This window comes from Mycobacterium fragae, assembly GCF_002102185.1.
In the GTDB taxonomy this organism is placed as follows: Bacteria; Actinomycetota; Actinomycetes; order Mycobacteriales; family Mycobacteriaceae; genus Mycobacterium; species Mycobacterium fragae.
In genome coordinates this window covers 115,343-228,361 of sequence record NZ_LQOW01000031.1, presented here as the reverse complement: position 1 = coordinate 228,361, position 113,019 = coordinate 115,343, and the positions used below count along the sequence as shown (strand labels likewise).

The 113,019-nt window shown below is 64.9% G+C and carries 112 protein-coding genes, 5 pseudogenes and 1 riboswitch (2 of these 118 only partly in view); of the genes and pseudogenes, 42 read left to right on the top strand and 75 right to left on the bottom strand.

Annotation, left to right across the window (positions count from 1 at the left end):
- Positions 1-1,357, top strand: the 3' portion of a protein-coding gene (locus AWC06_RS19530) for a flavin-containing monooxygenase (protein ID WP_085199643.1). 116 nt of this gene lie to the left of the window's left edge; 1,357 of the gene's 1,473 nt are visible here — the last part of the coding sequence; the start codon falls outside the window, past its left edge; its stop codon occupies positions 1,355-1,357.
- Between the two features lie 3 nt (positions 1,358-1,360).
- The gene (locus AWC06_RS19525; RefSeq protein ID WP_085199642.1) at positions 1,361-2,260 is read left to right on the top strand and encodes a MerR family transcriptional regulator; all 900 of its coding nucleotides are present in this window, start codon (positions 1,361-1,363) and stop codon (positions 2,258-2,260) included.
- On the opposite strand, the gene AWC06_RS19520 is transcribed toward AWC06_RS19525, so the two are convergent.
- Positions 2,257-3,612, bottom strand: a complete 1,356-nt coding sequence (locus AWC06_RS19520) for a salicylate synthase (RefSeq protein ID WP_085199641.1) — start codon at positions 3,610-3,612, stop codon at positions 2,257-2,259. The genes AWC06_RS19525 and AWC06_RS19520 overlap by 4 nt on opposite strands.
- Positions 3,613-4,096: 484 nt before the next feature.
- Between AWC06_RS19520 and AWC06_RS19515 the strand changes: the two genes are divergently transcribed.
- Complete coding sequence (locus tag AWC06_RS19515) at positions 4,097-4,309, top strand: hypothetical protein (RefSeq protein WP_085199640.1); 213 nt, start codon at positions 4,097-4,099, stop codon at positions 4,307-4,309.
- A 124-nt stretch (positions 4,310-4,433) separates the two neighbouring features.
- On the top strand, positions 4,434-5,633 hold the full coding sequence (locus AWC06_RS19510; protein ID WP_085199639.1) for a sodium-dependent bicarbonate transport family permease: 1,200 nt from the start codon (positions 4,434-4,436) through the stop codon (positions 5,631-5,633).
- On the opposite strand, the gene AWC06_RS19505 is transcribed toward AWC06_RS19510, so the two are convergent.
- The 8 genes from AWC06_RS19505 to AWC06_RS19470 form a co-directional block, all read right to left on the bottom strand.
- A complete protein-coding gene (locus tag AWC06_RS19505; RefSeq protein WP_085199638.1) occupies positions 5,626-6,849 on the bottom strand; it encodes a cytochrome P450 in 1,224 nt (407 codons plus the stop codon). The two genes, AWC06_RS19510 and AWC06_RS19505, sit on opposite strands and share 8 nt — an antisense overlap.
- Positions 6,846-8,567, bottom strand: coding sequence for an N-acyl-D-amino-acid deacylase family protein (locus AWC06_RS19500; RefSeq protein ID WP_085199637.1), 1,722 nt, complete (start codon positions 8,565-8,567; stop codon positions 6,846-6,848). Before AWC06_RS19500 ends, AWC06_RS19505 begins: the two co-directional genes overlap by 4 nt.
- Positions 8,561-9,757, bottom strand: coding sequence for an amidohydrolase family protein (locus AWC06_RS19495; RefSeq protein WP_085199636.1), 1,197 nt, complete (start codon positions 9,755-9,757; stop codon positions 8,561-8,563). The genes AWC06_RS19500 and AWC06_RS19495 overlap by 7 nt, the downstream gene beginning before the upstream one ends.
- A 192-nt stretch (positions 9,758-9,949) precedes the next feature.
- Positions 9,950-10,144 (bottom strand): ferredoxin, encoded by a 195-nt coding sequence (locus AWC06_RS19490; RefSeq protein ID WP_085199635.1) that lies wholly within the window; start codon positions 10,142-10,144, stop codon positions 9,950-9,952.
- Positions 10,144-11,331 carry a cytochrome P450 gene (locus AWC06_RS19485; protein ID WP_085199634.1) on the bottom strand — a complete coding sequence of 396 codons (1,188 nt, stop codon included), beginning with the start codon at positions 11,329-11,331 and terminating at the stop codon, positions 10,144-10,146. Before AWC06_RS19485 ends, AWC06_RS19490 begins: the two co-directional genes overlap by 1 nt.
- A gap of 47 nt (positions 11,332-11,378) precedes the next feature.
- Positions 11,379-11,816 (bottom strand): type II toxin-antitoxin system VapC family toxin, encoded by a 438-nt coding sequence (locus AWC06_RS19480; RefSeq protein ID WP_085199633.1) that lies wholly within the window; start codon positions 11,814-11,816, stop codon positions 11,379-11,381.
- Entirely contained in the window at positions 11,813-12,076 is a 264-nt protein-coding gene (locus AWC06_RS19475) for an antitoxin (protein ID WP_085199632.1), read from the bottom strand. Before AWC06_RS19475 ends, AWC06_RS19480 begins: the two co-directional genes overlap by 4 nt.
- A gap of 37 nt (positions 12,077-12,113) precedes the next feature.
- Positions 12,114-13,610: an aldehyde dehydrogenase family protein gene (locus AWC06_RS19470; protein WP_139820138.1), complete on the bottom strand. Its 1,497-nt coding sequence runs from the start codon at positions 13,608-13,610 to the stop codon at positions 12,114-12,116.
- 75 nt (positions 13,611-13,685) lie between these two features.
- On the opposite strand from AWC06_RS19470, the gene AWC06_RS19465 reads away from it, so the two are divergent.
- Entirely contained in the window at positions 13,686-14,765 is a 1,080-nt protein-coding gene (locus tag AWC06_RS19465; RefSeq protein WP_085199630.1) for a zinc-binding dehydrogenase, read from the top strand.
- Here the strand turns inward: AWC06_RS19465 and AWC06_RS19460 are convergent.
- Genes AWC06_RS19460 through AWC06_RS19445 form a run of 4 tightly spaced genes read right to left on the bottom strand, consistent with a single transcriptional unit; the run spans position 14,762 to position 17,832 of the window.
- Entirely contained in the window at positions 14,762-15,634 is an 873-nt protein-coding gene (locus tag AWC06_RS19460) for an alpha/beta fold hydrolase (protein ID WP_085200059.1), read from the bottom strand. The two genes, AWC06_RS19465 and AWC06_RS19460, sit on opposite strands and share 4 nt — an antisense overlap.
- 5 nt (positions 15,635-15,639) lie before the next feature.
- Positions 15,640-16,812, bottom strand: coding sequence for a radical SAM family heme chaperone HemW (hemW, locus tag AWC06_RS19455; RefSeq protein ID WP_085199629.1), 1,173 nt, complete (start codon positions 16,810-16,812; stop codon positions 15,640-15,642).
- Positions 16,813-16,864: 52 nt separating this feature from the next.
- Positions 16,865-17,296 (bottom strand): transglycosylase family protein, encoded by a 432-nt coding sequence (locus tag AWC06_RS19450; RefSeq protein WP_085199628.1) that lies wholly within the window; start codon positions 17,294-17,296, stop codon positions 16,865-16,867.
- Positions 17,293-17,832, bottom strand: coding sequence for a hypothetical protein (locus AWC06_RS19445; protein WP_139820137.1), 540 nt, complete (start codon positions 17,830-17,832; stop codon positions 17,293-17,295). Before AWC06_RS19445 ends, AWC06_RS19450 begins: the two co-directional genes overlap by 4 nt.
- Before the next feature lie 273 nt (positions 17,833-18,105).
- On the opposite strand from AWC06_RS19445, the gene AWC06_RS24025 reads away from it, so the two are divergent.
- From AWC06_RS24025 to AWC06_RS19425, 4 genes are all read left to right on the top strand, one after another.
- Entirely contained in the window at positions 18,106-18,198 is a 93-nt protein-coding gene (locus AWC06_RS24025; RefSeq protein WP_425320178.1) for an Ms4527A family Cys-rich leader peptide, read from the top strand.
- Between the two features lie 111 nt (positions 18,199-18,309).
- Complete coding sequence (locus tag AWC06_RS19435) at positions 18,310-19,989, top strand: nitrite/sulfite reductase (protein ID WP_085199626.1); 1,680 nt, start codon at positions 18,310-18,312, stop codon at positions 19,987-19,989.
- Positions 19,986-20,729 carry a phosphoadenylyl-sulfate reductase gene (locus AWC06_RS19430; protein ID WP_085199625.1) on the top strand — a complete coding sequence of 248 codons (744 nt, stop codon included), beginning with the start codon at positions 19,986-19,988 and terminating at the stop codon, positions 20,727-20,729. Before AWC06_RS19435 ends, AWC06_RS19430 begins: the two co-directional genes overlap by 4 nt.
- Positions 20,726-21,418, top strand: a complete 693-nt coding sequence (locus tag AWC06_RS19425) for a sirohydrochlorin chelatase (protein ID WP_085199624.1) — start codon at positions 20,726-20,728, stop codon at positions 21,416-21,418. The genes AWC06_RS19430 and AWC06_RS19425 overlap by 4 nt, the downstream gene beginning before the upstream one ends.
- Before the next feature lie 72 nt (positions 21,419-21,490).
- Here the strand turns inward: AWC06_RS19425 and AWC06_RS19420 are convergent, their stop codons facing one another.
- The 6 genes from AWC06_RS19420 to AWC06_RS19400 all read right to left on the bottom strand — a co-directional run bounded on the left by AWC06_RS19420 (position 21,491) and on the right by AWC06_RS19400 (position 25,806).
- Positions 21,491-22,558, bottom strand: a complete 1,068-nt coding sequence (locus tag AWC06_RS19420; RefSeq protein ID WP_085199623.1) for a sulfate/molybdate ABC transporter ATP-binding protein — start codon at positions 22,556-22,558, stop codon at positions 21,491-21,493.
- Entirely contained in the window at positions 22,555-23,370 is an 816-nt protein-coding gene (gene cysW, locus AWC06_RS19415; RefSeq protein WP_085199622.1) for a sulfate ABC transporter permease subunit CysW, read from the bottom strand. The genes AWC06_RS19420 and cysW overlap by 4 nt, the downstream gene beginning before the upstream one ends.
- Entirely contained in the window at positions 23,367-24,227 is an 861-nt protein-coding gene (gene cysT, locus AWC06_RS19410) for a sulfate ABC transporter permease subunit CysT (RefSeq protein ID WP_085199621.1), read from the bottom strand. The genes cysW and cysT overlap by 4 nt, the downstream gene beginning before the upstream one ends.
- Positions 24,224-25,261 carry a sulfate ABC transporter substrate-binding protein gene (locus AWC06_RS19405; protein ID WP_085199620.1) on the bottom strand — a complete coding sequence of 346 codons (1,038 nt, stop codon included), beginning with the start codon at positions 25,259-25,261 and terminating at the stop codon, positions 24,224-24,226. Before AWC06_RS19405 ends, cysT begins: the two co-directional genes overlap by 4 nt.
- A 115-nt stretch (positions 25,262-25,376) precedes the next feature.
- The gene (locus AWC06_RS24020; protein ID WP_372457963.1) at positions 25,377-25,469 is read right to left on the bottom strand and encodes an Ms4533A family Cys-rich leader peptide; all 93 of its coding nucleotides are present in this window, start codon (positions 25,467-25,469) and stop codon (positions 25,377-25,379) included.
- Between the two features lie 133 nt (positions 25,470-25,602).
- Complete coding sequence (locus tag AWC06_RS19400) at positions 25,603-25,806, bottom strand: hypothetical protein (RefSeq protein ID WP_085199619.1); 204 nt, start codon at positions 25,804-25,806, stop codon at positions 25,603-25,605.
- A 98-nt stretch (positions 25,807-25,904) separates the two neighbouring features.
- Here AWC06_RS19400 and AWC06_RS19395 point away from each other — a divergent pair, with 98 nt between their 5' ends.
- Positions 25,905-27,908 (top strand): glycoside hydrolase family 15 protein, encoded by a 2,004-nt coding sequence (locus AWC06_RS19395; RefSeq protein ID WP_085199618.1) that lies wholly within the window; start codon positions 25,905-25,907, stop codon positions 27,906-27,908.
- Positions 27,909-27,995: 87 nt separating this feature from the next.
- Here AWC06_RS19395 and AWC06_RS19390 read toward each other — a convergent pair whose 3' ends face one another.
- Together AWC06_RS19390 and lepA are read right to left on the bottom strand one after the other, a co-directional pair.
- Entirely contained in the window at positions 27,996-28,727 is a 732-nt protein-coding gene (locus AWC06_RS19390) for a sensor domain-containing protein (RefSeq protein WP_085199617.1), read from the bottom strand.
- A 39-nt stretch (positions 28,728-28,766) separates the two neighbouring features.
- A pseudogene (gene lepA, locus AWC06_RS19385) lies at positions 28,767-30,704 on the bottom strand (translation elongation factor 4).
- Here lepA and AWC06_RS19380 point away from each other — a divergent pair.
- On the top strand, positions 30,695-31,282 hold the full coding sequence (locus AWC06_RS19380) for a type II toxin-antitoxin system PemK/MazF family toxin (protein ID WP_085199616.1): 588 nt from the start codon (positions 30,695-30,697) through the stop codon (positions 31,280-31,282). The pseudogene lepA and the gene AWC06_RS19380 sit on opposite strands and share 10 nt — an antisense overlap.
- A gap of 2 nt (positions 31,283-31,284) precedes the next feature.
- Here AWC06_RS19380 and AWC06_RS19375 read toward each other — a convergent pair whose 3' ends face one another.
- The gene (locus tag AWC06_RS19375) at positions 31,285-31,713 is read right to left on the bottom strand and encodes a CBS domain-containing protein (RefSeq protein ID WP_085199615.1); all 429 of its coding nucleotides are present in this window, start codon (positions 31,711-31,713) and stop codon (positions 31,285-31,287) included.
- 228 nt (positions 31,714-31,941) lie between these two features.
- Between AWC06_RS19375 and AWC06_RS19370 the strand changes: the two genes are divergently transcribed.
- Entirely contained in the window at positions 31,942-32,784 is an 843-nt protein-coding gene (locus AWC06_RS19370; protein WP_085199614.1) for a ribonuclease Z, read from the top strand.
- Here the strand turns inward: AWC06_RS19370 and AWC06_RS19365 are convergent.
- The 4 genes from AWC06_RS19365 to AWC06_RS19350 form a co-directional block, all read right to left on the bottom strand.
- Positions 32,769-33,338: a hypothetical protein gene (locus tag AWC06_RS19365; protein WP_308065911.1), complete on the bottom strand. Its 570-nt coding sequence runs from the start codon at positions 33,336-33,338 to the stop codon at positions 32,769-32,771. The two genes, AWC06_RS19370 and AWC06_RS19365, sit on opposite strands and share 16 nt — an antisense overlap.
- Positions 33,339-33,453: 115 nt before the next feature.
- Positions 33,454-34,293 carry a transglutaminase family protein gene (locus AWC06_RS19360; RefSeq protein ID WP_085199613.1) on the bottom strand — a complete coding sequence of 280 codons (840 nt, stop codon included), beginning with the start codon at positions 34,291-34,293 and terminating at the stop codon, positions 33,454-33,456.
- Positions 34,293-35,270 (bottom strand): alpha-E domain-containing protein, encoded by a 978-nt coding sequence (locus tag AWC06_RS19355; protein ID WP_085199612.1) that lies wholly within the window; start codon positions 35,268-35,270, stop codon positions 34,293-34,295. Before AWC06_RS19355 ends, AWC06_RS19360 begins: the two co-directional genes overlap by 1 nt.
- A gap of 17 nt (positions 35,271-35,287) precedes the next feature.
- Positions 35,288-36,907, bottom strand: a complete 1,620-nt coding sequence (locus AWC06_RS19350) for a circularly permuted type 2 ATP-grasp protein (RefSeq protein ID WP_085199611.1) — start codon at positions 36,905-36,907, stop codon at positions 35,288-35,290.
- A gap of 214 nt (positions 36,908-37,121) precedes the next feature.
- On the opposite strand from AWC06_RS19350, the gene rpsT reads away from it, so the two are divergent.
- Entirely contained in the window at positions 37,122-37,382 is a 261-nt protein-coding gene (rpsT, locus tag AWC06_RS19345) for a 30S ribosomal protein S20 (protein WP_085199610.1), read from the top strand.
- 16 nt (positions 37,383-37,398) lie between these two features.
- Here the strand turns inward: rpsT and holA are convergent, their stop codons facing one another.
- On the bottom strand, positions 37,399-38,364 hold the full coding sequence (gene holA, locus AWC06_RS19340; RefSeq protein WP_085199609.1) for a DNA polymerase III subunit delta: 966 nt from the start codon (positions 38,362-38,364) through the stop codon (positions 37,399-37,401).
- Positions 38,365-38,376: 12 nt separating this feature from the next.
- Positions 38,377-39,207, bottom strand: a pseudogene (locus AWC06_RS19335) (ComEC/Rec2 family competence protein); the annotation flags it as partial.
- A 392-nt stretch (positions 39,208-39,599) separates the two neighbouring features.
- On the opposite strand from AWC06_RS19335, the pseudogene AWC06_RS24015 reads away from it, so the two are divergent.
- Positions 39,600-39,764 (top strand): annotated as a pseudogene (locus AWC06_RS24015) (helix-turn-helix domain-containing protein); the annotation flags it as partial.
- A gap of 423 nt (positions 39,765-40,187) precedes the next feature.
- Entirely contained in the window at positions 40,188-41,135 is a 948-nt protein-coding gene (locus AWC06_RS23725) for a hypothetical protein (protein ID WP_227370942.1), read from the top strand.
- 92 nt (positions 41,136-41,227) lie between these two features.
- Here the strand turns inward: AWC06_RS23725 and AWC06_RS23910 are convergent, their stop codons facing one another.
- The 4 genes from AWC06_RS23910 to AWC06_RS23830 all read right to left on the bottom strand — a co-directional run bounded on the left by AWC06_RS23910 (position 41,228) and on the right by AWC06_RS23830 (position 44,870).
- A complete protein-coding gene (locus AWC06_RS23910) occupies positions 41,228-41,827 on the bottom strand; it encodes a helix-turn-helix domain-containing protein (protein ID WP_308065910.1) in 600 nt (199 codons plus the stop codon).
- 25 nt (positions 41,828-41,852) lie between these two features.
- Positions 41,853-42,725, bottom strand: coding sequence for a DUF2637 domain-containing protein (locus tag AWC06_RS19320; RefSeq protein WP_085199606.1), 873 nt, complete (start codon positions 42,723-42,725; stop codon positions 41,853-41,855).
- Positions 42,722-42,952 (bottom strand): helix-turn-helix domain-containing protein, encoded by a 231-nt coding sequence (locus AWC06_RS19315; RefSeq protein WP_085200055.1) that lies wholly within the window; start codon positions 42,950-42,952, stop codon positions 42,722-42,724. Before AWC06_RS19315 ends, AWC06_RS19320 begins: the two co-directional genes overlap by 4 nt.
- Before the next feature lie 85 nt (positions 42,953-43,037).
- Positions 43,038-44,870, bottom strand: a complete 1,833-nt coding sequence (locus AWC06_RS23830; protein WP_169715381.1) for a serine/threonine-protein kinase PknH/PknJ — start codon at positions 44,868-44,870, stop codon at positions 43,038-43,040.
- Positions 44,871-45,137: 267 nt separating this feature from the next.
- Here AWC06_RS23830 and AWC06_RS19305 point away from each other — a divergent pair, with 267 nt between their 5' ends.
- From AWC06_RS19305 to AWC06_RS19295, 3 genes are read left to right on the top strand one after another with little or no spacing between them, the layout of a single operon-like run.
- A complete protein-coding gene (locus tag AWC06_RS19305; protein WP_085200054.1) occupies positions 45,138-45,479 on the top strand; it encodes a WXG100 family type VII secretion target in 342 nt (113 codons plus the stop codon).
- Positions 45,476-47,119, top strand: coding sequence for an alpha/beta hydrolase (locus AWC06_RS19300; protein ID WP_139820133.1), 1,644 nt, complete (start codon positions 45,476-45,478; stop codon positions 47,117-47,119). The genes AWC06_RS19305 and AWC06_RS19300 overlap by 4 nt, the downstream gene beginning before the upstream one ends.
- Entirely contained in the window at positions 47,116-47,739 is a 624-nt protein-coding gene (locus AWC06_RS19295) for a hypothetical protein (protein ID WP_085199604.1), read from the top strand. Before AWC06_RS19300 ends, AWC06_RS19295 begins: the two co-directional genes overlap by 4 nt.
- A 48-nt stretch (positions 47,740-47,787) precedes the next feature.
- On the opposite strand, the gene AWC06_RS19290 is transcribed toward AWC06_RS19295, so the two are convergent.
- A complete protein-coding gene (locus AWC06_RS19290) occupies positions 47,788-48,174 on the bottom strand; it encodes a hypothetical protein (protein WP_085199603.1) in 387 nt (128 codons plus the stop codon).
- Positions 48,175-48,206: 32 nt separating this feature from the next.
- Positions 48,207-48,731: a hypothetical protein gene (locus tag AWC06_RS19285; RefSeq protein ID WP_085199602.1), complete on the bottom strand. Its 525-nt coding sequence runs from the start codon at positions 48,729-48,731 to the stop codon at positions 48,207-48,209.
- A gap of 79 nt (positions 48,732-48,810) precedes the next feature.
- Positions 48,811-48,920: riboswitch (SAM riboswitch) on the bottom strand.
- Positions 48,921-48,965: 45 nt separating this feature from the next.
- Between AWC06_RS19285 and AWC06_RS19280 the strand changes: the two genes are divergently transcribed.
- Positions 48,966-49,841, top strand: coding sequence for a DUF4238 domain-containing protein (locus tag AWC06_RS19280; protein WP_085199601.1), 876 nt, complete (start codon positions 48,966-48,968; stop codon positions 49,839-49,841).
- A gap of 146 nt (positions 49,842-49,987) precedes the next feature.
- Here AWC06_RS19280 and AWC06_RS19275 read toward each other — a convergent pair whose 3' ends face one another.
- From AWC06_RS19275 to AWC06_RS19260, 4 genes are all read right to left on the bottom strand, one after another.
- Entirely contained in the window at positions 49,988-53,092 is a 3,105-nt protein-coding gene (locus tag AWC06_RS19275; protein ID WP_085199600.1) for a type I restriction endonuclease subunit R, read from the bottom strand.
- Between the two features lie 4 nt (positions 53,093-53,096).
- Positions 53,097-53,999, bottom strand: a complete 903-nt coding sequence (locus AWC06_RS19270; RefSeq protein WP_085199599.1) for a GIY-YIG nuclease family protein — start codon at positions 53,997-53,999, stop codon at positions 53,097-53,099.
- A gap of 2 nt (positions 54,000-54,001) precedes the next feature.
- Positions 54,002-55,279, bottom strand: coding sequence for a restriction endonuclease subunit S (locus AWC06_RS19265; RefSeq protein ID WP_169715380.1), 1,278 nt, complete (start codon positions 55,277-55,279; stop codon positions 54,002-54,004).
- Between the two features lie 71 nt (positions 55,280-55,350).
- Entirely contained in the window at positions 55,351-57,327 is a 1,977-nt protein-coding gene (locus AWC06_RS19260) for a type I restriction-modification system subunit M (protein ID WP_085199597.1), read from the bottom strand.
- A gap of 73 nt (positions 57,328-57,400) precedes the next feature.
- Here AWC06_RS19260 and AWC06_RS19255 point away from each other — a divergent pair, with 73 nt between their 5' ends.
- Together AWC06_RS19255 and AWC06_RS19250 are read left to right on the top strand one after the other, a co-directional pair.
- Positions 57,401-57,778 carry a hypothetical protein gene (locus tag AWC06_RS19255; RefSeq protein WP_085199596.1) on the top strand — a complete coding sequence of 126 codons (378 nt, stop codon included), beginning with the start codon at positions 57,401-57,403 and terminating at the stop codon, positions 57,776-57,778.
- A 36-nt stretch (positions 57,779-57,814) separates the two neighbouring features.
- On the top strand, positions 57,815-58,408 hold the full coding sequence (locus AWC06_RS19250) for a helix-turn-helix domain-containing protein (RefSeq protein ID WP_227370928.1): 594 nt from the start codon (positions 57,815-57,817) through the stop codon (positions 58,406-58,408).
- A gap of 239 nt (positions 58,409-58,647) precedes the next feature.
- Here the strand turns inward: AWC06_RS19250 and AWC06_RS19245 are convergent, their stop codons facing one another.
- Complete coding sequence (locus tag AWC06_RS19245) at positions 58,648-59,181, bottom strand: hypothetical protein (RefSeq protein WP_085199595.1); 534 nt, start codon at positions 59,179-59,181, stop codon at positions 58,648-58,650.
- Between the two features lie 420 nt (positions 59,182-59,601).
- Here AWC06_RS19245 and AWC06_RS19240 point away from each other — a divergent pair, with 420 nt between their 5' ends.
- Complete coding sequence (locus AWC06_RS19240; RefSeq protein ID WP_227370929.1) at positions 59,602-60,249, top strand: recombinase family protein; 648 nt, start codon at positions 59,602-59,604, stop codon at positions 60,247-60,249.
- The gene (locus AWC06_RS19235; RefSeq protein WP_085199594.1) at positions 60,209-61,093 is read left to right on the top strand and encodes a MarP family serine protease; all 885 of its coding nucleotides are present in this window, start codon (positions 60,209-60,211) and stop codon (positions 61,091-61,093) included. Before AWC06_RS19240 ends, AWC06_RS19235 begins: the two co-directional genes overlap by 41 nt.
- A 110-nt stretch (positions 61,094-61,203) precedes the next feature.
- Here the strand turns inward: AWC06_RS19235 and AWC06_RS19230 are convergent, their stop codons facing one another.
- From AWC06_RS19230 to AWC06_RS23445, 5 genes are all read right to left on the bottom strand, one after another.
- Positions 61,204-61,923 carry an MrcB family domain-containing protein gene (locus AWC06_RS19230; RefSeq protein WP_244899123.1) on the bottom strand — a complete coding sequence of 240 codons (720 nt, stop codon included), beginning with the start codon at positions 61,921-61,923 and terminating at the stop codon, positions 61,204-61,206.
- Positions 61,871-62,194, bottom strand: a complete 324-nt coding sequence (locus tag AWC06_RS23115) for a DUF732 domain-containing protein (protein ID WP_139820132.1) — start codon at positions 62,192-62,194, stop codon at positions 61,871-61,873. Before AWC06_RS23115 ends, AWC06_RS19230 begins: the two co-directional genes overlap by 53 nt.
- A gap of 95 nt (positions 62,195-62,289) precedes the next feature.
- Positions 62,290-62,625, bottom strand: a complete 336-nt coding sequence (locus AWC06_RS19225; RefSeq protein ID WP_139820131.1) for a hypothetical protein — start codon at positions 62,623-62,625, stop codon at positions 62,290-62,292.
- Between the two features lie 159 nt (positions 62,626-62,784).
- On the bottom strand, positions 62,785-63,111 hold the full coding sequence (locus AWC06_RS23110; protein WP_139820130.1) for a hypothetical protein: 327 nt from the start codon (positions 63,109-63,111) through the stop codon (positions 62,785-62,787).
- Positions 63,112-63,167: 56 nt separating this feature from the next.
- On the bottom strand, positions 63,168-63,488 hold the full coding sequence (locus AWC06_RS23445) for a hypothetical protein (RefSeq protein ID WP_211281995.1): 321 nt from the start codon (positions 63,486-63,488) through the stop codon (positions 63,168-63,170).
- Between the two features lie 351 nt (positions 63,489-63,839).
- Between AWC06_RS23445 and AWC06_RS19215 the strand changes: the two genes are divergently transcribed.
- Both AWC06_RS19215 and AWC06_RS19210 read left to right on the top strand, forming a co-directional pair.
- Complete coding sequence (locus AWC06_RS19215; RefSeq protein WP_085199591.1) at positions 63,840-64,235, top strand: hypothetical protein; 396 nt, start codon at positions 63,840-63,842, stop codon at positions 64,233-64,235.
- Between the two features lie 93 nt (positions 64,236-64,328).
- Entirely contained in the window at positions 64,329-64,622 is a 294-nt protein-coding gene (locus AWC06_RS19210; RefSeq protein ID WP_085199590.1) for a hypothetical protein, read from the top strand.
- A gap of 406 nt (positions 64,623-65,028) precedes the next feature.
- Here the strand turns inward: AWC06_RS19210 and AWC06_RS19205 are convergent, their stop codons facing one another.
- The 8 genes and pseudogenes from AWC06_RS19205 to AWC06_RS19165 form a co-directional block, all read right to left on the bottom strand.
- Positions 65,029-65,328: a hypothetical protein gene (locus tag AWC06_RS19205; protein WP_139820129.1), complete on the bottom strand. Its 300-nt coding sequence runs from the start codon at positions 65,326-65,328 to the stop codon at positions 65,029-65,031.
- A gap of 56 nt (positions 65,329-65,384) precedes the next feature.
- Positions 65,385-65,597: a hypothetical protein gene (locus tag AWC06_RS19200; protein ID WP_085199588.1), complete on the bottom strand. Its 213-nt coding sequence runs from the start codon at positions 65,595-65,597 to the stop codon at positions 65,385-65,387.
- Positions 65,598-66,045: 448 nt separating this feature from the next.
- The gene (locus tag AWC06_RS19195; RefSeq protein ID WP_085199587.1) at positions 66,046-66,372 is read right to left on the bottom strand and encodes a hypothetical protein; all 327 of its coding nucleotides are present in this window, start codon (positions 66,370-66,372) and stop codon (positions 66,046-66,048) included.
- A 252-nt stretch (positions 66,373-66,624) separates the two neighbouring features.
- Complete coding sequence (locus AWC06_RS19190) at positions 66,625-66,987, bottom strand: DUF732 domain-containing protein (protein WP_085199586.1); 363 nt, start codon at positions 66,985-66,987, stop codon at positions 66,625-66,627.
- Between the two features lie 12 nt (positions 66,988-66,999).
- Positions 67,000-67,485 carry a hypothetical protein gene (locus tag AWC06_RS19185; RefSeq protein ID WP_085199585.1) on the bottom strand — a complete coding sequence of 162 codons (486 nt, stop codon included), beginning with the start codon at positions 67,483-67,485 and terminating at the stop codon, positions 67,000-67,002.
- 1,230 nt (positions 67,486-68,715) lie between these two features.
- Complete coding sequence (locus AWC06_RS19175; RefSeq protein WP_085199583.1) at positions 68,716-70,110, bottom strand: recombinase family protein; 1,395 nt, start codon at positions 70,108-70,110, stop codon at positions 68,716-68,718.
- Between the two features lie 13 nt (positions 70,111-70,123).
- Positions 70,124-70,858 (bottom strand): annotated as a pseudogene (locus AWC06_RS23710) (ComEC/Rec2 family competence protein); the annotation flags it as partial.
- A 5-nt stretch (positions 70,859-70,863) separates the two neighbouring features.
- A complete protein-coding gene (locus tag AWC06_RS19165) occupies positions 70,864-71,697 on the bottom strand; it encodes a ComEA family DNA-binding protein (protein WP_085199581.1) in 834 nt (277 codons plus the stop codon).
- Between the two features lie 147 nt (positions 71,698-71,844).
- On the opposite strand from AWC06_RS19165, the gene AWC06_RS19160 reads away from it, so the two are divergent.
- The 9 genes from AWC06_RS19160 (at position 71,845) to AWC06_RS19120 (ending at position 80,722) form a co-directional block, all read left to right on the top strand.
- Complete coding sequence (locus AWC06_RS19160; RefSeq protein ID WP_085199580.1) at positions 71,845-72,255, top strand: phage holin family protein; 411 nt, start codon at positions 71,845-71,847, stop codon at positions 72,253-72,255.
- Positions 72,242-72,466, top strand: a complete 225-nt coding sequence (locus tag AWC06_RS19155) for a DUF3618 domain-containing protein (RefSeq protein ID WP_085199579.1) — start codon at positions 72,242-72,244, stop codon at positions 72,464-72,466. Before AWC06_RS19160 ends, AWC06_RS19155 begins: the two co-directional genes overlap by 14 nt.
- A gap of 7 nt (positions 72,467-72,473) precedes the next feature.
- Positions 72,474-73,460: an NAD-dependent epimerase/dehydratase family protein gene (locus tag AWC06_RS19150; RefSeq protein ID WP_085199578.1), complete on the top strand. Its 987-nt coding sequence runs from the start codon at positions 72,474-72,476 to the stop codon at positions 73,458-73,460.
- A gap of 108 nt (positions 73,461-73,568) precedes the next feature.
- Positions 73,569-74,729, top strand: a complete 1,161-nt coding sequence (locus tag AWC06_RS19145) for an acyl-CoA dehydrogenase family protein (RefSeq protein WP_085199577.1) — start codon at positions 73,569-73,571, stop codon at positions 74,727-74,729.
- Positions 74,730-74,737: 8 nt separating this feature from the next.
- Positions 74,738-75,829 (top strand): acyl-CoA dehydrogenase family protein, encoded by a 1,092-nt coding sequence (locus tag AWC06_RS19140; protein WP_085199576.1) that lies wholly within the window; start codon positions 74,738-74,740, stop codon positions 75,827-75,829.
- Between the two features lie 2 nt (positions 75,830-75,831).
- Positions 75,832-76,254, top strand: a complete 423-nt coding sequence (locus AWC06_RS19135) for a PPOX class F420-dependent oxidoreductase (RefSeq protein WP_085199575.1) — start codon at positions 75,832-75,834, stop codon at positions 76,252-76,254.
- A gap of 44 nt (positions 76,255-76,298) precedes the next feature.
- The gene (locus tag AWC06_RS19130) at positions 76,299-77,351 is read left to right on the top strand and encodes an NAD(P)H-dependent amine dehydrogenase family protein (RefSeq protein ID WP_085199574.1); all 1,053 of its coding nucleotides are present in this window, start codon (positions 76,299-76,301) and stop codon (positions 77,349-77,351) included.
- A gap of 51 nt (positions 77,352-77,402) precedes the next feature.
- A complete protein-coding gene (locus tag AWC06_RS19125; RefSeq protein WP_085199573.1) occupies positions 77,403-77,846 on the top strand; it encodes an MmpS family transport accessory protein in 444 nt (147 codons plus the stop codon).
- On the top strand, positions 77,843-80,722 hold the full coding sequence (locus AWC06_RS19120) for an MMPL/RND family transporter (protein WP_085199572.1): 2,880 nt from the start codon (positions 77,843-77,845) through the stop codon (positions 80,720-80,722). The genes AWC06_RS19125 and AWC06_RS19120 overlap by 4 nt, the downstream gene beginning before the upstream one ends.
- Positions 80,723-80,727: 5 nt before the next feature.
- On the opposite strand, the gene AWC06_RS19115 is transcribed toward AWC06_RS19120, so the two are convergent.
- From AWC06_RS19115 to AWC06_RS19070, 10 genes are all read right to left on the bottom strand, one after another.
- A complete protein-coding gene (locus AWC06_RS19115; RefSeq protein ID WP_085199571.1) occupies positions 80,728-81,561 on the bottom strand; it encodes a DegV family protein in 834 nt (277 codons plus the stop codon).
- Positions 81,562-81,565: 4 nt separating this feature from the next.
- Positions 81,566-82,303, bottom strand: a complete 738-nt coding sequence (octT, locus tag AWC06_RS19110) for a diglucosylglycerate octanoyltransferase (protein ID WP_085199570.1) — start codon at positions 82,301-82,303, stop codon at positions 81,566-81,568.
- Positions 82,293-82,955 (bottom strand): glucosyl-3-phosphoglycerate phosphatase, encoded by a 663-nt coding sequence (gene gpgP / locus AWC06_RS19105; protein ID WP_085199569.1) that lies wholly within the window; start codon positions 82,953-82,955, stop codon positions 82,293-82,295. Before gpgP ends, octT begins: the two co-directional genes overlap by 11 nt.
- On the bottom strand, positions 82,952-83,320 hold the full coding sequence (gene rsfS / locus AWC06_RS19100; RefSeq protein ID WP_085199568.1) for a ribosome silencing factor: 369 nt from the start codon (positions 83,318-83,320) through the stop codon (positions 82,952-82,954). Before rsfS ends, gpgP begins: the two co-directional genes overlap by 4 nt.
- On the bottom strand, positions 83,317-83,922 hold the full coding sequence (gene nadD, locus AWC06_RS19095) for a nicotinate-nucleotide adenylyltransferase (RefSeq protein WP_264033094.1): 606 nt from the start codon (positions 83,920-83,922) through the stop codon (positions 83,317-83,319). Before nadD ends, rsfS begins: the two co-directional genes overlap by 4 nt.
- A 140-nt stretch (positions 83,923-84,062) precedes the next feature.
- Positions 84,063-85,505: a vWA domain-containing protein gene (locus AWC06_RS19090; protein WP_085199566.1), complete on the bottom strand. Its 1,443-nt coding sequence runs from the start codon at positions 85,503-85,505 to the stop codon at positions 84,063-84,065.
- On the bottom strand, positions 85,505-86,380 hold the full coding sequence (locus AWC06_RS19085) for an AAA family ATPase (protein WP_085200052.1): 876 nt from the start codon (positions 86,378-86,380) through the stop codon (positions 85,505-85,507). The genes AWC06_RS19090 and AWC06_RS19085 overlap by 1 nt, the downstream gene beginning before the upstream one ends.
- Before the next feature lie 19 nt (positions 86,381-86,399).
- Positions 86,400-87,647 (bottom strand): glutamate-5-semialdehyde dehydrogenase, encoded by a 1,248-nt coding sequence (locus tag AWC06_RS19080; RefSeq protein WP_085199565.1) that lies wholly within the window; start codon positions 87,645-87,647, stop codon positions 86,400-86,402.
- A 55-nt stretch (positions 87,648-87,702) separates the two neighbouring features.
- A complete protein-coding gene (locus AWC06_RS19075; RefSeq protein ID WP_085199564.1) occupies positions 87,703-88,983 on the bottom strand; it encodes a serine hydrolase domain-containing protein in 1,281 nt (426 codons plus the stop codon).
- Between the two features lie 75 nt (positions 88,984-89,058).
- On the bottom strand, positions 89,059-89,733 hold the full coding sequence (locus AWC06_RS19070; RefSeq protein WP_085200051.1) for a hypothetical protein: 675 nt from the start codon (positions 89,731-89,733) through the stop codon (positions 89,059-89,061).
- 199 nt (positions 89,734-89,932) lie between these two features.
- On the opposite strand from AWC06_RS19070, the gene AWC06_RS23440 reads away from it, so the two are divergent.
- The 4 genes from AWC06_RS23440 to AWC06_RS19050 all read left to right on the top strand — a co-directional run bounded on the left by AWC06_RS23440 (position 89,933) and on the right by AWC06_RS19050 (position 93,636).
- Complete coding sequence (locus AWC06_RS23440) at positions 89,933-90,181, top strand: hypothetical protein (protein WP_139820128.1); 249 nt, start codon at positions 89,933-89,935, stop codon at positions 90,179-90,181.
- 4 nt (positions 90,182-90,185) lie between these two features.
- Complete coding sequence (locus tag AWC06_RS19060) at positions 90,186-90,740, top strand: hypothetical protein (RefSeq protein WP_085200049.1); 555 nt, start codon at positions 90,186-90,188, stop codon at positions 90,738-90,740.
- Between the two features lie 77 nt (positions 90,741-90,817).
- Positions 90,818-92,596 (top strand): ABC transporter ATP-binding protein, encoded by a 1,779-nt coding sequence (locus AWC06_RS19055; RefSeq protein ID WP_085199563.1) that lies wholly within the window; start codon positions 90,818-90,820, stop codon positions 92,594-92,596.
- Between the two features lie 32 nt (positions 92,597-92,628).
- A complete protein-coding gene (locus AWC06_RS19050; protein ID WP_085199562.1) occupies positions 92,629-93,636 on the top strand; it encodes a phospholipase D-like domain-containing protein in 1,008 nt (335 codons plus the stop codon).
- Between the two features lie 7 nt (positions 93,637-93,643).
- Here AWC06_RS19050 and AWC06_RS19045 read toward each other — a convergent pair whose 3' ends face one another.
- The 3 genes from AWC06_RS19045 to AWC06_RS19035 are packed head-to-tail and all read right to left on the bottom strand — an operon-like array spanning position 93,644 to position 97,957.
- Positions 93,644-94,492, bottom strand: coding sequence for a class I SAM-dependent methyltransferase (locus tag AWC06_RS19045; protein ID WP_169715378.1), 849 nt, complete (start codon positions 94,490-94,492; stop codon positions 93,644-93,646).
- Positions 94,473-95,885: a mechanosensitive ion channel domain-containing protein gene (locus AWC06_RS19040; RefSeq protein WP_085199560.1), complete on the bottom strand. Its 1,413-nt coding sequence runs from the start codon at positions 95,883-95,885 to the stop codon at positions 94,473-94,475. The genes AWC06_RS19045 and AWC06_RS19040 overlap by 20 nt, the downstream gene beginning before the upstream one ends.
- Positions 95,882-97,957 (bottom strand): adenylate/guanylate cyclase domain-containing protein, encoded by a 2,076-nt coding sequence (locus AWC06_RS19035; RefSeq protein WP_227370931.1) that lies wholly within the window; start codon positions 97,955-97,957, stop codon positions 95,882-95,884. The genes AWC06_RS19040 and AWC06_RS19035 overlap by 4 nt, the downstream gene beginning before the upstream one ends.
- A gap of 217 nt (positions 97,958-98,174) precedes the next feature.
- On the opposite strand from AWC06_RS19035, the gene AWC06_RS19030 reads away from it, so the two are divergent.
- Together AWC06_RS19030 and AWC06_RS19025 are read left to right on the top strand one after the other, a co-directional pair.
- Entirely contained in the window at positions 98,175-99,032 is an 858-nt protein-coding gene (locus AWC06_RS19030) for a ribokinase (protein ID WP_085199558.1), read from the top strand.
- 38 nt (positions 99,033-99,070) lie between these two features.
- The gene (locus AWC06_RS19025; protein ID WP_085199557.1) at positions 99,071-99,979 is read left to right on the top strand and encodes an enoyl-CoA hydratase/isomerase family protein; all 909 of its coding nucleotides are present in this window, start codon (positions 99,071-99,073) and stop codon (positions 99,977-99,979) included.
- 78 nt (positions 99,980-100,057) lie between these two features.
- On the opposite strand, the gene AWC06_RS19020 is transcribed toward AWC06_RS19025, so the two are convergent.
- The gene (locus AWC06_RS19020; RefSeq protein ID WP_085199556.1) at positions 100,058-102,100 is read right to left on the bottom strand and encodes an NAD(+) synthase; all 2,043 of its coding nucleotides are present in this window, start codon (positions 102,098-102,100) and stop codon (positions 100,058-100,060) included.
- Between the two features lie 58 nt (positions 102,101-102,158).
- Here AWC06_RS19020 and AWC06_RS19015 point away from each other — a divergent pair, with 58 nt between their 5' ends.
- Positions 102,159-102,698, top strand: a complete 540-nt coding sequence (locus AWC06_RS19015; protein ID WP_085199555.1) for a cysteine hydrolase family protein — start codon at positions 102,159-102,161, stop codon at positions 102,696-102,698.
- A 15-nt stretch (positions 102,699-102,713) separates the two neighbouring features.
- Positions 102,714-103,538 (top strand): annotated as a pseudogene (locus tag AWC06_RS19010) (NAD-dependent protein deacetylase); the annotation flags it as partial.
- 5 nt (positions 103,539-103,543) lie between these two features.
- On the opposite strand, the gene proB reads toward AWC06_RS19010, so the two are convergent.
- The 9 genes from proB to AWC06_RS18965 all read right to left on the bottom strand — a co-directional run.
- On the bottom strand, positions 103,544-104,647 hold the full coding sequence (gene proB / locus AWC06_RS19005; RefSeq protein WP_085199553.1) for a glutamate 5-kinase: 1,104 nt from the start codon (positions 104,645-104,647) through the stop codon (positions 103,544-103,546).
- Positions 104,644-106,080, bottom strand: coding sequence for a GTPase ObgE (obgE, locus tag AWC06_RS19000; protein ID WP_085199552.1), 1,437 nt, complete (start codon positions 106,078-106,080; stop codon positions 104,644-104,646). The genes proB and obgE overlap by 4 nt, the downstream gene beginning before the upstream one ends.
- A 77-nt stretch (positions 106,081-106,157) precedes the next feature.
- The gene (gene rpmA, locus AWC06_RS18995; RefSeq protein WP_085199551.1) at positions 106,158-106,412 is read right to left on the bottom strand and encodes a 50S ribosomal protein L27; all 255 of its coding nucleotides are present in this window, start codon (positions 106,410-106,412) and stop codon (positions 106,158-106,160) included.
- Positions 106,413-106,425: 13 nt separating this feature from the next.
- Positions 106,426-106,737, bottom strand: coding sequence for a 50S ribosomal protein L21 (gene rplU / locus AWC06_RS18990; protein ID WP_085199550.1), 312 nt, complete (start codon positions 106,735-106,737; stop codon positions 106,426-106,428).
- 136 nt (positions 106,738-106,873) lie between these two features.
- The gene (gene rne, locus AWC06_RS18985; RefSeq protein ID WP_085199549.1) at positions 106,874-109,585 is read right to left on the bottom strand and encodes a ribonuclease E; all 2,712 of its coding nucleotides are present in this window, start codon (positions 109,583-109,585) and stop codon (positions 106,874-106,876) included.
- 329 nt (positions 109,586-109,914) lie between these two features.
- Positions 109,915-110,322 (bottom strand): nucleoside-diphosphate kinase, encoded by a 408-nt coding sequence (ndk, locus tag AWC06_RS18980; RefSeq protein ID WP_085199548.1) that lies wholly within the window; start codon positions 110,320-110,322, stop codon positions 109,915-109,917.
- A 22-nt stretch (positions 110,323-110,344) separates the two neighbouring features.
- Positions 110,345-110,683 carry a DUF4233 domain-containing protein gene (locus AWC06_RS18975; protein ID WP_085200048.1) on the bottom strand — a complete coding sequence of 113 codons (339 nt, stop codon included), beginning with the start codon at positions 110,681-110,683 and terminating at the stop codon, positions 110,345-110,347.
- A 38-nt stretch (positions 110,684-110,721) separates the two neighbouring features.
- The gene (folC, locus tag AWC06_RS18970) at positions 110,722-112,131 is read right to left on the bottom strand and encodes a bifunctional tetrahydrofolate synthase/dihydrofolate synthase (RefSeq protein WP_085199547.1); all 1,410 of its coding nucleotides are present in this window, start codon (positions 112,129-112,131) and stop codon (positions 110,722-110,724) included.
- On the bottom strand, positions 112,128-113,019 hold the 3' end of the coding sequence (locus tag AWC06_RS18965) for a valine--tRNA ligase (RefSeq protein WP_085199546.1). 1,778 nt of this gene lie beyond the right edge of the window; only the last 892 of its 2,670 coding nucleotides appear in the window; its start codon lies off the right edge, out of view; its stop codon occupies positions 112,128-112,130. Before AWC06_RS18965 ends, folC begins: the two co-directional genes overlap by 4 nt.

The window sequence follows — 113,019 nt, the reverse complement described above, 5'->3', positions numbered from 1 at the left end:
CGATCGGGTGGGCGGAACCTGGCGCGACACCAGCTATCCCGGCGCCAGCTGTGACATCCCGTCCCTGCTGTACTCGTTCTCGTTCGTGAAAAACCCCACCTGGTCGCGGACCTACTCCCCCGCCGAAGAAATCCGACGGCACATCGAGGACATGGCCACCCGCTTCGACGTCCGCCGCCGCATCGAGTTCGGCCAGGAAGTCAACGGCTTGTCGTTCGACGAGGACGCCGGCGTGTGGACCGCAACCACGTCCGGGCGCAAGCGTTTTCGCGCCCGCACAGTGATCCTGGCGTCGGGCCCGCTTGCGGACTCGAGCCTCCCCGACATCCGCGGCATCGACTCCTACCGGGGACACAAGATTCACAGCGCCCGCTGGGATCACGACTACGACTTCACCGGCAAACGGGTCGCGGTCGTCGGCACCGGGGCGAGCGCCATCCAGATCATCCCGGAACTGGTCAAGCGGGCCGAGTTCGTCAAGGTGTTCCAGCGCACACCGGGCTGGGTGCTGCCCCGCCTCGACGTCCCGACACCGCCGGCGCTGCAAACACTATTTACGAAAGTGCCTGCGGCCCAACAACTTGCCCGCCAAGCTCTGTTCTGGGGTCATGAAGCCAGCGCCACCGCTCTCGTGTGGGACACGCCGCTGACGTCGCTGGTGGCCCGGCTGGGCAAGGCGCATCTGCGGGTGGCAGTCAAGGACCCGTGGCTGCGCCGGCAGCTGACCCCTGACTTCACTCCCGGTTGCAAACGCATGCTGGTCTCCAGCGACTACTACCCTGCCCTGCAGCGCGACAACTGCAAACTCATCGACTGGCCGATCGCGACGCTGAGCCCCGTCGGCATCCGCACCAGCGACGGTATCGAACACCATTTGGACTGCGTCGTTTTCGCCACCGGATACGACGTGCATCTGACCGGTCCACCGTTTCCGGTCACCGGGCTGGGCGGTCGCTCGCTCAATGCCGAATGGGCCAACGGCGCACAGGCCTACAAAAGCGCCAGCGCGCACGGTTACCCAAACCTGTTCTTCATGACCGGGCCCAATTCCGGGCCGGGCCACAATTCGCTGCTGGTGTACATCGAGGGCCAGATCGACTACGCCGTGCGCGGGATCACGACGATCCTCGACAACGATTTGCGCTACCTCGACGTCCGCGCCGACGCCCAACGCCGCCACAACGAGCACATCCAGCGCCGGCTCACCAAGACGACCTGGATGTCGGGTTGCCGCAGTTGGTATTTGACCAAGGACGGCTTCAACGCGTCGATGTACCCGGGATTCGCCACCCAGTATCTTCGACAGATGCGGCACTTCCGGTTCGCTGACTACCACTCGGTCGCCCGAGCCGGCTGAGTCATGGCGCCCGAGCGACCGCCTACCATCGCCGGTGTACTGGCCAACCTGCGGCGGGCCCCCAAGCGGGTCCGCCGGCAGTCGCGGGAGGTCATCGAAAACGCCGTGTCGCAACTTTTCGACGCGGCGGTTCGCCACCCCCATGGCCTGCCGGTCGCCGGGGAATACCGCATCGACGACCTGGCCCGCCTGGCCGGAACGACCACCCGCAACGTCCGCGTCTACCGCGACCGTGGTCTGTTGCCGCCACCGCTGCGGGTCGGGCGCATTGCGCTGTACAACGACACCCACCTGACCCGGCTGCGCCTGATCACCTCGATGCTCAACCGCGGATACAACATCGCGCACGTCCGGGAAATGCTTTCCGCCTGGGAAGAAGGCAAGAACCTCGGCGACGTCCTCGGCCTGGAGTCCGCAATCGTCGGCACGTGGGCCACCGAGAAGCCCGAGACAATGTCGCTGGCCGATGCCCAGCGACTCGTCGACGACCCCGATGCATTCGATCGGCTGGTGAAGCTACAGGTGATCCGGCTCGACGGCGGTCGGGCCAGCATCACCCGCCCCAAACTGATCGACGCGTTCAACGAGATCCGCGGCTATGGCGTCAGCATGGACAAGCTCATCGATCTGCATGAGCAGATCGTCCCGCTCGTCGACCAGATCAGCGAGCTGCTGGTGCGCGCGGGCGCCGAGCACGTCGCCGACCGGATCAAACCCGGCGAAGCCCTGCCCGCCGACACCGAGATCGCCGAGCTGATCACCATGATGGTCCGGTTCCGCACCCAGGCGGTCGCGTCCGTCACCGCCACCCTCGCGTCGTCGATCGAGTCCACGATCGAGTCGGTGGTCAGCCGGATTCTCGCGGACTACATGGCGAGCACACCGGAGGCCGAAGCCAACTAAGGCCGGCGCGCCACCAGATGCGGCGACAGGGTGGTCAGCTTCTCGCAAGTCTCCTCGAATTCCCGCTCGGGCTCCGAGTCGCCGATGATGCCCGCCCCGGCCCGCAGCCAGGTTCGTCCGTCATGCTCGAACGCCGTGCGCAGTGTCAGCGCCGCATCCAACCCACCGTCAGCCGAAAACATCACCACCGCACCGGAATACAAGCCCCGCGGACTTTCGTCGAGCCGCAGGATGGCGTCCACGCCGGCCGCCTTGGGAATGCCCGACACGGTGACCGCCGGAAACAATGTCTCGAGGGCGTCCATCCGGTCTTTCGATGCACGCAGCCGGGCTCTGACCGTCGAGCCGAGGTGCTGCACGCTGCCGCGCTCGCGAACCGTCATGAAATCGATGACGGCGGGGCTGCCGGGTTCGGCGACCTCGGTGATCTCCGCCAGCGAGCTGCGCACCGACATGGCGTGCTCGACGATCTCCTTGCTGTTGGATTCCAGGTCGTCGCGGGCTTGGCGGTCCGGCGTCTGGCCGCGCCCCAGCGCGCGCGTTCCGGCCAGCGGTTCGGTGACCACGGTGCCGTCGTGCTGCACGGCGGCGACCAGTTCGGGGCTGTAGCCCAGGGCCCGAAACCCGCCGAGGCGCAACAGAAACGACCGAGCCGGGGTGTTGTGTCGGCGGCCCAGCCGATAGGTCGACGGAAAGTCCAGCGCGAACGGCACGTCGACGCAACGGGACAGGATCACTTTGTGGTAGCGGCCGGCGGCGATCTCGCTCATGGCCGCGGCTACCCGCGCGCGGTACTCGCTGCTGTCGGTGGCCACGTCGATCACCGATGCCGGCGGCGCCGCAGGCAGGCCCTGCCCGAGCAGCCGGTCGATCACCTCCCGGTCGCGTGGTCCGGCGTTGAACACACGAACCGCGTCGTCGGTGACCAGGATGCGGGTGCGCGGCCAGAACACCCGCGCCAACGGGGTGTGCGGCGAAAGGTGATGTTGCAGGCCGAAGCGGTAGGCGCCGAACTCGAAGGCGATCCAACCGAACGCCTGGTCGGCCTCCAGCAGTAGCCGGTCGACGGCCTCACCAAGCACCGCGGCGGGCCGGCCCGACCACGCCTGCCGCTGAGTGGCGCCGTCGCGGATGATGCGCAGCTCGTCGCGGTCCAGCTCGATCATTGCCTGCACGCCGCTGGCCAGCACCCACTGACCGTCGTGTTCGTAGAGCAGGTACTCGTCGCCGTCACGCTCGGGCAACGCCGCGGCCAGCTCGGCCGCCAGGTCCGCTGGGGCGATCTCGGTCGGTACGGGAAACGACAGTGACGAAGCGCGTGCGGGACTTGTTCGAACTCCGACTTCGGTCACGGCTAGTAAATGTAGCCTAACCTATGAACGCGTGGGGCTCTCCGTCGACGAACAACCCAGATAGCCCGTGCACGCTCGACCGCCGGCGACCCGCTGTAGCTTCGTTGAGATTGCGGTCAGGGCTGTTGGTGAGCGCGATTCACGACCTTGAGCGCAATTTCAATGCATGTCCGCGGCAGGCAATGTTGATCCAACCTTCGACCCTCGGCGCCATGCGCGCTCGACCGCCGGCATTTTGAGTAGCCCTGACTTTAACTGCCCCGGTCAGTAGGTCATGGGGTGTGAGCACGGCCTGGGCTGCGCGCCGTTCACCTGCGGAGGTCAACCCTCGCCGCGGCGCGTTCGCCGCCGGACACGGCGTGTGATTGGTTGGTCATCGAACGTTTCCAAGACGTTCATGTCCCAGTCCCGCAATGGATCTGGTCCGACACCGGGCCGTCCGTACGATTCCCCTAGGCCGAACTCTGACGAGAGGACAGCAATCGTGTTTGTTATCCGGCTCCTTGACGGAGAAGAGGTGCACGCATCCGACGGCGACAAGCTCAGCATCAACCACGACACCGGTGTGCTCAGCGTTTCCCGAGTCGACGGGTTCGAGGAAGTCACCACGCACTACTCCCCGTCGGCATGGGGGTCGGTGACGCACCGCGTCAAGGAGCCGGTGGTGCGGCCTTCACTGGTCGCCACCAAGCGGTAAGGGGCGATCCCCGACGTCTGGCCGCCCCGCGGCTCTGCTAGCGTGCACCGCGATCGGTGATTCATGGCCCCCATGGCGGCGGTCGCGATTCCTGTGTCGACCGCGCGCATAAGGGGAGGCAGCCATGCTCCTGGAGTTTTGGGAGAACTTCCGCCACAACCTCTTCAAGCCGTTGTTGATGTTCTTCTACCTCGGCTTCCTCATCCCAATCCTCAAGGTGCAGTTCGAGTTTCCCTATGTGATCTACCAGGGCGTGACGATGTACCTGCTGCTGGCCATCGGCTGGCACGGCGGTGAAGAGCTCGCCACGATCCATGCAGCGAGCATCGGCAACATCGTCGGGTTCATCGTTCTGGGCTTCCTCCTCAACTTCCTGATCGGCTTCCTGGCTTACCTGCTGCTGACCCGCATGACGAAGATGCGGCGGATCGACAGGGCGACGGTGGCCGGCTACTACGGGTCTGACTCGGCAGGGACGTTCGCAACCTGTGTGGGTGTCCTTGCGACCGTCGGGATGGCGTTCAACGGTTTCATGCCGGTCATGTTGGCCGTCATGGAGATGCCCGGCTGCTTGGTGGCGCTGTATCTGGCGGCGCGGCTTCGGCAACGGAGGATGGACGCGGCCGGCAACATGCCCGGCGAGCCGGGCTACAGCCCGGTCCTGAGCCCGGGGCCCGGCGCGACCGCCCAGCCACGCCCGGGAGAAAGCCTCGAGGCCGAATACGAGCGAGAGCTCGAAGAGGAATCCAAACTCGCGCTGGAGATTTCGAAGCATCCCGAACGACGGGACGTCTCCACGGTCAAGTTGCTGAGGGAGGTCCTGCTCAACCCGGGCCTCTATCTGTTATTCGGCGGCATCATCATCGGGCTCATCAGCCGGTTGCAGGGCGCGAAGGTCGTCCACGACGACGACAATGTCTTCGTGGCCGCCTTCCAGGGCGTCCTCTGTCTGTTCCTGCTCGAGATGGGCATGACCGCCTCGCGCCGACTGAAGGACCTCAAGAGCGCCGGCCCTGGTTTCATCGCCTTCGGTCTGCTGGCGCCCAACCTGTTCGCCACGTTGGGGATCATCACCGCGTACACCTACGGCTACCTCACCCATACGCACTTCAAGCCGGGAACTTACATCCTGTTCGCGGTGCTCTGCGGCGCGGCGTCATACATCGCGGTGCCCGCGGTCCAGCGGTTGGCGATCCCCGAGGCGAGCCCGACTCTGCCGCTGGCCGCATCGTTGGGCTTGACGTTTTCCTACAACGTCACGATCGGGATCCCGCTTTATATCGAGATCTCGCGCGTCGTCGGGCAGTGGTTCCCCATCACTTGACGTGAGCGGGCGCGAACTCGACCGGCAGCGCGGCCGGCGAGCGGAACGCCACCCCGACCACATGCGGCGTCGAAGCGCGGGGGTCCAGGCGTAGATCCGGCAGCCGGTCCAGCAGCGCGTTGATCGCCACCCCAGCCTCCATGCGCGCCAGATGCATACCCAGGCAGAGGTGGGGTCCGCCCCCGAAGGTCAGGTGCGCGATGTTCTTTCGGGTGGGATCGAAACGGTCCGGGTCAGGGTAGCGCGTCGGATCCCGGTTGGCGGCAGCGACGCTCACGTTGACGTTCGTCCCCGCCGGAATCGCGACCCCGCCGAGCTCGCAGTCGCGCACCGCCCGTCGTACCACCGTGGTGATCGGCGGCTCCCAGCGCAGTGCCTCCTCGATCGCGCCGCGCAGCATCCCGCGATCGGCCCGCAGCGCCTCCCACAGCGTGGGTTCGGTCAGCAGCGCGACCAGCAGGTTGCCGGAGGCGCGGTATGTCGTCTCCACGCCGGCCGGCAGGATCAGCAGCAGAAACGCGAACATCTCGTCGTCGGACAGGCGCTCGCCGTCGATCTCGGACTCCGCCAGCGTGCTAATCAAGTCGTCCTGCGGGCTGCGCCGCCGTTCGGCCAGGATCTCCTTGAAGTAGGCCCTCAGCGCGGCGGACGCGGCGATCCCGCAGTCCCAGTCGTAGACGACGTTGAGCAACTCGATCGACAGCCGCTGGAAGCGCAGATAGTCCTCGCGCGGCAAACCCATGATCCTCGCGATGACCTGCACCGGGAACGCGAAGGTGAACTCGCGCGCCAGTTCTGCCCGACCCCGCGGCGCGAACCGGTCGATGAGCTCATGGACCACCACCTCCACCAGCTCACTGCGCCACCTATCCAGCAGCGCCGCGCGGAACGACGGGGACACCAGCGCTCGGCTGGCCCGGTGCTCGGCGCCCTCGAGTTCGAGCAGGGTGCGGCCCATGACCGGGCCCATGATCTGCTTGTAGATGGACGACGAGAACGTGTCGGGATGGGTGAGCACCGTTTGGCACTCGTCGTAACCGAGTACCGTCACCCCGTCCGGACCCAGTGTCTGGGAGGAGGTCTCGGAGAACGGGCTGCCCACCATCACCCGGTGCCGCGCCCGCGCCTCGCGCAGCCGCTCGTGCACGTTTTCGACCTGCATGAGCAGCCCGCCCTGCAGCTCGGTCGGGTCGAACTCGTCGACCGCCGGATTCATGCGGCGGGCACCGTCTGGGTGTCCCGTCCGGACCGCAGCACAGTGCCGGGCATGGCGCCGGTGGCCACGCCGTCACGGCATACCTCGACGCCGCCGACCAATACCGAGGCGATGCCGTGGGCTTCGGCGACCAGCCGGGGCGCGCCGGCAGGCAGGTCGTAGCGGGTGCGCTCGGGCCCGTGGTCGACGGTGTCCGGGTCGAACAGCACCAGGTCGGCGTGCCAGCCCGGGGTGATCCGACCGCGTTCGACCAGCCCGTACAGCCGGGCCGGCACGTCGGTGAGCAGCCGGACCGCCTCCTCGAGCGTCACCACCCCGTACTCGCGCACGCCGTGGCCGAGCAGCGACGTCGTGTAGATCGCGCCGCACATCATGTCGAGGTGGGCGCCGGCGTCCGAGCCGCCGATGACTGCGTAGGGGTGGCGCCACACCTCGGAGCGCATTCGCCAGTCGGCGGACTCGTCGCCGAAGGCCGGCGGGGTCAGTCCGGTGCGCAGCTCGTCGGCGATGACGATGTCCAGCAGGGTGTCGAACGGCTCGCCACCGCGGGCCGCCGCGACCTCGCCGACGCTGCGGCCGGTCGCGTCGGCGTTCTCGGGGGCGAATGTCTCGACGATGATCAGCCGCCCCCAGTTCGCCAGGCCGCGCAGCATGCCGGCCTCCTCCGACTGGGCGCCCTGATTCAGACGGCGACGGACTTCCGGATCGGCGAGCGCGGCAAGGCGCTCAGGCACCGGCAGGTGCATGACCTCGCGCCACCCCGGCAGCCCGTCGAGCACGAAGCCGGTGAGGAACGACAGCCGGATCTTCATGGCGTGCGGGAGGGTGAGCGCGACGACCCGCCCGCCGTGTTCGGCGGCGACTTCCGAGGCGCGCAGCTGCTTTTCGTGTCCGGCCGGGTTCGCCGCGGAGACGCCGAGCAGGTTCCAGTTCAGCGGGCGATCGGCTGCCACCGACATGTCGGTGAGCAGCGTGACCTCGTCGTCGGTGAACCCGTTGATGCAGCCCGGGATGATCGCCTCCAGCGTGGTGCCCGGATGATCGCGGACGCCGCCCGCCAGCGCCAGCAGCTCCTCGCGCGATGCACTGCGGGACGGCACCGGGTTGCCGGCGGCGTCGTTGTGGGTCTGCGACTGCGACGTGGAGAACCCGAGGGCGCCGGCGTCGAGCGCGTCGTGCAGCAGTGCCACCATCCGCTCGAGCTGCTGTTGTGTCGCGGCCCCGCCGACGGCGTCGTCGCCCATGGCCGCCAACCGCAGCGCCGAATGTCCCACCAGGAAACCGGCATTCACGGCGATGCGGCCCTCGAACCGTTTCAGCCAGTCACCGAACGAGGACCATTGCCAGTCCAGCCCGGCCCGCAGCGCGTCCAGCGGCATGCCCTCGACCCGGGCCAGCATCCGGGTCAGGTAATCCTGTTGGTCGGAGGCCGCGGGCGCCAGGGTGAACCCGCAGTTACCGCCGAACACCGTAGTGACCCCGTGCTGCACCGACGGGCTCGCGGTCGGATCCCAGAACAGCTGCGCATCGTAGTGGGTGTGCAGATCCACAAAACCGGGGGCGAGCGTGAGTCCTTGTGCATCAAGCGTTTTCGCTGCCGGTTCGTCTGTTTCACCGACTGCGGTGATGCGTCCGTCTTTCACGCCGACGTTGCCGTGGCGAGCCGGGGCTCCGGTGCCGTCGACGATGTTTGCATCTCGGATCAACAGATCTAGCACTGGACCTCCTCTAGCCACTCGCTGCTCGGCAGTGGGTGGCGGAACAGCTCCGCGGCGTTGCGGTGGGTGATCCGGGCCGCGTCGTCGGCGGACAGGCCCGCGACGTTGCGCGCGACGACCTGCTGGGTGTCGGGCCAGGTGGAATCCGCGTGCGGGTAGTCGCTTTCGATGAGAATCCGTTCGGCCCCGATCGCGTCCAGCGCGCCGAACGCGTGCGGGTCGTCGATCGAGCAGAACCAGAAGTTGCGCCGCAGCACCTCACTGGGCAGCAGATCGCTCTTCCAGGATCCGGCGTCGCGGCCCGAAGCCGAATGCGCCAGAACGTAATCCGCGCGGTCGCCCAGCATTGCCGCCCAGCCCAGCCCGCCCTCGGCTAGGGTGATATTCAGCCGTGGGAACCGGACCGGGATGCCCGACCACAGCATGTCAGCGCAGGCGACCAGGCCGTTGACCGGGAACAGCGTGGTGATGGTTTCGAACGGGGTGTCGGGCGCGGGGATCGGCGCCCATTGCGCCGATCCGGTGTGCAAGCAGACCACGGTGTCGGTCTCCTCGCAGGCGGCGAAGAACGGGTCCCATACCCCGGTGTGCAGACTCGGCAGCCCACACTGGGCGGGCAGCTCGGGAAAGCTGACCGCCTTGAAACCGCGGGCCGCGTTGCGGCGCACCTCTTCGGGTGCGAGTTGTGGGTCGGCCAGCCACGGCAGCTGGAGCGGGATGATGCGCTCGGGCTCACCGCCGGCCCACACCTCCAGATGCCAGTCATTCCAGGCGCGCAGCACCGCCAGGCCCAGCTCCGGGTCGTCGCTCTTCCAGAACACGGTGCCGGAGAACCCGGCGATCAGCGACGGGAAGTTCAGCGACGCCCAGATCCCGGCCAGGTCCATGTCGGCGACCCGGGCCTTGACGTCCCAGCAGCCGCGGCGCATCTCGTCGAAGCGGGCGGGCTCCATGCTCCACTCTTCCGGCGGCCGCCCGACCACCGCGTTGAGCCCGACGTTTGGGTATTCGCGGCCTTCGTAGTGCCACGCCTGACGACCGTCGTCAGTCTCGACGATCCGTGGCGCCCGGTCGGCCAGCGCGGCCGGAAGCCGGCCGTCGAACATGTCGGGTGGTTCGATGACGTGGTCGTCGACCGAGATCAGGACATGCTGTCGCGCCCGGGGAGCTGGATCCGGCAGCAGCGCCATACCTGATGACTATCGTCGGATTTCAAGGCCTGTCAATGCTATCTATGCAATGAAAGCAAAGATGTGCGTGGTTGAGTGTGCGCTTAGGGCCTTGACTGTGCCCCCACGGCGGGATTTGGGCGGTTATCGCGCCCTGCGCGCACAACCCAACGCCGTCATCGCACACTCGGGGCGGGCGAGCACCGGCGGGCCTCAGCGAGTCAGCGTGATCGCGCCCTCTGGGCAGTTCTGTTCGGCGGTGACGGCGTGCTGCTCGAGGTCGCCGGAGACGTTCTCGACGAGCACGATCGAGTGCCCCATCTCATCGGCGTCGAAGACGTCAGGCGCCAAGGTGTAGCAGCGCCCGTGCCCGGTGCAGCGGTCAGCGTCGACGCAAACCCTAGGCATCAGGACGTGCGCACCGGGAACGTCAGCGGCAGCGACTCCACCGACCTCAGGCCGCCGGTATAGCTGAGCTCGGTGCCGGGCGGGATCTCGTAATCCGGGATGCGCCGGTGGAATTCGCGCAGCGCCACCCGTAGCTCCATGCGGGCCAGATGAGAGCCGAGGCAGCGGTGCGGGCCTCCGCCGAACGCCCGGTGCCGGTTCGGGTTGCGGCAGAAGTCCACGACCTCTGGATCGGCAAATTCGGTCGGATCCGTGTTGGCCGCGCCGAGCAACGGGCTGACCCGCTCCCCCTTGCTGATCGGGCAGCCGGCCACTTCGATGTCCTGCATGGCGACGCGGGCGACTCCGGGTACCGGTGTCTCCCAGCGCAACAGCTCCTCGATCGCGCTGGGCAGGATGTCGGGCTGATCGATGAGCTGCCGACGATGCTCCGGGTGGCGCGCGAGGTACACGAAGAAGCAATCCAGCGAGTCGGTCACCGTGTCCAGCCCTGCGATGAGGAACAGGAAGCAGATGTCGAGCAGCTCCTCGCGCGACAGCGGCTGCCCCTCAACGTCCGCCGCGATCAACGCGGAGAGCACGTCGTCGCGCGGGTTGGCAATGTGGTCGTCGATGGCGCGCTCGAAGTAGTCGTAGATCTTTTGCGCCACCGGGGCGGTGGCTGCGTGCCGTTCTTCGAAGGTGAAGGGGCCACCATCCGGGCGGATGACCCCGTCCTTCCAGGTCAGGAATTGCTCGAGGTCCTCAAGCGGCAAGCCGAGCAGCTGCAGGAAAACCGTACACGGCAGCGGCACAGCGAATTCGGCGTGGAAGTCGCACTGCCCGCGATCGGCGAAGGCGTCGATCATCTCGTTCACGAGCTTGGTGACTTCCGGTTCCCGCCGGGCCATCTCGCGCGGGGTGAACAGCGGGTCGAGGATGCGACGATACTTCGCGTGCTCGGGAGGATCGATCTGCAGCGGGATCAGCGGCCGTAGGTTACCCAGGTCGACCGCGTCCATGTTGGACGAGAACAGCTCGGTGTGCTTGAGCGCCATTTCGATGTCGGCCAGGCTAGACAGGACGACCGACGACGGCGAGCGGAACACCGGGCTCGACTCGCGCAGCGCCTTGTACATCGGCTGCGGCTCCTCGAGGCCCGCCACCGCCTGGTCGACGTAGCCTTCCGCGTTACGTTCTGCGGTCATGTTGTCAGCCTGACACCCGCGCCAGCGTTGGGCAATGGTCCGCGCGGCTATTTTTGCAATGAATGCGAAGTTGCTGGATGAAGGGACGGGTCGGCCAGTCGCGTGATCCCCGGGTGACCGTCGAAGCCCCGGTCGAAGCTCATGATTTGACCAATGCGATTGCGAACCATGACGGCCAGGTGTAGCGCATCTCTGGCCGACAAGCCGTGGTAGCGCAACAGAATGTCTTTTGCTTGCTCGACGTCGCGGGGATCGATCGGCAGGACGTCGTCCACGACGCCGAGGATCGCGTCGAAGGCGGGCTGGATCGCCTCGCGCCGGTTGATCGCCACATAGCGGTGGCAGATTTCCTGTAATACCTCGGCGTCGGTAATCAACCGTTCGCCGGCGGAAAGTGCGGATTCCAGCAGGCGCCGCGTGTCCAGCTTGTGTGGGGTCGATGCGCCCACGAGGTACATAGGAATATTGGAGTCGACGAGGATCACCGGGCAGTTTCTGGCGGTTCCAAGTATCCGCGTTCGGTCTCTTCGAGCATCTGATCTATGTCGGGAGCCGGAAAGTCATAACGCGTGGCGGTACGGATGGCGCCCAACTTGGCGTCCAGGTCGCCGCCAGGCTCCCGCCGCTGTGCTTCGCGCAACGTGCGGCGAACCCAGTCGGAGACGGTTGTCCGGTGTCGGCGTGCAGTCTTTTGGAGCTGCTCCCACTCATCGGCGTCGAGCAGAACCTGCAAACGCTTACTCATATTATGAGTATAAATCACTCATAGAGGTGCATCGCCGCTACTGCGGGGGCGAGTGCCGCACGAATGCTCGCGGCTGGGTGAACGCCCGGACCCCGTCGACGCCGAGTTCACGGCCGAGCCCCGATTGACCGACGCCGCCGAACGGTAGCCGCGGATCCTGGGCAGCCATCCCGTGACAGTTGACGCTGACCGTGCCGGCGATCAGCTGTCCGGCGACACGGTCGGCCAGCGCGTCGTCACCGGTCCAGATCGATGCGGTGAGGCCGAAGTCGGTGGTGTTGGCCGCACTGACCGCATCATCGATGCCCTGGTAGCCGAAGATCGGCAGCACCGGTCCGAATTGTTCCTCGGTCGCCAGCCGGGTGTCGGGGGCCATCCCGGTGACGACGGCGGGCAGCACGAAGTATCCGTCGGCGTCGGCGTCAGCCTCCCGGATCGCTCCGGCGGTGCGAACCGTCGCGCCGTGCGCCTCGGCGTCGGCGACCAGCGCCTGTACCCGGTCGCGCCCGGCGGCGGTGTGCATCGGCCCGAGGGTGACCTCCTCGGCGAGCCCGTCGCCGATCACTTCGCGTTGGCAGCGGGCCAGCACCGCGTCGGCCAGCTCGTCAACCCGGTCGGCCGGCGCGTACATCCGCTTGATCGCCATGCACACCTGACCGCAGGTGGTGTAGGTCGCCGCCACCAGCTGCTCGACGAGCGCGTCGGTGATCGAGATGTCGGGAGCGATGATCGCCGCATCGTTACCGCCCAGCTCGAGCAGGACCGGCGTCAGCCGGGCCGCCGCCGCGGCCATCACGGCGCGTCCGGTTGCCACGCCGCCGGTCAGCGAGATGACGTCGATGCCGGGGTGGGTGACGAGCGCCTGAGCCAACTCGATGCCCGGGGCGGCGAGCACGTTGACCACTCCCGGGGGCAGCGCCATGGCGAACGCCGCGCCGAACTGCAACGCCGCCAACGGGCAGGTCGGCGGCACCTTGACCACCGCGGTGTTACCGGCAGCCAGCGCCGACGAAAGCTTGGTCATCATCACCGCGATCGGCCAGTTGAAGGGCAGCACCAGCGCCGCGACGCCGTAAGGCTCGCGCTGCAGACGCGGATAGTCCGACTGCGACTCGATCCGTTCGGGCGCCAGCGCCGCCGCGGCCATCGACCCGAGCATGGCGGCGATGGCCGGCCCGGTGCCGATTTCGCCGCGCGCCTCGGCGAGCACCTTGCCGTGCTCGCGGGTGTACAACCGCGCGCCGTCGCTGCCGGCGAGTTGCTCTGCGGCCGTCGCTGCGGCCGCCGAGATCGCGGCGACCCGCTCGGCCACGCCGAGCGTCCGCCATCCGGGTGCCGCCCGTCGCGCAGCCTGCACCGCGGCGTCGAGCTGGTCGCGGTCGGCCGCCGGGGCGTGCCCGACAACCTCGGCAGGCCGGGCTGGGTTGTGTACCGGATAGCTCGCCGCGGCGCCCGGCTGCGGCTGGCCGCCGATCATCAGCGTGGGCTGAGTCGTTTGCGTCGCTGAGGACGTCTTCGAGGAAGTCACCGTCATTGCCTTGCCTCCTTGACCCGGTGCGGCCGTCCCGCCATCGTAAGTCGGTATGACGTGCGTCACAGACCCGATCACATGAAGGCGGTGGTGCTGCGGGAGGCCGGCCGGCCCGCCGCGGTGGAGGAGGTCGAGCTGCGGGCGCTCGGCCGCAACGAGGTTCGGGTGCAGCTGGCCGGAAGCGGGGTATGCCACAGCGATTTGTCCCTGCGCGACGGGCGTATCCCAACGTTGACGCCGTGCACGCTCGGCCATGAGGGCGCCGGCACCGTGGTCGAAATCGGCGACGACGTGGCCAATGTGGGCGTCGGCGACCATGTGGTGCTGACCTGGAATGTGCCGTGCCGATCTTGCTTTCATTGCCTGCGGGGTGAGGCCCAGCTGTGCGTGCATGGCTACGACCACGCCTACGGCGACCCGTACGCGGAGGGCGCCACCGGCCCGATCTGGCCGGGGATGGGCGTCGGCGCGCTTGCCGAACAGACATTGCTACCCGCCCCGGCCGCGGTGCGGGTCGATAAGTCGCTGGCACTGGACCACGCGGCGCTGCTGGGCTGCGGGGTCACCACTGGCGTCGGCGCCGTGATGCGCACGGCGGTGGTCCGCCCCGGTGAGAGCGTGCTGGTGGTGGGTTGCGGTGGGGTGGGCCTGGCCGCGATTCAGGGAGCCCGACTGGCCGGCGCGGCGCGGATCATCGCCGCCGATCGGGTGGCCGGGCAGTTGCCGGCGGCGATGGCCTGCGGCGCCACCGACACGGTCGACGCAAGTGAAGTCGACCTGGCCACCGCGGTGGGCGATCTCACTGGCGGTGTCGGCGTGGATCACGGGATCGAAGTGGTGGGCAAGCCCGCCACGATCCGCGCCACATACGAAGCCACCCGGCGCGGCGGCAAGGTCACGCTCGTGGGCGCCGCCGGCATCGACGAGACGGTCGACTTTCCGGCACTCTCGTTGATGGCGGACGGCAAGACGATTCAGGGCAGCGTGTACGGCGCCGCCGACCCGGCGCGCGATATCCCGGTGCTCGCCGAGCTCGCCCAGCGAGGCCTGCTCGACCTCGAGGCGCTGGTGACCCGGCGCATCGGGATCGACGACGTCGAGGCGGCGTTTGCCGACATGGCCGCCGGACGCGGCGCGCGCAGCGTCGTCTGCTTCTAACGGGCAATCCGCGCGACGGCGTCGGCGATCGGCGGAGCACAGTCCTCTTGCAGAAAGTGCTTTGCGGGCAACAGGATTGGATCATCAACTTGGGCAGCCAGTTGCGCCTGCACGCCGTAGTGTCGCCACGGCAACGCGGGATCGCGTGTGCCCCAGATGATTTGGACCGGGTATGGCGTACTGCGTACCGCAGATAGGTACCGCCGTTGGTTTTCGGCTGTCCGCTCAAAGCCGCGCATGATCTTCAAGAACGCACTGCCGCCGTCGGTGCCGAGCAACAACTGGACGTAGCAGGCGATCTCGGACGCCGACACGTGCCGGCTAACCCCGGCGTAGCGCATCAGCGCGTAGAACATGCCCGGCAGCCGCACCGACGCCAGCCACGCCTCGCCCACACCCCGGCGGGCGAAGGGCTCCATCATCCAGGGCCGGCGGAACGTTTCGACCGCCACGATGGTGTTGAGCAGCGTCAGCGACCGCACCCGACCGGGGTCGGCGGCGGCGAGCTCCAATCCGACCGGGCCGCCGATGTCGTGCACCACCAGATGGAAGCGATCCAGACCCAACGCGTCGACGGCTGCGCCCAGCCACCGGCCGAGGCCGCTCCAGCTGTAGTCCGCATCCGCGGGGCGCTCGGCCAGTCCCAGGCCCGGCAAATCGACGGCGACGCCACGCAGACCGCGCTCGGCCAGCTCGGGAACGAGCTTGCGGTACAGGAACGCCGAGGCGGGCACCCCGTGCACACACAGCACCGGCTCCGCGTCGGGCGGCCCGGCGTCGAGCGCGAACGACCCGATACCGCCGGCGCTGAAGAATCGACCGGACGCGCGGTGGTCGGCGAGTAGCTGAGCGGTGGTCGCGGAAGCCATCATCGCTATCCAAGCAGCATGCGCACCACACCGTCGGCCAGCAGCCGTCCCCGGTCGGTGAGCACCAGCTGATCGCCGTCGCCGATCAGCAAGCCGTCGTCGACGGCGACCGCGGCGCGCTCGCGCTCGCGCGCATCCAGCAGGGTCAGAGGCAGACCCTGGCGCAGCCGGATCCTGAGCAGCACGTCCTCGGTGTGGCGGTTCTTTGCGTTCAGCTGTTCGAAACCGGCGACCGGCAGCGTTGTTTCGGCCAGCATCTGTGCATACGTGTTGGGGTGCTTGACATTCCACCATCGGGTTGTCCCGATGAAGCTGTGCGCACCCGGCCCGGCCCCCCACCACTGGCCGCCGTCCCAGTAGCCGAGATTGTGCCGGCACTGCCCGCCCGGCCGGCTCCAGTTCGATACCTCGTACCAGTCGAAGCCGGCGGCGCGCAGCCGCGCGTCCACCAGCTCGTAGCGATGCGCCAGCACGTCGTCGTCGGGAGCGGCGATCTCGCCGCGCCGGACCCGTCGCGCCAATGCGGTGCCTTCCTCGACGATCAACGCGTAGGCCGACACGTGATCGACAGCGGCCTCGATGGCCGCATCCACAGAGCGCGCAAGGTCGTCGTCGGATTCGCCCGGGGTGCCGTAGATCAGGTCGAGATTGAGGTGCTCGAATCCCGCAGCCAACGCCTCGGCCGCCGCGGCTACCGCCCGGCCCGGCGAGTGCACCCGGTCGAGGGTGGCCAGCACTCCCGGCGCCACCGACTGCATGCCCAGCGATATGCGGGTGTATCCGGCCGATCGCAGCGCCGCGAACATCTCGGGCCAGGTCGACTCCGGGTTGGCCTCCGTGGTCACCTCGGCATCGGATGCCAACACGAAGTTGTCGCGCACCGCCGCAAGCACGGTGGCCAGCCGCTCACCGCCCAACAGTGACGGCGTCCCACCCCCGACAAATACCGTCTGAACGGTCGGTGCGCTCAGCCGCGCGGCCGCCAACTCAAGCTCCGAGCGCAGCACCCGCAGCCATGCGTCGGGATTGACCCCGCCCAGCTCGGCCGGCGTGTAGGTGTTGAAGTCGCAATATCCGCAGCGGGTCACACAGAACGGCACATGGATGTAGACCCCGAACGGTCCGCCGGGGCTCAGCTGCACATCGGGCAGATCGGCCCGCGCAGAGGATGCCGTCATGCCTTTTCAATATTCCGCAGTACCGGCACAACCTCCAGCGCGGGCCCGGCCGCTACTCGTCAACGGCGCGCGACGACCCTCGGCATCCGCCGGACTGACCCCACATGACTGTCAGGAGATGCGTCAGGGAACCCACCGGGGCCCTCGCACCCTGACTGCAGGATGCGCATTTCGGCCAGGCCCCGGGACCCTGTTTGGCCATAATCCGCTGCCCCACCAGGACCTGTTCCTGTGGGCTGGCCGTCGACGGCAACGCGGACAGCTCCTCGCCACCGTTGGCGTCCCACGTGGGCAGGCTGATCTGCAGGCCGCCATAGTGACCATTGCCGGTGTCGGCCGACCAGTTACCGCCGGATTCACACTGCGCGATGGCCTCCCAGTTGACGGTGTCCGCGTGGGTGCCGCCGGTGGAGAGAGCGCTTGAAACTGCCACGATCGAACTCGCGATCGCGGCCGCCGCGGATGCTGTGCGCCAGGTCGTCATAACAGCTCCACCTTGCTGGCCAGCCACCGGCCGTCGACCTTCTGCATGGTCATCTTGATGCGGGTGTGATCGATCTGCGGCTCAGGGGTCGCCAGGCTGCTCACCGACTGATCGACCATCAGCAGAACCTGAACTTCGTCTGTGGTAGCGGATTTCACGGCCGCTTCGACGACCGCCCCGTGTGTGGTCACCTCGTTCTTGACGACGTGCTTACGGTGTTGCCCGGCGAGGGTTTTGGTGTAGTTGGCGTTGAACTCACCGGTCGAGCCATTGAGGACGTCAGCGACATGCTTGTCGAGAGTGTTGCTGTCGACACTGGTCAGCATGACGACATATTTCTCCGCGGCAGCGAGCGCCTGCGCAGCCGCGACGTCGCGCTGGTGCTCCTGGAATCGCTGCTGGCCGACGTAACCGAACCCGCCGACCAGTGCGAGAACCAGAGCGGCTGCCGCGAGCCAACGCATACGGGCCGCCCGTCCGGCGCTGTGGTCTTCGTCACGGGTGCGGCCCGACTCGAAATCTCGCGGAGCTCCCACTTACCTCACCTACCTGTCCGCGGCGCTTGGCGCGCTCAAGTGACATCGGCGGGCCAATCGCGGTTCCGCGTCATTTTCTCGCGGCAAAGTCGCACTTCAGCGAGCGACACGCCGGGTTTTTCGGGCTCGGCACGAGCGCAGGCGGACGGTGTTACCAGCGGATTCTCCGATACGTATACGTTGCGTCCCAGGATGCCGGCGTAGTTTTGCTCGCCATGAGGCAAATTCCCCCCTGGTGGCGACGTCGGTCGACATCCGTGGCACAATGGCCCGGTGACCGCCGCCCGCAGCCAGTTCCGCATCGCCCTGGTGGCGCGTCGGCACATCGATCTCAAGCGTGTCTGCAGCTGTCGCTGTCTGCCTTGATGTCGTAGACCCGCCCACCTGTACTTCCAGCTGGCACCGGATCTGCGCCGCCGGGACAGCAACCGGTGACTTGCGCGTCCAAGCCGGCTACTCCGCGAAGGAGACCGCCGAATGACGTCCCCCCGCCCCAGCCCCCCACGTTCAAGGGGCCGCAGCGAAGGCCAGTGGGCGATGGGCTATCGGGAACCGCTCAACGCCACCGAACGACTCAAGAAAGACGACGATCCGCTCAACGTCCGGGCCCGCATCGAAAACATCTACGCCCGGGGTGGTTTCGACAGCATCGACAAGACCGATCTGCGAGGCCGCTTCCGCTGGCTGGGGCTTTACACGCAGCGGGCAGAGGGTTACGACGGCACCTGGACCGGCGACGAGAACGCCGATCTGCTCGAGGCCCGCTATTTCATGATGCGGGTGCGCAGCGACGGCAAGCCGCTGTCGGCAGCGGCGATGCGCACGCTGGGCCAGATCTCGACTGAATTTGCCAGGGATACCGCGGACATCTCCGATCGGGAAAACCTGCAGATGCACTGGATCGAGATCGAGAACGTCCCCGAGATCTGGAAGCGGCTGGATGCCGTCGGCCTGCAGACCACCGAGGCGTGCGGCGACTGTCCGCGCGGCATGCTCGGCTCACCGCTGGCCGGTGAATCGCTTGATGAGGTGCTCGACGCCTCCCCGGCGCTCGACGAGATCATCCGCCGCTACGTCGGCAAGCCGGAGTACGCGAACCTGCCGCGTAAGTACAAGACCGCGGTATCGGGTCTGCAGGACGTCGCACACGAGATCAACGACGTGTCGTTCATCGGTGTCCGGCATCCCGAACACGGGCCCGGCCTAGACCTGTGGGTCGGCGGCGGCTTGTCGACCAACCCGATGCTGGCGCAACGCGTCGGCGTCTGGGTGCCGCTGGACGAGGTGCCCGACGTGTGGGAGGGCGTCACGGCGATCTTCCGTGACTATGGCTATCGGCGGCTGCGCTCGAAGGCCCGGCTGAAGTTCCTGATCAAGGACTGGGGTATAGAAAAGTTCCGTGAAATTCTCGAACAGGAGTACCTGAAGCGGCCGTTGATCGACGGCCCGGAGCCCGAACCCGTCAAGCACCCCATCGACCATGTCGGCGTGCAACGGCTGAAGAACGGGCGCAACGCCGTCGGGGTGGCCCCGATCGCCGGGCGGGTGTCCGGCACCATCCTGTCCGCGGTGGGCGACCTTATGGAGCGGGTGGGGTCGGACCGGGCCCGGTTCACCCCGTATCAGAAGCTGATCATCCTCGACGTGCCCGACGAGAAACTCGACGAGATGATCGCCGGCCTCGACGCGTTGGGGCTGCCGTCGCGGCCGTCGCACTGGCGCCGAAACCTGATGGCCTGCAGCGGAATTGAGTTTTGCAAACTGTCCTTCGCCGAGACCCGGGGACGCTCGCAGGTGCTGGTGCCGGAGCTGGAGCGCCAGCTCGAGGACATCAACGCTCAACTCGACGTGCCGATCACGATCAACATCAACGGCTGCCCGAACTCGTGCGCCCGCATCCAGGTCGCCGACATCGGATTCAAGGGCCAGATGGTCGACGACGGCCACGGCGGCTCGGTGGAAGGCTTCCAGGTGCATTTGGGCGGCAGCCTCGGCGCCGACAGCGGTTTCGGGCGAAAGTTGCGCCAGCACAAGGTCACCAGTGACGAGCTCGGCGACTACATCGACCGGGTGGTGCGCAATTTCGTCAAGCAGCGTGACGAGGGCGAGCGTTTCGCGCAGTGGGCGCTACGCGCTGACGAGGCGGATCTGCGATGAACGGGAAGGCGAGCGGATTGACCGAGGCGGAATTGCGCGAGCTGGCCGAGCGCGGTGCGGCGGAGCTGGAGGGGGCCAGCGCCATCGACCTGTTGCGCTGGACCGACGAGAACTTCGGCGGTGTCCGCGGCCCCCGCGCGTCCGCGACCTGTAACTACGTGGTGGCGTCCAACATGCAGGACGCGGTCCTGATCGATCTGGCGGCCAAGGTGCGTCCGGGTGTGCCGGTGATGTTCCTGGACACCGGTTATCACTTCGTGGAGACCATCGGCACGCGTGACGCGATCGAGGCGGTCTACGACGTGCGCGTACTCAACGTCACGCCCGAGCACACGGTCGCGCAGCAAGACGAGCTGCTGGGCAAGGACTTGTTCGCGCGGGACCCTGGTGAGTGCTGCCGGCTGCGCAAGGTCGCCCCATTGGGCAAGGCGCTGCGCGGCTACTCCGCCTGGGTGACCGGGCTGCGCCGGGTCGAGGCACCGACTCGCGCCAACGCCCCGTTGATCAGCTTCGACGAGCAGTTCGGGCTGGTGAAGATCAACCCGTTGGCGGCGTGGACCGATCAGGACATGGACGACTACATCGCCGAGAACGATGTGCTGGTCAATCCGCTTGTCTACGAAGGTTATCCGTCGATCGGCTGTGCCCCGTGCACGGCGAAGGTGGCCGACGGCGCCGATCCGCGCAGCGGACGCTGGCAAGGGACCGGCAAGGTCGAATGCGGGTTGCACGCGTCGTGAGCACGCTGGTATTGGCCGCGCACGGCAGCGCGGATCCGCGGTCGGCCGCCAATGCGCGGGCCGTCGCGCACCGGCTAAGGCTCATGCGGCCGAGGCTCGACGTGCGCGTCGCGTTCTGCGAGCTGAATACACCGAGGCTGGTCGACGCGCTCACGCCCGGCGCAATAGTGACCCCGTTCCTGCTGGCCGACGCCTACCACGCGCGCAGCGACATTCCCCGCCAGATCGCGGGTTTCGCCGGTGTGCGCCAAGCCGATGTGCTCGGCGAGGACCACCGACTGGTAGCCGTGCTGCGTGAAAGGCTGTGCGGCGCAGGGTTTTCCCCGCTCGATCCCGAACTCGGCGTGCTGGTGGTGGCCATCGGCTCGTCGCACGCTGCGGCCAACGCGCGCACCGCTTCAGTGGCACCAAGACTGGCCGCGGGCGCCCGGTGGGCAGGCGTGACGACGGCGTTCGCCACTATGCCCGGGTCGTTGGCAGAGGCCGCGCAGCAGCTGCGGCGGCGCGGGGCCCGTCGCCTGGTGATCGCACCGTGGTTCCTGGCACCCGGACGCATCACCGACCGGGTGCACAACTACGCGACAGCGGCCGGCATTGCTATGGCCGCGCCGCTGGGAGCCCACCGACTGGTGGCGGAGACCGTGCTGGACCGCTTCGATGAGGCGCTAGTCGAACCCATCGCCGCCTAAATTCATCCAAACCGACGTTTTGCAGGCCGCCTCTCGCACTTCTTCTGCAAAACTTCGGTTTCGAGTGGCCGGTTAGGCGGAGGTCAGTGTGGTCGCGCCCTCGTCGGCCGCCGTGTCGCTGCGCGCGGGCGCCCCGTCGGCCATGGCCGGCACCCGGGTGGCACGCACGTACACGGTGTCCCCCTCCTGCAGGCCCAGCGCCTCAGCGTCACCGCGGGTGATTTGGGCGGTGAAGGGCCCGCCGGTGACGGCATTGGTCAACTCCACACGCACTTCGAAGCCCAGCATCACCACCCGATCGATGGTGGCGCGGACGACGCCGGTGGACTGGGCGACGGGGTCGCTGATGGCGATCTTCATATCGGGATTGCGGCCGACCCGGATGTCGTGCGGACGAACGAGGGTGCCGTTGAGTGAGGACACCGCGCCCAGAAACGACATCACGAAGGCGTTGGCCGGGGTGTCGTAAACGGTTGTCGGCGAACCGACCTGCTCGATGCGGCCGTTGTTGAGCACGGCGATCCGGTCCGCCACATCGAGCGCCTCGGCCTGGTCGTGGGTGACCAGCACCGTGGTGACATGCACCTCGTCATGCAGGCGGCGCAGCCAGGCCCGCAGATCCTCCCGGACCTTGGCGTCCAGGGCCCCGAACGGTTCGTCGAGCAGCAGCACTTGCGGGTCGACCGCCAGCGCGCGGGCCAGCGCCATACGCTGACGCTGACCACCGGAAAGCTGGTTGGGATAGCGGTTCTGGAAACCGCTGAGGCCCACCACCTCCAGCAGATGGTCGACCTTCTTGGCGATCTCGGCCTTGGGCCGCCGGCGGATCTTCAACCCGAAAGCCACATTGTCGCGGACACTCAAATGCTTGAAAGCCGCGTAGTGCTGAAATACAAAGCCGATGCCGCGTCGCTGCGGCGGCACGCGGGTGACGTCGCGGCCATTGATCGTGATGGTCCCGGTGTCCGGCCGGTCGAGCCCTGCGATGGCGCGCAACAGCGTCGATTTGCCCGAACCGCTGGGCCCGAGCAAGGCCGTCAGCGAACCGGCGGGCACCTCGAAGTCCACGTTGTCCAGTGCGACGAAATCGCCGTGCCGTTTGTTGGCGCCTCGCACGATGATCGCGTTGGTCGCGGTCATTCCACCTCCTTGCGGGCGCGTCGAGCATCGAGCAGTACTTGGACGATCAAGACCACCACGCTAACCCCCATCAGCAGCGTCGAGATGGCATACGCGCCGTATTCGGCGCCCCGGTTGTAGCGATCGGACACCAGCAGCGTCAACGTCTGCGATTTGCCGGGCAGGTTGGACGAGACCATGATGACCGCACCGTATTCACCGAGTGTGCGTGCGACGGTCAGCACGATTCCGTACGTGAGGCCCCACCGGATCGAGGGCAGGGTGATCCGCCAGAATGTCTGCCACCAACCGGAACCCAGCGTTGCGGCTGCCTCCTCCTGGTCGGTGCCCAGTTCGTGCAGCACCGGCTCGACCTCTCGGACTACGAACGGCAACGTGGCGAACACACTGGCCAACACGATGCCCGGCAGCCCGAAGATGATTTTGAATCCGAGGTCACGCTCGACGAAGCCCAGCAGTCCCGCCGAGCCCCACAGCACGATCAGCGCCACGCCGACGATCACCGGCGATACCGCGAAAGGCAGGTCGATGATCGCCTGCAGCACGCCCTTGCCGCGGAACCGGTTGCGCGCCAGCATCAATGCCGTCGGGATGCCAAAGATCACGTTGAGCGGAACCACGATCGCCACGACCAACAGCGACAAATTCAGCGCCGAGATTGCCGCCGGAGTGCTGACGTAGGCGTAGAACTGTCCGAAGCCGGGCGAGAAGGTCCGCCACAAGATCAGCGCCACCGGCACGATGAGCAGCACAAAGACGTAGCCCAGCGCGAGGCTGCGAATCAGGTAGCGAACCCGCGGCGAGACCGTCACGCGGACACCTCCTCGCGTCTGGCCGCGCGCGACCCGAGCGTGCGCAAGATGAACAACACGACGAACGAGATGCTCAGCAGCACAATGGAGATCGCAGCAGCGCCGGTGCGGTCGTCGTTCTCGATCAGCGTCCGGATCCACTGCGACGACACTTCGGTCTTGCCGGGCACTGCCCCACCGATCAGCACCACGGACCCGTATTCTCCGATGGCCCGCGAAAATGCCAGCCCCGCACCGGAGAGCAGCGCCGGAGTCAACGACGGCAGCACGACCCTCGTGAAGATCGTCAGGTTGTTTGCACCCAGCGAGGCCGCGGCTTCCTCGGTCTCGCGGTCGATTTCGAGCAGCACCGGTTGGACGCTTCGCACCACGAACGGCAGCGTGACGAATGCCAGCGCCATCCCCACGCCCCACGCGGTGTGCTGCAGGTGCAGGCCGACGGGGCTGTTGGCTCCATAGAGGGCCAGCATCACCAGGCTGGCAACGATCGTAGGCAGCGCGAACGGCAGATCGATGATGGCGTCGAGCAGTCGTTTGCCGGGGAAATCGTCGCGTACCAGTACCCAGGCGATCAGCAGGCCGAACACCAGGTTGACCAGGGTGACGCCGGCCGAGATGGTCAGCGTGACCCGGAACGACTCGAGCGCGGCATTGGAGGTGACGGCGAGCCAGAACGCTTGCCGGCCACCACCGACCGCCTGCCAGCCGATCGCGGCCAGTGGCAGCAACACGATCACCGAGAGCCACACCATCGCGACGCCGACTCGCAGCGAGATGCCGCTGCGCGCGCTGCGGGGGCGCGGCCCGGGTTGGTCGCCTCCGGCAACCGACGCGTGAGGTGTTATGACGCTCGTCATCCGGTGGCCTGCATGTAGATCTTGGTGATGCGGCCGGTGTTCTTGTCGAACAACTGCGCATCCACCGTGTCCCAGCCGCCGAGGTCGGCGATCGTCCACAGTTTGACCGGTATTGGGAACTGATCGCGGACATCGGCGGCGACGGCCGGGTCGACAGGCCGGAAACCGGCTGCGGCCCAAAGCCTCTGCGCCTGGGCAGTGTATTGGAAGTTCTTGAACGCGGTCGCCGTGTCCAGGTGGGCGCTGCTGGTCACCACGGCCAGTGGGTTTTCGATTTTGAACGTCTGCGGCGGGTTGACCTGTGCGACCGGTTTGCCTTGGCGCTTGGTGGCGATCGCCTCGTTCTCATAGCTGATCAGCACATCGCCGCTGCCCTGGACAAAGACGTCGGTGGCCTCGCGCCCGGATCCGGGCCGCAGTTTTACGTGCTGGCTGACCAGCTTGTTGACGAAGTCAAGGCCCGCTTGCGGATTGCGGCCACCGCCGCTCTTGACCGCATACGGCGCAAGCAGATTCCATTTGGCGGAGCCCGAACTCAGCGGGCTGGGCGTGATGACTTCCACACCGGGCCGTAGCAGGTCGTCCCAGTCCTTGATGTGCTTGGGATTTCCCGGTCGCACCACCAGAGTCACCACCGATCCGAACGGAATCCCCTTGGTGGCGTCTTTGTCCCAGTCCTTGGAAACCTTGCCGGCCTTGACCAGTCGGGTGATGTCGGGCTCGACGGAAAAGTTCACGATGTCGGCGGGCTTGCCGTCGACAATTCCGCGTGACTGATCACCGGAGGCGCCGTACGAGGTGATCACTTGGACACCCTTGCCTACGTCAGAGGCGTTGAACGCCGGAATCACCTTGCTCCAGCCGGGTTCCGGAGCCGAATACGCAACCAGGGTGATGCTCGTGCGCGTATTACCCTGCCCACCACCGCCGACGACGTCGCTGGCGCCGCCGTGGCACGCCGCAGCGATGGTCGCGGCGACGGCCAATCCGACAGCATGTCGCCACCGCCGGGCGCCTCTGACGTCGTCGAGCAATGGTCGACCTTTCCGGAGCGGGCTTAGCAGGTAACAAATCCCGTCGCTACGGCAAGGCGTGTGGTTTCTGGATCAGTTGCCGAACACCGATACCGGACCGCGCGCGGGCAGTAGGTCAGCGACAACAGTGGACGTCGGCCACAGCGCAGTCACCCACGGCAATGAGTGCTAGAACGTGGCACTCGCGGTTGCCGGACACTGCGCGCATGGCCGGAAGCCTAACAGAATCGCCCGAATCGACAGCCCGAGCGGACCGCCTCAGCGAGTCAGCAACCAAGCGACGATGACCAGCACCACCAGGATCACCAGCACGAAGGTGACCTGCGATCGGGGCATGCCGCTCATCCGGGGGCTTCGGGGGTGTCGCGGGTGCCGCGGACCCGCCGCAGCAGCCGGATACCTTGGCCCAGCAGAGCGTCCAGCACGACCGCGATGAGGTAGGCCAGCGCCAGCACGGCGGGCATCACGACAATGGTCTGCAGAACGAACCCCAGCCCGGACAGCCATAGCTCCACGCCGTCCCACCAGCTGAGGATCCCGTTCACCGGCTCACCCTATTCCGCGCGGCCAGCGAAGCCAACGCCGGCCGAACACGCCCCGCCGTGAGTAGACGCCGGGCAGGTCAGCGGATGATGATGTCGGCATGGTCGTGCAAGCTCAGCCTGCCGACGACGCCGCCGAACAGGCTGAGTCCAAGCCCTTCAGCGTCACGTCCCCGGTGCCGTTTCCGGCGAGCGGGCTACTGCGCAACCCCTTCCCGCCGATCGCCGACTACGCGTTTCTCTCCGACTGCGAGACGACGTGCCTGATCTCCCCCGCCGGCTCGGTGGAGTGGATGTGTGTGCCCCGGCCGGACTCGCCCAGCGTGTTCGGCGCGATCCTGGACCGCAGCGCCGGCCATTTCCGGCTTGGCCCCTATGGAGTGTCGGTGCCCTCGGCACGCCGCTACCTGCCGGGCAGCCTGATCATGGAGACCACCTGGCAAACCCACACCGGCTGGATGATCGTGCGCGACGCGCTGGTGATGGGCCCCTGGCACGACATCGAGCGCCGGTCGCGGACGCATCGCCGCACCCCGATGGACTGGGACGCCGAGCACATCCTGCTGCGCACAGTGCGCTGCGTCAGCGGCACAGTCGAGCTGATGATGAGCTGCGAGCCCGCCTTCGACTATCACCGGATCGGCGCCACCTGGGAATACTCGGCAAACGCCTACGGCGAGGCCGTCGCGCGGGCCAAGAACGATTCCGACGACCACCCGGCGCTGCGACTGACGACGAACCTGCGGATCGGCATCGAGGGCCGCGAGGCCCGGGCCCGCACCCGGTTGAAAGAGGGCGACGACGTGTTCGTCGCGCTGAGTTGGTCCAAGCACCCGGCGCCGCAGACCTATGCCGAAGCCGCCGACAAGATGTGGCAGACGACGGAGTGCTGGCGGCAATGGATCAACATCGGCAACTTCCCCGACCACCCGTGGCGGTCCTATCTGCAGCGCAGCGCGCTGACGCTGAAGGGTTTGACGTATTCGCCCACCGGCGCGCTGCTGGCGGCCAGCACCACGTCGCTGCCGGAGACGCCGCAGGGCGAACGCAACTGGGACTACCGCTACGCCTGGGTTCGCGACTCGACGTTCGCGTTATGGGGGCTCTACACGTTGGGTCTGGACCGCGAGGCCGACGATTTCTTCGCGTTCATCGCCGACGTGTCCGGCGCCAACAACGATGAACGCCATCCGCTGCAGGTGATGTACGGCGTGGGCGGCGAACGCAGCCTGGTCGAAGACCAACTGCACCATCTGTCCGGCTACGACCACGCCCGCCCGGTGCGGATCGGTAACGGCGCCTACAACCAGGACCAGCACGACATCTGGGGCAGCATCCTGGACTCGTTCTACCTGCATGCCAAGTCGCGTGAGCAGATCCCAGAGACGCTGTGGCCGGTGCTGAAGGCGCAGGTGGAAGAGGCGATCACGCACTGGCGTGAGCCCGACCGCGGCATCTGGGAGGTGCGCGGCGAGCCCCAACACTTCACCTCGTCGAAGGTGGCCTGCTGGGTGGCGGTCGATCGCGGCGCCAAGCTGGCCGAGCGGCAGGGCGAGAAGAGCTACGCCCAGCAGTGGCGGGCCGTCGCCGAGGAGATCAAGGCCGACATCCTGAAGAACGGAGTGAACTCGCGCGGCGTGCTGACCCAGCGGTACGGCTCGGATGCGTTGGACGCCTCGGTGCTGTTGGCGGTGCTGAACCGGTTTCTGCCGCCGGAAGACCCGCGGGTGCGCGCGACGGTGCTGGCCATCGCCGACGAACTCACCGAGGGCGGCCTGGTGCTGCGCTACCGCGTCGAGGAGACCGACGACGGGCTGGTCGGCGAGGAGGGCACGTTCACCATCTGCTCGTTCTGGCTGGTGGCGGCGCTGGTGGAGATCGGTGAGGTCAGCCGCGCCAAACATCTGTGTGAGCGGCTGCTGTCGTTCGCCAGCCCGCTGCACCTCTACGCCGAGGAGATCGAGCCGCGCACCGGCCGACACCTCGGCAACTTCCCGCAGGCCTTCACCCACCTGGCGCTGATCAACGCTGTGGTGCACGTGATCCGGGCCGAGGAGGAGGCCGACAGCACCGGGGTGTTCCAGCCCGCCAACGCGCCGATGTAGCCGGCGTTCACGCGCCGACTGTGTGGGTTGTGGTCGCCAATCGACGAAATCACGTCCATATCCCCCACACTCGACGGCACCCAGCGTTCAGCTCGATTCGCTGATCTTGTCCATCATCCGATGGGCGATGTTGACGGCGACGGTCTTGTCGGCGTCCGCTGTGCTGCCGGGCTCGAGGCCGAAGAAGGCGACGCGGACTTCGACGAGGCAGTTCACCCGCACCCCGACGGCATGAGCGTTCGGGACCGTCGTCGAACCGTGGACTCCAACGGCGGCGGCGACAACGGAATTGGCGTCGCTGACATCGGAGATAGCCATCGTGAAGTAGCCGTCATTCATGGAGACCGTCGTGCCGTCGCACTGCCGCCACTGCTCGGTGAACTTGGCGAAAAGCGGGTCGGCGGCCGCGGCGGTGGGCAATGCGACCACAGCCTCGTGGACGCTGATCACCCGTGGGTTCTCGTCGTAAGGGGCCGCGTTCCACCAACTCTCCTTGGCGACTTGGCGCACACGAGAACCCTGGAAGACGCTTTTCGGCAGCTCTTCCGCGGCCGCAGCGCACTCGCGGGGCGAGGCGCTGCCGTCCGTTAGCAGTTCGATGCCACCAAAACGCGGCGGCGAATCGGGATCGGTTTTGAAGGGCTGATCCAGCATTTTCGACAGCTCGCCATCGTCGAGAAGCACCCGGTTGACGGCTTGCCCGCTAAGCGGGCGCGGCGCCATCCCCGGCGCCGGGCGGGCGGCGCCGTCAGTGACGCGCGTGCACCCCGTCGCCAGCAGCAGCGTCGCCAGCGCGACCACGACGCGTCCGATGGGCATGACTGGACCCTACCGGCGCCCGTTGCGCAGCGATTGCGGCTATTTCTTGGCCTTGTCGCCGGCCGCGTCCGCGGACAGCGCAGCGACGAAGGCCTCCTGCGGCACGTCGACCCGACCAATGGTCTTCATCCGCTTCTTGCCTTCCTTCTGCTTCTCCAGCAGCTTTCGCTTGCGGGTGATGTCACCGCCGTAGCACTTCGACAGCACGTCCTTGCGGATTGCCCGGATGTTTTCCCGCGCAATGATTTTGGACCCGATCGCCGCCTGCACGGGCACCTCGAACTGCTGACGCGGAATGAGCTCTTTGAGTTTGGTGGTCATCTTGTTGCCGTATGCCGCCGCCGCATCCTTGTGCACGATTGCGCTGAATGCGTCGACTGCCTCGCCCTGCAGCAGGATGTCCACCTTGACGAGTTGGGCCTCCTGCTCGCCGGCTTCCTCGTAGTCGAGGCTGGCGTAACCGCGGGTGCGCGATTTCAGCGAGTCGAAGAAGTCGAAGATGATCTCGCCTAGCGGCATCGTGTAGCGCAACTCCACCCGCTCGGGTGACAGGTAGTCCATGCCGCCGAGCTCGCCGCGTCGGGATTGGCAGAGTTCCATGATCGTTCCGATGAATTCGCTGGGCGCGATGATCGTGGTTTTGACCACGGGCTCGTAGACGGTGGCGATCTTGCCCGACGGCCAGTCGGACGGGTTGGTCACGCGGACCTCGGTTCCGTCGTCTTTGATCACCCGGTAGACCACGTTCGGTGAGGTCGAAATCAGGTCGAGGTCGAATTCGCGCTCCAGGCGCTCGCGGGAGATTTCCATGTGCAGCAGGCCCAAGAAGCCGCACCGGAATCCGAATCCCAGCGCCACCGAGGTCTCCGGTTCGTAGGTGAGCGCGGCGTCGTTGAGCTGCAGCCGCTCCAGCGCGTCGCGCAGGCTCGGGTAGTCGGAGCCGTCGACGGGATACAGCCCCGAGTACACCATCGGTTTGGGTTCGCGGTAGCCGGTCAGCGGTTGGGTGGCGCCGTGGCGCGCGGTCGTGACGGTGTCGCCCACTTTGGACTGACGGACGTCTTTGACACCGGTGATCAGATAGCCCACCTCGCCCACGCCGAGTCCGGCGGTGGCCTTCGGCTCGGGTGAGACGATGCCCACCTCGAGCAGCTCGTGAGTCGCGCCGGTGGACATCATCGCGATCTTCTCGCGCGGGGTGATCTTGCCGTCGACCACTCGCACGTAGGTCACCACACCGCGGTAGATGTCGTAGACCGAGTCGAAAATCATTGCGCGGGTGGGGGCCTCGGCGTCGCCCTGCGGCGGCGGAATCTGCTTGACGACGGCGTCAAGCAATTCGGGTACGCCTTCGCCGGTCTTGCCGGACACCCGCAGCACGTCGTCGGGCTCGCAGCCGATGATGTGCGCGATCTCACCGGCGTAACGATCGGGGTCGGCGGCGGGCAGGTCGATCTTGTTGAGCACCGGGATGATCACCAGGTCGCGGTCCAGTGCCAGGTAGAGGTTGGCCAGTGTCTGGGCTTCGATGCCCTGCGCGGCGTCCACCAGCAGCACGGCGCCCTCGCAGGCCGCGAGCGCCCGGGACACCTCGTAGGTGAAGTCGACGTGTCCCGGGGTGTCGATCAGGTGCAAAACGTTGTCCCGCCAGGGCAGCCGCACATTCTGCGCCTTGATCGTGATGCCGCGCTCCCGCTCGATATCCATCCGGTCCAGGTACTGAGCCCGCATCGAACGCTCATCGACCACACCGGTGAGCTGCAGCATCCGATCCGCCAGCGTGGATTTGCCGTGGTCGATGTGGGCGATGATGCAGAAATTGCGAATCTGCGCCGGCGCGGTGAAGGTTTGGTCGGCGAAACTGCTGATGAGAATCTCCTGGTCGACGGGTGGCGCGCGGGCACATCAAGGGTATCGAGGCAGCGTCGGCGGAACACAATCGTGCCGGGTCGTCTTATGCTGCGAACATGGCGTCAGGGTGGAGGACGTTGCAGCGATTCGCAGAGGATTTGGTGTACGTGACGTCCTCGGAGGTTCCCAAACTGATCCGCCAGCTGCAGAACTCCCCTGCCATTCAGCGCGGCATCAAGATCGGGATGGACGTGATCGCCGGTGGCCCGTCCGAACCGCCGGCCGAGATCACCGCCGGCCGGCCGGTGACCAACCGCAGTGCGCCCACGGCGTACCGCGCCCGCAAGCTCGTTTACTGCCCCAACCTGGATGGTCCGGCCGATCCCGGCGAGGTCGTGTGGACATGGTTGGTCCACGAGGACGACCCGACCCGTGGCGAGGACCGGCCGGTACTGGTCGTGGGTCGTGACCGCCACACCTTGCTCGGGCTGATGATGTCCAGTCAGGAAAAGCACGCCGCCGACCGGGATTGGGTGGGCATCGGCAGCGGTAGCTGGGCTGCGGACGGCGGAGAATGCTGGGTCCGACTCGACCGGGTGCTCGATGTGCCCGAGGAGGGTATCCGTCGCGAGGGCGCGATCCTGCGGCGCGACGTCTTCGACATCGTGGCCGCCCGGTTGCGGGCCGACTACTCCTGGAGCTGAGCTCAGCCCTGGGTGATGTAGGACTGCAGCTGGGCGTGCTCGGCTTCCAGCTCGTCGATCCGGCTCTTCACCACGTCGCCGATGCTGACGATGCCGACCAGCTCGCCGTTTTCCATCACCGGTACGTGCCGCACCCGGTTTTCGGTCATCAGCGCGCTGATGGCGTCGACCGTGTCGGCCTTGCTACAGGTGGCAACCACCGTGGTCATGATCTTCGAGACCGGCGCAGCGAGCACGCGCGCCCCATGGGTGTGCAGCTCACGTACCACATCGCGCTCGGAGACGATGCCCTCTACACCGTTCGGCCCGAGCACCACCATCGCGCCGATATTGCGCTCGGCCATGCCGGCGAGCAGTTCGGTAACCGTGGCATCGGGATTGATCGTCACTACCGCGGCGCCCTTGTTCCGCAACACGTCCCGAATCCGCATCCAAGCCTCCCGCCGGTAGTGATCTGCTTCACACCAGGCTACGGCGTACTCGCGCAACGTGGAAGCTGCCAACCCAAATCGATACCTGGCCCGGTGCGATGCCCCGATGAACCGGTTGTCGGGCGCGTCGAGGTTCGGTATAGGTCGACAACGGCCGAACGCCTTGCGACACAGCAGATCCGGCGAATCCGATGGCGCGCGGGCGAGATGTATGCAATATCTGGGGCCATGATCGACATCACGCTGCTCGGCACGGGAAGCCCCATCCCGGACCCGAACCGGGCCGGGCCGGCCACCCTGGTGCGTGCCGGCGGCGAGGCTTTTCTGGTGGACTGCGGACGCGGCGTGCTGCAGCGCGCGGCGGCAATCGGCGTCGGCGCCAACGCTTTATCGGCACTGCTGCTCACCCACCTGCACAGCGACCACATTGCCGATCTGGGCGACGTCCTCATCACCCGCTGGGTCACCACGTTCGTACCCGACCCGGTGCCGCTGCCGATCATCGGGCCACCGGGCACCGCGGATGTGGTCGACGCGATGCTGAAGGCCTTCGGCCCCGACATCGGCTACCGCATCGCCCACCACGACGATCTCGACGCTCCACCGCCTGTCAACGTGCAGGAATACACCGAGGGCCCGGTGTGGGATCACGACGGCGTGGCGATCCGCGTCGCACCCACGGATCACCGGCCGGTGGCCCCGACGATCGGGTTTCGGATCGAATCGGGCGGCGCGTCCGTCGTGCTGGCCGGCGACACTGTGCCGTGCGAGAGCCTCGACGAGCTGGCCAGGCGAGCAGACGCGTTGGTGCACACCGTGATTCGCAAGGATCTGGTGTCCCTGCTTCCGCAGCAGCGGATCAAGGACATCTGCGACTACCACTCCTCGGTGCAGCAAGCGGCCGCTACCGCGAAACGCGCCGGGGTCGGCACTCTGGTGCTGACCCACTACGTGCCCGGCATCGCGCCCGGTCAGGAGGAACAGTGGCGAGCGTTGGCCGCGTCGGAGTTCGACGGGCACATCGAACTCGGCGATGACCTGCACCGAGTGCAGATTCAGCCGCGCACGTGAGGATCGGGCCGGCGCAGCGGCAGTAGCCCACCGGCCACCAGCAGCCACACCAGTGCCGAAACCCGTGCGACTGGCAGGATCACGCCCAGCGCCGGCCAGATCAGCACCAGCGTCGTCAGCTCGGCGAGCGCGGCGATCCCCAGTCCGATCCAGGCCAGTGGTCGCGGCAGCAGCCCGAGGGTCAGGCCCGGCAGCGCCATGCCGCCGACCAGCAGGCCGAGGGCGACGATATGCGCAGGACCGCCGACCAAAAACACCAGGAGATACAACGCGCGAACCAACGCGGTGTCGGCGCTGATTTCCGGCCAGGACAGCGGCCAGGCCACCAAACCCGTCAGACCCAGGGCGCCGGCCGCCAAGATGCCGCCGGTCAGCGCGACCATCGCCGCCGGGGCGGTTACTCCGAGCTGCCGCAGGCGCGCGCCGGCCATTGCCACGTAGACGGCCAGCAGCACCGCCGATCCGAACACGGCGACGGCGATCACCTGTACCGCAACCGGCTCGGCGCGAACGTAATGCTGGATCGGGGCGACCGGCCCGTACGGCAACGGCATCACACCGCCGAGCGCGACTCCGATCGCCACGCCACCGATAAGCAACGCCAGGCAGGCCGAGGCCACCGAGGCCAACGGCGATCCACTTTGCCAACGCGGTCGCTCGGTCAACGCCCTACGCCAATCGGGTGATTTCGACGACGACGTCCAGGTCGGTGGCGCCTTGCCCGGAGTAAATCCCTTTCAACGGGGACACGTCGCCGTAGTCTCTGCCGACGCCCAGGCTGATGTACTGCTCGGTGATCTGGCTGTCGTTGGTGGGATCGACATCCCACCAACTGCCGGTCCAGGCTTGAATCCACGCATGACTGTGCCCGTCGAGGGTGTCCCCTATCCCCGCGTCACGAGTTGGCTGCAAATAGCCCGATACGTAACGCCCGGGTATACCCATGCTGCGCAACAGGATTAGCGTCAAATGCGCGAAATCCTGACAGACACCCTTGCCCTCGCGCAGCGCGTCCAGCCCGGACGAGTGGACGCCGGTGGTACCCGGTAGGTAGTCCAGTTCACTGCGTACCCACTGCGCCGCGGCATACACGGCTTCGACAGGCTCGTGATACTTGGTGATCCGCCTGCCCACGGCCGCCACACGTCTGCTTGCCGGGGTGCAGTCGGTGGGGCGCAGCATCTCGTCGAAACGGTCGAGGACCGATTCGGTGTGCAGCTCGGCCCAATCGAGCTTCGCCGTCGGCGGCTCCGGTCGGTCGGTCTCAACGACCGACGAGGACGTCACGGTCAGCTCGGTGTGCGGCGCGTGCAGGTCGAATGCCGTCACCAACGTGCCCCAGTAGTCGACGTAGCGGTATGACCGTGTGGCCGGCACAGTTTCGACGCGGTTGAGGATGACGTTTTGGCGGGAGTCCGACCGCGGTGTGAGGCGAGCTTCGTTGTAGGAGGCCGTCACCGGCGACGGATAGGCGTAGCCGGTGGCGTGCAGTACGCGCATCCGCCACATCAGGTCTTCCCCTGCCGAGCCGGCAGCGGGTGACGCTGCCCGGCATCCGACCAGGCGACCCATGGCACGACGTGAAAGTACTGTAATGCCAAGGCTTCTCCGACGTCGTGGCACGTCTTCTGCAAGCCGGCCAGCCGCATCTCCAGCGATTCGAGCAGCGCTCCCGGTTGCACGAATTCGAGTTCACTGCGGGCTCGCCCGAGCAGGCGCTGCGCTTCGGCGGTGGCCCCAACCCGGCTGTGCGGGTTGGGCATCAGCTCGTCGAGGTTGTGCTCGGCCAGCTTCAGCGAGTAGAAGACCGACCGCGGAAACAACCGGTCGAGCAACATGAACTCGACCACCCGGTTCGCGTCCAGCACACCGCGATAGGTGCGCAGGTAGGTATCGTGCGCGCCCGCGGAGCGCAGCACCGTCACCCAGGCCGGCGAGGACGCGCTGTCCCCCACCCGCGACAGCAGCAGTCGCACGGTCATGTCCACCCGTTCGATCGCCCGGCCCAGCATCATGAAGCGATACCCATCGTCGCGCGACAACGTCGAGTCGGCGAGGCCGGCGAACATCGCGGCGCGGCCCTCGATGAACGACAAGAATTCATGCGGCCCAAGGCGTTTGGCGGCTCGTACGCGTTCGCCGAGGGCGTTGTAGGTGGTGTTGAGGCACTCCCAGGTCTCGGTGGATGTCACCTCGCGAGCAGACCTGGCATTCTCTCGTGCCGCCGAGATGGCGTCGACGATGGAGCAGCCGCCGGCGATGTTGCGGCGAAACGCCACCAGGTCGGCCAGCGACCAGACGTCCAACTCGGTCTGCGGCGGCTCGATGCCCAAGACGTTCAGAAGCACACGGCAGGTGTGGTCCGGATCGACGCTGGAGTCCTCCAGCAGCTGGTGCACGGTCACGTCGAGGATGCGCGCGGTGTCATCTGCGCGCTCCACATAGCGACCGATCCAGTACAGCGCCTCGGCGTTGCGGGCCAGCATCGGTGGACCACCTCCGTTTACTGCTGTTGTTGACCTGGCTGTTGGTCCTGCGGCGGGCGCGGCTGCGGCTGTTGTTGCTGCTGCGGCATTTCGGCCTCAGCCTCGCCGTTGGACGTCCCGACCGGCTTCGGCAACGAACGCACAACCTCTGCGGCGCCGAGCTCGCGATTGGCTACGGAAGCGCGCGGCGCCAGCACCCAGGTGTCCTTCGAGCCGCCGCCCTGGCTGGAGTTGACCACCCGCGAGCCCTCGACCAACGCCACCCGGGTCAGACCTCCGGGCAGCACCCAAACGTCGTCTCCGTCGTTGACCGCGAATGGGCGCAGGTCGACGTAGCGGGGAGCCAGTCTGTTCCCGATCTGGGTCGGCACGGTGGACAGCTGCATCATCGGCTGGGCGATCCAGCGCCGCGGATCGTCGCGGATTTTCTTGCTGAGCGAGGCGAGTTCTTTGTCGGAGGCCTCCGGGCCGAACACGATGCCGTAACCGCCGGAGCCCTCGACCGGCTTGACGACCAATTCCCTGATCCGATCCAGCACCTCTTCGCGTTCGTCGTCCAGCCAGCAGCGCAGCGTGTCCACGTTGGCCAGCAACGGTTTTTCGCCGAGGTAGTACTCGATGATGGTCGGCACATAGGCGTAGACGAGTTTGTCGTCGCCCACCCCGTTGCCGACGGCGCTGGAAATGACGACATTGCCGGCGCGGGCCGCGTTGAGCAGACCGGCGACCCCGAGCACCGAGTCGGGGCGGAACTGCATCGGGTCGAGGAATGTGTCGTCGATGCGCCGGTAGATGACGTCGACCTGGCGCTCGCCCTCAGTGGTGCGCATGTACACCTGGTTGTCGCGGCAGAACAGATCGCGGCCTTCGACGAGTTCGACACCCATCTGACGGGCCAGCAGCGAATGCTCGAAATAGGCAGAGTTGGCGACACCGGGAGTCAGCACCACGACGGTCGGGTCGGCCTCGTTGGTGGCCGCCGAGTTGCGCAACGCCCGCAACAGGTGAGCCGAATAGTCGTCGACCGCGCGTACCCGGTGGGTGGCGAACAGGTTGGGGAAGACCCGCGCCATCGTGCGCCGGTTCTCCATCACATACGACACTCCCGACGGCGAGCGCAGGTTGTCTTCCAGAACCCGGAAGTTGCCGCGCTCGTCGCGGATCAAGTCGATGCCGGCGACGTGGATGCGCACCCCATTGGGCGGGACGATGCCGGCGGCCTGGCGGTGGAAATGTTCGCATGAGGTCACCAGCCGGCGCGGGATGACACCGTCAAGCAGGATCTCCTGCTCGCCGTAGATGTCGTCGAGGTAGCACTCCAGAGCCTTGACGCGCTGGGTGATGCCGCGCTCAAGCCGTGCCCACTCGGCGGCCGAGATCACCCGGGGGACCAGGTCCAGCGGAAACGGCCGCTCCTGACCGGACAGCGAAAACGTGATGCCCTGGTCGCTGAACGCGCGGCCCAGGGCCTCCGCGCGGGCTGCGAGCTCGGAGGCGTCCGACGGCGCAAGTTCGGCGTAGATGCCTTTGTAGGGCCCGCGGACGTTGCCCTGACCGTCGAACATCTCGTCGAAGGCATCCAGGTAGCTGCTCGCCGCGTTGTAGCCGTCGAAAATGCGCTCGTAGCGCCTGGGCATACGGGCGCCGGCGCGGGACGACCGGGTGGTCTCCACGGCTCGAAGGCTCACCCATCACATCGTGCCCTACCGGCGGCGTTTCCGCAGGCCAAGGGACTCGGCTTTGGGAGAATGCGGCGCCGGCTGATACCCTGGTCAGTCGCTGCCCGGCCGTCCAGGCATCTGCAGCCCGAAAACCCGAGCATCCGCCCAGATCGACGAAGGAAGCTAACGCGTGGCCAACATCAAGTCGCAGCAGAAGCGCAACCGCACCAACGAGCGCCGGCGGCTACGCAACAAGTCGGTGAAGTCGTCGCTTCGCACGGCGGTCCGCGCGTTTCGTGAGGCCGCCGCCGCAGGCGAGAAGGACAAGGCCGCCGAGCTGCTCGCGTCGACCAGCCGCAAGCTGGACAAGGCGGCAAGCAAGGGCGTGATCCACAAGAACCAGGCGGCCAACAAAAAGTCGGCGCTGGCACACGCCTTCAACAAGCTCTGAGCCGTTCTTGGGCCGTTTAGCGGCGGGCCGCTAGCTCGGCGACCTTGCGCACCGCTGCTTCCAACGCGTAGTCGGCATCGGCGGCCGCGCCTTTGACATCGGCGTTCAGCGCCGCCACCAATCTCATCGCGTCGGCCACCATGTCGCGCGACCAGCCCCGGGCCTGTTTTTGCGCCTTCTGCACCCGCCACGCCGGCATCCCGAGTTCGGCGGCCAGACGGTAGGGGTCACCGGATAACGGCCCCACCCGGCCGATGGTGTGCACGGCCTCGGCCAGCGCGTCGGCCAACACCACATGCGGCTCACCGCGCATCATCGCCCACCGCAGCGCCTCGACGGCGCCCTCGACATCGCCGACGACGGCCTTGTCGGCGATGTCATAACCCTTCACCTCGGCCTTGCCGCTGTGATACCGCCGAACAGCGGCAGCATCGACGCGGCCGCCGGTGTCGGCGACCAATTGCGAACAGGCCGAGGCGAGTTCGCGCACATCGGAGCCGACCGCGTCGAGCAGCGCGGTGACCGTATCCCCGTCGACTCTGACCTGCATCGAGCGGAATTCGTTGCGAACGAACTCGGCGCGTTCACTGGGCTTGGTGATCCGTGCGCACGGATGTACTTGCGCGCCAAGCGCGCGCAGCTGACCGGCCAGCGCCTTGGCGCGCCCGCCGCCGGAATGCACAACCACCAGCTCGGTGCCCGACGGAATGTCCGCGGCCGCAGTGGCGATCAACTCCGCGGCGTCCTTGCCCGCCTCGTCGGCGGCTTCCAGCACGACCACCCGCTCGTCGGCGAACAACGACGGGCTCAGCAGTTCGGCCAGCTCATACGTGTCGACCTCGCCGGCCCGCAGCCGGCTCACCGGGACGTCGTCGCTGCCGGCGCGCTGGCGCGCCGAGCGCAACACGTCCGCGACGGCGCGCTCGACCAACAGCTCCTCGTCTCCCAGTACAAGGTGCAGCGCCGAAACCTGCTGGCTCACCGTTCGATCGTGTCATGCGCCGCCGACAGGGCCGCCGGCCCCTGCCAGCAGGCCCGACAGCGACCAAGCGAATAGGCCGGTGACCGCAAGCGCCGTCAGAGCACGAAACCACCGCCACCGCCACAGCACCACGGCCGGCGCCGTGGCGACGGCGACCAGCAGCACGCCGGAAATGCCGGACGGCACCGGCACGCTGGCAGCCGGAACAGCGGCTGCCCAGTGCGCTATGCGCAGCACCCACCACAATTCGGGGCCGGTGAACCGGATCAACAGTTGCGCGCCGGCCGGCCAGCACAGACACAGCATGCTTGCCGCACTGCCCATCACCGTGATCGGCGCGACGAGCGCCGCCACCGCGAGATTGGCCGCCGCTGCCACCAGGCTGACCCGGCCCGAAATGCCGGCGATCAGCGGAGCCGTCACCAACTGCGCGGCGCACGCCACACAGACGGCGTCCGCCAGCGGCTTGCACCAGCCCGCCGCCACGAGGCGCCTCGACCATGCGGGCGCGAGGACCACCAGCGCCGCCGTCGCCACCACCGACAACGCCAGACCCACGTCGACCGCCAATTGGGGGGCGGCGACCATCAACAGCAGCGCACTGGCCGCGAGCGCCGGAATCGCTTGTCGCCGACGCGAAGACAGCACGCCCAGCAGCGCGATCGCGCCCATCACCGCAGCACGCAGCACGCTCGCCGTAGGTTGCACCACGACGACGAATGCCACCAGCGCGAGCGCCGCGAGCCCCACCGCCGCCCGTGGCCCGATCAACCGCGACGAGAACAGCACCGCCCCGCACACGATCGTGACGTTGGCCCCCGATACGGCCATGAGGTGTGTCAACATGTGTATGTAGCAGGTATTGACGGCGAGGCCTCTGGCCGGGCCTGAAGACGCCCATGTCGTAACCCAACGCCGCGCGGTGTTGCAGATGGTCAGTCTGGTATCCGTGGTCTTGCGACGCCGGAAGAAATTTGGGCCCGGATTTCGACCCCTAGTCAGCTCCATTCCCCGTGGCTGAAAATCGAGGCGTAGCGTTGTAGGCGGCAGGCCCGGTGCGGGCCGTCGCTTGTGAGTACAAACGAAAGTTCGGAGCCCTCAGAAAAATCTCCCGTCGACGACTACGTCGCCGAAATTCTGACTGGCGCGCCCCCGCTGACCGATGAACAGCGGGCCCGGCTGGCGGAATTACTGAGGCCTTTTCGAAGGCGTGCTGGTAATGCGGAGCCCTCGTTATGAGCGGCCCAGAAGCGATCTGGAGTTTGAGCGTCAGCGCTAAAGCCAAGCTGACTTTGTTGGCCATCGCCTCTACTGAGTCGCCGAGTATCCCGGAGCTGGCTCATATGACTGGTTTGAGCCAGCGGACTGTCCAGAGAGCAATACGGGAGTTAGAAGACGCCGAGGCCATCAAGGTAGGGGTGCGTAGGGGTCAAGACCAGGGGTATCGGCCAAATTCCTATCTGCTGCCAGGTGACTCAGTGACACAACCCCCTGGTGCCAGCGTGACACCCCCTGGTGTCACTGTGACACCAGCCTCAAACTTTCCGAGTAATAGTAGAGACAGTGGTACTAACTCTTCTCTTGAACAGTTAAGTAGTACCAATCCAAAGATAGAATTCACTGGTCCTAATACCTCGGACGCCCTGCGGGCGTCCTTGGGTATGAGGGACCGCCGGGGAGAATTCCGGTTGGGCCAATGGTTGGGGACATGGCCTCAAGTAGGGGCACCACTCCCAATCCCCATACACTTTCTTGATCCGCGAAGCGGAAGCCTTGGTCGGAAATTCCCAAGGTTGCCGGAAATCTCCTTACACGCGGACTGGTTGACCACCTATTTCCACTCCCTGGCTCTGGACCGACAGAATGTGGAAAACAAAGCCGCTGGTCGGAAAGTCCAACCCTCGATCAGTGAAGGTCGCCTCGAAAAGTTCCACCAGAGTGCTATCGAATTGCTTCTCCATCACCCGCTGGCCGAGGTCGTCGAAGTAATCGACTGGGTTTACATCGATTGCAATGGGTACCTGCCGCAGTCTCTGGTCGACCGGAACAAAGACCACAAGCTGACCCGACTCCGCCAGATCCTGAATTGCTATGAGGGTCTAAGGGAGGCCATGACAACGGGAATTCCTCGGCCATCTGACCAGCAACCGAAGAAGGTCGACCCGACTGAGGTCGACGAGCTGATGGCAGCCTTCACCGAATTCCGGGCCTCTCACGGTGACCTCGATATCAGCGAGTTCAGACTCAATAACTGGAGGAAGACTTTCAGGATCATGCTGCGCAAGTACCCGGTCCAGGACATCAAAGCTGTCATTGCCGCGATCCGGGGAATGCCGGACTACATCGATCAGGGCCGGTATCGCAACGCCTACGCCTTGAACCGCCCTGGCGAATGGGAAGACCTGCGCGAAGTTGTCAAGACCCACGAACTGATTAAGACCACGGAAGCTGCTCAGCCCCAGGTTGTTCCGTCTCGCAAAGCCGACGCTGACGACTGGGTCGACGAGGACGACGCCCGGCGGCCCGGGCGCCCGCAATCTAGTCGCAATGACCCCTGGGAGACGTACCCAAACCGGCCGCGCCGGGCAAAAGATCCGCAACACCGCGGACAAGCTATTACCTTCTCTGACCCCGAGCGCATCAAGCTCCGGCGGCTCCGGTATGAGGCCGGGCTCCCAACGAGTGACGTCGGGCCCGCAACGGGTGACGCCAAAAGGCTCTGTGTACGGGACGTCCTTGATGCGCACCGGCAAGAGATGCGAGATGGATGAGGGCATGACGGACCTAGTTACGGGCCGCTGGTCGCCGGTCCGGTGATGACCATTTCCTCACTCGAGCTGGTCGGCGCCAAGCGCGATGCCGCTCATGGTCGCTGTTTCCGCGGTCGTAGCGGCTCGTTGATGGGACGCATCAGCTGGTCGTCAATCTCGTTGAGGTCCACCCGGATAACGCGATGGGATCGACCCATGCGGTAGCCCTTCAACTCCCCATCGGCGATCAGTCGGCGCACCGTCCGGTCGCTGATCTGCAGGTAATCGGCAGCCTCCGCGATGGTGATGTAACGCCGTCTTATCACGTTGTCGAGAACCTGAATCTGCCCAGCTGCAACAGTGTTTCGCGGTCGATGCGGAGAAGTTTTGGTACTCCTTCGGGCGTCGAGTTGTCCATTAGCAATGAGCCTGCGGATTAGCCGCGGGCTGACCTGGTAGTGCTCGGCTGCCTGCTTGAGTCTCACCCAGCGAGGAAGCGCCTGCGAGGGTGGATCTGGTTCCCCGCGAAGCCGTAGCAACGATCCCCGCTCGATTCGGATCAAACGACCATATGGCATCACCCCGCCGCCCACGCCAATGCGCCGAACCACAAGGTTCCGAAGCATCTTGTAATACATCTCGGCGCGGTCCACCCCGCAGTACTCCGCTGCCTGGGTGACGGTCAGCCACGGGGGAAGTGCCAGCGCATCCACGCTCGCACAGCATACGTAGTGACCCTCAGCCGACCGCCGCGAGCTGCCGCTGCTGACGCTCGGCGGCGGCCGTCACGATCCTCTGTGCGGTCCGATAGTTAATGCCCAACGCCTTGGCCGCAGCATTTATCGACGCGCCATTACGGTGTGCTTCCAGTACTGCGTTCACAGTCTCGACGGGTTGCGTCGTCACCCCCGATGCAATCAGCTCCGACGCAAGGTCTGCATCGCGATGTGCAATTTCTGCATCGCCCCTTGCGCCCTCGGTTTGCGCTGAGCCATGCGCTGTCTGTGTCGAGCCGGATTGCAGCAATGCAGAGGCCGGTACCCGCTCGGCCTGTCCCCGCTGTGCCTGGGCGCCGGTCGTAGCGGGTGGGACCTCGGGTTTTGCACGCCGTGCCAAAGTCTGCGGCAACCGTTGCACCACCGAGGGTTGTGTATTGGAGCAGGCGGTCACGGTGCGGGCGCGGCGTGCCGGTTTGTCCCCGAGTGCAACGAGCATCATTGTGCCGACGGCCACCGCCGTGTCGACGAGTGCGGGGAAGATGCAAGCAATTTCCGAGCTATATCCAATGGCTTGCATCAGATCGCGCACCGCCAGGAAGCTCACGGCGAATGCGCCCAGACCGATGGCGGCAACAGCAGCGACCGCCCAGCGGTAAACCGTGCCGGAGGCTCCCGCACGCACGGCGAGGGCGATACCGTGCACTGCCGCCAGGAGAGCAATCGGAGGTACGGCGGCGGCACCGATCTGGACGACGACGTATGGGATGTAGGGCAGCACCGCGTGTGCGATATTGCCGATGAGGCTGACCGTGGTGGCGCCGATCAGGAGGCCCCAGAAGAACCGGACAGCACGGCGGTGGTTCCTATGGGTGGTCTCGGTCTGGGTGGTCATCGCGCTCTCTTCCGGCCCGTGAGGTCGTACGTCATGGTCTGTTCGCCTACCTCGACGACGATCTGCGCGTCTACACCGAGCGCCGAGAGGTAGGCACTCAGAGTCGACAGCAACATGTCGGATTGACGCTCGATCCGGCTGATCTGCCCCTGAGTCGTACCCAGTGCGTCGGCCAGTTGCACCTGGGTCATGCCAGCGGCGCTACGGATGGACGACAAGTCGATCACCACCTGAATTATAACTTCGGTGCTGTATATCTTCAACGCTATGTTCCAGGCATGGCAGCTGGCCCAAGCCAGAGCCTCTAAAGGTTTATGGCACCACGTTGTCGAGCATCGCTTTGGCGACCTTCTCAGCGTCAGGGACCACCCACACGAGGTCTGGCGAAGCCGGTGCTGAAGTCACATCAGGAGCTTCGCAGGTCCGAACTTCAACGACGACGTTCTCTCGCACACCCATTGCCAGTTGGCACGCATCCGCTCCATTAGTTGGACCCATATTGTTTGTGGATGCCATGCCTAGCGTGATCATGTCGCCTTGGCCGACGACGCGACCGAGGATGTATCCCGCGCCGCTTTCGTAGCCGAAGGTCGCACTAACTTTCAGACTTCCACAGGCTTTCCACTTACTTTCCGAGGAGATGAGAAACTGTCGAGCATCTTCCGCGGACGACAGGACTGCCGCGGTTTGCTGAAGAAGGTGTGGTGTACCGGCATTCACCCCATACGGAACACCGAAAGTCTGGGTCTTAATCGCTGTGGGGTCAGCGCTGCCGTAGACGTCGTGCTCGCCCGTGAAAACCACTCCGACGCACGATGGTGGTGTTACTTGATGCGAATGATCCGACATCCCATACGACGAGGAATTCAGACCAAGTCCACCGGGCCCGCCCACAGATGGGTTGTCAGAGAAGTTTGCGGTGAGCAGTTTAGAGAGTTCATCAGAGGTCAGCAGGACCTGGTCGATCGCCTTCGGCGAGAACAACTTTGGCGGTGGTGGCGTAATGGCAGTCGGGGTTATTCGCGGTGGAGCGCTGGGTGCCGCGGGGGTCAACGGCTCGGATGGGGGCGTGGAGCTCGATGGTGCTTGCCGCTCCCAGGGGCGCCAGGCGACTAGGAACCCTCCAATGAGGAGCGGCACGGCCACCACGGCAGCGGCAACCCAAGCCCAACGCTTCCTTCCAGAAAATGTCTCGGATTTGCGCCGGGTGTCGGCATGACGCTGTTCCTGAGCGGCGGCCGGGCGAGCGGCCTGGGTGCTCGCCAAGATGGTTTCGACCTGGTCTTGATCCGAGGTGGCCAATAGATGCTGCGCTGCAGCGGCTAACTGCCCGGCACTGGCGTAGCGCTCGTCGGGATTTTTAGCCATCCCGCGACCAATGACGTCATCGAACCCGGGTGGGATCTGAGGCCGATGCTGGCTAGGGCGTGGGATCGGCGCCGTCAGATGCGCGGTGATGAGCGCGGGCAAATCGCCGATGGCATAGGGCGGCGACCCAGTCAAACATTCATAAAACACGCAGGCTAGCGAGTAGATGTCGGCGCGGTGGCTCACCTCGGCCTTGCTGAGCCGCTCCGGAGCCATGTAGGCAAACGTCCCGATCGTTGTGCCGGAACTGGTCAGCTTTGCGTCTGTAGCCGCGTTAGCCAGCCCGAAATCCACCAGGCAAGCGAAGTCATCACCAGTGAGCAAGATGTTGGCAGGCTTAACGTCACGGTGAATCATTTGGTCGGCGTGCGCGGCGTCCAGAGCCGAGGCGATCTGGCGCACAATTGCCACCGCCCGCGCCGGAGTCAACGGCCCATGCTCGGCCAGCACGTTCTGGAGATCGGTGCCCTTGATAAGGCGCATGTCAATGTAGAGCTGCCCCTCGATCTCTCCACACTTGTGGATGGGCACGACATGGGGCTCATGCAGGCGCCCAGCAGCATGCGCCTCGCGGTACAGCCGCTCCCTAAAAACCTGGTTGTGCGAGTAGGGGGCCGCCAACAGCTTTACCGCCACCAAGCGGTCCATCACAGTGTCTTCGGCCTCATACACCTCGCCGAACCCGCCCCTGCCCAGCAGCCGCTTCAGCCGATAGGGCCCGAACCGGGATCCTGGACGCAAACCCGACGCGGTATCGCTTGTCGTCGGTTCGTCCACCAACCATCACCCCCAGCCGCTCAACCGTGCAACTCCATCCGGCCACCAAGTATGCGGTGCCCCAAACCACACGGATGAGCAATTTCGATACTCACGGCAAGGCCTGCACCCGACAGATCAACGCGCAACTTGCCGCCCGCCGGTCACGGTGCCAGCGAGATCATCGTCGACTCTTAGCACCAGCCGGGTCCTCGCGGTCGGTGACTTGCGCCAACCCTTCAGGGCTGTTATGGCATAGTCAGCATTTCTTCCGGCGAGGTGGTGGACGTGGGGCTTGGAGAAAAATTCCAGATTGACCTAGAGGCATTGGCGCACTCAGTGGCGCAGGTGTCTGGACAGGGTGAGGATCTGGCCGGTGCCCATTTGTCGTCGGACAACCGGATAGCTGCGGCCCAATCCGGCTGGGTGGGCAGCTCTGCGGCGGCGATCAACACCAAGATGGCGGCCTGGTTGGAAACCTCGCGCAGGTTGCTGACCCGGGTGGGCGAGCACGCTCTGGACATGAACAACGACGGGATCGACTTCTCGGCGATGGAGCGCGACAACGCGGAGAGATTGCGTGCGCTGCAGCCCGGCGCCGATGGGGCAGCAGGTTCCCTACACCGGTGACATTGACGGTGGCCGACATTGACCGGTGGAGCTCCGAGGCGGTGCGTGAAGTGTTCCACGCGGCCAACGCACGCGGGCAGGCCACCTTGGAGGCCTCTCGTCAGCTGAGCTCCTTAGCGGTGTTCGATACCTGGGAAGGTGCAACCGCCGAGGCCAGAAAGCACACCAATGCCTCGATCCGCCAAGACCTCGATGCCCACGGCAACGAGTCACTGGCGGTGGCGCGGGCGGCAAGCAAAGCCGCGGACGACATCGAGCATGTGCAGTCCGAACTGCGTACCTTGCGCGCCGATGCCACCGAGTTGCACATGACGATCGACCCACTGACCAACCAAGTCGTGCCGAGTTCGACATTCAAAGGTCCACCGATGGAAGCCCTCATCGCCGAGATGCAGCTGCAACCGCGGCTGGATGCGATCCTGGCCGAAGCCAACACGGTTGACACGGAGCTGGCGACCGCGATCAACATGGCCGACGGTGACGCGCCGATTCCCGCTGCGCCGCACGATAATCGACCAGAGATCCAAGATGCGCTGTCAAGGCCGCTGCCCGAGGATCCGAAACAGTTCACTGACCTGTGGAATCAGCTCACCCCGGAAGAAAAGGACTGGCTCTACAGTCGAGACCACGACATCGGCAACCACTATGGAATGCCCTGGGACCCGCCGGATCATTTGGGCAAGGACCATTACAATCGGCTGCGCCTGCCCGAGCTTGAGCGACAAACCCAAGCCGATATCGACCGGATGCAACACAGCCTCGATGAGATGATGCGCGGCCACAACGCCGACGACGGCGCAATCTACGCCCTGCAGACTCAACTGGCCGCCGCCAAAAACCACTTGCAGGGCTACAAAGACGTCGAAGCGACAATAAATTCCACGAACGGCCCGAAGCGCTACCTGGGCCAGCTCGACGAATTTGGGCATGGCGCAATCGCTATCGGCAACCCCGACACCGCAAAACGCAATGCGATCCTGGTGCCTGGCACTGGGCAAGACTTAACGACTATCAGTGGCGCTGACAACAAAGCGTTGGCGATGTACAACGCCACGCTGCGAGCCGATCCCAGCCTCAAGCCCGGCGACGTGGTGGTGACCACGTGGATGGGCTACGACCGACCGATGGGACTCGACCACGCGGACTTTCCGAATTTGGCACAGGCGGGCGCGGCTAACCTTGATGCGTTCGAAGCCGGCCAGCGCGCCTCACACGTCGGAGCGCCATCCATTGACACCGTGATCGGCCACAGCTATGGCTCTACGGTGGTGGGCGCGGCAGCCTCCGGTGGGCACCACCTCGACGCCAACAACGTGATCGCCGTCGGCAGCCCCGGCATGCTCGTCGACCACGCCGGGGATTTACGCCTCGATCCGGGCGGGCATGTCTACGCTATGCGGGCGCAAAACGACATTATCGGGGCCGCCGGAGCGGCGACTCAGTGGACGCTCGGTCCGGAACCCGACAAACCTGACTTCGGCGCGATTCGGCTCGAGGCTGCTCCCGGACCCGGGTTGCCGCTTGGGCTTCCCAGCGTCGACGCTCACAGCAGCTATTGGTTTCCGGGGAACAAGGCCTTGCTCAACATGGGGGCGATCATCGCGGGCCAGCCACCGCCCTACATCATCGGAAACCGATGAGCCAGGTCGTCATGGTGCGAGCCGGTGCCGCCGCCCTGCTGGTGGCGGCGCTAACCGCCGGGTGCGCTCACCACAGCCCACTCGGCCCGCCCATTCCCACCGGCGCAACGATTCTTGGAGGACCAAACATGACATCGACCCCGCCGCCCCCGCCAGGCTGGACACAGCGGCCTGTGGTCCCGGCCAGCCAGCAGCAGGCCCAGGACACACTGCTCGGCTACCTCAAGAAAACTCTGCGGGCGCTGCCGCCGGAAACCACCCTGGACGCCACCCGATACAGCGGCGGCACCAATACGCCTCCCTGCAAAGACGTGGACACCGGCATTCCGCCCGTGTCGTTTTCGACGATCGGTGAACTGAAACTTCCGCCCGGCGTTCACCCGGACGCCATCATCGCCAAGGTCGGCGACATCTGGAAAAGCTGGGGCTGGTATGTCATGGAGCGCGACGGCTTCTATAAACCCAACCGGTTCGGGTACGCACCTGACGGCTACAGCTTGCAGATCATGGCGTCGCCGCAACCGGGATACCCACCAACCCTCGAAGGCGTATCCGCCTGTTTCCCCGGCAATCTGCCGAACAACCGCAGCCCCTTCCCGATGGTCGTCACCGCGAACTGAAGTAATGCCTCGCACCGAGCACACTCCGATGGGGTAGTTCCCATCGAGTTATCTGCGGCGCCGAACCCCAGGCCTCCCAAGGACATACCGGGGGTCGACCCGTAAGGGTGGGATGTGACTGTGGTCGATCTTGTGCAGGGCGGCATTGCGCTGCTCCTGCTCGGCCTGGATCTCGGCGATGTCCGGCTGCAGTTCACGTCGCTTGCTCAGATGTGCGAACTTCTGCCTGATCTGCACGGGCGTCAGGATGCGCCAGACGGCGGTCCAGACGACATCCGGGTCGCACTTGCACTCCCACCGCTCAGGGTTTTCCCTAATGGGGGCGGCGTAGGGCTCGTGACTCTGCTCACGGTGGTGGGCAATCCACTGCTCGCGGTAACGGACTATCCGCTGCTCGCGGTAACGGACTATCCGCTGCTCGTATCGCATCGCCACTCGCCCGCTCCCTTTGCGCATCGCCGACGAACTCAGCCCTCATCTCCCTGGGGGTAGGCGGTGGTGGGACCGCCACCGAACTCCTCCGCGAGTTTCCTCAGCAGCGCCCGTTCGTGAGTGGTCGGGGTGTCGGTCCCTACCAAGTACCCCGACTGCGGCTCCCCGGTCTCGCCATCGGGTATGGCATCTAGGTCGGCGAGCCAATGCTCTGGGACCGTGCACCCGTGGTTCTCCCGCATCGCCCGCTCGATGAACTCCCTGGTGGTCTCGGTCGGTCGCCGACGTGTTGGCGGTACGCAGGGCTCGACCCTGTCCAGCGCGGCGAGGTTGAACAAGCCGCTCGAAATCACGTCCAATACGTGATACTTCGGTTTCCATTCGGCGCGGCCGCCGAAGCAGATCGCCGAACGGAGGTGGTCTGGGTGGTGATACCACAGCGTCAGTCTCAGGTCACCGCCTTCGATTTCGACGTGTCCATCGTCATGAACGGCAACCACTTTCACTTTGATGATCGGCTGCCCGTCCTCGTGCGATTTCTTCCTCTGGATCCAGTGCATCAGGTGGCCTGGACCATACGATCCGCAGGAACGATTCCGAGGCATTGCAGAACTCCCGAAAGATCAAGCCTCCGCTCGGGAGGCGCTCTTGCCGACACCGTTTGGTGTCCGCCGCTTCGTCACCCGGACCACCCATGAGCATGGGGCTGGTGTGCGCCGAGCCGGGGCTTAGTGGCGTATCTCGTGAAGCATCTCAATTGTATTGCTGGACGGCGCCCCGGTTACCCTGATCTGATGGCTCAGATCGCGCGTGGCCATCACACGGTGCCCCGGTTCTACTTAGACCGCTTCGCCAACGATGGTCACCAGATCGGAGTACTGCGGCTTCCGGGCGACATCCGATATCGTCAATCCACCCGAGATGTGTCGGTAGTAAGAGACTTTTACAACATCGATAACCGCGCCGATCCAAACGCTGTAGAGAACCTAATCGCTGAGATCGAAGGCGAAGCAGCTGCGGTCTTCCGTAAGGTGTTGGACGACCACCAGTGGCCCCTCGACAACAATGATCGGTCGATCCTTGCGACCTTCTTCGGGCTGCAGAGGGTCCGCGCCCCCCACCAGCGCCAGGTATTCACTGAAATCGCCGAGGTGATCGCCAGCGTATTAAGTCCTACGGGCGACACCGATGCTGGCACCGGCAAGGCTGATCAGACCAACGAGATCAAACACGCACACATCAGCTCGATGGTCGACGTAATGGCCTACGCGCCGTTCTACTTTGGCCGTTCCTGGGTGTTGATCCGGTTCAGCCGCAAGCGATTACTCACCGGCGACGCGCCGGTGAGCCTGTTACCTAATCCCGCGAAGCCAGAAGCGGCGGTTGGGATCGGCAACGCCTGGGCCATTCTTTTCCCGATGTCTCGCACCACCGGATTAACGATGTTCCAAATCATGGCGGGTGAAAAGCAAATCGACACCACTGCTGACGGGTCGACATACCTAGCCGGGGTGTTCAACGACGCGACCATCAACAACACCCGAGAGCGCATTTTCTATCACCCCGATGACGTATCCATGATTCCATCTGAGCTGCCCGTGCCGAGAGCCGTCGAGATTTCGACAGACCATCCCGAAGCAAAGCCGGACGATGGCGGTGGGGCCAAATAATTCGGAACTCCGATGGATGTCTACCGGCGGCGAGGCCCCTTGCGGGTAATCGCAATCGCCTTATCATCGAGGGTAGTTGGGTTCGGTCCGCTGATCTTCGCCACGCGGCTAGTGGGCGAGTGTGGCGTAACCCCGCCGTACGACGGCTACCCCGCCGACTTCAACTCCTCGTAGATCAACGGCACCAGCTCTCCCAACAGCTTCTGTTTCAGCTCGGGGTTGCTGAGGATCTGCGCTGAGAGATCCTCCGAGGAATTCATCGTGCCGATCACCGCCGACACGAACTCGTCGTGCAGATCCGGGCTTGCCGAGAACTGAGGCAACGAGTTGTTTTGCGCCTGTTGCTGCAGGGTCTCGCTCTCCTCTAGCCGGTCTTTGATGTGGGTAACGACGTTGCGCACACTCGAATCCGGGTGATCACCAGAGAACAGGTCGTTGATCTGGGCGATGACGTCATCCAGAGCCACCATTTCTGGATCGTGAACAGAGCCGGTACCGGGTTCCTTGGCGGGCTGTAGCGGAACATCGCCGGTGAGCTTCCCAGAGGTGGTCTCCTGTTTGTGCTGGGCAATGTAATCGAAATCGACTGTTGACAGGTCAATTTCGTGATTGAGCTGGCTCTCAGCGATCACCGGGGCGAGGTGACGCAGGTAGATGGACAGCTTCTCCAGCGAGATGTCGTCGTAGTTCACGATCTGGGAGAGGAAATCGTACTGGCGTAGGAAAGTGCCGACGTCCTTGCGGAACAGATGGACCTCTTCCAGAGCGAGGTTGTCATCTCGCTCAACGGCCTGAAGTTCCCGGTCGCGAAAGCGATCCCGGGCAGGTGTCACCCACTTCGTGAGTGCCTCGTGGCCTTTGTGGGCAAGGTAGTCATCGACAAGCCCGTTGATCTCAGACTCTTGGTAGATGCCAGCGGCGTCAAGCTTGTTCATCGTCTCATGCACGATGTTGGGGTCTGTCACGTCAGCCAGCGTGGTGGCCTCGTAGTACGGCTCGAATGCCTCGACAACGTCCTCGGCGGTGTTGGCGAAGTCCAGTACGAAGGTCTGGTCCTTGCCCGGAGCCACCCGGTTGAGCCGGGACAGGGTTTGTACCGCTGCGACCCCGGAAAGGCGTTTGTCGACGTACATGGCCACCAACAGCGGCTGGTCGAACCCTGTCTGAAATTTGTTGGCCACCAACATGACGTTGTACTCGTTGGTGCCGAAGGCATCTCGGAGATCCCGGCCCTTCAGACCCGGATTCATCGAGTTTTCGGTTGCATTCTCAACGGCAGATTCGAGATCGGTTACCTCACCGGAGAACGCCACCAGGGCTGCGACATCGGTATAACTTTGTTCGGCAATGTACTTATCAAAGGCAAGCTTGTAACGCACGGCAGCTTTGCGCGATGACGTCACCACCATAGCTTTGGCCTTGCCATCGAGACGCCACGCCACATTCTCGCGGAAGTGCTCGATGATGATCTGCACCTTCTGAGAGATGTTCGTGGGATGCAACTTGACCCAGTTCATTATCGACTTGATCGCGGCACTCTTATCAACCAGCTCACCCTTAGTATCGCCGGAGACCTCAACTGTCCCGGTCTCCGCGGTCTCTGTGGTCTCGTAGATCTGCCCATTGTGGGTAAGTCGGAATGCTGTCTTATAGGGCGTGTAGTTGCGCAGCACATCGAGGATGAAGCCCTCTTCGATGGCCTGTTGCATGGAGTACAGGTGGAACGGCTGGGGTAGCCCATCGATGCCTTTGTGCCCGAACAGTTCCAGGGTCTTGGCCTTCGGCGTGGCGGTGAAGGCGAAGAAGGACAGGTTCTTCGACTCGGCCCGGGCGGCCATCTCTGCCGCCAACACGTCTTGGGCATCCACCGTGCCGCCGTCATCGAGATCTGCGAGCTCGGTGGGCGTCAGGGCCGCCTTAAGTCGTTTGGAGGCTTCGCCTGCCTGAGATGAGTGGGCCTCGTCCGCGATGATCGCAAAGTTCTTCCCCTTCAGGTCGGCCTGCGTGCGAATCAGCTCAAGTGCGAACGGGAAGGTCTGGATGGTGACAATAATGATCTTCGTCCCGCCCTTGAGGGCGTCGGCCAGCTCCTGCGACTTTGCGCCACCTAGTCCGGCGATGTGGGCGACAACGCCTGGGGTGCGGTCGATCTGGCGGATCGCCTCCTGCAACTGGGCGTCCAGCACGTTGCGGTCGGTAATTACGATGACCGAGTCGAACACCGGCTTATCGGTGTTGTCGTGCAATACCGATAGCCGATGCGTCAGCCACGAGATGCTGTTGGTTTTTCCCGAGCCTGCTGAGTGCTGAATCAGGTACCGGTGTCCCGGCCCGTCGGTGCGGGCTGCCTCGACAAGCTGGGTGACGGCCTCCCACTGGTGAAAGCGCGGAAACAGCATGGTCTGCTTGCGGATCTTCTTGTCCGAGATGGGATCGACATACTCGTCCACCTGCAGGTGCATAAAGCGCCCGAGGATGTCAAGCCAGATATCGCGCTGCAGGACCGTCTGCCACAGATAGGACGTCGGCGAGCCGCTCGGGCTCGATGGGTTCCCGGCGTGGCCGTGATTACCCCGGTTGAAGGGGAGAAAGACGGTGTCCTTCCCCGCCAGCTTGGTGGTCATTTGCACCTCGCTGTTGGAGACGGCGAAGTGAACCAGTGCCCTGGATCCAAATTGCAAGAGTGGCTCGCCCTTCGGATGCCGGTGGTGCTTGTACTGCAGCACCGCATCGGTGATGTTCTGGGTGAAGTCGGTCTTTAACTCGGCAGTCGCGACTGGGATTCCGTTGACGAAGAACACCAAATCGATGCTGTTGCTGTTCTGAGTCGAGTAGTAGACCTGGCGCATAACCCGTAGCCGGACGGCGCCGTATCTCGTGGCGGTGGTCTCGTTCAGAGATGTATTAGGCCGGAATTGGCACATCTGGAACTGGGCGTTGAAGTCCTTGAACCCTCGTCGTAGCACCGACAACGTGCCACCATTCGTCTTCGGATCGGCGCCCAGCACTTTCACCAATGGATTTAGAACTCCGTGCTGCGCCTTGGCCAGCGCCTCACCCATCAAGCCTGGCTTGACCCGCTTCGCCAACTGGTCGGGTTGCGTCTCCGCCAACCACCCGAACACATCCTCCGGGAACAGCGCCAACTCCCGGTCGTAACCTGCGTCCGTCGGCGAATACAGCCAACCATGGGCTTCGAGGTACTGACAGATCTCAACTTCGAAGGAGAACTCGTGATGCTGCTGCGCCATGCGTCTAACCTTCGACAGCGGTGGCGCCGGTCGACAGTGCCAGTTGTTCCAAGTCGTTGATGGACAACCCTTTCGCGTTGCGCCAGTGATTGCGACCGTTCGTCTTGCGACCGATAAGCACACACCCAGCTGCCGACGGGCTGCTGAACAAGTGATCTTTCTGGAACACCAGTTCCTGATCACTCATGGTGATGACCTCGTCGCCCTCAAGCATGTCGCGCTGCTTGCCAATCCTGGCCGGAGCAGAGGGCATGAGACCCGGACGTCCTCGTGATCCAGCCAACACAAGCAGGCCCTCTGAGGTCAGGTAGCCTTTCGCGTTACATCCGGTTTCCCGGAAGAACAGCATCTCGGAATCTCCAGCAGCAGAACTTGTTTGCCCCAGTGCCTGCGGCGATCCGGCCTTCACCGATTCCAATACCGGTGCACCGAGGGTGGCCAACAGGACCGCCACCGTGTCGATAAATTCCTGGCAGTCGGCCTCTAGTGGCTCTGGTGTGAACGGATTCGAGGCCTGGTTGCTGTTGATCAGCACATAGCGCCCGGCTGTCGTCGCCCGCGCCACAGATAACCACTCCAAATAGGCGGCGTGAGTAGCGGTCCACTCGTTGGTCAGCGACACCGCCACCATGGCCCTGGTCCAGAAATCCTTCTGACCGGTGTGTTGCTTAAGCCGACCACCAACGTTTCCGGATTGGCCTATGTAGCACTGGGGCATCTCGTCGTCGTTGGACCCGAACAAGTAGTACACGCCAACCTGACCAGCCTCGGGCCGCTTCAAAAACTCGGCCAGTAGGGAACGAGGCACCTCAAATACCCGAACCGTCCGCGTAGTCAAGCTGGCGACCCGCAGTCCGGCCGGATCACCCGACGGCAGATAGATCTGAATTGTCTGCGCCCTACCCATACCTACGCCACAGCTTCCCGGGCATCGATCTTGCCCGTTATCGCGTCGGTGATCAGAGCAGAGCGATACTCTTTGAGGGCTTCGATGACCTTGTTGGACTTGGCAATTAGCTTGTCGATTTTGTTGGTGCGATCGGCAAGGAAACGGACGATTTCAGCCTGCTCGTCGAGCGGCGGCAGTGCAAGCGCGATATTTCGGAAGTCTGCCATCGCGAGGTTTTGCATGCTGGAGCTGGCGCCCACGCACAGGGCAGCAATCTGCGATCGATACCGTTCCGTCTGCGCCCAGTAGTAAATGAACCGCGCTAGCGCGCCACCAAACCGCACCTGCCATAGCTTGTCGGACAGGTAAATGTTTTTGAGATCGCTTGTTACATATCCGACAGACCCTACCAAGAGCGGTGTATTTGCGCGGTTCACGATGAGTGAGTCCGCTCGAACTGGGCATGTGACGCGACCGATTTCGTCGTCATCAACAACAGCCTTGTTCTCAGCGCAGTTGAACCACCCAGCGGAGACGCAGCTGGTCTTGAGGACGCCGATCGCCTCAGGCTCGGCAGGCCAGGGAGCAGCGTTGACGCTCGTCCCCGCCTCCACCGATCGGATGACATTCTTGATGCGAAGTGCGGTCCACTGGCACGGAATCTCGCCAAGCCACTCAACACCAGAATCCACCATCGCTACATCAGGATCGAGACCTTTGGTGACGGCGTGGCTGATAGTCGCGGTGCGGTCCTCGCGCAAGGTGGCGATAAGCTGTTCCTGTTTACCGATCAGCGCATCGATCTTCTCCGTCTCATGGTCGAGGAATCCGGCGATTGCCCATTGCTCGTCCGTCCTCGGTAGCGGCAGGCGTATCGCACCGAGCTTCTCGGCAGTCAAGTGCGGCATCGTCGAAACACTGCAGAGGACGTCGATGAAGCCCCTCTCGCGAGCGATTTGTAGTAGGTACTTCGTGTACGTGCCGCAATTGCCGTTCTTTGGCCTCAGTCGGTTGATCGAGTTCTGAAACCCCCAGCCAGGTAAGTCTTCTGGGACAATGTCGCAGCGACCGTACCCACCCATCCCACCTTCAACCACGACAACATCGCCCTTCTTGAGAGTCAACGCGCTGGCCTCGTCTCTCGTAAACCACATTTTTTTGGGGTCATCGAGCGTAAAGCCCGTCGGTGGGATATGTGCTGCGCGTAGGTAGGGAAGAAGGACATCACCAGGATCTCCGGCCTCTGTTCGCAGCATTTTGCCAAGGGTCACCTGATGAGTGTGCTTGACTTCGGCCACGCGCCAGGATGATGGGATAGCGCCAAGCCATTCGATTCCCGAGGGCTTGCGGTCCCGGTCAGAGGCCCGGGTCATGCGCCGACCTCCGCTAGCATCGCCTGAATCTCAGATACAAGTACCCGGAGATCCTTTTGGATCTCTTCGAGGGATCTGGGTGGGACGTACCGGTAGAAATGACGGGTGAATGGGATCTCGTAGCCGATCTTGGTTTTATCGTGGTCGACCCAGGCGTCGGGGACATTAGGAAGAACTTCGCGGGCAAAGTACTCCTCGATGTCCTCCGTCAATGGCACGTTCTCGGTATCCCGCAACGCCGGATCTGGCTCGGGATTACCTTTGGCATCGACGACAATGGAGGCGTCGTCATCGTGCTCACCGATCGTCGACCAGATTGTCTTCACGACCGGGGCAGGAGGTTTGGTTAATCCGGCCTTCTGAAGTGCCTCTTTGAGGTCCGTGACAAACTTGTCACGGTCCTTCCACTCCATACCGATTAGACCCATAAGGGCGTTGTGGATGGCGGCTTGCTCGCCGGGTTTGAGCTTGTCGATGTTTTTCCGGGCCAGGACCCCTTCGACCTTGTCCTTGGTGAGCTCGAATCGCAGTCGCAGGGGCCGTTCGACTGTAATGGTGGAGTACCCGAACTCGTCACCCGAAAAAACCTTCGACAAGGCGGGATGCTCATCGCTGCCGTGCTCGTTGCGGAAGCTGTCGTACAGGTGACAGATCTGCTCGGTATCTTTGGGCCGCAGTTCTTTCCGCTTGGATCCGAGCGACTTGCGCGTCTTGCCGTACATGTCGACGGCGTTGATCAACTGCACCTTGCGCTTGCGTGTGGGCGGCTTGTGGTTGTCCAAGATCCAGATGTAGGTGGCAATGCCGGTGTTGTAGAACATGTCGGTAGGTAGGGCAATGATCGCGTCCAGGAGATCGTTCTCGACAATCCATTGCCGGATGTTTGACTCGCCGGACCCCGCGGCGCCGGTGAACAAGGGGGACCCGTTGAGTACGATGGCCAGGCGACTGCCGCCCTCCCCGTTCTTGACGGGCTGCATCTTGGAGATCAGGTGCAGCAGGAACAGGAGCGATCCGTCCGACACCCGCGGGAGACCAGGGCCGAATCGCCCTGCGAAGCCTCGTTGCTCGTGTTCGTCGGTGACTTTCTTCTGTTGGGTGCGCCATTCCACACCGAAGGGCGGATTGGATAGCAGAAAGTCGAAGTGCTTGGTGGGGAAGCCGTCGTCGGTGAGGGTGTCGCCTAGGTAGATGTTGTCAACATCCTGGCCCTTGATGATCATGTCGGACTTGCACAGGGCATATGAGCGGGGGTTGATGTCCTGCCCGTAGAGCACCGGCCGCGCTTTGGAGTTCATTTCAACGAGGTGGTCGTAGGCCGTCGACAGCATGCCGCCGGTACCGGCGGCAGGGTCGTAGATGGTGCGGACGGTGCCCGGTTTGGTCAGGACGTCGTCTTGGGTGTGGAAGAGGATGTCAACCATTAGAGCGATGACTTCGCGGGGGGTGAAGTGGTCACCAGCCTGGGTCGAGTTGGACTCGGCAAACTTGCGGATCAGCTCTTCGAAGATGTAGCCCATGTCGTGGCCGGTAACCACGTTGGGATGGAGATCGACGGCGGCGAACTCTTTGACGATCAGGTACAGCCGATCAGATTTGGCCAGCTTGGCGATCTCGTCGATCAATCCATAGCCGTCGAAGACGTCGCGCACGTTGGGTGAGAAGTGCTCCATGTAGTCGATTAGATTGTCGGCCACACCCTCGGGGTCGCCGGTCAGAGAGGCGAAGTTCCAGCGAGACGTGTTGTAAAAGGGCAGCTTGAACTTCGCCTTCAGCAGTACCCCAGCGTCGACCTTGGTCGAGGCGAGCTTCTTATACTCCGCGAGCACCTGGTCCTTCGTCGGCTCCAGGATGCAGTCGAGGCGACGCAAGATTGTGAAGGGCAAGATCACGTCGCCGTACTGATTGGGCTGATAGGGCCCGCGCAGCAGGTCGGCAATCTTCCAGATCAAGTTGGCATTCGTCTTCGCCATGGTGGCCGTTATTCCCTCTCGTCCAACATTCTGCGCGAGATTAACCCGAGCTTCTGACGAGCGGGTCGTAACGGTGGACAACGGCGCCGAACTCCAATGCCGCTTCGTGGGCCCTTGCCTGGCGTTCCTACTGTCGGACCCCGGTGTTAACGTCTCGGTCGATCATGAAGCAGCGGCAGGTACCTGCGTCGATCTTGAAACAGCACCGAAAGGCAGAACACTGAACAGCTTCTACCGCGCCCTCGTGGGAACCTTTAAAACGCATTACCCCGATAGCGATCGCAGGTGCGCCTGCGGGCAGCAACGCGACGACTGGGAATGGGCTGATCATGCCACCGACGAGGTGGTGGAAGCCCTCGCCACTGAAATCGGACTAGCTGCCGAGATGCGTCAAGACCCCGGTAATCATCACATAATCACCCGCTACATCACCGACTGGCACGATGGCTAAACACTGCCGGACCTTTACTGCGGTGGCGTACCGCGCATGGACACCGTGGTCGATTTCATCGGCAGTCGATTTACGGAAGGAACGGCGGCAGTGGTACTGAATGCACGGCCCACCGAGGATGAGGGCAGAACTGCCGACGGTAAAGAAAGGCTTACCCCCGCCATCGTCGAAGCCCTCAAGAACAAAGGGCTGTCACAGTCAGACATCGCGAAGCAATACGGCGTCACCCGTCAGTACGTGTCCTGGATAAAGCACACCTACGGGGGGCGGCTCACTCCTAGAGAGTTGGCGCTTCGGCACTTCCCCTTCAAAGTCCCGGTGGAGATGGGCAACACGTCTCCATTCAAAAGGCTCCGGGACCATGGGGAGTATGTCGCTACTGGTGGTGTGGGAATGTCCGACGACAAGCTCCAGCGGCTCCGCAGTTTTTACCGCAAGCTGCGGGAAGACAACTTGGTCGTGGAGTTCGACCCGAGCATCCCTCCGATACCAGGCGTGAGCAACAAAGGTGGTTGGGCTTACAGGGAACGGTTGCCTGAAGACGGTGACCTGCTCATCAGAGTGAATGAGTTCACCAACATCACCGATAGAGGGCGCAATATTTGGCGATTTCCCGCGATCGATCCTTAGGAAAATTGTGGGCAAGACTGAACCGGGCCAGATCGATGGGCGTCGCGTATTCAGCCAGTGCATAGTAGCGGCCGGATTGAACATCACTCACCTGGCACCACCGGTGCCACACGGCCTTAACAGCCCGGCCCGGCATGTACTGACCGGGGGCCTAGCCAATTTCGCCAACCGAGTGGCCAGGCGAAGAACCAATCCAGCCCAAGCTAGGATAGGTCGCTTGCTTGCGGGCCCGGCCTCACTTAGAGGTCGACGCTGACGTCCCACATGATCGTGCCCTGGTAGCGCGTCGGATACAGCCCCACGACGGCTTGTTCGCGCAGATGTCGTGGCGTCGGATTTTTGCTGGTGGTAAGCCAGATGCGCACAGCCTCGATCGGGTTACCCTCGGGCCGAACCGGCAAGGCCCGCCCAGTGAGGTCGACATGTCTCCCGATGAACGGCTTGCCTTTGTACGGAAGGTCATCTGGGTGGCATCCGAACTCTGATTCCCCGAAGTCCGCCTTGCCATATCGTCGGTATGGCCAGGGAACTCTAGGGTGCTCTGCGTAGAAGCTATAGACGTCAAGATCTTTTACCCCCTTCGTGTGCTGCAGGCCTTTCTTGCATTGCACGTAGTGCAGCGCGGCGCCCTGGCAGAGAGCGATGAGGAGCAATCGTCGGCGGTATACAGCTAGGTGTCGCTCGCGCTCAAACAAGCCCTCTTGGTCCTCAAGCGCGATCTTGGCCAGCCGGTCCAGGTGCTCATCGGTGAACTGTGCATGGCTCTTGGTCATCTTGTTGTTCCTCCAAATTGGTTGTTGCTGGTCGCAATCCGGAGAAACGAAAAGGGTGCACTCCGGAAAGCGACCCACCTACACGCCCTGTGCAGATGGTTCGTCTTTCCGGGGGCACCCTGACTAAGCTATGCTGCGACCCCGATCTGGTCAGGTCCACTACTACCCTTTTGGGTGTATTTCAACCGCACTCGTAGTTGCCTTCACGAAAGACCGGTATTCATTCCACCGCATGGCGGTGACCAGACCACTGTACATGCGAGGGTGTCGTTTCTAAAGATCCGGTACCGACGGCGGGCCCGGCCCGGGCATCGAATCGGGGCAGGTCGCGGCGTCCGATTTCCCAGTGTCACAAGCCAGTCCGACTTCCCCTGGATCTGATACTGGATGATTTGTCGGGCCCCGGTGGTTCATATGGCCATGAGCACCGCCGCGTACCTCCGGGTCTCCACCGGACAGCAGTCCGTCGACCAGCAGCACGACGCCATCGCAGCTGCGGGCATCACACCCGATCGGGTATTCACCGACACCGCCTCCGGACGTGCCGGAAGCAACCGGCCGGGCTGGACGGAATGCATGGGCTGGCTCCGCGAAGGCGACCACCTCGTGATCGCCGCGGTAGACCGCCTCGGACGATCCGTCCGCGAGGTCGCCACTGCACTGCATGAGATGACTACTCGTGGTGTCCACGTGCGGTCTCTGCGGGAAGGGGTGGACACCAACACTCCGACCGGTCGTGCCGTCACAAGCATCATGGCGTCGATCGCGGAGTTGGAACTCGAACTCGGCAAGGAGCGCCGAGCCGCCTCTCGCGAGGCTCGTATCGCTCGCGGCTTGGCGGCCACCAAGCCAATGAAGCTCGACGCAGCACAGCAGAAGCGGCTTTTGCGCCTCTACCGACAGGGTGAGCCGGTGAGCGAGTTGACTACCATGTTCGGAATTAGCCGGAGCACGCTGTTTCGGACCTTGAAGGTGCTGAAGCAGCAAGACCCGGCGGGTGGCAGAGCCAGCTGGGATACTCCTCCACATGCCAGTGCCAGACAATGGTCAGGCGCAAGCAGCCGGTGAATCGCCGACCCGACCAGCCACCGGCCGTTCAAGCCATCGACTTTTTGCCGCGGGTGCGATTATTGCGGTTGTCGTGCTGGTTGTCGCTATCGCGCTAATTTGGCATCCGTGGCACCGGCGGGGCACCACGACCACCGAAACATCGACCACTGCTGTATCACCGGTTATCTCGACGCCCAGCGCCACCGCTACGCTGCCCTCAGTCGCCGCACCGGATCCTGCGCTGGCCAACAACCCTGTGATGGCGGCTACCGAACCCAGCGTGGTCAAGATCCGCGCAATCGCTGTCGGCTGCCAGAAGGTATTGGAAGGCAGCGGCTTTGTGATTTCCCCCGACCGGGTGATGACCACCGCGCACGTTGTGGCCGGTGCAAATACCGTCAGCGTCGAGGCAAGCGGCAACCCGTATGACGCCACCGTGGTGTCCTACGACCCGTCCGTCGACATCGCGATCCTGTCGGTTGCCAACTTGCCGCCGGGACCGCTGGCCTTCGCCTCAGCCCCGGTGACATCCGGCACCGACGCTTTGGTGATGGGCTATCCCGGGGGCGGCGGCTTTGTAGCGACTCCGGCCAGGGTCCGGGAAGTTATCCAACTCAGCGGACCCGATATTTACCGGACCACGACGGTCAACCGCGAGGTGTACACGATCAGAGCCAATGTGGATCCAGGCAGTGCGGGCGGCCCGCTGATCGACCTCAGTGGCCAGGTGCTGGGTGTGGTATTCGGCGGGGCCGTCGCCGACCCCGACACCGGTTTCGCCTTGACCGCCAAAGAGGTGGCCAGTCAGCTGGCTGATATCGGCTCCACCACCCCGGTGAGTACCGGCGCCTGCGTCAGCTGAACCCGTAGAACTGCTTCGACAAACGGCATAGTGGTGGCGCCGACCTGACCACCGTGACCACAATGCGACAGGCTCGAGGCGGAACGGGGCAACAAGTAACTTCCGCGTCGTCATTGGTTAGGGGCCGTCGCGTAATGCTCGGCTATTCCCGCGGCGACTGCGTCTCTCGAGCCTGCCCAACCGTCGACATCCTTCCATACCGACGTAATGCCATGCTTTTCCAGGAAAGCAATGTTCCAGTCGCCTACCGACTCGCTGAACACCGCAAGCTTATGGACTGTCGGGTCATCGGGGTGCCAGATAGCTTGGTACATGAACAGTTGGGCGAATGCTTCGCGGGTAGCGTTGGCGCCGTTGCCGTTATAAACGACCTTGACCTCAATGAGCCATGTCTGTCCATCACCGTCGGCAGTCATGTCGCGAGGGTGCACGTTGGTGCGGGGCGTCAGACCGCGGTCTCGGAGAAATTCTCCGTATTCCTTCAGGACCTTCTCATGGCGCCTGGTCTTTACCTTCTGGTGCTCCTTGAAAAATTGGACATAGTCGTCAGAGCACTTGGGCTTGAACACCGGTTCGGTCGCCGGGATGTCAACTACGGGCTTGGTAGTGATCACTTTGTCTGGTGTGCTGAGTCGCAGAGCATCTCGCACATGTAATGCGGAGTCGTAGAGGCGCAGGAAGTCACGCAAGTCTGCAACGAGGTCGGCGGTCGAAGGCAAGGCGTCTACGTCGTACCGGTTGGCCGCGATGATCCCCGCTTCGTAGTTTCTTGGGAGATCAGCCGTGCTGCGCAGGTCGATCTGGCCGAGATAATTCTCCAAAGTTTGCATTGCCGAACGCAACTCGGCCGCTTGGGCTGCCGCCGACAGCTGGGCTGTTCGATTCAAGGATCGCCGACATAGCGATGCCGTTGCCGAGGTCTGTGCACGTGGCGTGGCCGAGCTTGAGTGCTTTGGCGTCGGTAAGCGGCATGTTGGCGCCATGCACCTGGGCGAGGAAACTGTTCTCCTCGGCGCGAGCTGGCGCCGGAGTTACCGGCATTAAGAGACAGGCAAGCGTCGCGCTGCCTGCTACCAAGCGAATCGCAGCCGTGGTTTGCACTGGCACTCCTTCCTTGTTCGCTATCCCACCCTCTCGGGCGCGCGCGGCGTATACCTAGAGGCGTATTGGTTGGGGCGCCCAAACTTTGATTGCCATCATTGACCTGAGCACCGCCATTCGATGGCACCGGTCTCGTTCGACCAGTGCGAAGTGATATACGGTGCACCATTGTCAATGACCATGTGGTACAGGGTGTCGATGTCGCCAGCCCCGTGAAAGCCAAACCTGGCAAGGTTCCTCGGATCACTGGCCCATTTGGCTGGATCAAGCCCCATCTCATGTGAAGTTCTCTGAAGTTCAGCCGCATTGTCAGCGCAGAAGGCCGCCAAGGGGGTCTCGGCACGAGCCTGGAATGGGATTGCCAAGGCCGTGCAGATCATTGCTGCGGTGACCACGAAGATAACCCGCTGAATCTGCTTGCGTACGTCCAAACCGCCAACCATAGGATTCCTCATCAGCGCAAATCCTCCCGTCACTGGTGAGCATAATGACCTCCTGACGCGATATTCGCTTATCTCGGCGCCGCGCTATCGGGCCAAGCCCAATCGAGTAGGGCGGCAGGCAGCAAGCGAGGTTTGGGCTTCTTGCTGTCACTGCCCAGGGGGATGGATGAGGATTACGTGGCCGAATTTATCCACCCAGGCATCGGGCTGGGTAACGCCGTCGTTGAGAATCCAATGATAGAGAGGCACCCCTGCCTGATATGAACACCTGACCCAATCGCCAGTAGTCGATTGCACGACACCGTTGAGGTCAGCATGACGACACTCCTCGCCAACGATAGGTGCAGGATATGGCCAGTCGCCACCACCGCACGTAAGGCACGGTGTATCGGCGTGAGCCAGCGGTGCCGACATCACGATCAGCGCACCAATACCGATTACCAAGAGAGACAATAACTTTGTCTTGATTTTCATAGGATTCCTCGGTTCTGGGTCAGGGGCGCGGAGTCGGGATCGGCGGATACGTCGAGTTAGCCAGCGCGTAAGTAGACGACGGCGTTGTTCCCGCCCTGACACACCGAGCCAGCATCGGTACACGTCATTGTGTAAGTCCGCCCCGTCACCTGGCTGTACACGCTGAACGGCTGTGAGCCGTTCCCATGGTTCCAATACGCCTCGGCGGTGCTCATGGCGAATTCGCAAGAGGTGTCCGAGTTGCCCGCGTAAACCATCGCTCCGCTGCTGGCTTGGCCGCAGTAGGTGTCCGCAAAGGCGGCTGGGGCCGCGGTGATCGTCGTTCCCACAGCCATCGCGAATGACACACCAGAAACTCCGAGAACTTGTTTGATCATCAGATGAACCTTCCTTGGCGAGCACCCCAGTGTGGCTCGCGTGACCGCCATAGTCAGTTTTTCCCATGTGTGCGGCCATAACTTCCCCTCTTGTGCTGCACACAAAGCCAGGCGTCAAGCCCGCCTTTTAGCGGCCTGGCTTCGGGCCCCAGATCTGGACCGTATGCACTCAGATTCTGCTCGGCCTAATGCCCCAAAGAAATGGTTTTGCCCAGCCTTTCTTAATGAACGAATGTCCAATTGGGGTCCGGGAGTTATGGGGCTTGCCCCAGGTATTGGTGATCCGCAGTCCGGAGGCACGCATCGGAATACCATTAGCCGCCTGAGTTAGAGCGGGCCGGAGAGAACACCATGCAAATCATCACCCGAGCAATCGCTGCGCTGGTCATCGAGGGGGCCGGGCTGATGCTGGCGGTTGCACCAGCACACGCGACCGTCTATCGCTCATTTACCACGTTCTCGTGGTCCGGCGGGCCGTGCATCAAGGCCTTGTCGCCCGACATCGGCAACCACACCGCGCTGACGTGGGACACGGTCTGCCCTGGCGGTGGCTTCTACCAGATCAACGAGACGCTCGTTCAGTCCGGCCAGTGGATCGGGGTCAGGATCCCGCTCACTGACGAGAGCCAAGTGAACTGCACTACTTGGCTGGGCCCGCAGGGTGGGCTAATGAGCGTCTACGCCAATGACTCTGCAGACTCCAATCTCGGCTCCGGAGAGGCTGACTGCCTGCGGCAGGTGCCGTAGAAAAATTTGGGCAACCTACCGAGCGGGTGCCCATGTTAGCTGGTTTGCCGGGTTTGCTAGTTCTCGTTACATAGATGAAGAAAGGGTTCGACCATGATGAGCCGAATTGCCGCCTCCGCCGCTGGGATCGTCTTGGCGGCTATTTCGGTGTGCCCGTCAGCGATCGCGGACGATGATTTCCACCGGTTCATGGTCAACTGCGGGCGCCTGCAGACGGCGACACCTCAGCTTTGCAAGGACACTTGGGACATGGTCCGGGACAACAAATGCCGCAGCGTGGTGGTGGAATACCTCGATCGTCGCGGTGTAGCGTTCGGCGACGACCGCCAGATGTTCAACTACGCCATTGAGATTCAACGCGGCGACGTGCCGCTGGACGTGTGTTAGCGTGCAACGGAAATTCGACCAACCGGCGAGAAAATGCACTAGTACGGTTCGTCAGCGTATCCCTGGGCAGTAGTAAGTCAGGTCGTGGTCAACCACGGCCCGGGCGGTCGCGTAGTCGCGGTAGCGGCCTCGATCGACCAATGTCATGGCGATGTCGACCCGGTTCATGCCCGGGTACGTGTTCGCTAGGTCGCAGGTCTCAGGAGCGGCGTGGGCCGCTGGGGCACTGGCCAGCGCCGCCAATGTTAGACCAGCACAAGCTGTTACAGCCGCGGCAATTGCCTTTCTTGCGCTGCTTTCGTTGCGGCTCGCCATCTTTTTCCTAACCAATCTCTTGTAGGGCGGGGCTTATGCAGTACTACCGCGAGCACGGCTGTGCGCGCCATCGCAACAAACAGTTACCGCCTCATCCGTTCGGGCACAGGTCTGCAAACGCCCAGGTCGCAATGACGGGCCCGATGCCGGTTTTACCGACGCCAACGGCCCCGAGATCCCGGTCGTGGCAGGCCATATGACCCTCTGACAGCAGCTCGGCGTCACTTTTCGCCTGGTCTGGGGTATCTTGCGAAACTTGAATCGCGTGGCGCACATCATTGAGGTACTGGACCTCGGCGGGGGTTGGGTCGGCCTGTGCCACCGGTACTCCGGCGAGGACGCCGGGGCCTGCCAGCAGTACTCCTGCTGTCAGCATCTTGAATGTGATCAACTCAATCCCTCCTAGCGGATCTTCAATTTGCGTCCTAAGTCCAACGGGCATCGGGATCAGAAGGGGGCAACGTTTTCGATGCTGACGAACATCCCGTGACCGGTGCCGTCGTTCGTGATTCGGGTGCCGTCAGTGTTCGGCAATACAGTCCAGCCTTGGATGTGATAGGTCTGGCCGTAGTTGAGGACGAGGTCATTCTGCGGCGTGCCCCCACCGCCAATATTGCCGTCGTTCCAATGGAAAGCGCCTGAAGCCGTGAGCTCGGCCAAGTCAAAGTGAATACCACCCGGACAGGGATTTCGACATTGCGATTCCGGGAGAGATATCGGCGCTTGAGGGAATCCCGTGCTCTCGGGCCCACTCGCCTCACAAGCGACTCTGTCCGGTTGCACGACGCAGCGCACCCGGCCAGATTCGGTCCGGACGTACTGCGAGGCGGGGGCCGCGGTAGCGCATGGGACGGTCCCGACCGCGATCGCGACAAGGCTCAGCGCTACCGACAGGGTGCCGATAACTCGACGCTGAGCAATTTCGTAAAGGTGGTAACTCGCCGTATGCGCGACTCGAGCGGCCGCGAGGACGAACCGCTTCATGACTCCGAGCTAAGCAGATGCCGCTATGTTCTGTGCAAATTTTGCAAGGGTGGTCGCGGCCTTAGGCGGTGGGCAACGCGCGTGGTCGGCTTGTCTGCTGACGGAAGACCTGCTCCATTATCGATTAGCACAGCTGATCGACAGCGGCGTCGACTAGATGCATTCCATCGGCCTCGCTGAGACCTAGACCCATGTTCTGTTGGGCGTAACCGACCGCCTGGTCGGCCTGGGCACGCGCATTGCCCAAGGTCGCCCCGTTTGCCACCGCCGAGCGCACAGCTTGACAAGCGGTATTGCCCAGGTCGAGCGCCTGGCTACGTGTCAGCACGACCCTGACCGTGTTAGCAACCTGATTCAGGTATTGGTTCTCGTCGGCTCGGGCGGCGGGGGCGATCAGCAGCGCGGTCAGTGCCACCGTCGCGGCGGTTAGCAGGATCTTGGTCCCGTTCATGAGGACCAATCTTCGTTCGCGGTGACTCGGCCCGTAACGCGATCAACTAAAAGCATGAGCGGTCGACCCGAGCGGCTGCGGCGACGTTCACGGCTCATCCTTGGCACAGTCCAGATACCGAGCAACCTCGACGAGATTCGCGAGGAGACGGCACTGTGCGGACAACTTCCTCTCCCGTAAGCACATTGGGCACCCCAAGACCGGGCTGGTCGGCGGCGATGAGACTGCAGTCGGCGGTAACTAAATCCGCCATCAGTGGATGTCATTTCGGTGCCAAGGGCAGATATCGCGGACGGCAATACCCGCAAGTCGACCAGCGGTATAGGGCAGGATGCCGGGATTGGCTTGAACGAACCGCTCCATCATGACATTGAACTGTGCTCCGCCGTCAAGCTGGTTACAGATCCAGACACCCTGAGCAGCCAGACCCGAATCTCCGGTGACGAAGTTAGAAACTCCTAGCTCCCCATGAACATCTTCGATGAAATCATTGACGCCAGCGTGGGCCATAACATCTGGTGACGGTGACGAGCCTGGTGACCGCGACGAGCATCCCGCCAACACTGCGATGGCGATGATGCCCGGTCCAGCGAGGGCTGCGGTGACGAACTTCATAATGTTTCCTCGTCAAACTTGCGGCGGGTTCGGGGAGATCGCGAATCCGAAAGCTTGCAGCGGGGACAACCCGACGTCGTCGTTGTTCGGGTCCTCAAACAGGACCGCAGTCCCATTCGGCATGGGGACGAGTACGTAGGTCCCGCCGCCTCTCTTCGCGTCTTCCACGACGTTCGGTGGCGCACCGGCCTTCCGATAGAAGTCGGAAAGGTGGGTCAAGTCGTGCTGTACCGCAGGCTCTGACGTGTACCGGCCAATGAAGAGTGCATTCCTGGTCGTCCTGGCCAAGCACCCTGCCTCAAAGGCCGATTCGGGCAGAGGGTCGGCGTCTCCGGGCACTTCGGACTTCCCTTCCACGTAGGTCGTCATGTCGCAGACGGCGGCCACCAACTGGTCGAGATTGGTTGCGTGGACTGGAACCGCGGTCAATGTCGCGGTAGTTGCCGCGGTGAACACGAGAGTGGCGATCCATGTAATTGGAAACTTGGTAATTTTCATTGCGATTGACGCATTCTGGAGAGGTAGCCAGAGCCACCCAGCTAAGCGCTCAGGTTTGGGCGATGCATCCAGATTCTGCTCTGCCTGATCCGCCAATGGGTGGTTTTGATCGAGTTGTGCGCGCCTGAACGCCCACGTTGGGATTGTGGGGAGGCGGTCCAGTCGCGATGTAGAGCGTCAGCTGAGCGGACCCATAAACGGGCCTCGCCAGTCGAGTCAGCGAAGCCAGGCGGGCGCAGCAAAAAGGTATTGGTGATCCGCACTCCGCAGTGACCCGACCGGAATGCCATTAGTCGCCTGAGCGACCACGCCTAATCAACCGTATACCAGATAGCTGTCAAATGGAGGTACGAGCGCAATCTTCGTACTTAATGTACTTGCTGGTGCCAATTCGATAGTTCTATATCCGGTTATTTCCTGGGGGAATCCCGAGCAACCTATTGGTCCGGGCCCTCCAATAGGCCGCGATACCGGCAAAGTCGTAGTGCCGCTTGGCATGAACCCAGAGGCAATCGTAGGTTATCCGGCGCCTCTCGTCACGGCCCGCATTGAGGGGCTCCAGCTCACGCAGAATGTCTGCATAGGTGATCGCATGAGGCCTGCCACGGGCCCCCCCGATTGGAGCGCCGTGCCAATTGAGCAACTCGTTGACCAGGGTGCGCACAGACTCGTCACGACAGATCCGACAGCGTGGTTCCTTGCGCTCGACGGCGGCCCTGGGAAGTTTAACCGCCCCCCTTAAGGTGCCCATCAGAAACTCTTCGATGGAGGCTAGGCCGTCCTCAGCAGTGGTCATAGCTTTTCCCCTCAGTTACGGCGAAGCGCACGGTAGTTGATAGTTCCATTATCCCGAAAATAGGACCTAAGGGCGAATAGGTGACGAATTAAACCGGAAGTAAACAGCAGCAACTAAACAGTTCAAATCGGAACCTAAGTCGGTGCTTCTGCGGCCGTTCTCTGTACTTTGGAAGCCCTTACCGCCTCAGAAATAGGCCCAGCGATGTCAGGCGCGCAAGTACAGCGGTCGCACGAATTTCTCCAACTATCGAGCTCGCTGTTAAGCGCGGTACCAGCGAATACGAGATCCCGGACTGGTGGCTCGTTGCTCGCACCTCCGTTGCACGAGGAGTCGTGCGGAAAGCTGTTCACGAAGCAGCATGGTCGGCCCGGTACCGCTCGGGAGTGGAACCGCTAGCAGAGCGAGAGAGCGTCGTCGACGCCCGCGAGACGCTACGTCTTCCACGTGATCTTGACCGACTTGGGGTTGAATCGGGGACCCTTGCGGGTCGGCATGATGCGGATCTCCACCAGCATATCGACGACTGCGCGGCGCCGGTCTGGTGTCATCCGTTCCCACACGGTCGCCGGGTGGGTCGCCCTGACAAGACCGCCGAGCACTTTGTCCCTGTCGGGTGACGCCGCGTCAGTCTGCGCCTGATCCAGCTTGGGGCTTACCGCGGCGTTGATTGTCGTCAACTGGGCGAGGGTTATAGCACCGGCCGCGTATGCCTCGGCCGCGTCGTTGAGCCGATCGTGTAACTCCTGAACTCGTGCGGCTGCAGCATGCACCTGTTCGGCCCGGTCGGGCTCGGCCAGCAGATCGACGGCATCGGGCAGGGCGAGCCGGGCGAGGATGATCCTGGTTACGAGGTCGTCGACGGATGCCTGGTCGCGAATGACATGCGCTGACCGACACCGGTAGATGGGCTTCGACTTGCCCTTGTAGGGCTTGCCCTTCGCCACCACGACCGGGGTGTCGCAGACTGCGCAGCGTGCCAGCACGGACAGCAGGTGCACCCGGCCATCATTCCCCGGGTTAGTTCTCCTGGCCGGGTTTGAAAGTATCGCCTCAACCTGGTGAAACACGTCAGCGGGCAGGATCGGTGTCCATTTTCCATGGCCGACAACCTCTCCGTGGTGGACGCGGAGACCAGCGTTGCGCGGCCTGAGCAGCATGTCACGGACGGTGACGTCTCGCCATTCTCGGCCGGTCGCCGTCCGATGTCCGGCGCCGTTCAGCACTCGGGCAATTGCCTTGACCGACTCCCCCGCAAGAACCCGTTCAGCCGCGTCACGGACGACGACGACCTCGGCTGGGTCGAGGGCCTTCCTGTCCACGGTCCAGCCATACGGGCGTGATCCGCCATGGTTGAGTCCCTCGGCCGCGTTTGCCTCTAGCTTGCGCCGAACCCGCTCGGCCTTGTGCTCACTCTCGTACTCGGCAACCGACCCGACTATGCGGGCATTCATTCGCCCGGATGGTGTCGATAGGTCGTAGCGGCCCGCAGTGACGGTCTCAACACGGACGCCGTATTCATTAATGAGGTCTATGAATGGCACCAACTCCCGCGTTTGCCTGTGCAGGCGGTCGGGATGCCAAGCCACGATCACATTGATCTCGCCCGCCTTGATGGCATCGAGCATCGCGAGATAGGCGGGTCGCGCCTTGCGCCGGTTGTATGCCGACCGGTCGTTGTCGCAAAAGATTTGGACGACGGTCCAGCCGTGGCTGGCACAGAGCTTGCGGGCGTCTGCTTCCTGACGTTGCACGCCGAGCGCATCGCCGTTCACGTCGGCGCTGATCCGGGTATAAATCCCTGCCAAACCACCGCCGAAACTTTCCATGCGTTAATCGTATACTGAGGTGCGTCAAACCGGCCGCCCGAAATTCTTGGCTGGTCACCGTGGTGACCGTCGAGGTGTCCCCGAGGACCAGTGCCGGCAGCATCGCTGCCTGATCCGCGGGCAGCGCGTGACGGGCATTGTCCGCGAACGCTGCGCGCACGGCGTGTGCAGCGCGATACACCGGCGCGGCGCGGCCCATGCTCGGCGCACCGATCGCGTTGAGCACCGCCACCGTCAGGTCACGACGAGACGGCCGAATGATCCGTGCGCGGAATTGCACCGGTTGACCGACCATCACCTCGCTGAAGTCGCGCGCAGGCGCGAAAACCACTACGCGGCCGGACATCTTGTCGTGCCCCAGCCGCTGCAGCGTGGCACGAAACATCAGCCGGCCATGGCCCACCGACACGGCGCTTTCGCTGGGCGTGGCGGTTACCGGTGCCGCTGTCCCGAATGCCGCGGTGATCGGGTGGTGCGCGACTGCGTTGGCGCGCAACGCGATCGCGAACCCGAACCCCGCCCCCACGACGCCCACGGCCACCAGGCCGACCCCGATGGTCTGCAACGCGGGCCGGTATCCCACGCGCCACAACAACGCGCCGAACACACTGGCCAGCACACCCAGTAGCCCGATCACATTGCCGATCGGCCACACGATCCCGGCCGCCGTGACCACCCAACTGGTCACGGCGGCCGGCACCAGCCGGACATCCAGCCGCGCCGCAGTGGGATCGCCGCCGCGCTGCACCGGTCTCAGACACGGACCAGCGGGCGCAGCTTTTCCAGGCGGGCAGGGCCGATGCCGTCAACCTCGGCGAGCTGGTCGACGCTTTTGAACTTGCCGTTGGCATCCCGCCAGGCCACGATCGCGGCCGCGGTCACCGGCCCGATTCCCGGCAGGGCGTCGAGCTGTTGCACGGTCGCGGTGTTCAGGTTCAGCACCTCGGCCGGTGCGGGTCTGGCCGTCCCGGAAACCGTCGGGGCTCCGGGAGCGGTCGGAGCGCCCGAACCCGAGCTCACCGAGCTGCCCAGCACGCTCGGCTGTCCTTTGGCAGGCGCGATCCCGACCACGATCTGCTCGCCGTCGCCAACCTGGCGGGCCATATTCAGCCCGATCGTGTCGGCACCGTCCGTGGTGCCGCCGGCGGCCTTCAGCGCGTCGGCGATCCGCGCGCCCGGCGCCAGCGTGACCAGTCCGGGCGTGTGGACCAGCCCCACCACACTGACAACCACCGGCTGGGGCGGGCCAGCCGACGGGCTTGCACTCGGGCCGCGGCTCGCGGAGGCTGCCATGTCGACCGGCGGCAGTTTGGCCGACACCACCGGGGCGGGCTGATCGCGCATCAGCGTGAAGATGGTGACCAATACCGCGATCGCGGCGATCAGCGCCAAAGCGACGGCGCCGGCACGACCCGGATCGGCGCGCAAGCGGGCCAGCAGGCCCTCCTGCGCGGATCCATCCGGAAGCCAGCGTGGCAGAAGGGAATTCGGGTCACTCTCAGCTTCGGTGTCGTCGTTGTCGGCATCGGTGTCGGGCTGGGCGCCGAGTCGTCGATGCAGCCGCTCGGCAGGCAGTTCGGTATGCATGCGCCGACGCTAAATGCGACGGCCCTCACGGCGAGCCTTCCGCCGGGGCGTGCTGAGTCCCGCTGTGGACTAACTCCAAACTGTGGACAACCGAGGTTTGAGGGCCAGCCATGCGGGTAGCCGGACGCTAAGCACGGAGGTGACACGATGAGCTTGGAGACAAACCCGAAGTCCGACGCCTCGCTCGGTGAGCTGATAACCGATCTGTCGGCTCAGCTATCACGCCTCGTTCGAGACGAAATGCGCTTGGCGCAGAAGGAATTTCAGCAATCGGCGAAACACGCAGGCATAGGCGCGGGCCTGCTCGGCGCCGCCGGTCTGTTGGCATTCCTGGGTGCGGCGAGCCTGATTGCGGCGGCCATCGCCGCGGTGTCGCTGGCGCTGCCGGTCTGGGCGGCGGCGCTGATCGTCGGCGCTGCGCTGCTATCGGCGTCCGGGATCGCGGCGCTGCTCAGCAAAAAGCAGGCCGACGAGGCAGCCCCGCCGGCGCCGCAAACCACCGCCAACGTGAAAGAGGACATCCAGCAAGTGAAGGACGCTCGCCATGGCCGGAGCTGAGCCAGGACCCGACGCACGGATCGACGAGATCCAGTCCGATATCGAGCGCACCCGCGGCCAGCTCGGCGACACCGTCGACGCGCTGACGGCCAAGGTCGACCGAACCAAGGCTGCGGCCAAGCCGCCGCTGGCGGTGGTCGCCTCGGTTGCCGGCGCCACGGTGCTGGGCATCTTCTGGTGGCGCAGACGTTCCCGCCGGCGCGCAGGCTGAGACTTCGATGGGGCTCACCGTCGCGGTCACCGGTCCGACCGGCGAAATCGGCACGTCTGCTGTCGCTGCGCTCGAAGGGGATCCGGCCGTTGACCGCATCATCGGCATGGCACGCCGGCCCTTCGAGCCGTCGTCGCGGGGATGGACCAAGACGACGTACCGGCAGGGCGACATCCTGGACCGCGACGCGGTAGACGCTCTGGTCGCCGACGCCGACGTGGTGGTCCACCTGGCGTTCATCATCATGGGGTCGCGCGAGGAAAGTGAGCGGGTGAACTTGGCCGGCACCCGTAACGTCTTCGAAGCCTGTGCGGCCGGGGCCGCGGACGGCAGACCGCGCCGACTGGTGTACAGCTCGTCGGTGGCCGCCTACGGCTACCACTCCGACAACCCGGTCCCGCTCACCGAGGACGTGCCGCCGCGGGGTTCGCCGGAACACTATTACTCCCAGCAGAAGGCCGCCTGCGAAGCCGCGCTCGAGGAGGTCACGGCCGGCTCGCCGTTGGAGGTGTTCGTGCTGCGGCCGTGCATCGTCGCGGGTCCGCAAGCGCGCGCGCTGGCCGACGCGATGCCGTGGAACCGCATCCCCTACGCCAGCGCCGCGACCCGGGCGCTGCCTATTCTCAAACCACCGGTTCCCGATCCCGGAAACCCGCTGCAGCTGGTGCATCACGACGATGTCGCGGCGGCCATCGCGCTGGCCGCAACCGGTTCGGCCCCACCGGGCGCCTACAACATCGCCGGCGAGGGCGTGCTGTCCGTTTCCGACGTGGCCGCAGCGCTGGGTGGCCGGCCGGTGCGCGTGCCGGCGGCCGCCGCCGCGGCCGCCTCGGCGGTGATCGCCCGGCTGCCGTTCGTTCCGTCGTCCGCGGAATGGCTGCACGTCGCGCGGACCTCGGTGGTGATGGACACGACCAAGGCCAAAACCCAGCTGGGCTGGAAGCCGCGTTACACCGCGGCTCAGACCTTGGAGACGCTGGCTGAGTCGCTGTAAAAGCACGTGGCGATCGCAAACGCGGCGAAGCCGGGCGCGGCGGGTCGCCACGAGAGGCAACCCGCTAACCTGCAGGGCAGAACCGTCGCACCAAACGAGGAGACTGCCATGCAACTGGCGCTCACGCCGGACGAAGCCGCGTTCCGCGACGAGTTGCGCGCCTTCTACACGACGGAGATTCCGGCGGACATCCGGGAGCGCATCCGGTTGGGCTTAGCGCCCAGCCGCGACGACATCGTCACCAGCCACAAGACCCTCAACGATCACCGGCTCGCGGTGCCCAACTGGCCCGTCGAATGGGGCGGAAAGGACTGGACGCCGACCCAACACCAGATCTGGCTCGACGAGATGCAACTGGCCTGCGTGCCGGAGCCGCTGAACTTCAACACCAAGATGGTCGGCCCGGTGATCGCGGAGTTCGGCTCCCAGGAAACCAGGCAGCGCTTCCTGCCACCGACGGCCAGCCTGGACATCTGGTGGTGCCAAGGGTTCTCCGAACCCGAAGCCGGTTCGGATTTGGCGTCGCTGCGCACCACCGCGGTGCGTGACGGCGACAGCTACGTCGTGAACGGACAGAAGACCTGGACCACGTTGGGCCAATGGGCAGACTGGATCTTCTGCCTGGTGCGCACCAACCCCGACGCGCCCAAAAAGCAGGCGGGCATCTCGTTTCTGCTGATCGATCTGGACACCCCAGGCATCACGATGCGACCCATCAAGTTGATCGACGGCGGCCACGAGGTCAACGAGGTCTTTTTCGAAGATGTCCGGGTGCCCGCCGATCAGCTTGTCGGAGAAGAGAATCAGGGCTGGACGTACGCGAAGTTCCTGCTGGGCAACGAGCGCACCGGCATCGCCGGAGTGGGCCGAACCAAGGTTCGTCTCGCCGAGGTGAAACAGCGTGCCACCGACACTGGCCTGCTCGACGATCCGCTGTTTGCGGCGCGGCTCGCCGAAGCCGAAAACGAGTTGCTGGCACTGGAACTCACGCAGATGCGGGTGGCATCGAGTTCGTCTGGCGGCAAACCGAATCCGGCGTCGTCGGTGCTCAAACTGCGCGGCAGCCAGCTGCAGCAGACAGCCACCGAACTGCTCGTCGAGGTCGCCGGGCCGGACGCGCTGCCGTTCGATGCCGACGACGAGATCACGTCACCGGCTTGGGCGCAGCACAGCGCACCGCGCTACCTGAACTACCGCAAGACGTCCATCTACGGCGGCAGCAATGAGGTGCAGCGCACCATCATCGCGTCCACAATTCTGGGGTTGTGAGGCAGGCCATGGATTTTCAGTTGAGTGACGAGCAGGCGCTGCTTCGCGACACCACCCGCGATCTGCTGGCCCGCAGCTACGACCCGGAAAGCCGTAACAAGGTCGTCGGCACCGATCTGGGCTGGAGCCGCGAGGTGTGGAGCCAATTGGCCGACACCGGGATCCTCGGCCTGGGCTTCGACCCGGCCGAGGCGGGCCAGATCGAGATCATGGTGGTGCTGACCGAAATCGGTCGTCGGCTGGCACCCGAGCCCGTGGTGCATGCCGCGCTGGGGCCCGGCGCGATCATCGCCGAAGCGGGCAGCGACGCGCAGAAGCAACTGCTGGACGAGGTCGCAGCCGGCCAGAAGCTGCTGGCGTTCGCGCACTCCGAGCCCAGAGGCGCTGAGGCGACCGCCGCTGTGCAGCAAGGCGATTCGTGGGCGCTGACCGGTCGCAAGAATCCGGTGCTGGCCGGTGATTGCGCCGACACGCTGGTGGTCAGCGCGGCGTTACCCGACGGCGGGACGGGGTTGTTCTTGGTCGACGCCCAGGCCGTCACCCGCCATGGCTACCAAACGTTCGACGGCCAACGCGGCGCCCAGATCGACCTGGACCAGACGCCGGGCGAGCCGCTCGGCGATGGCGGCGACGCGTCGGCTGCCACTCGCCGTGCCGTCACCCGCATCCAGTCCGCATTGTGTGCAGAGGCGGTCGGGGCCATGGAGGAGGCGCTTCGGCTGACCACCGATTACCTCAAGACCCGCAAACAGTTCGGGGTCACTCTGAATACCTTCCAGACGCTGACCCAGCGGGCCGCCGACATGTACGTGTCGCTGGAACTGGCCCGCAGCATGAACTACTACGCGGCGATGTCGATCGCCGACGGCAACCTCGACCCGGTGATCGCGGCGCGGGCCAAGCTGCAGATCGGCCGGTCGGGCCGTCATATCAGCCAAGAGGCGATCCAGTTGCACGGCGGCATCGGGATGACCGCGGAGTATCCGGTCGGCCACTATGCGGCCCGGCTCACCGCGATCGAGCACACCCTGGGCTCGTCCCAGGACCAGCTGCATGTCCTCGTCGACCACGTCGGCGACTACGAGATCGTCACGCTTTAGGTATGACGGAACTCTCCGCGGAAGTCACCGCATTCCTCTCGTCGGGCACCCGCACCGGGATGCTGGGTTTCGTTGCGGCTGACGGTCGCCCACTGGTCGCTCCGGTGTGGTTTGTCGTCGACGACGGCGAGCTGGTGTTCAACACCGGCCGTGACACCGCGAAAGGCCGTGCGCTGGCGAGAGATTCGCGCGTTGTCATCTGCGTCGACGACCCGCATCCCCCGTATTCGTTCGTCCAGGTTCAGGGCACCGCGTCGGTAACCGACGATGCCGAGGACCTGCTCGAGACCGCGACCCGCATCGGCGGACGCTACATGGGTGCTCATCGCGCGACCGAGTTCGGCCGGCGCAACGCCGTCCCGGGCGAGCTGGTGGTGCGGGTCCGGCCAACCAAGGTCGTCGCCGAGTTCAACATCGCCGACTAACAGCGGTGTTCGCCGGGCCTGCCCGGCCACCAGAAGGGAGCCACATGAGCACACCGCTGCGGGTGATCCAGTGGACGACCGGAAACATCGGACGACGTTCGCTGCACGCGATCATCGGCAGACCCGACATGGAGCTGATCGGGGTGTATGCGCACGGGCAGGACAAGGTCGGCGTCGACGCCGCCGAGCTGTCCGGCTGGCCGCAGCCGACCGGGGTCAAGGCCACCGATGACATCGACGCGCTGTTGGCATTGAAACCGGACGCGTGTTGCTATAACCCGTTGTGGCCCAACGTCGACGAACTGGTGCGGCTACTCGAATGCGGCGTGAACGTGTGCTCCAGCGCGGCCTGGATCACCGGCGGCAAGCAGACCCCGCAGGACCGCCAACGCATCGTGGACGCCTGCGAGCGCGGCGGATCGACGATCTTCGGCAGCGGCGCGCACCCCGGGATGACGAACTTGGTCGGCATGGTGCTGAGCGGGTCCTGTGAGCGGGTCGACGAGATCCGCATCACCGAATCGGTGGACTGCTCGACCTACGAGTCCGCGGGCACACAGACCGCGATGGGCTTCTCGCAGGACCCGGACACGCCCGGACTGGCCGAGAGCGTGCGACGCGAGAGCGAGGTCTTCGCAGAGTCCGCGGCGATGATGGCCGACGCGATCGGCGCCGCCTTGGACAAGATCACCTTCGACGTCACGTTCACTGCGGCCACCGCCGACACCGACCTGGGCTTCATGAAGATCCCGGCCGGCACCGTCGGCGGCGTCTACGGCTATCACCGGGGCTGGGTGGGCGACCGCAACGTGGTCAGCGTCGGATTCAACTGGATCATGGGTGACCACGTGACGCCGCCGAAGCCGCTGGAGCATGGGCACGTCATCCAGGTATTCGGGCTGCCCAATATGCGCACGGTGATTCACTGCCTGCCGCCCAAGGACTGGACCGAGCCGGGATTCATGGGTCTCGGCATGATCTACACCGCGATGCCGGTGACCAATGCGGTGCCCGCCGTCGTCGCGGCCCGGCCGGGAATCGTGACGCTCGCCGACCTGCCGCCTATCACCGGCCGGGTGAACGCTCCCGTGCCGTAGCGGTCTACGATTCTTAGCCGTGCGAAGGTTTCGGCCGCAGGAGGAGATCGGGTGAGAACGATTCCGGTTACCAGGCTGGCCAGACGCGCGTGGATACCTTTGGTCTTGTTGGTGGTGCTCACTGTCTCGGCGTTCGGGGTGATGCGGCTTCACCGCATCTTCGGCTCTGAGGACCTCAACGCCAACGCGGGCGCCGGGATCGAGATCGTGCAGTTCAACCCGAAGGTGGTGACCTACGAGGTGTTCGGCCCGGCCGGCACCACGGCAAGCATCAACTACTGGGACGCCGAAGCCAACACGCATCAAGTCAACGCGGCACCGCTGCCGTGGTCGTACACGATCAGCACCACGCTGCCCTCGGTCAGCGCCAACATCATGGCGCAGGGCGACGGTAACCAGATCGGCTGCCGCATTACCGTCGACGGGGTGGTCCGCGAGGAGAAACACGTCGACGGCGTGAACGCCCAGACCTACTGCCTGGTGAAGTCGGCATGAGTAACGTCGGCCCCGAGCGCACCCACCGCCCCTACATCCCGCACGCCATCCGGATCTTCGCGGTTCCGATCATCCTGGTCTGGGTCTTCATCACCGTGTTGGTGAACGTCGTCGTGCCGCGGTTGGAAGTGGTCAGCGAGCAACATTCGGCGCCGATGGCCCCGGTGGACGCGCCGTCGATGCAGGCGATGATGCGCCTCGGGCACAACTTCAGGGAGTTCAACTCCAACAGCACGATCATGATCGTGCTGGAGGGCCAGCAGAAACTCGGTGACGCCGCGCACCGCTATTACAACGACATCATTCGTCAGCTGCGCCAAGACCCCAAGCATATTCAGCACATCCAGGACTTCTGGAGCGATCGGTTGACGGCGGCCGGTGTGCAAAGCGCGGACGCCAAGGGCGCCTACGTCATGCTGAACATTGCCGGTAACCAAGGGCAGACGCTGGCCAACGAATCCGTCGAAGCCGTCCGCGACGTGCTGGACCGTACTCCCGCACCGCCCGGGGTGAAGGCCTATGTGACCGGTCCCGCGGCACTGTCCGACGACATGCACGTGATCGGGAATGCCAGCCTGGCGAAGATCACACTGTTCACCCTCGGCGCGATCGCGATCATGCTGTTTTTGGTCTACCGCTCGATCGTCACCACGCTGGTGCAGCTCTTCATGACCGGGATCGCGCTGTCCTCCTCGCGGGGGATCATCGCGGTGCTCGGTTATCACAACGTCTTCGGGCTCACCACCTTCGCCGCGAACATCCTCACCATGCTGGCGATCGCCGCCGGAACCGATTACGGCATCTTCCTGATCGGCCGTTACCAAGAGGCGCTGACCGCCGGCGAGGACCGAATAGCGGCCTACTACACGACGTTTCGGTCAGTGGCGCCGGTTGTGCTGGGTTCTGGTCTGACCATCGCCGGGGCGACGTTCTGCCTTTTCTTTGCCAGGTTGCCGTGGTTCCACACCATGGGTATTCCGGTCGCCATCGGGATGCTCGTGGTCGTTGCGGCCGGGCTCACCCTGGGACCGGCCGTGCTCACCGTCGCCAGTCGGTTCGGCCTCTTGGAGGCCAGGCGCGGTGCCACTCACCGGTTGTGGCGAAGGGTGGGCACGGCCGTCGTGCGCTGGCCGGCACCGATTCTGGCCGCCAGTGCCGTGGTCGTGCTGATCGGGATGATCGCCCTGCCGGGATTCAAACCCGGCTACAACGACCGCTACTACCTGCCCGACCACGCGCCGGTCAACATCGGATACGCCGCCGCGGACCGGCATTTCACGCAGGCCAGGATGAACCCCGACCTGTTGATGGTCGAGGCCGACCACGACATGCGCAATCCGGCCGACATGCTGGTGCTGGACCGGGTAGCCAAGAATGTCGTCCGCGTGGTGGGCATCGCCATGATCCAGGACATCACCCGGCCCTTGGGAATTCCGATCCAGCACAGTTCGATTCCGTTCCAGAACAGCATGCAAGCCCAGACGACCATGCAGAACATGGACTTTCTGAAGGAACGGATGGCCGACATCCTCAAGATCGCAGAGAATCTAGGCACCACGATCAACGTCTTGCAGCAGCAATACGACGTTCAGCGTCAGCTTGTCGATGCCACCCACCGCACCGACATCGACACGCACGAGCTGACCAAGATCACCGACGAATTACGGGACCACTTCGCCGATTTCGAAGACATGTGGCGCCCGATTCGCAGCTACTTCTACTGGGAAAAGCACTGCTTCGATATTCCGATTTGTTTCTCGCTGAGGTCGATATGGGACTCATTGGACGGTGTCGACCAGCTCGACGAGAGGTTTCACCAGCTCGCGAAGGACTTTGACTCCGTCGACGCACTCCAGCCCCAACTGCTCGAGCTGCTACCGCCACAGATCGAGACACTGAAGACCACACGAGCGCTCACGCTCACACTGCACAGCACCTTCCAGGCGATGATCAACCAGATGGAGGCGATGAGCGACACCGCTATCGTCATGGGGCAAAGCTTTGACAACTCCAAAAACGACGACTTCTTCTACCTGCCACCGGAGGCGTTCGACAACCCCGACTTCAAGACGGGCCTGAGAATGTTCTTGTCGCCGGACGGCAAGTCGGCCCGATTTTTCATCACCCATCAGGGCGATCCCGCTACGCCGGAAGGAATCTCGCGGGTCGACACCGAGCGAACGGCCGCGCAGGAGGGCCTGAAGCAGTCCTCGCTGTCCGAGGCCAAGGTTTATCTCGGCGGGACCGCCGCGACCTACAAGGACATGCACGACGGTGAGAAATACGACTTGATGATCGCGGTGCTCTCGGCGCTCACCCTGATCTTCATGATCATGCTGCTGCTGACCCGCAGCCTGGTCGCCGCCCTGGTGATCGTGGGCACCGCGGCCAGCTCGATCGCAGCCGCCTTCGGCCTTTCGGTGCTCATCTGGCAAGACCTCTTGGGTCACCACATCCACTGGGTGGTGGCGGCGCTGTCGGTCATCATCCTGTTGGCGGTGGGTTCCGACTACAACCTGCTGCTGGTCTCCCGATTCAAGGAGGAGATTCACGCCGGATTGAAGACTGGCTACATCCGGGCGATGGCCGGCAGTGGTGGGGTGGTGACGGCCGCGGGTCTGGTCTTCGCCTTCACCATGGCGGCTATGCTCGGCAGCGATTTGCGGGTGCTCGGTCAGTTCGGCTCGACGGTCTGTGTCGGTCTTTTGATGGACACGCTGGTGGTGCGCACGCTGTTCATGCCGTCGATCGCTGTCTTGCTGGGGCGTTGGTTCTGGTGGCCCAAGGTCGTTCACCCACGCGGGGACAACGCTGTGCGGCGGCGCGAGCCGGTAAGCGAGGACACCGCGCCCCTGGCCGTCCCGGCTCAGCGATAACGCCGCTAGCCGGGCAGCTCCACGCAGACCGCCAGCGCGCCGGCGCCGACGTGTAACGCCAGCACCGGGCCCAGGTCGGTGACGATCGCCGGTTCGCACGCGGGCAACCGCTCGGCAAGCGCGGCGGCCACGTCGGCCGCGCCGTCGGGGTTGGCGACGTGCTGTACCGCGATCGCGGCCTGCTGTTCTCCGACGACCTCACAGACTTTGTCGATCATCGCCGCGACGGCCTTGCTCGCAGTGCGTACCCGTTGCGCCAGAACGAGTTTGCCGTCCTCGATGCGCAGTAGCGGCTTGAGCGACAGCTTGGTGCCCAGCCAGGCGCCGGCGCCGCCGATCCGCCCGCTGCGCCGCAGGTTGTCCAGCCGGTGGACCACGATGAAGCCGTGGTTACGGCTCACCGCGTCAGTTGCGGCGTTGGCGACGGCGTCCAGGTCGGCGCGGCTGGCGGCTGCCCGGGCAGCGGCCAGCGCAACGAAACCGGTATTCATCGCTGTCGACCTGGAGTCGACGACGCGCACGGCCGGACCGATGTCGGCCGCGGTCGCCTCGGCGGCACCGATGGTGCCCGACAGCGCCGCCGAAAGGTGCACGGCCACTACCCCGTCGCCGCCGCTGTCGGCCAGCGCGCGGCGATACGCCTCGCCCAGTTCGGCCGGTGTCGCCGCCGCGGTGGTGGCCTGGCCGTAGTCGTGGATGTCGTCGGGAACGTCGTCCACGCCGTCGCGCAGATCGGTGTCGTCGATCAGCACATGCAGCGGGACTTGGCGTATCGCCCACTTCTGGCGCAGCTCGTCGGGAAGACGCGCCGACGAATCGGTGATCACCACGACCGGCATGGCTTCAGCCGCGCGGCTTCTCGTTCGGCACGCCGGCCTCGGCCAGCGCCTTGAGCATCAACTCTGCTACCGCCTGATGGGCCTCGAAGTTCCAGTGGATGCCGTCGGGGTTGCCTCGACCGCTCATGATGTGTTCGGCGACAGCAGCTTTCAGGTCGACCAGTGGAATGTCGTGCTGCTGCGCCCATTCCGTGATCGCCGAGACGGTGCCCGCCCGGCCGTGATGCGCTTTGCCGTAGGTCTCAGCGATGTGGACCGAGGGCAACGACGCCACGATCGGGATGCCGGGCCGATTGAAATCAATGGCGCCACGCGTCAGTTCGAGGTATTCGGCGCTGAGCTGCGGCGGCAGCGCGGACCTGGCGATCGGAGACAGCCGCGGCTGCAGCCAGCCGTAGCCGTCGCGCACCCAGCGCCGCAGCCACGGCGGCCGCACGTAGCGGATGAGCTCGCGCAGCGCGGTCGGCAAGACCGACGGCAGCGAGTCCATGCCGCCGGTGGCGAAGATCACCGCGCCCGCCCGGGGCAGCGCCGCCCAGGCCCGCGGGTCCTGCGTTGCTGCCCACCAGACGTCCCGGCATGTCCAGCCGATGCGGCCGATCAGCTCGACGTCCCATCCGAGTTGCGCGCCAACGAGGTTGGGCCAGATGCGCGGGTCATCGGAGGGCAGGCCACCGGTCGGCCCGTAGTAGGCCAGCGAGTCGGCGAAGATCAGCAGCACTCGCCCGGGTTCAGAGAACATCGCCCTCGACCTGTGCCGAGGCGTTCCACACGTCGAGACGCCACCGGATGCTTTCGAAATCGGCGTCGTTGGACCCGTGGCCGGACAGCTGCGTCCAGCTGGCATTGCCCATGCCGCCGAGCGCCGGCCAGTTGTCCACCGGCAGCTGCAGCAGCGCGGCGGTCAGGGCGGCGATCAGCCCGCCGTGGGCAACAAGCACCACCGGACGCTGGTCGGTTCCCCATTCCGGTTCGGTGGCAACCAATTCGGCGATCAAGGGCATGCTGCGGGCCGCCACGTCGACCCGACTCTCCCCGTTGTGCGGTGCCCAGGCGGCGTCCTCGCGCCAGGCCAGCCGAGCCCCGGGTGCGGCGGCGTCGATCTGTGCGTGGGTCATGCCCTGCCAGTCGCCGAGATGCGTTTCACGCAACCGGTTGTCGACCCGCACTTGCAAGCCGGTGCGCTCCCCCAGCACGACAGCGGTGTCGTAGGCGCGCCGCAGATCGGATGTGACGATCAGCAGTGGCTGCCGTTTGGCGAGCACCTCGGCAGCCGCCAGCGCCTGGGCCCGGCCCAGATCGCTCAGGTGGGTGTCCAGCTGACCCTGCATGCGGCTGTCGGCATTGAATTCGGTCTGCCCGTGTCGCAGCATCACCAGCCGCCGCGTCGTCACGACGTGCCCTCCAGATCGAGGGCGACCACCGGGCAATCACGCCAGAGTCGATCCAATGCGTAGAAATTGCGTTCGTCTTGATGCTGAATGTGCACGACGATGTCGACGTAATCCAGCAACGTCCAACGGCCTTCACGGGCGCCCTCGCGCCGCGCCGGCTTGTAGCCGGCCCGGCGCATCTTCTCCTCGACCTCGTCGACAATCGCGTTGACCTGGCGCTCGTTGGACGCCGAAGCGATGACGAAGCAGTCGGTGATGACCAGCTGGCCGGAAACGTCGATGACGACGACGTCGTCAGCGAGTTTGGACGCGGCCGCGCCCGCGGCGACGGTGGCCATCTCGATGGCCTCCGGGCTGGCCGTCATGCCTCGTCCCGGGGTTTGCGGTAGAGCTCGCGCTTGGAAATGTATTGCACGACGCCATCGGGCATCAGATACCACAGCGGGCGGCCTTCGGCGGCGCGCCGACGGCAGTCCGTCGACGAGATCGCCAGCGCGGGGATCTCGACCAGGGTCAGTGCGTCGTGAGGCAACTTCTCGAGAACGTCGCCGAGGTGTTCGTCGCCCAGCTCGTAGCCGGGGCGGCTGACGCCGACGAACCGGGCCATCGCGAACATCTCTTCCCAGTCCTGCCAGGACAGGATGGAGGCGAGCGCGTCGGCGCCGGTGATGAAGTACAGCTCGGAGTCGGGGTTCTCAGCGTGCAGGTCGCGCAGGGTGTCCTTGGTGTAGGTGGGGCCGCCGCGGTCGACGTCGACCCGGCTGACCGAGAAACGGGGATTCGCGGCGGTGGCGATCACCGTCATCAGGTAGCGGTCTTCCGCCGCGCTGACCTGGCGGTCCTTTTGCCACGGCTGCCCGCTGGGCACGAAGACCACCTCGTCGAGGTCGAACAGGTCGGCCACTTCGCTGGCCGCGACCAGGTGGCCATTGTGGATGGGGTCGAACGTCCCACCCATCACGCCCAGTCGCCGCTTTCGCACGATTTGCCAGCTTACTGGAGCGGGCCCGTCGGCCCGATTGCCCGCCAAGCGCCGAGTGTGAATATCGCGACGGTCTGCCCGGCGTGTCGCGTTGCCAGATTCACACTCGCGGTAGCTCGCCAGGGTCAGACCGGTAGCAGGCGGTCGATCACCGCGGCGAGCTGCTTGGCCGACCGGCATTCGTGCATGGTGATCACCTCCTGGTAGCGCGGCACCGCCGAGTCGCCGCTGCCCCACAGGTGCCGCGGCTCGGGGTTGAGCCAATGCGCATGCCGGCTGGCCGTCACCATGTGCGCCAGCACATCGGTGGCCGGGTCGCGGTAGTTGGTGCGGCCGTCGCCGAGCACCAGCAACGAACTGCGCGGTGACAGCACGTTGGGATGCGCCTGGATGAACGAGACGAACGCATTGCCGTAGTCGGAATGCCCGTCGCGGGTGTAGACGCCGGCCTCCCGGGTAATCTGCTGGATGGCCATCGCCAGGTCGGCGTCGGGCCCGAACAGATGGGTCACCTCGTCGGTGGTGTCGATGAAGGCGAAGACGCGTACACGCGAGAACTGTTGGCGCAGCGCGTGCACCAGCAGCAGAGTGAAGTGGCTGAACCCCGCGACCGACCCGGACACGTCGCACAGCACCACCAGCTCTGGGCGCGCCGGGCGCGGCTTGCGCAAAACCAGGTCGATCGGCACGCCGCCGGTGGACATCGACTTGCGCAGCGTCTTGCGCAGGTCGATCGCGCCCGCGCGGGCGCGGCGCCGACGAGCGGCCAGCCGGGTGGCCAGTGTGCGAGCCAGCGGCTGCACCACCCTGCGCATCGCGCGCAGCTGTTCACCGGAGGCACGCAGGAATTCGACGTTCTCCGACAGCTGCGGGATGCCGTACATCTGGACGTGCTCGCGGCCGAGCTGTTCGGCGGTGCGCCGCTTTGTCTCGGCGTCGACCATCTTGCGCAATTGAGTGATCCTCTGCGCGGCAAGCGCTTTGGCGATCTGTTCCTGGGTGGGCGTCGGCTCGTCGCCGTAGGGCGCGAGCAGCCCCGCCAGCAGCTTGCCCTCCAGCTCGTCCAGCGCCATCGCCTTGAGCGCCTGATACGACGAGTACGACGGGCCGCGGCTGGAGTTGTATTTGCCGTAGGCTTCGACGATTTGGGCGATCATCGCCACCAGCCGCTCATCCATGTCGGCGAGATCGTGGTTGGCGCTCAGCAGATCCACCAGCATCTGCCGCATCGCCTCGATGTCTTCGGGCGGCAACTGCAATTCGGGCTCGGCGTCGGCCTCCTCGCTCACCACCGCACGCGCGCCCAGGGCGGCAGGCCACCACAGGTCGAACATCGCGTCGTAGGTCTCGCGGTGCTCGGGTCGGCGCAATACCGCACACGCCAGACCTTCGCGCAGCACCTCCCGGTCGGCGAGACCCAGCGTGGCCATCACCCGCCCAGCGTCCACCGTTTCCGACGGGCCAACCGAAATGCCTTGCCCGCGAAGTGCTTTCACAAACCCCACCAGGTGACCCGGCAGACCGTGCGGGGCCAGCGTCTGGCTGGGGCGAACGCGGCGGACGGCCATCAGTTGAGCCTGAGCTCCCCCGCGGCCTTGGTGGCGTCGGACTGGTGCTTGAGCACAACGCCCAGCGTGGCGGCGATCGTCGCGTCGTCGATGGTGTCCAGGCCCAGTGCCAGCAGCGTGCGACCCCAGTCGATGGTCTCGGCCACCGACGGCAGCTTCTTCAGCTGCATACCGCGCAGCACCCCGATGATGCGCACCAATTCGTCGGCAAGGTGCCCGGGCAGCTCGGGCACCCGGGACAAGAGAATCCGGCGCTCCAGCTCGGGGCTCGGGAAATCGATATGCAAAAACAGGCAGCGACGCTTGAGCGCCTCGGACAGTTCGCGGGTGGCATTGGAGGTCAATACCACGAACGGCGCCCGCTCGGCGGTGATGGTGCCCAATTCGGGGACGGTCACCGCGAAGTCGGACAACACCTCCAGCAGCAGGCCCTCGATTTCGATGTCGGCCTTGTCGGTCTCGTCCACCAGCAACACCGTGGGCTCGGTGCGCCGGATCGCGGTCAAAAGCGGTCGCGACAGCAGGAATTCCTCGCTGAACACGTCGGACTTGGTCTGATCCCAGTCACCGGACCCGGCCTGGATGCGCAGGATCTGCTTGGCGTGGTTCCACTCGTAGAGCGCGCGGGCCTCGTCGACCCCCTCATAGCACTGCAGGCGGACCAACCCTGACCCGGTGGCCTCCGCAACAGCGCGGGCCAGTTCGGTCTTGCCGACCCCGGCCGGGCCCTCGACCAACAGCGGCTTGCCGAGCCGGTCGGCGAGGAACACCGCCGTCGCCGTGGCGGTGTCGGGAAGGTAGCCGGTTTCGGCCAGCCGCCGGCCGACATCCTCGATGTCGGCGAATAACGGGATGGGCCGCGCGGGCACGCTCACCATGGGACTCTCCTAATCGTCAGGCGGGACGGGTGTGACCGTCTCCCCAGACGATCCACTTGGTTGAGGTCAGCTCCGGCAGTCCCATCGGGCCGCGGGCGTGCAGCTTCTGGGTGGAGATGCCGATCTCCGCGCCGAAACCGAACTGCTCACCGTCGGTGAACGCCGTCGACGCGTTGACCATCACCGCGGCCGAATCGACTCCGTCGGTAAACCGTTGCGCCGCAGCCATATTGGTGGTCACGATGGCTTCGGTGTGCCCGGTGCCGTATTCGTTGATATGGGCGATCGCCTCGTCGACGCCGTCGACCACGGCCACCGCGATGTCCATCGAAAGGTATTCGCGGCGCAGCTCGGCCTCGTCAGCGTCGAGATGCACCGTCACCCCGGCGTCTTGCAAAGCGCCGACCAGCCGTGGCATGGCAGCTCCGGCGATCGCGGCGTCCACCAGCAGGGTCTCTGCGGCGTTGCACACGCTGGGCCGACGGGTCTTGGAGTTGAGCAGGATCTGTTCGGCCACGTCGAGGTCGGCGGCCTCGTGCACGTAGACGTGACAGTTGCCGACACCGGTCTCGATGGTGGGCACTTGCGCATCGCGCACCACCGCGTCGATCAGGCCCGCTCCCCCGCGCGGAATCACGACGTCGACCAGCCCGCGGGCCTGAATCAGGTGCGTGACCGTGGACCTGTCGGCGGCCGAAAGCAGCTGGACGGCGTCGGCGGGCAGGTCCTCGCTGACCAGCGCGGCCCGTAACACCTCGACCAGCGCCTCGTTGGACTTCGCCGCCGACGAGCTGCCGCGCAGCAGGGCGGCGTTGCCGGATTTGAGCGCAAGGCCGAAAGCATCGACGGTGACGTTGGGCCGGCCTTCGTAGACCATTCCGACCACGCCCAGCGGAACCCGCTGCTGCCGCAGTGCCAGCCCGTTGGGTAGGGTGTAGCCGCGCAGCACCTCTCCGACCGGGTCGGGTAGTCCTGCTACCTGCCGCAGGCCGGCGGCGATTCCGTCGACGCGCTTGGGGTCCAGCGCCAACCTGTCGAGCATCGCGCTTGGCGTGTCGGCATCCCTTGCCGCGTTGATGTCTTCGGCGTTGGCCGCCAGGATCCGGTCGGCGTGAGAGACGATCGCGTCCGCGGCGACGTAGAGCGCGTGGTCCTTGGCCACCGTCGGCAGCGAAGCAAGCACGCGGGCGGCGACCCGGGCCCGGCTCGCGCCGTCGTGCACCTGTTGGCGCAAGTCCGGCGCCGACGGGGCATGCACAGTCATCAATCCAGGGTATCGGCCTCGCCGCGGCCCCAGACGAAGGCCCGGTCAGGAGGCCCTAGATCGCGTTCGAGATCTGTTCGAGCATCGCAAACCCGTAGGTGTCGGCAATGATGTTCGGCTGGCCTTTGGCCCAGTAGCCGTTGAGCAGAATGGCGATGCCCAGCGGCTCTTGGGTGGGGCTGGCCATCGTCATGCCGACCCAACACGAGCAGCCACCCAAAGCGGTCTGGCCGTCTTTCCAGATGATCGGGGGCGAGCCCGGTCGAAGCTGCCAGGCCAGCCCCATGTTCGCCGGCCCGGGCCGGGATTCGCCGCACTGGTTGAGCGACAACGGGGTGGTCTGGGTCGTCGAGGCCAGCGCCGTCATCAGCGGTGACGACTGGTCGGCGGCGCCCAGGTGCGCCAGCATCCAGGTGTGCATGTCGGTCGCCGACGACTTGATGTCCGACGCGCCCGCCGATGACACCTGCGGACCGCCGTTGGGATACGCCTGCGCCAGCGGCGCTCCGTTCGGCACGATCGTCACGGTGTCGGGCATGTTCAGCGGTCCCGTGATCGTGCTCTGCAGCAGAGCCGAATAGGCCTGCCCCGGCGGGGGATTTCCCCCGACCGCACAACCGTACGCCGAGACCGTGGCGAACCCCAGCGTGATGAAAGCCATGTCCGAGTAGCGCCAGCAGCTGCCCGGCGCTGGACCGTTGTGGGTTCGCCAGAAATTCAGCAGATCGGGCGGCGGGGCCGACGGGTTGGTCTCGAAGAGCCCGACGCCGTCTTGCGGACCGGTGGAGGCGACGGGCAGACCGGAGGTGTGCTGGGCGAGCATTCGCGGGGTGATCTGCTGCAGCGTCTGGCTGAGATTGCCGCTGCCGCCGAGGTATCCGGAAAGGTATTGCTGCAGGCCGGCGTCCCAGTTGAAGCAGCTGGGGTTGGTGACCACCCCGTTGGCGAACATGGCGGTGGTGAAGGTCTTGGTTATCGACCCGATGGCGAAAAGCGTTCTGGGCGTGGGCGGGGTCTGCGGGGCCACCGTGCCGTACATGTAATAGGGATTGAATTGGTGGTTGGGATATGCGAACGCCACCGCGACCCCGTAGTCGACCCCGGGCATCTTGGCTTGCAGCCTTTGCAGCAGGGTGTTGGCCTGATTGCCGATGATCCGGTCCAGATCCGCCTGGGTCAGCCTGATCGGCTGGGTGCGGGCGTCCGGCACCGGCGTTGCGGTCTCGGTTTGCTCCGGTGGCGCGGACGGGCCGCAGGCCGCCGCCGCGCCGCCCAGTCCCAACAGGCCAACGCCGGCGGCAAGCCGCCCGAACTCCCGCCGCGACATGCCGCTCATGTGGTCGCCTCCTGTTCGTGCAGCTTAAGTACAGAGTCGAGTTTTAGGACGTCCGTTCCAGAAATCCGGATGCACTCAGACCGGCTGGAAGTCGCCGGCGAACCATGCGGTGGTCACTGTCTGCGTTTGGGGCGGCGGAAAGTGTTCGCCTGGATTGCCGAGCTGCCCGACCTTGACTGTCCACAACGGCAACGAGCGGTCGATCGCCGACGCGGCCCCTTGGCTCGGCATGGCGAGAACGGCGAGGTTCTCCCCGGCCGCGCCGCAGCCGTACGCCCCCACATAGCCGTCGTCGCGTCCGCCCCAGGCCCCGCCGTTGCGCAAGCGGCAGCGGGTGCCGTTATCGAGAAGCAGCGCAAACGGTTGCGGTGCGGCGAGGGGCTGAACGTGCGGCAGCGGGTCGGCGTAGCTCACCCGATGCAGCTCCATGTTCCAGGGATCATCCAGGCACAACAGGGATCCCGGGGTCGACGGCCAGCACACGTCGGCATCGGCTGCGCTGGGTGAGCAGTAGTAGATGTCGTCGGCGACCGCCGAAGGGGACGGAGTCGTGCAGTCGGCCACGTCGGTGATGTTGCTTTGGGCAGGCGCTTCCCGGTAGCCGTTGATCGCCTCCCCGTTCGGACCCACCGGCACCGCCGTGATCACCTGGGTCGCCGGTGGCTCGGCCCCGGCGGATCCCGCCACGGACAGCGCAACGAAAACCATTGACACGACGACGCCCGATGCAAGGACCTTGAGCGCGTGCATGGAAACCTCCGCGTCGGCTGATTTCGCTGCGCAGTGCAGTAAGGGTAAAGCCACGAATGGCGGCATAGCGCCGCCCCAAAAGTTTCCTCCGACATATTGGCGAAATCTTCCGATAACTTGGCAGCATTCGGCGAACTCGGCTAATTCTGGCCGAGCAATCGAACGCGCGGGCGTACCGTAACCCCAATTCCATCGCGTGATGACTGAGGAGAATCTGGTGCGCAGAATCGCAAACGTCGTTGCCGGTGCTGCGTTCGTCGCAGGAACGGTGCTGAACGCCCAAACTGCGCATGCCGCGCAAACGACGCACGACACCACCGTGTATCCGCGGCCCTCGACGCCAGCCGTGCAACCACTCGATTGCCACGGCACGACGGGCACCCACGGCTGCGGTGCGGGCTGGGTCTGGCGCGACGGGTGGCTCGGGTGGAGATGCTATGCGTGCTGAGCGCATGGCAACGAATGTTCGGTCGATCGGCATCGCTGCCCTCGCCGCGGCAACGGTGTGGGCGATCGGCGCGACCGTTGATGCGTGCAGCAGCAAAGCACCGCAGTCGACCAACTACAGCAACCTGCTGGCTAACCCCAACGACGTCTGGGACACCACCGCCTACTCCGCCGCTCCCCCGACCTCGAACCCGAATGGGCAGACCGGAGTCCAGGACGTCTACACCCACCGGGATCAGACTCGGCAGATCACCGACACCATTCTGGTCCTCTCCGACCCGGCGGCGGCGACGGCGTCGCTCAAACAAACCCAGGCGGGACTGGGCAACAAGGTCGTCAACTCGAAGGCGCAGCCAGCGCCGGTGGGCATCGGAGGGACAATCGTCTCAGGATCGTCACCGGACGGATCAAAAGCCGTCAGCGTGCTGCTGTTCACGGAAGGCAAGGCGGCCGCGACAGTCGAATTCGCCGGTTCGCCAAAGGATCCGGCGACGCCCGACCTGGTCACTGAGTTCGGCCAGCACCAGGACGCTGCAATCAAGAAAGGCCTACCGGCCTGAATCGGCGGTGCGGGTCTTGCCAAAGCTGACCGCAATCTGGGTCGCGGTCCCGTCCGCCTCATGGAAGAAGAGTTGCTATGACACGCCTGATCGGTGAACTGCTCCGGCCTTACCGCTGGGTTATCGCCATCATCCTGGCTGCCATGCTGGTGCAGACGGCGATGAACCTGGCCGGCCCTTGGCCGCTCAAAATCATCCTCGACAACGTCGTCGTCACGAAACATCCGCTGCCGCAATGGATGGCGGGCCTGCTACCCGCGCTGGGCGGCTCAGGCAAGGTGCACATCGCGGAGCTGGCAGCGATCTTTTTCGTGATAATCGCTGTGCTGAGCGCCATTTCATCGTATGTCGGTAATTACTACACCGAGGTTGTGGGCCAGTGGGTCGCTTACGACCTGCGCACGCGGACATACCATCACCTGCAGCGGCTTTCACTCAGCTATTTTGACAATCACCAGGTGGGCGCGATCGTCAGCACCATCAACGACGACGTCGACACCATCCAGGACTTCGCCTCCGGCTCGGTAACCGACATCATCATCGACATCCTCCAAATTGTCGGCATATTGGGCGTGATGTTCGCGATCAGGTGGGATTTCGCGCTGATCGCCGTTGCGGTGACGCCGTTCCTGCTCTTTTTCGTCTCGCGGGTAAGGAAAGCGGTGAAGAAGGCGACGCACGAGGTGCGACTGCGTCAGGCCGACATCGTAAGCACGGTGCAGCAGGGTCTGGAATCGGTCCGAGTGGTGCAGGCATTCGAGCGAGAGGACCTGCAGGAGGAGGAACTGAGCCGGGTCGGCATACAGACCGTCGAGGCAGGGCTGAAGGCCCGGAAGATAAAGGCGTTGCTCTCGCCGATCGTCAACATTGTGGTCGCGGCGTGCACCGGCCTGGTGCTCTGGCGTGGCACGTCTCTGGTCATGGCGGGTGCCATGGAGGTGGGCACCCTCACGGTGTTTCTGTCGTATCTGGCCATGTTCTTCAAACCCGTGCAGGACCTCGCCACCATGACCAACACCATCGCCCAGACATCGGTGGGGGTGGAGCGGGTCCGGGCGATCCTTGACGCTGATGCCATCATCCCGGAGCGTCCAGACGCGATAGAGCCGCAGACCTTGCGCGGCGAAATCGACTTCGAGCATGTGTCATTCGGTTACAACGCCGCCGAGCCGGTGCTGCGCGACGTCAGTTTCACCGTGCAGCCGGGGCAACTGGTCGGAGTCGTCGGCCCCACCGGAAGTGGCAAGTCCACCGTCGTAAGCCTCATCCCCCGGTTCTATGACCCCAACGCCGGCAGCATCAAGATCGACGGGGTGGATATCCGCGACTACAAGCTGCACGAACTCCGCCAGCACATCGGCTTCGTGCTGCAGGACACGGTGCTCTTCCGCGGAACGGTGCGCGAAAACATCGCGTACGGCCACCCCCGCGCCACCGAGGACGAGATTGTGCAGGCCGCGAAGCTCGCCAACGCACACGAGTTCATCAGCCGCATGGCTCATGGCTACGACAGTCAGGTGGGCGAGCGCGGTCTCACGCTCTCCGGCGGCCAACGCCAACGTATCGGCATTGCCCGCGCCATCATTCGTGACAACCCGATCCTGATTCTCGACGAGCCGACCGCCGCGCTCGACACCGAATCCGAACAGCTCGTGGTGGAGGCGCTGGAACGGCTGATGAAGGGCCGGACGGTTATCACCATCGCACATCGCCTGAGCACGATCCGCGACGCCGACAACATCATCGTGCTGAAGGACGGCGTGGTCGCGGAAAACGGCACCCACGAGCAGTTGCTGGCGCTCGACGGAGTCTACGCTGGACTGCATCGCATCCAGTACGAAGAAACCTCGGCGTAGGTCGTACTCTCACGCATTGGGGTGGAGGTCAAATGTCCCGTTCGATAATCGTTCTCCCCGACGACTCCGCACGCCCGGTACTCGATGCCATTAGCGAGGCCAAGAAGTCGCTGCGCATCAAGATGTTCGTCTTCTCCGATCCGGAGCTGCTCAAAGCCGTTATCGCAGCGCAGAAGCGCGGAGTGAAGGTTCAGGTGATGCTGAACCCCGCCCGGCGCAGCGGTGAAGAGGACAACGAGGAGGCGCGGGCCAGGCTGATCGAAGGCGGGGTCGAGGTCAAAGACAGCAACCCGGCTTTCGACCTCACCCACGAGAAGTCCATGGTGGTCGACGACGCGCACGCCTTCGTCAAGTCGCTGAATTGGGCAACGGAGAACTTCACCGAGACGCGGGACTACGCGGTGGTGACCTCACGCGACTTCGAGGTGAAGGAGATCACCGACTGCTTCGAGGCCGACTGGAACCGGCAGAGCTTTGATCCGGGTATCCACTCGCATCTGATCTGGTGTCCCACCAACGGACGGGACCGACTCGCTGAATTCATCGATGATGCCAGGCATTTCCTGTTCGTCCAGAACGAACGCTATCAGGATCCCATCATCATTGAGCGTCTGGTGCGGGCCGCCCGCCGAGGCGTCAAGGTTCATGTGATGGCCCGCCCGCCGCATACCCTCAAGAAGGACAAGCTGATTGAAGGCGTCGGCGGCCTACGCATCATGGATGACGTCGGAATCAAAATCCACAAGCTCAAGCATCTCAAGCTGCACGCCAAAATGATTCTGGCCGACGGCGTCCGGGGCATCGTGGGGTCGATCAATCTGGCCCCGGGTAGCTTTGACAGCCGGCGTGAGCTCGCCATCGAGGTGCGCGACGACGAGGTCACGGACCGCTTGCACAAGGTGGCAAAGCATGACTGGGAAAATTCTCGCCCGCTCGATCTGACTGACAAAGGGCTCCTCGCTGACCTCGAGGACCGCTATGCGGATAGCGCGGTGAAGCTGGCGCTGGACGAGCATCAGCTCAAGCACAAACAGCGTTGACCGATGCTCAGTTCACCAGCGGTTTGCGCCCCCATACGGATTGAGTGAGCTGGGTCCGGTAGGTGAAGGTGGGATCCTCATAAGCCCGCCGCATGGCGAGCACCTCCGCCTCGGTGAGCACACCGTGCTCGATGACGGCGTCATCGATGCGCTGCCAGGTTTTGATCCACATCTGTGAGAACGGGTCGCCGCCGTGGACGACGCGGGCGATACCTTCATTGCCCATCTGCACCAGTCCAAGCGCCTCCATGTAGCGCAAGAGAACCTTGCCGAACCGAAAATCGGCGAGCTTTGCCGCCGAAGCGAACTCGACGCGTTTGCGATAGCACGAGTCGAACAGCTCGGACAGCGGATGCTCGGGATCAACCGACCCAGCGACGTCGTTGTCGGGGTCCGCGGCAAGCAGCCAGCCGCCCGGACGCAGCGCCCTGGTCATCCGCTGAAGCGCATCAGCGGGATCGTCCAGGTGCATGAGGACGAACCGGCAGTGGACCAGGTCGTAGGACTCGGGCTCGACGTCGTCGAGGGTGATGTCGCACTGGCGCACCTCGACATTGGGCACATTGGGCTGACACAGCTCGCCGAGGTATCTCGGATCGATGTCGACCGCCACGACTTGCCCGGTCGGACCGACGCGCTCAGCCAGCCAGCGCACCATCGCGCCGGCACCGGCGCCGACTTCCAGGCACCGCCATCCCGCGCCGACGCCGATGGCGTCAAGGTAGCGGCGGGTGTGCGGATCGCACTCGGCCTCCAACAGCCGCAGCCGCGCCAGCTCGTCCTGCGAGTCAGCGTGTGCGGCGAAGTAGTGGCCTGCTACCGGCAACGGCCGGTCCTCATGCTGGGCTGTCGACACGCTCACGCTGCCCGGATCGAGATGGTCGTTGTCGGCGCTCTTCGAGAATGCGGCCGAACTCCTGGAGCAGCAGCGGTTTCCGCATCACCAGATCCTCGATGTGCTCGCGGTCGATCTCCAGCGCGGTCACTTCCTCCAAAGCGTATGCCCCGGTGACATTCGGTTGACGGGTCAATGCGGTCAATCCGAGATATGAACCTTCGTCCAGCGCGTCGAGTGCGACGACTGAACCGTCCTCACCGGTTGTGGTCAGGCGGACACTGCCGGTGATCAAAAACGTCATCCCTGTGGGTACTTCGCCGGCGTACTGCACGACTTCGTCGGCGCCGTATCGAATCATTCTCGCGTGCGGAACAAGAGATTGGTGATCGGTGTGATTCAGCCGCAATGCCGGCGCCACCACCGTTCGCATCGCCTTGTCGACGCGCGCCGGTGTGGAGAAATCGTCGTCCGCGCCGTCGAGGTGTAGCCGATCGCGGCGCGACGCGTACCAAATCCAGCGCAGGAAGGTCGCTTCCGCGCCGCCGTCGTCGGCGGGCGACCTCAGCCCGATCGTCGTGCGGTACTGGCCGTTGCCGAGCGCCACCGACGTGGGTGCGACGTCGGGCTTGGCCTGCGGCAGCGCACGAGCGAGGCGGGTCAGCGTGGCACACACTTGGTCGGGCGGGTCGACGGACGAAAACGTGGTCGTTATCGCCAGTTTGTGTGCCCGCGGCGGACGGCTGAGGTTGGTGAACGAGGTGCCGGCCAGCACCGAGTTCGGCGTGATCTGCAGTCCCTTGCCCGTTTGAATATGGACGGCTCGCCAGTTCGCCTCGACGATTCGTCCCCGGGCAGTCGGAGTCTCCAGCCAGTCACCGATCCGGAATGGCTGTTCGAACAACATGAACAAGCCGGACACGATCTGCCCGACCGAGTTCTGCAGCATCAACCCGATGACGACCGACGTCACACCCAGTGCGGTGAACAAACCTCCGATACGGACGCCCCAGACATAGGACAGAATCAGCGCCAGGCCCACGCCGATCAGGACAAAACGCCCGACGTCGACGAAGATGCCCGGTATGCGGTCGCGCCACGAGCCTTGGGGCGCACCGTGAAACACCGAGGCGTTGAAACCGGATAGCACCAGCACGAGCACCAAGAAGCCGAACGCCGTTTCGAGGACCTGCACGGACGTGTCGTCGGACTCGAGCCGAGTCGCCTTGACGAGCAGCAGCAGAAGCGCACCCAACGGCAGGACATAGTTGCGCGCCAAGTGGACCGGCCTGGCAAGATGGCTGTTCCTGCGGGCAAGCGCCTCATGCCATTCGGTGAGAACAATCAGTCCGACCGGAAATCCGATCGCGACGCCGACGGCCCAGTAAAACCACGACGAGTCAAGATCGTTCATTGGCGCTCCGACAATCGCCAGATGGGCTGCTCTGATCCGCCGACCGATATCGTGCCGGCCGGGGTGAACTGGCGCATGTCCCGCATTACTTCGTAGACCTGCGCGGTCACGTAAATCCCGGGCTGCGGTGAGCCGCTGTTCATCTGGTAAGCCACGCTCACCGCGGCGCCCCACATGTCGTAAACGACGCTGGATCGGCCCACCAGCCCGCTGACAACCTTCCCGGTGGTGATGCCCACCCGAAGGCTCAAGTCGTAGTTGCTCTGGCTGTTGAACCGGTCGATGATGCGCTGCATTTCGATGGCGAACTCGACGGTCCGGTGCACATTGTCCAGTCGCGGAGTATTCACTCCGCAGCTGGCCAGGTATCCATTGTGGAATGTGCGAACCCGTTCCACACCAAGGGATTCGGCCGCCGAATCGAACTCGCGAAGCAACGCGTCCACACCCCGCACGAATTCTTCGCCCGAGAGTTCGTTGGAGACCTCATCGAATCCGACGATGTCGGCGAAGATGACGGTGACGTCCTGATGCTCCTCCACGATGGTCTGTTCGCCCTCGCGATAGCGCTGCACGACCGGCTCCGGCATCAACGACAGCAACAGGCGGTCGTTTTCCCTGCGCTGCTCGTTGAGCAGCTCCTCTTTGATCTGCAGGCTTCGGCTCATCTCATTGAAAGCCGCGGTCAGATCTCCGATTTCGTCGTGCGAGGTGGCGGGGATGGTGACTTCGTAGTCACCGCTACTGATCTTCCGCGTGCCGGCCTCCAGCCGCCGGATCGGGCGCACGAACAGCTGGGCCGCCAGCATCGCTGCCAGACAGATGACGAAAATGATTGCGGTGGTCGCCAACACAAGGGTTCGGGTGAACGTCGCTATCGCCGACAAAGCCTCGGAGTTGTCCCGGGTTGCCAAGATCGACCAGTGCAGGTCGGAATTCGGCACGGTCAACGGGGCGTAAGCCTCCAATTCCCTGTTACCCGTGTAGTCCGTGTCGGCGACGACACCGCGCTGTCCTCGCTGGGCGGCGCGAAGACCTGCGGTGTCGACGGGCTGCACCAGCACCGTCGTGCCGAACTGGATCGCTTTGTTGACGACATCGGTTGGGGTACCGTCCGCCACCGCCTCGCGCTGGTATGCCTTGGGGTCCTCCAAAAAGAGCCGTGAATCTGAACGCATCAACCCGTCCGGGCCGGCCAGATACGTCTCGGTCGTCGTGCCCATGCCGGCGGCCACCCAGTTCCGGTTGGCGGTCATGATCGCGTTGACCTTGGCGATCGGCAGCGGCAGGGCCAGCACGCCCACGATCTTGTCCTGGGTGCCGATCGGCGACACCAACCACGCGGTCGGTGTACCGAGTTGCGCCTGATACGACTGGAAGTCGGTGATCCAAACGAAGTCGAGATCGTTTGCGGCCAGCGCCTTTTGGTATGCGCCGCGCAGATTGGACTCCCGATACGGGCCGGTCAGGATATTGGTGCCCAGGTCGGCGTCTTTGTTCGCGCAGTAGACGACGTTGCCCTGGGTATCGAGGAGCAAGGCGTCTCCGTACTGGAAACGCGTGACGATTTCGCGGAAGTAGCCGTTGAACCGGGCGTTGGCAGCCGACCAGGCACTCCCGTCGCCCGCATCGTCCACCTTTCTGGACTTCCCGGAATTCCGGTCGGATGCAAACGGCGCGGTGTAGTTGGCCTGAAGATATTTCTGCGCGTTCGAGCTGGGCAGCAGTAGATTGACATCAAGTTTGTCGCCAGTCACCCGGTCTTCCGGCTTGATGAGTTTGTTCTCGTAGTAGTTGTCGATCGACTGCTGCTGCTCGGGGCTGATTGTCGCGTTGGCCAATTCATTGAAGCCGGCAGTGAACGCCTGCACGGCATCGACTGTGGTCGGGTCGCGGCTGTAGACGATCAGCGAATTCGTCAGGTCGGCAAAGAGCGCGGCCACCGCCCTCGTCTGCGACTCGCGCAACTCGGTCAAGCGCTGTGAGACCGCAGTACGCAGCGCGCTGCGGCCCGAGCCATATTCGATGACGGCGATCACCCCGACCGACAAGATGCTCGACAGCAGCAGCATCACCAGGAGCTTGGACTGGATGCTTACTCGAGGAAGTAGCCGCGGCCGGCGTCGGCCTTTTGCGGCCGGAGCGGGCTCCTGTGCTGGGATCGGTTCAGTTTGCTGCACCGATGAGCAGACTAACGTTTGGCGCGCATTCGAAACAGCGTTTGCGGAAAAAGCGGCGCGGCGGCGCATTCCGCTGTGAAAGCAGACACGACTCCATAGCGTCGGCACAATGACGCGAGTCTGCGTGGTGGGCAGTCTGAACATGGATATGGGGTTTGATGTCGATACCCTGCCGCGCCCGGGTGAGACGGTGCTGGCGTCCTCGGCCCGGTCGACACCCGGCGGCAAAGGCGCCAATCAGGCGGTGGCGGCGGCGCGTGCTGGTGCACAAGTGCAGTTGGTCGGCGCCACGGGCGACGACCCGGCGGCGGCGCAGTTGCGGGAACACCTGACCGCGAATCGAGTGGGCACCGAGGGGCTGATCACGGTCGGCGGTCCCAGCGGCGGCGCGGTCGTCGTGGTCGACTCCGCCGGTGAGAACATCATCGTGGTCGCGCCGGGCGCCAATGCTCAGCTGACGCTGAACTCACCCCGGTTGCGCGCGCTGGTCGCCGACTGCGATGTGTTGTTGGTGCAGTTGGAGATTCCGGTCGCGACGGCGACAGCAGCCGCCCGGGAGGCCCATTCGGCGGGGGCAACCGTCATCGTCAACGCCTCGCCATCCGGTGGCGACGCGGACGAGCTGGCGGAGTTGGCCGAGCTGACCGATGTGGTTGTCGTCAACGAAGCCGAAGCCGCCCAGTGGGTTTGGCCGGTCCCGCATCGGGTGGTCACCCGCGGCGCCGGCGGCGCCACCTATATCGGCGGCGGCGAGGAGTTCACCGTTGCCCCACCGGGCGTGGAGGCGGTCGACACTGTCGGCGCCGGCGACGTATTCGCCGGTGTGCTTTCCGCAAGCTGGGCGGGTGGCCGCGACAGCGCGTTGCGGCGGGCCTGTGCCGCCGGTGCGCTGGCGACGCTGGTGCCCGGCGCCGGTGACTGCGCGCCGTATGCCGAGGCGATCGATGAAGCGGTGCTGCCGGGCTGATGGAATATCAGCACCCAACATCGCAAAGGAGAGCCGCAATGCCGGATAGTGACAGCCCACGCCCGCCCGAGGGTGATTGGCTGGGGACGCCCTACCTGACGTTTCGGCGCGACGGGCCGTTCGCGATCCTGACGCTGGATCGCCCGGAAGCGCGTAACGCCATGACGCCGGCGATGTACTTCGGTATCCGCTACGCGATATCCCGGGTCAATGCCGACGCGGATTTGGCGGGGCTGCTGATCACCGGCACAGGCGACGTGTTCGCTCCCGGCGGTGATCTCGGTGGCGGCCGCGGCGATCGCCAGCGCGGCGAAGCCGGGCGCTGGGGGCACCCCCAGCCGCGGAGCGGCGAGGGGGACGGGTCGCCGCCAGACGGCGGAGCGGACAACTGGATGCATTTCGGGTCGGCACTGTCGATGGACGTGACACCGTTCGACACCCTGCGCAAGTCGGCCAAGCCGGTGGTTTCCGCGGTCAATGGCCTGTGCCAGGGCGGCGGGCTACAGATCGCGATGTGCAGCGACGTCGCAGTGGTGAGCGAGCGCGCGACCTTCCGGGTCCCCGAGCTGTTCCGAGGAATCGCCGACACGTACTACAGCCAAATGCTGGCGCGGATCGTCGGCCCGATCCGCACCCGCGATCTGATGTTCACCGGGCGGACGCTGACGGCAGCGGAGGCCGTCGAGTGGGGCATGGTCGCCCGGATGGTGCCGCACGACGAGCTGATGGTTGCCGCCACCGACGTACTGGCACAGTGTTGCCGCACCGCACCCGGTGCCCGACGGGTGGTCAAGTCCAGCCTGGACAACTATCTCGGCCTCTATGACCGCATCGGCATGGAGGCCAGCATCGAGGGTGCCGAGGCCGTCGAGGGGTTCGTCGCATTCCGCGAACGCCGGTCGCCCAACTGGGTGCATCCCGCGCTGCGGGTCGAGGGGCGGCTTTGAGCCCCCTTAACCGCCAGCGTCGAGTTATTGGGCCATACACCAACGATCTCGCACAACAAGTCGACGTTGGCCGGCGACTCACTCCTCGGGAACTTCGCGCTCGATCTCCTCGACCCAGGTCTTGGCCGACATGTCCGAGGGGGCGCGCCAGTCTCCGCGCGGCGACAACGACCCCCCGTGTGACACCTTGGGCCCGTTGGGCATCGCCGAGCGTTTGAATTGACTGAACGAGTAGAACCGCTGCACGAAGACCTGCAGCCAGTGCCGAATCTCCTTGAGCGAGTAAGACGGCCGCTTGTCCTCGGGAAATCCGGGCGGCCAGATTCCGCGCTCGGGAGCACTCCAGGCGTGCCAGGCCAAAAACGCGACCTTCGATGGACGGAACCCGAAGCGCAACACCTGGAACAGTGAGAAATCCTGCAGTGCAAACGGTCCGACCTTTGCCTCGCTGCTCTGCAGTTCCTCTTCCTCACCACTGGGGACGAGTTCAGGAGTGATCTCGGTGTCGAGCACCGACTGCAGAACATCGCACACCTGCTCGTCGAATTGGCCCGAAGAAATCACCCACCGGATTAGGTGCTGGATCAGCGTCTTGGGCACCCCGCCGTTGACGTTGTAGTGCGACATCTGGTCGCCGACACCGTATGTCGACCAGCCCAGCGCCTGCTCGGACAGGTCGCCGGTGCCGAGCACGATTCCCCCGCGCTGGTTGGCCAGCCGGAAGAGGTAGTCGGTGCGCAGACCGGCCTGGACGTTCTCGAAGGTGACGTCATAGACCTTCTCGCCGCGGGAGAACGGATGGTCGATCTCTTTGAGCATCAGTTTCGCGGTCTCGGTGATGTCGATTTCGGAAAACGTGACACCGAGGGCGCGGCAGAGCTCGACCGCATTGCGTTTGGTGCGATCACCTGTCGCGAATCCGGGCAGGGTGAACGCCAGAATGTCGTTGCGGGGCCGTTCTTCCCGGTCCATCGCGCGTGCGGCGACGATCAGCGCGTGCGTCGAGTCCAGCCCGCCGGAAATGCCGATGACGATCTTCGGGTAGTCCAGCGCCCGCAGCCGTTGCTCCAGGCCGGCGACCTGAATGTTGTAGGCCTCGTAGCAGTCCTGCTCCAAGCGGTCGGGGTCGGCCGGCACGAAGGGGAACCGCTCGACGTCGCGCAGCAGCCCGATGTCGCCGGCTGGCGGGTCCAGTGTGAACTCGATGCGCCGGAACGCCTCGGCCAAACTCCGGTGGTGGCGACGGTTGTCGTCGAACGTCCCCATCCGAAGCCGTTCCGAGCGCAGCAGCTCGGTGTCGACGTCGGCGGTGGAACGTCGCTCCCCTTTGGGGAAGCGCTCGGACGAGGCGAGCAGCACGCCGTTCTCCCAGATCATCGTCTGGCCGTCCCACGCAAGGTCGGTCGTCGACTCGCCCTGGCCCGCAGCAGCGTAGACATAGGCGGCCAGGCACCGCGACGACGCCGAGCGGGCCAACAGGCAGCGGTCCTCGGCCCGGCCGATCGTGATCGGGCTACCGGACAGGTTCGCCAGCACCGTCGCACCCGCCAGCGCCGCTTCGGCGCTGGGCGGAACCGGCACGAACATGTCCTCACAGATCTCGACGTGCAGGACGAAATCGGGCAGATCGGATGCGGCGAACAACAGGTCGGGCCCGAACGGAGCCTGCACGTCGCCGATGCGGATAACTCCGCGCTCGTCGTCTCCCGGTGCGATTTGGCGGCGCTCGTAGAACTCCCGATAGGTGGGCAGGTACGACTTGGGCGCCACACCGAGCACGACGCCTCGGTGGATCACCACCGCGGTGTTGTAGATGCGGTGCCGGTAGCGCAGTGGTGCGCCGACCACCAGCACGGGCAGCAGGTCAGTGGAAGCCGCGACGATGTCGAGCACCGCGTCCTCGACGGCGTCGAGCAGGGTGTCCTGGAGCAGGATGTCTTCAATGGAGTAGCCGGACAGCGTGAGTTCCGGGAAGACGACCAGCCCCACGCCGTCGTCGTGGCATTCACGGGCCAGCCGCAGCACCGATGCCGCGTTGGCCACCGGGTCGCCGATCGTCGTGTGATGGGTACAGGCGGCGACCCGGGCAAAGCCCTGGCTGTAAGCGTTATAGAAGTCCATCGCCCTTCCATTGTCGCCCGGCCGGTGTCAACACCGGGCCATCGGGTATCACCCCAGCATGAGCGACACCGCTGTGCTGGTGGTCGACATGCTGAACAGCTATCAGCATTCCGACGCCGAAGTACTGATACCCAATGTTGCGGAAATCATCGATCCGCTGGCCGACCTTGTCGAACGCGCCGGAAAGTCGGACGACGTCGACGTGGTGTACGTCAACGACAACTACGGCGATTTCAGCGCGGAGTTCTCCGACATAGTCCGTTCGGCGCTGGCCGGCGCGCGGCCGGATCTGGTTCGCCCGATCGTGCCGGCCGAGGGCAGTCGCCTGGTGACCAAGGTCCGTCACAGCGTGTTCTATGCGACCCCCGTGGCCTATCTGCTCGGTCGCCTGGACACCAAACGGTTGATCCTGACCGGTCAAGTCACCGAGCAGTGCATCCTTTACAGCGCCCTCGACGCCTACGTGCGGCATTTCCCTGTGGTGATTCCGAAGGATGCTGTCGCCCACATCGACGCCGAGCTGGGTGCGGCGGCGCTCAAGATGATGGAGGCGAACATGGACGCCGAATTGACGACGGCGGCGGACTGCCTGGGCTGACGTAGTCTCGGACGGGTGAGTGCCCGTCCCGAAGCCCCCGAGCTGGTGGCGCTGTTGGCCGGTCGCCGTGTCGCGGTGCTGACGGGCGCCGGGATCTCCACCGACTCGGGCATTCCCGACTACCGCGGCCCGGATTCACCGCCGAGCAATCCCATGACCATCCGGCAGTTCACCTCCGATCCGGTGTTCCGGCAGCGGTATTGGGCCCGCAACCACATCGGCTGGCGGCACATGGACGAGACCATGCCCAATGCCGGGCACCGCGCGGTCGCCACGCTCGAGCAAGCCGGGCTGGTGACCGGCGTGATCACCCAGAACGTCGACCTGTTGCACACCAAGGCCGGCAGCACGACGGTGGTCAATCTGCACGGCAGCTACGCGCGAGTGATCTGCCTGAGTTGCGGCGACACCATGAGCCGGGCAACGCTGGCCGAGCAACTGGAGGCGCTCAACCCGGGATTCATCGAGCGCGCCGAAGCTGTCGGCGGGTTGGCGGTGGCGCCCGACGCTGACGCCGTCGTCGCCGACACCGCGTCGTTCCGCTACCTCGACTGTCCATCCTGCGGTGGCATGCTCAAACCCGATATCGTGTACTTCGGCGAGACCGTGCCGAAAGACCGTGTGGACCAAGCATTTTCACTGATTGACGAAGCCGACGCGCTGCTGGTCGCGGGGTCGTCGCTGACGGTGTTCTCCGGTTATCGGTTCGTGCGCAACGCCGCCGCGCTGGGCATCCCGATCGCGATCGTCAACCGCGGACCCACCCGCGGCGACGGCTTGGCCACCGTCAAGGTCGACGGCGGCTGCTCGGAGTTGTTGGCGCTGCTGGCCGGTGAGCTGCCGGCTTACACCGCAACCAAGTCGTCGGCGTGCACGGCGGGCCGCCGCAGCTCGGGCGGTAGGTCGGTGGTCGACCGGCCCAGCATCGTGGCCAATTCGGCGGCGTCGTAGGCGACGACACCCCGGGCCACCACGGTGGCGTCTGGACCACACAGGTTGACGACGTCACCGCCGTGAAAACGACCGGACAGCGCGGTGATACCGGCCGGCAAGAGCGAGCGACGCTGCTCCACCACGGCGCGTACGGCGCCCTCGTCGAGGGTCAGCGAGCCCGCGGACTCCGCGGCATAGCGCACCCAGAATCGTCGCGCCGACATCCGCTGCCGCCGCGCGGCGAACGCCGTGCCCACTGATGCATCCGCCAGCGCGGTCGCGGCGTCGGCGGCGGCCGCGAGCAACACCGGGACCCCGGCGTCGGCGGCCAGCAACGCCGAGGACACCTTCGACGCCATTCCGCCGGTACCCAGGTGGCTGCTGTGTCCCGCGACGACGCCGACCAGATCGGACGGACCGGACACCTCCGGAATGAAGCGTGATTCGGGCGCTTTCCGCGGGTCGGAGTCGTACAGCCCGTCGATGTCGGATAACAGCACAAGTGCGTCGGCGCCAACCAGGTGCGCGACCAGTGCCGAGAGGCGGTCGTTGTCACCGAACCGGATCTCGTTGGTGGCCACCGTGTCGTTCTCGTTGACGATCGCCACCGCGTGCAGCGCCCGCAGCCGGTCCAGGGTGCGCTGGGCGTTGGTGTGCTGTACCCGCATCGAAATGTCCTGCGCGGTCAGCAGCACCTGGCCGACCGCGCGCTGATAACGAGCGAACGCCGCGCTCCACGAGTTCACCAGCGCGACCTGCCCGACGCTGGCCGCCGCCTGCTTGGTGGCCAGGTCGGCGGGCCGCCTGGTCAGCCCCAGGGGCTCGATGCCGGCGGCGATCGCTCCGGAGGAGACGATCACGACGTCGGAGCCCGCCTTCATCCTCGCCTCGATGGCGTCGGCCAGCCCGGCCAGCCTGCTGGCGTCGAACATGCCGGAGGAGTTGGTCAATGCGGTGGTACCGACCTTGACGACGACGCTTCGCGCCGTGCGGATGGCCTCGCGCGTGCTGGTCATGAGCCACGCTCGCGACGCTGGCGGCGGGCCGCCTTACGCTCGGCGGCGCCGACGCGCTCGGTGCCCTCGAGACGCGCGTCGGTACCGCGCGCCGACATCGCGGTGTCGACTCCGGCGGGAGTTTGCGGCTCCCAGTCGAACGTGACCTCGCCGATCGTCACGGCGCATCCCGGCTTGGCGCCCAACCGCACCAGTTCATCCTCGACGCCCAGCCGCGCCAACCGGTCACCGAGGTAGCCGACCGCCTCGTCGTTGTCGAAATTGGTCTGCGCGACCCACCGTTCGGGCCGCTGCCCCCGCACCACGAACCCGCCCTGCCCGTCGAACTCCACGGTGAACCCCGATTCGTCGACCGGAATCGGGCGAATCACCGGCCGCCGCGGCACCAGCACCGGCTGCGCGGCATGATATTCCGCGACCATGTCGGCCAGCGCGAATGTCAACGGCTGCAAGCCTTCACGGGCCACGGTTGAAATCGGGAACACCGGCCAGCCGCGCGCCGCGATGTCGTCGCGGACGAATTCGGCCAGCTCTCGGGCCTCCGGCACGTCGATCTTGTTGAGCACCACGGCGCGCGGCCGCTCGACGAGGTCACCGAGAACTGAATCTCCTTGCAGCGTAGGCGTATACGCGGCCAGCTCGGCTTCCAGCGCATCGATGTCCGACACCGGGTCGCGGCCCGGCTCGGCGGTGGCGCAGTCCACGACATGCACCAGAACCGCGCATCGTTCGATATGCCGCAGAAACTCCAGGCCCAAACCGCGGCCCTGCGAGGCACCGGGGATCAGGCCGGGCACATCGGCGACGGTGAAGGTCCGCTCCCCCGCCGAAACCACCCCGAGGTTGGGGGCCAGCGTGGTGAACGGGTAGTCGGCGATCTTGGGCTTGGCCGCCGAAATCGCCGACACCAGTGAGGATTTGCCAGCCGAGGGAAATCCGATCAACCCGACGTCGGCGACCGTCTTGAGCTCGAGGATGAGGTCGCGGGACTGGCCTTTCTCGCCGAGCAGCGCAAAACCCGGAGCCTTGCGGGCCCGCGACGCGAGCGCGGCGTTGCCCAGCCCGCCGCGACCTCCGGCGGCGGCTTCGAACCGAGTGCCCGCGCCGACCAGGTCGGCAAGCAGTCGGCCCTGCTCGTCGAGCACGACGGTGCCGTCGGGAACCTTGACTTCAAGATCTGCGCCGGCGGCGCCGTCGCGGTTGCCGCCCATGCCCTGCTTGCCGGATGGGGCGACGATATGGGGGCGGAAGTGGAAGTCGAGCAGGGTGTGCACCTGCGGGTCGACGACCAGGATGACGCTGCCGCCGCGACCGCCGTTGCCGCCGTCGGGGCCGCCGAGCGGCTTGAACTTCTCGCGGTGAACCGACGCGCAGCCGTTACCGCCGGAGCCCGCCTGCGTGTGGATGACGACGCGGTCGACAAACCGAGGCATCGGTTACCACTCCTCCGAATGTAACGTCACGGCGGAAAATAGCTCGCGAGACCGCCACCCCGTTACGCTCGCGAGGCTTAGGCCTCCGTGACGACGCTGACGGTCTTGCGTCCCCGCTTGACGCCGAACTGCACGGCACCGGCCGCCTTGGCGAACAAGGTGTCGTCACCGCCCCTGCCGACATTGATTCCCGGGTGGAAATGCGTACCGCGCTGGCGGACCAGGATCTCGCCGGCCTTGACAACCTGGCCGCCGAACCGCTTGACACCCAGCCGCTGGGCGGCGGAGTCGCGGCCGTTGCGTGAGCTGGAAGCGCCCTTCTTGTGTGCCATTTTGTGGACTCCGCTACTTGATTCCGGTGACCTTCAGGACCGTCAGCTGCTGACGGTGACCCTGACGCTTGTGATAGCCGGTCTTGTTCTTGAACTTGTGGATCCGAATCTTGGGGCCTTTGGTGTGCTCGAGCACCTCGCCGGTCACGGCGATTTTGGCCAGCGCTTTGGCGTCGCTGGTCACGGTGGCGCCGTCGACCACGAGCGCGACCGGCAGCGACACCTTCGCGCCGGGTTCGGAGTCGAGTTTCTCGACCTTGACGACGTCCCCGACCGCGACTTTGTACTGCTTGCCGCCGGTCTTGACGATTGCGTAGGTCGCCATCGTTGCGTCTACCTCTTCTTTTCTCCGCGCACTGTGCTGCCAGTGCGTGCGCGGGGTGGGTCTGGGATGCGCCGGCCTGAAGGCCTCGCGACAACTGGTCCAGGGTACTTGACCAGCGACTAAGGGGTCAAACCGGTCAGTCCTCGTGGATCGGCGGACCGGCGGGCCGGGCCGCGGCACGCCGTCGACGCGGTTGCTCGACTGAGGGCGACGCGGTGACGACGGATACCTCGGCTTGATCGGCGATGTCCTCGTCGGAGCCCTCGGAATCGGAATCGTCGGTGTCAACGTCGAGATCCTCGTCGTCGAGGTCGAGATCCTCGTCTTCGAGATCCTCATCGATGTCCTCATCATCGTCGAGTTCGACTTCGTCCTCGTCTTCCTCGGTGTCTTCGAAGTCGGTGTCGTCCAGATCTTCCTCGGCGACCTCGCTTGCGACCTCTTCCTCGGTGCGGGTGTCGGCTTCTTCGCTGGGTGTCGGCGCCCCGGCGTCCTCGCTCTCGTCGTCGTGGCGACCGTTGGCCGCGGCCATCGCCTTGAACATCGGATGCTCGCCGGGAGCGTGAGCGGGCACCTTGGCCACCGCCAGGTCATCGGACCGGCCCTTCTTGGGACGCCGGCCCCGTCGAGACTCGGATTTGCGGCCGCCCGCGCGCTCGGAGTCGACGGGATCGGCGTGCAGCAGGATGCCCCGCCCACTGCATTGCGGGCAGGTCGTGGAAAAGGCCTCGATCAGCCCGGTTCCCAGCCGCTTGCGGGTGAGCTGCACCAGACCCAACGAGGTCACTTCGGACACCTGGTGACGGGTGCGGTCGCGCGCCAATGCCTCGGTCAGCCGGCGCAGCACCAGGTCGCGGTTGGACTCCAGCACCATGTCGATGAAGTCGATGACGACGATGCCGCCGATGTCGCGCAGCCGCAGCTGGCGCACGATCTCCTCGGCCGCTTCCAGGTTGTTCTTGGTGACGGTCTGCTCAAGGTTGCCGCCGGAGCCGGTGAACTTGCCGGTGTTGACGTCGATGACCGTCATCGCCTCGGTTCGGTCGATCACCAGCGTCCCACCCGACGGCAGCCAGACTTTGCGGTCCATCGCCTTGGCCAGCTGCTCGTCGATGCGGTGCACCGCGAAGACGTCGGGGCCTGTCTGGCCATCCGGGCCCGCCGCGACTTCGTACTTGTTCAGCTTCGAAACAAGTTCGGGGGCAACCGAGTTCACGTATTCGTTGATGGTGGTCCAGGCTTCGTCGCCGGAGACGATCAGTTCCGCGAAGTCGTCGTTGAACAAATCGCGGATGACTTTGACCAGTACATCGGGCTCCTCGTAGAGCGCCACCGCGGCGCCGGCCGCCTTCTCCTTGATCTCCTCGGCCTTTGCCGAGATCTGTGTCCACCGCTCTTGCAGCCGGCTCACGTCGGCGCGGATGTCCTCCTCTTTGACGCCCTCCGATGCGGTGCGGATGATCACCCCGGCGTCGGACGGCACGACCTCGCGCAGGATCTCCTTGAGACGCTGGCGTTCGGTGTCGGGCAGCTTGCGGCTGATGCCGGTCGACGACGCGTCCGGCACATACACCAGGTAGCGACCCGCCAGCGACACCTGGGTGGTCAGCCGGGCGCCCTTGTGCCCGACCGGATCCTTGCTGACCTGGACGACGACATAGTCGCCGGGTTTGAGAGCCTGCTCGATCTTGCGGTTGGCCCCGCCCAAACCGGCGGCCTCCCAGTTCACTTCGCCGGCGTAGAGCACGCCGTTGCGGCCGCGGCCGATATCGACGAAGGCCGCCTCCATCGATGGCAGCACGTTCTGCACGATGCCCAGGTAGATGTTGCCCACCAACGACGCCGAAGCCGCGCTGGTGACGAAATGCTCGACGACGACGCCGTCTTCGAGCACGGCGATCTGGGTATAGCGGGCGCCCGGGTGTGGGGGTTCGGTGCGGACCTTGTCACGCACCACCATCACCCGCTCGACCGCCTCGCGGCGGGCCAGGAATTCGGCCTCGGTCAGTACCGGCGGGCGGCGCCGTCCGGCGTCGCGCCCGTCGCGGCGACGCTGCCGTTTGGCCTCCAGCCGGGTCGAGCCGTCGATGCCCTGGATCTCAGCCGTGGCCGGGTCGCTGTCGGTGCCGGCCTTGTCGGACCCGCGCGGCGCCCGCTCGTGCACCACCGTGTTCGGTGGGTCGTCCGGTGACGGGCCGTCCTCGCCGTCATCGCCGGACCCAGCCTTACGGCGACGACGACGTCGGCGGCGACGGGTCGCGGTCTCCGCTGAGCCGTTGTCTTCCTCGGTGTCTTCGGTGTCCTCGGTGTCAGCGGAATCCTGCCCACCATCGCTGTCGCCATCGTCGTCGCCCGGGCCACGGTCGGTTCCGCCGCCTTCCCCGCGGCCGCGGCCACGGCCCCGACGGCCACGGCGCCGCCGCCGCCCGGCCGGGCGTTCGGCCTGCTCTTCGTCGAGGTCGCCGTCGGTGTCGTCGATGTCCTCGTCGTCGGAATCAATGTCTTCGTCGCCCTCAAGCGGCTGCGGCGCGACGAACAGCGGCATGTATTCCGGATGCTGCGCCGGCGTCTCCAGCATCAGACGCGATTCGGGCTCCTCCGGCTCGTCGGCCGCTCCGGCCGTGGCCGGTTCGCTGGCCAACAGGTCGCGCACCCGGGCCGCGTCGGCGCGGTCCACGGTTGAATGCGCGCTGCGGACCCGCCCGTCGAGCTCAGTCAGCGCGTCGAGCACCCGCTTGCTGGTTGTCCCGAGGGTTCGGGCCAGCGTGTGGACTCTCAGCCGGTCGGGCAGGTCCTCATGCTGGGACGGGTCTTCTGGAATCTCTGAGTATTGGTCACCGTCTATCACGTATTCTCCTCAAGCCCCCGGGCGCGTCGTGTCGACGCGGCCACGCGAGGGCTTCGCTATGTGTCCGGGTCACTTCTCCCGGACTTGTGATGGTCTCGCCCCGAGCCCTTCATTTCGAACGCACTCGGCGCATGTCTGAATGATGGCTGGACAGTCGGCGCCGCATCGCGGGTAGCGGTGGTCGCGCTTGTCGAAGTCTTCATTCGGGCGCCCGTCAACGTTCCTGAGTCGGTCCGGCGACGTTCACCCTCGCTCAGTATCCCACACGTTCGTATGGACGCGGACGGAGTGCGCCGAGCCGGGGAAGGGCCCGTTCGGCGAGCGTGCAATTAGCCGGGGAACCAGAGCGCGATTTCCCGCTTGGCCGACTCGGCCGAATCCGAGCCGTGTACCAGGTTGAACTGCGTTTCCAGCCCGAAGTCGCCGCGGATGGTGCCGGGCGCGGCGTTCTCCACGGGGTCGGTGGCACCGGCGAGCTGCCGGACCGCGGTGACCGCCCGCGGCCCCTCCACGATCGCCGCGACCACCGGCCCGGACGTGATGAATTCCAGCAACGGGGCGAAAAACGGTTTGCCTTCATGCTCGGCGTAGTGGTGGCGGGCTAGCTCGTCGTCGACATTTCGCAGCTCCAGCGCCGCGAACGTGAGACCTTTGCGCTCGATGCGGCCGATGATTTCGCCCACCAAGCGCCGTTCGACGCCGTCGGGCTTGATCAACAGCAGAGTGCGCTCGGTCACGGCGCAAAGCGTACCTGGCGGATCAGTCCGGAGGCGGTTGCTGGCCGGGCAACAGGCCGCGCCGCTGCCGGCGCAGCACCTCGGCGCGGAAGTAGGCGATCAGCGCCCAAACCGCAGCGAAGAGCAATCCGATGAACCCGACACCGGGGTAAACCAGGAATCCCGCAATCAACACCAGCTGTGCGGCCAGGTTGACCCAGATGGCCCACGGCCGGCCTTGCAGCCCCGCGAGCAGGATCAGCACGACGGCCAAACCGATCAGATAGCCCAGCGCGACGGGGGTCAGCCCGCCGCCGACGACGCCGACCACCGGCAGCGCCAGCAGCACCACGATCGCCTCCAGGATCAGCGTGCCGGCCATCACGCCGCGGAAACTCTTCCATGGATCGGGCGGGCCGGTCACGCTGGATCCTTACCGAACAACGTGCGCGCGGCACCGGCGGTCACCACTGAGCCGGTGATCACGATGCCGGTCCCGGCGAACGCTTCGCCTTCCGCTTTCCCTTCTGAAAAGGCGTCGTCGACCAGCGCGGTCGCGGTGTCGATCGCGTCGCGCAGATTCTCCGCGGTGAGCACCCGGTCGGGTCCGAACTGCTGCTGCGCCGCCAACACCAGCGTCTCGACGTCCAGGGCTCGCGGCGAACCGTTATGGGTGACCACAATCCGATCGAGCGCCGGCTCCAGTGCCGCGAGAATGCCGTCCACGTCCTTGTCGGCCAGCACGCTGACCACCCCGACCAGGAACCGGAAGTCGAACTCCTCGGTCAGCGCATGCGCCAGCGCCGCCGCGCCCGCCGGGTTGTGCGCGGCGTCGATGAACACCGTCGGCGCGCTGCGCATGCGCTCCAGCCGGCCGGGACTGGTGACGGCGGCGAATCCCGCCCGGACGGCCTCGACGTCAAGCTGGCGCTTCTTGCCGGCACCGAAGAATGCCTCGACCGCCGCCAGTGCGACCGCCGCGTTTTGGGCCTGATGTTCTCCGTGCAGCGGGAGATAGACGTCGGAATACACCCCGCCCAGGCCCTGCAACTGCAGCACCTGGCCGCCGACGGCGACCTGACGGGCCAGCACCGCGAATTCCGAGTCCTCCCGGGCGACCTGGACGTCGGCCCGCACCGATTGCGCCAGCAACACCTCCATGGCCTCGGGCAGCTGACGGCCGATCACCGCAACGGTGTCGGGGCCTGTGATGATGCCGGCCTTTTCGCCGGCGATCCCGGCGATGTCGTGGCCGAGGTATTCGACGTGGTCGATGCTGATCGGGGTGATAACCGCTACCGGGGCGTTGACCACATTGGTGGCATCCCAACGGCCGCCCAGGCCCACTTCGACAACTGCGACCTCGACAGGTGCATCGGCGAACGCCGCGAATGCCATCGCGGTGAGGACCTCGAACTTGCTCAGTCGCGGGCCAGCCTCCCCGAAAACACCGGCCTGCGATTGCTCGTCGATCATCTGCACGAACGGCTCGATTTCGCGGTAGGTGTCCACATATTGCGCGGGGCTGATCGGCTTTCCGTCGATCGCGATGCGCTCGACGGCCGACTGCAGGTGCGGGCTGGTGGTGCGTCCGGTGCGCCGGTGCAGCGCGGTCAGCAGCGCGTCGACCATCCGCGCCACCGAGGTCTTGCCGTTGGTGCCCGCGATGTGAATCGACGGGTATCCGCGTTGCGGTGAGCCCAACAGGTCCATCAGCGCGGCGATGCGGGTGAGGCTCGGCTCGATCTTCGTTTCCGGCCAGCGCTGGTCGAGCAGGTGCTCAACCTGCAACAGCGACGCGATTTCGTCGGGAGTGGGTGGGCTGCTCACATCGCGGCCAAGCGGCTGGTGATCCGGTCCACTTCCTCACGGGCCACCCGCTGGCGGTCGCGTTGCTTGTCGACGACGGCGGCCGGCGCCTTGGCCATGAAGTCGGCGTTGTCAAGCTTGGCCGTGGTGGACGCCAATTCCTTTTGCGCAGCGGCCAAATCCTTCTCCAGGCGGCGACGCTCGGCCTCGACGTCAATGGTGCCCGACGTGTCGATTTCGACAACGACGATGTGCTTGGCGTTGCTGCCCAGGCCGACTTCCAGTGAGACCGACGGATTGAATTCGGGCCCCGGCGCGGTCAGCCACGCCAACGACGTGACGGCGCCCACCTGGGTGCCCAGATCAGCGGAGTCAATGCCCGACAAGCGGGCAGGAACTTTCTGCCGGTCGGCCAGACCCTGGTCGCTACGAAACCGTCTGACCTCCGTCACCAATTTCTGCATGTCAGAGATCCGTTGCGCGGCAACCTGATCCAGGCTAATCCCGGACGACTCCGGCCAGTCGGCGATCACCAGCGACTCGCCGCCGGTCAACGCCTGCCACAGCGCCTCGCTGATAAACGGGACCACCGGGTGCAGCAACCGCAACAGCGTGTCCAGTACCGCGGCGAGCACGGCGGTGGTGTGCGAGATTCCGTCGGCGAGTTGGGTCTTGGCCAGTTCGACATACCAGTCGCAGAACTCGTCCCAGGTGAAGTGATACAGAGCCTCGCAGGCGCGGCTGAATTCATATCGGTCGAACGCCGAATCGACTTCGGCGCGAACCTCTTCCAGCCGGCCGAGAATCCAGCGGTCGGCGTCGGTCAGCTCGCCTTGGGCGGGCAGCGGGGCCACAGCCGCGCCGTTGAGCAGTGCGAACCGGGTGGCGTTGAACAGCTTTGTCCCGAAG

Excerpts from the sequence above, each read along its gene's own strand:
- AWC06_RS19155 (WP_085199579.1), top strand. The coding sequence starts at position 72,242 with ATGGCCGGAGCTGAGCCAGGACCCGACGCACGGATCGACGAGATCCAG.
- AWC06_RS19215 (WP_085199591.1), top strand. The coding sequence starts at position 63,840 with ATGCAAATCATCACCCGAGCAATCGCTGCGCTGGTCATCGAGGGGGCC.
- AWC06_RS19390 (WP_085199617.1), bottom strand. The coding sequence starts at position 28,727 with ATGCCCATCGGACGCGTCGTGGTCGCGCTGGCGACGCTGCTGCTGGCG.
- AWC06_RS19040 (WP_085199560.1), bottom strand. The coding sequence starts at position 95,885 with ATGAACGATCTTGACTCGTCGTGGTTTTACTGGGCCGTCGGCGTCGCG.
- AWC06_RS19150 (WP_085199578.1), top strand. The coding sequence starts at position 72,474 with ATGGGGCTCACCGTCGCGGTCACCGGTCCGACCGGCGAAATCGGCACG.
- AWC06_RS19090 (WP_085199566.1), bottom strand. The coding sequence starts at position 85,505 with ATGGCCGTCCGCCGCGTTCGCCCCAGCCAGACGCTGGCCCCGCACGGT.
- AWC06_RS19370 (WP_085199614.1), top strand. The coding sequence starts at position 31,942 with ATGATCGACATCACGCTGCTCGGCACGGGAAGCCCCATCCCGGACCCG.
- AWC06_RS19025 (WP_085199557.1), top strand. The coding sequence starts at position 99,071 with ATGCCGGATAGTGACAGCCCACGCCCGCCCGAGGGTGATTGGCTGGGG.
- AWC06_RS19015 (WP_085199555.1), top strand. The coding sequence starts at position 102,159 with ATGAGCGACACCGCTGTGCTGGTGGTCGACATGCTGAACAGCTATCAG.
- AWC06_RS19375 (WP_085199615.1), bottom strand. The coding sequence starts at position 31,713 with ATGCGGATTCGGGACGTGTTGCGGAACAAGGGCGCCGCGGTAGTGACG.
- AWC06_RS19130 (WP_085199574.1), top strand. The coding sequence starts at position 76,299 with ATGAGCACACCGCTGCGGGTGATCCAGTGGACGACCGGAAACATCGGA.
- AWC06_RS19380 (WP_085199616.1), top strand. The coding sequence starts at position 30,695 with ATGGCGTCAGGGTGGAGGACGTTGCAGCGATTCGCAGAGGATTTGGTG.
- AWC06_RS19510 (WP_085199639.1), top strand. The coding sequence starts at position 4,434 with ATGCTCCTGGAGTTTTGGGAGAACTTCCGCCACAACCTCTTCAAGCCG.
- AWC06_RS19490 (WP_085199635.1), bottom strand. The coding sequence starts at position 10,144 with ATGCCTAGGGTTTGCGTCGACGCTGACCGCTGCACCGGGCACGGGCGC.
- AWC06_RS19070 (WP_085200051.1), bottom strand. The coding sequence starts at position 89,733 with ATGCACGCGCTCAAGGTCCTTGCATCGGGCGTCGTCGTGTCAATGGTT.
- AWC06_RS19245 (WP_085199595.1), bottom strand. The coding sequence starts at position 59,181 with ATGACCAAGAGCCATGCACAGTTCACCGATGAGCACCTGGACCGGCTG.
- AWC06_RS19485 (WP_085199634.1), bottom strand. The coding sequence starts at position 11,331 with ATGACCGCAGAACGTAACGCGGAAGGCTACGTCGACCAGGCGGTGGCG.
- AWC06_RS19395 (WP_085199618.1), top strand. The coding sequence starts at position 25,905 with ATGGTCGTGCAAGCTCAGCCTGCCGACGACGCCGCCGAACAGGCTGAG.
- AWC06_RS19355 (WP_085199612.1), bottom strand. The coding sequence starts at position 35,270 with ATGCTGGCCCGCAACGCCGAGGCGCTGTACTGGATCGGTCGCTATGTG.
- proB (WP_085199553.1), bottom strand. The coding sequence starts at position 104,647 with ATGACCAGCACGCGCGAGGCCATCCGCACGGCGCGAAGCGTCGTCGTC.
- AWC06_RS19430 (WP_085199625.1), top strand. The coding sequence starts at position 19,986 with ATGAACGGGAAGGCGAGCGGATTGACCGAGGCGGAATTGCGCGAGCTG.
- AWC06_RS19280 (WP_085199601.1), top strand. The coding sequence starts at position 48,966 with ATGGCTCAGATCGCGCGTGGCCATCACACGGTGCCCCGGTTCTACTTA.
- AWC06_RS19230 (WP_244899123.1), bottom strand. The coding sequence starts at position 61,923 with ATGCAAACTTTGGAGAATTATCTCGGCCAGATCGACCTGCGCAGCACG.
- octT (WP_085199570.1), bottom strand. The coding sequence starts at position 82,303 with ATGTTCTCTGAACCCGGGCGAGTGCTGCTGATCTTCGCCGACTCGCTG.
- AWC06_RS19035 (WP_227370931.1), bottom strand. The coding sequence starts at position 97,957 with ATGCTGCTGCTGTCGAGCATCTTGTCGGTCGGGGTGATCGCCGTCATC.
- obgE (WP_085199552.1), bottom strand. The coding sequence starts at position 106,080 with ATGCCTCGGTTTGTCGACCGCGTCGTCATCCACACGCAGGCGGGCTCC.
- AWC06_RS18975 (WP_085200048.1), bottom strand. The coding sequence starts at position 110,683 with ATGGCCGGCACGCTGATCCTGGAGGCGATCGTGGTGCTGCTGGCGCTG.
- AWC06_RS19505 (WP_085199638.1), bottom strand. The coding sequence starts at position 6,849 with ATGAATCCGGCGGTCGACGAGTTCGACCCGACCGAGCTGCAGGGCGGG.
- AWC06_RS19270 (WP_085199599.1), bottom strand. The coding sequence starts at position 53,999 with ATGGGTAGGGCGCAGACAATTCAGATCTATCTGCCGTCGGGTGATCCG.
- AWC06_RS19275 (WP_085199600.1), bottom strand. The coding sequence starts at position 53,092 with ATGGCGCAGCAGCATCACGAGTTCTCCTTCGAAGTTGAGATCTGTCAG.
- AWC06_RS19135 (WP_085199575.1), top strand. The coding sequence starts at position 75,832 with ATGACGGAACTCTCCGCGGAAGTCACCGCATTCCTCTCGTCGGGCACC.
- rpmA (WP_085199551.1), bottom strand. The coding sequence starts at position 106,412 with ATGGCACACAAGAAGGGCGCTTCCAGCTCACGCAACGGCCGCGACTCC.
- AWC06_RS19075 (WP_085199564.1), bottom strand. The coding sequence starts at position 88,983 with ATGAGCGGCATGTCGCGGCGGGAGTTCGGGCGGCTTGCCGCCGGCGTT.
- AWC06_RS19115 (WP_085199571.1), bottom strand. The coding sequence starts at position 81,561 with ATGCCGGTCGTGGTGATCACCGATTCGTCGGCGCGTCTTCCCGACGAG.
- AWC06_RS24020 (WP_372457963.1), bottom strand. The coding sequence starts at position 25,469 with ATGCGCGCAGTGTCCGGCAACCGCGAGTGCCACGTTCTAGCACTCATT.
- AWC06_RS19185 (WP_085199585.1), bottom strand. The coding sequence starts at position 67,485 with ATGAAAATTACCAAGTTTCCAATTACATGGATCGCCACTCTCGTGTTC.
- AWC06_RS19475 (WP_085199632.1), bottom strand. The coding sequence starts at position 12,076 with ATGAGTAAGCGTTTGCAGGTTCTGCTCGACGCCGATGAGTGGGAGCAG.
- AWC06_RS19145 (WP_085199577.1), top strand. The coding sequence starts at position 73,569 with ATGCAACTGGCGCTCACGCCGGACGAAGCCGCGTTCCGCGACGAGTTG.
- cysT (WP_085199621.1), bottom strand. The coding sequence starts at position 24,227 with ATGACGAGCGTCATAACACCTCACGCGTCGGTTGCCGGAGGCGACCAA.
- AWC06_RS19465 (WP_085199630.1), top strand. The coding sequence starts at position 13,686 with ATGAAGGCGGTGGTGCTGCGGGAGGCCGGCCGGCCCGCCGCGGTGGAG.
- AWC06_RS19195 (WP_085199587.1), bottom strand. The coding sequence starts at position 66,372 with ATGAACGGGACCAAGATCCTGCTAACCGCCGCGACGGTGGCACTGACC.
- AWC06_RS19320 (WP_085199606.1), bottom strand. The coding sequence starts at position 42,725 with ATGACCACCCAGACCGAGACCACCCATAGGAACCACCGCCGTGCTGTC.
- AWC06_RS19020 (WP_085199556.1), bottom strand. The coding sequence starts at position 102,100 with ATGGACTTCTATAACGCTTACAGCCAGGGCTTTGCCCGGGTCGCCGCC.
- AWC06_RS23440 (WP_139820128.1), top strand. The coding sequence starts at position 89,933 with ATGACTGAGGAGAATCTGGTGCGCAGAATCGCAAACGTCGTTGCCGGT.
- AWC06_RS19460 (WP_085200059.1), bottom strand. The coding sequence starts at position 15,634 with ATGGCTTCCGCGACCACCGCTCAGCTACTCGCCGACCACCGCGCGTCC.
- AWC06_RS19435 (WP_085199626.1), top strand. The coding sequence starts at position 18,310 with ATGACGTCCCCCCGCCCCAGCCCCCCACGTTCAAGGGGCCGCAGCGAA.
- AWC06_RS23110 (WP_139820130.1), bottom strand. The coding sequence starts at position 63,111 with ATGAAAATCAAGACAAAGTTATTGTCTCTCTTGGTAATCGGTATTGGT.
- AWC06_RS19055 (WP_085199563.1), top strand. The coding sequence starts at position 90,818 with ATGACACGCCTGATCGGTGAACTGCTCCGGCCTTACCGCTGGGTTATC.
- AWC06_RS19365 (WP_308065911.1), bottom strand. The coding sequence starts at position 33,338 with ATGCCGTTGCCGTACGGGCCGGTCGCCCCGATCCAGCATTACGTTCGC.
- AWC06_RS19050 (WP_085199562.1), top strand. The coding sequence starts at position 92,629 with ATGTCCCGTTCGATAATCGTTCTCCCCGACGACTCCGCACGCCCGGTA.
- AWC06_RS19060 (WP_085200049.1), top strand. The coding sequence starts at position 90,186 with ATGGCAACGAATGTTCGGTCGATCGGCATCGCTGCCCTCGCCGCGGCA.
- AWC06_RS19165 (WP_085199581.1), bottom strand. The coding sequence starts at position 71,697 with ATGCATACCGAACTGCCTGCCGAGCGGCTGCATCGACGACTCGGCGCC.
- AWC06_RS19470 (WP_139820138.1), bottom strand. The coding sequence starts at position 13,610 with ATGACGGTGACTTCCTCGAAGACGTCCTCAGCGACGCAAACGACTCAG.
- AWC06_RS19240 (WP_227370929.1), top strand. The coding sequence starts at position 59,602 with ATGAGCACCGCCGCGTACCTCCGGGTCTCCACCGGACAGCAGTCCGTC.
- AWC06_RS19190 (WP_085199586.1), bottom strand. The coding sequence starts at position 66,987 with ATGAAGTTCGTCACCGCAGCCCTCGCTGGACCGGGCATCATCGCCATC.
- AWC06_RS19210 (WP_085199590.1), top strand. The coding sequence starts at position 64,329 with ATGATGAGCCGAATTGCCGCCTCCGCCGCTGGGATCGTCTTGGCGGCT.
- AWC06_RS19120 (WP_085199572.1), top strand. The coding sequence starts at position 77,843 with ATGAGTAACGTCGGCCCCGAGCGCACCCACCGCCCCTACATCCCGCAC.
- AWC06_RS19175 (WP_085199583.1), bottom strand. The coding sequence starts at position 70,110 with ATGGAAAGTTTCGGCGGTGGTTTGGCAGGGATTTATACCCGGATCAGC.
- AWC06_RS19525 (WP_085199642.1), top strand. The coding sequence starts at position 1,361 with ATGGCGCCCGAGCGACCGCCTACCATCGCCGGTGTACTGGCCAACCTG.
- rplU (WP_085199550.1), bottom strand. The coding sequence starts at position 106,737 with ATGGCGACCTACGCAATCGTCAAGACCGGCGGCAAGCAGTACAAAGTC.
- AWC06_RS19160 (WP_085199580.1), top strand. The coding sequence starts at position 71,845 with ATGAGCTTGGAGACAAACCCGAAGTCCGACGCCTCGCTCGGTGAGCTG.
- AWC06_RS19030 (WP_085199558.1), top strand. The coding sequence starts at position 98,175 with ATGACGCGAGTCTGCGTGGTGGGCAGTCTGAACATGGATATGGGGTTT.
- AWC06_RS19495 (WP_085199636.1), bottom strand. The coding sequence starts at position 9,757 with ATGGCGCTGCTGCCGGATCCAGCTCCCCGGGCGCGACAGCATGTCCTG.
- AWC06_RS19260 (WP_085199597.1), bottom strand. The coding sequence starts at position 57,327 with ATGGCGAAGACGAATGCCAACTTGATCTGGAAGATTGCCGACCTGCTG.
- AWC06_RS19295 (WP_085199604.1), top strand. The coding sequence starts at position 47,116 with ATGAGCCAGGTCGTCATGGTGCGAGCCGGTGCCGCCGCCCTGCTGGTG.
- AWC06_RS19360 (WP_085199613.1), bottom strand. The coding sequence starts at position 34,293 with ATGTGGCGGATGCGCGTACTGCACGCCACCGGCTACGCCTATCCGTCG.
- AWC06_RS23445 (WP_211281995.1), bottom strand. The coding sequence starts at position 63,488 with ATGATCAAACAAGTTCTCGGAGTTTCTGGTGTGTCATTCGCGATGGCT.
- AWC06_RS19080 (WP_085199565.1), bottom strand. The coding sequence starts at position 87,647 with ATGACTGTGCATGCCCCGTCGGCGCCGGACTTGCGCCAACAGGTGCAC.
- AWC06_RS19350 (WP_085199611.1), bottom strand. The coding sequence starts at position 36,907 with ATGCCCAGGCGCTACGAGCGCATTTTCGACGGCTACAACGCGGCGAGC.
- AWC06_RS19250 (WP_227370928.1), top strand. The coding sequence starts at position 57,815 with ATGGACACCGTGGTCGATTTCATCGGCAGTCGATTTACGGAAGGAACG.
- AWC06_RS19235 (WP_085199594.1), top strand. The coding sequence starts at position 60,209 with ATGCCAGTGCCAGACAATGGTCAGGCGCAAGCAGCCGGTGAATCGCCG.
- rsfS (WP_085199568.1), bottom strand. The coding sequence starts at position 83,320 with ATGACGGCCAGCCCGGAGGCCATCGAGATGGCCACCGTCGCCGCGGGC.
- AWC06_RS19140 (WP_085199576.1), top strand. The coding sequence starts at position 74,738 with ATGGATTTTCAGTTGAGTGACGAGCAGGCGCTGCTTCGCGACACCACC.
- hemW (WP_085199629.1), bottom strand. The coding sequence starts at position 16,812 with ATGACGGCATCCTCTGCGCGGGCCGATCTGCCCGATGTGCAGCTGAGC.
- AWC06_RS19285 (WP_085199602.1), bottom strand. The coding sequence starts at position 48,731 with ATGCACTGGATCCAGAGGAAGAAATCGCACGAGGACGGGCAGCCGATC.
- AWC06_RS19420 (WP_085199623.1), bottom strand. The coding sequence starts at position 22,558 with ATGACCGCGACCAACGCGATCATCGTGCGAGGCGCCAACAAACGGCAC.
- AWC06_RS19450 (WP_085199628.1), bottom strand. The coding sequence starts at position 17,296 with ATGACGACCTGGCGCACAGCATCCGCGGCGGCCGCGATCGCGAGTTCG.